The sequence below is a fragment of the Metapseudomonas phytobenefica genome, from assembly GCF_043392685.1.
Lineage (GTDB): Bacteria > Pseudomonadota > Gammaproteobacteria > Pseudomonadales > Pseudomonadaceae > Metapseudomonas.
This window is the reverse complement of record NZ_JBHZGM010000022.1, coordinates 1-98321: the sequence shown is the minus strand read 5'-3', so window position 1 is coordinate 98321 and position 98321 is coordinate 1. Positions and strand designations below refer to the sequence as shown.

At 65.1% G+C, this 98321-nt stretch carries 88 protein-coding genes; 52 read left to right on the top strand and 36 right to left on the bottom strand.

Features of this window, described 5'->3' with window-relative positions:
• The 7 genes from ACFW0B_RS17860 to peaA form a co-directional block, all read right to left on the bottom strand.
• Positions 1 to 1255, bottom strand: a 1255-nt coding sequence (locus ACFW0B_RS17860) for a methyl-accepting chemotaxis protein (protein WP_459251718.1), incomplete at its 3' end; no start/stop codon positions are given.
• A 79-nt stretch (positions 1256 to 1334) separates the two neighbouring features.
• The gene (locus tag ACFW0B_RS17855; protein WP_449150342.1) at positions 1335 to 2363 is read right to left on the bottom strand and encodes an AraC family transcriptional regulator; all 1029 of its coding nucleotides are present in this window, start codon (positions 2361 to 2363) and stop codon (positions 1335 to 1337) included.
• 111 nt (positions 2364 to 2474) lie between these two features.
• Complete coding sequence (locus ACFW0B_RS17850) at positions 2475 to 4175, bottom strand: AMP-binding protein (RefSeq protein ID WP_449150341.1); 1701 nt, start codon at positions 4173 to 4175, stop codon at positions 2475 to 2477.
• A 318-nt stretch (positions 4176 to 4493) separates the two neighbouring features.
• Positions 4494 to 5618, bottom strand: a complete 1125-nt coding sequence (gene peaD / locus ACFW0B_RS17845; protein ID WP_449150340.1) for a quinohemoprotein amine dehydrogenase subunit beta — start codon at positions 5616 to 5618, stop codon at positions 4494 to 4496.
• Between the two features lie 29 nt (positions 5619 to 5647).
• Entirely contained in the window at positions 5648 to 5971 is a 324-nt protein-coding gene (gene qhpC / locus ACFW0B_RS17840) for a quinohemoprotein amine dehydrogenase subunit gamma (protein WP_449150339.1), read from the bottom strand.
• Between the two features lies 1 nt (position 5972).
• The gene (peaB, locus tag ACFW0B_RS17835) at positions 5973 to 7403 is read right to left on the bottom strand and encodes a quinohemoprotein amine dehydrogenase maturation protein (RefSeq protein WP_449150338.1); all 1431 of its coding nucleotides are present in this window, start codon (positions 7401 to 7403) and stop codon (positions 5973 to 5975) included.
• A 73-nt stretch (positions 7404 to 7476) separates the two neighbouring features.
• Complete coding sequence (peaA, locus tag ACFW0B_RS17830; RefSeq protein ID WP_449150345.1) at positions 7477 to 8994, bottom strand: quinohemoprotein amine dehydrogenase subunit alpha; 1518 nt, start codon at positions 8992 to 8994, stop codon at positions 7477 to 7479.
• A gap of 457 nt (positions 8995 to 9451) precedes the next feature.
• On the opposite strand from peaA, the gene ACFW0B_RS17825 reads away from it, so the two are divergent.
• The gene (locus tag ACFW0B_RS17825) at positions 9452 to 10945 is read left to right on the top strand and encodes an aldehyde dehydrogenase family protein (RefSeq protein WP_449150337.1); all 1494 of its coding nucleotides are present in this window, start codon (positions 9452 to 9454) and stop codon (positions 10943 to 10945) included.
• A 370-nt stretch (positions 10946 to 11315) separates the two neighbouring features.
• Positions 11316 to 11660, top strand: coding sequence for a hypothetical protein (locus tag ACFW0B_RS17820; RefSeq protein WP_449150336.1), 345 nt, complete (start codon positions 11316 to 11318; stop codon positions 11658 to 11660).
• Positions 11661 to 11716: 56 nt separating this feature from the next.
• On the opposite strand, the gene ACFW0B_RS17815 is transcribed toward ACFW0B_RS17820, so the two are convergent.
• The 6 genes from ACFW0B_RS17815 to paaN all read right to left on the bottom strand — a co-directional run bounded on the left by ACFW0B_RS17815 (position 11717) and on the right by paaN (position 19764).
• Complete coding sequence (locus ACFW0B_RS17815; RefSeq protein WP_449150335.1) at positions 11717 to 13090, bottom strand: glutamine synthetase family protein; 1374 nt, start codon at positions 13088 to 13090, stop codon at positions 11717 to 11719.
• A gap of 315 nt (positions 13091 to 13405) precedes the next feature.
• Positions 13406 to 14896: an aldehyde dehydrogenase family protein gene (locus ACFW0B_RS17810; protein ID WP_449150334.1), complete on the bottom strand. Its 1491-nt coding sequence runs from the start codon at positions 14894 to 14896 to the stop codon at positions 13406 to 13408.
• Between the two features lie 527 nt (positions 14897 to 15423).
• Positions 15424 to 16344 carry a transcriptional regulator FeaR gene (feaR, locus tag ACFW0B_RS17805; RefSeq protein WP_449150333.1) on the bottom strand — a complete coding sequence of 307 codons (921 nt, stop codon included), beginning with the start codon at positions 16342 to 16344 and terminating at the stop codon, positions 15424 to 15426.
• A 94-nt stretch (positions 16345 to 16438) separates the two neighbouring features.
• Positions 16439 to 17362 carry a phenylacetic acid degradation operon negative regulatory protein PaaX gene (gene paaX, locus ACFW0B_RS17800; protein ID WP_449150344.1) on the bottom strand — a complete coding sequence of 308 codons (924 nt, stop codon included), beginning with the start codon at positions 17360 to 17362 and terminating at the stop codon, positions 16439 to 16441.
• 91 nt (positions 17363 to 17453) lie between these two features.
• The gene (gene paaY / locus ACFW0B_RS17795) at positions 17454 to 18053 is read right to left on the bottom strand and encodes a phenylacetic acid degradation protein PaaY (protein WP_449150332.1); all 600 of its coding nucleotides are present in this window, start codon (positions 18051 to 18053) and stop codon (positions 17454 to 17456) included.
• Positions 18054 to 18078: 25 nt separating this feature from the next.
• On the bottom strand, positions 18079 to 19764 hold the full coding sequence (gene paaN, locus ACFW0B_RS17790; RefSeq protein WP_449150331.1) for a phenylacetic acid degradation protein PaaN: 1686 nt from the start codon (positions 19762 to 19764) through the stop codon (positions 18079 to 18081).
• A gap of 408 nt (positions 19765 to 20172) precedes the next feature.
• Between paaN and paaF the strand changes: the two genes are divergently transcribed.
• From paaF to paaZ, 17 genes are all read left to right on the top strand, one after another.
• The gene (gene paaF, locus ACFW0B_RS17785; RefSeq protein WP_449150330.1) at positions 20173 to 20946 is read left to right on the top strand and encodes a 2,3-dehydroadipyl-CoA hydratase PaaF; all 774 of its coding nucleotides are present in this window, start codon (positions 20173 to 20175) and stop codon (positions 20944 to 20946) included.
• A 44-nt stretch (positions 20947 to 20990) separates the two neighbouring features.
• Positions 20991 to 21782, top strand: a complete 792-nt coding sequence (gene paaG, locus ACFW0B_RS17780) for a 2-(1,2-epoxy-1,2-dihydrophenyl)acetyl-CoA isomerase PaaG (protein WP_449150329.1) — start codon at positions 20991 to 20993, stop codon at positions 21780 to 21782.
• 4 nt (positions 21783 to 21786) lie between these two features.
• On the top strand, positions 21787 to 23304 hold the full coding sequence (gene paaH / locus ACFW0B_RS17775; RefSeq protein WP_449150328.1) for a 3-hydroxyacyl-CoA dehydrogenase PaaH: 1518 nt from the start codon (positions 21787 to 21789) through the stop codon (positions 23302 to 23304).
• Positions 23297 to 23746, top strand: coding sequence for a hydroxyphenylacetyl-CoA thioesterase PaaI (gene paaI, locus ACFW0B_RS17770; RefSeq protein ID WP_449150327.1), 450 nt, complete (start codon positions 23297 to 23299; stop codon positions 23744 to 23746). The genes paaH and paaI overlap by 8 nt, the downstream gene beginning before the upstream one ends.
• Positions 23739 to 24944, top strand: a complete 1206-nt coding sequence (pcaF, locus tag ACFW0B_RS17765) for a 3-oxoadipyl-CoA thiolase (protein WP_449150326.1) — start codon at positions 23739 to 23741, stop codon at positions 24942 to 24944. Before paaI ends, pcaF begins: the two co-directional genes overlap by 8 nt.
• Before the next feature lie 98 nt (positions 24945 to 25042).
• Complete coding sequence (gene paaK, locus ACFW0B_RS17760) at positions 25043 to 26353, top strand: phenylacetate--CoA ligase PaaK (protein ID WP_449150325.1); 1311 nt, start codon at positions 25043 to 25045, stop codon at positions 26351 to 26353.
• Between the two features lie 373 nt (positions 26354 to 26726).
• Positions 26727 to 27779: a fimbrial protein gene (locus ACFW0B_RS17755; RefSeq protein ID WP_449150324.1), complete on the top strand. Its 1053-nt coding sequence runs from the start codon at positions 26727 to 26729 to the stop codon at positions 27777 to 27779.
• 134 nt (positions 27780 to 27913) lie between these two features.
• On the top strand, positions 27914 to 28267 hold the full coding sequence (locus ACFW0B_RS17750) for a DUF1428 domain-containing protein (RefSeq protein WP_449150323.1): 354 nt from the start codon (positions 27914 to 27916) through the stop codon (positions 28265 to 28267).
• A 480-nt stretch (positions 28268 to 28747) separates the two neighbouring features.
• A complete protein-coding gene (paaA, locus tag ACFW0B_RS17745) occupies positions 28748 to 29740 on the top strand; it encodes a 1,2-phenylacetyl-CoA epoxidase subunit PaaA (protein ID WP_449150322.1) in 993 nt (330 codons plus the stop codon).
• 23 nt (positions 29741 to 29763) lie between these two features.
• Complete coding sequence (gene paaB / locus ACFW0B_RS17740; RefSeq protein ID WP_449150321.1) at positions 29764 to 30045, top strand: 1,2-phenylacetyl-CoA epoxidase subunit PaaB; 282 nt, start codon at positions 29764 to 29766, stop codon at positions 30043 to 30045.
• A 10-nt stretch (positions 30046 to 30055) separates the two neighbouring features.
• A complete protein-coding gene (paaC, locus tag ACFW0B_RS17735) occupies positions 30056 to 30817 on the top strand; it encodes a 1,2-phenylacetyl-CoA epoxidase subunit PaaC (protein ID WP_449150320.1) in 762 nt (253 codons plus the stop codon).
• Complete coding sequence (gene paaD / locus ACFW0B_RS17730) at positions 30804 to 31337, top strand: 1,2-phenylacetyl-CoA epoxidase subunit PaaD (RefSeq protein ID WP_449150319.1); 534 nt, start codon at positions 30804 to 30806, stop codon at positions 31335 to 31337. Before paaC ends, paaD begins: the two co-directional genes overlap by 14 nt.
• A 26-nt stretch (positions 31338 to 31363) precedes the next feature.
• Positions 31364 to 32440 carry a 1,2-phenylacetyl-CoA epoxidase subunit PaaE gene (gene paaE / locus ACFW0B_RS17725; protein WP_449150318.1) on the top strand — a complete coding sequence of 359 codons (1077 nt, stop codon included), beginning with the start codon at positions 31364 to 31366 and terminating at the stop codon, positions 32438 to 32440.
• A gap of 150 nt (positions 32441 to 32590) precedes the next feature.
• The gene (locus ACFW0B_RS17720; protein WP_449150317.1) at positions 32591 to 32896 is read left to right on the top strand and encodes a DUF485 domain-containing protein; all 306 of its coding nucleotides are present in this window, start codon (positions 32591 to 32593) and stop codon (positions 32894 to 32896) included.
• The gene (locus tag ACFW0B_RS17715) at positions 32893 to 34539 is read left to right on the top strand and encodes a cation acetate symporter (RefSeq protein ID WP_449150316.1); all 1647 of its coding nucleotides are present in this window, start codon (positions 32893 to 32895) and stop codon (positions 34537 to 34539) included. The genes ACFW0B_RS17720 and ACFW0B_RS17715 overlap by 4 nt, the downstream gene beginning before the upstream one ends.
• 33 nt (positions 34540 to 34572) lie before the next feature.
• On the top strand, positions 34573 to 35808 hold the full coding sequence (locus tag ACFW0B_RS17710) for an OprD family porin (RefSeq protein ID WP_449150315.1): 1236 nt from the start codon (positions 34573 to 34575) through the stop codon (positions 35806 to 35808).
• Between the two features lie 120 nt (positions 35809 to 35928).
• The gene (gene paaZ / locus ACFW0B_RS17705) at positions 35929 to 37989 is read left to right on the top strand and encodes a phenylacetic acid degradation bifunctional protein PaaZ (RefSeq protein WP_449150314.1); all 2061 of its coding nucleotides are present in this window, start codon (positions 35929 to 35931) and stop codon (positions 37987 to 37989) included.
• A 248-nt stretch (positions 37990 to 38237) separates the two neighbouring features.
• Here paaZ and ACFW0B_RS17700 read toward each other — a convergent pair whose 3' ends face one another.
• Positions 38238 to 39188, bottom strand: a complete 951-nt coding sequence (locus ACFW0B_RS17700; RefSeq protein WP_449150313.1) for a LysR family transcriptional regulator — start codon at positions 39186 to 39188, stop codon at positions 38238 to 38240.
• A 134-nt stretch (positions 39189 to 39322) separates the two neighbouring features.
• Between ACFW0B_RS17700 and ACFW0B_RS17695 the strand changes: the two genes are divergently transcribed.
• From ACFW0B_RS17695 to ACFW0B_RS17670, 5 genes are all read left to right on the top strand, one after another.
• Positions 39323 to 40498, top strand: a complete 1176-nt coding sequence (locus tag ACFW0B_RS17695; RefSeq protein WP_449150312.1) for a M20 aminoacylase family protein — start codon at positions 39323 to 39325, stop codon at positions 40496 to 40498.
• A gap of 27 nt (positions 40499 to 40525) precedes the next feature.
• Entirely contained in the window at positions 40526 to 41839 is a 1314-nt protein-coding gene (locus ACFW0B_RS17690) for an MFS transporter (protein ID WP_449150311.1), read from the top strand.
• Between the two features lie 399 nt (positions 41840 to 42238).
• A complete protein-coding gene (locus tag ACFW0B_RS17685; protein ID WP_449150310.1) occupies positions 42239 to 43564 on the top strand; it encodes an alginate export family protein in 1326 nt (441 codons plus the stop codon).
• Between the two features lie 47 nt (positions 43565 to 43611).
• A complete protein-coding gene (locus ACFW0B_RS26010; RefSeq protein ID WP_459251717.1) occupies positions 43612 to 45756 on the top strand; it encodes a methyl-accepting chemotaxis protein in 2145 nt (714 codons plus the stop codon).
• 179 nt (positions 45757 to 45935) lie between these two features.
• Positions 45936 to 47168 carry a DUF3422 domain-containing protein gene (locus tag ACFW0B_RS17670; protein WP_449150309.1) on the top strand — a complete coding sequence of 411 codons (1233 nt, stop codon included), beginning with the start codon at positions 45936 to 45938 and terminating at the stop codon, positions 47166 to 47168.
• A 430-nt stretch (positions 47169 to 47598) separates the two neighbouring features.
• Here the strand turns inward: ACFW0B_RS17670 and ACFW0B_RS17665 are convergent, their stop codons facing one another.
• A complete protein-coding gene (locus ACFW0B_RS17665) occupies positions 47599 to 48309 on the bottom strand; it encodes a lipoyl protein ligase domain-containing protein (RefSeq protein ID WP_449150308.1) in 711 nt (236 codons plus the stop codon).
• A gap of 327 nt (positions 48310 to 48636) precedes the next feature.
• On the opposite strand from ACFW0B_RS17665, the gene ACFW0B_RS17660 reads away from it, so the two are divergent.
• Both ACFW0B_RS17660 and ACFW0B_RS17655 read left to right on the top strand, forming a co-directional pair.
• Positions 48637 to 50520, top strand: a complete 1884-nt coding sequence (locus ACFW0B_RS17660; RefSeq protein WP_449150307.1) for a multicopper oxidase family protein — start codon at positions 48637 to 48639, stop codon at positions 50518 to 50520.
• Between the two features lie 35 nt (positions 50521 to 50555).
• Positions 50556 to 51224: an SCO family protein gene (locus tag ACFW0B_RS17655; RefSeq protein ID WP_449150306.1), complete on the top strand. Its 669-nt coding sequence runs from the start codon at positions 50556 to 50558 to the stop codon at positions 51222 to 51224.
• A 142-nt stretch (positions 51225 to 51366) separates the two neighbouring features.
• On the opposite strand, the gene ACFW0B_RS17650 is transcribed toward ACFW0B_RS17655, so the two are convergent.
• The gene (locus ACFW0B_RS17650; RefSeq protein WP_449150305.1) at positions 51367 to 52116 is read right to left on the bottom strand and encodes a class I SAM-dependent methyltransferase; all 750 of its coding nucleotides are present in this window, start codon (positions 52114 to 52116) and stop codon (positions 51367 to 51369) included.
• 395 nt (positions 52117 to 52511) lie between these two features.
• Between ACFW0B_RS17650 and pabB the strand changes: the two genes are divergently transcribed.
• On the top strand, positions 52512 to 53861 hold the full coding sequence (gene pabB, locus ACFW0B_RS17645; RefSeq protein ID WP_449150304.1) for an aminodeoxychorismate synthase component I: 1350 nt from the start codon (positions 52512 to 52514) through the stop codon (positions 53859 to 53861).
• Between the two features lie 183 nt (positions 53862 to 54044).
• Here pabB and thrH read toward each other — a convergent pair whose 3' ends face one another.
• Complete coding sequence (thrH, locus tag ACFW0B_RS17640; protein WP_449150303.1) at positions 54045 to 54662, bottom strand: bifunctional phosphoserine phosphatase/homoserine phosphotransferase ThrH; 618 nt, start codon at positions 54660 to 54662, stop codon at positions 54045 to 54047.
• 194 nt (positions 54663 to 54856) lie between these two features.
• Here thrH and ACFW0B_RS17635 point away from each other — a divergent pair, with 194 nt between their 5' ends.
• Positions 54857 to 55591 carry a phosphoadenylyl-sulfate reductase gene (locus tag ACFW0B_RS17635; RefSeq protein ID WP_449150302.1) on the top strand — a complete coding sequence of 245 codons (735 nt, stop codon included), beginning with the start codon at positions 54857 to 54859 and terminating at the stop codon, positions 55589 to 55591.
• A gap of 3 nt (positions 55592 to 55594) precedes the next feature.
• Positions 55595 to 55948 carry a hypothetical protein gene (locus ACFW0B_RS17630; protein ID WP_449150301.1) on the top strand — a complete coding sequence of 118 codons (354 nt, stop codon included), beginning with the start codon at positions 55595 to 55597 and terminating at the stop codon, positions 55946 to 55948.
• Positions 55949 to 56059: 111 nt separating this feature from the next.
• Here ACFW0B_RS17630 and cysB read toward each other — a convergent pair whose 3' ends face one another.
• The 5 genes from cysB to ACFW0B_RS17605 all read right to left on the bottom strand — a co-directional run bounded on the left by cysB (position 56060) and on the right by ACFW0B_RS17605 (position 59958).
• Complete coding sequence (gene cysB, locus ACFW0B_RS17625; RefSeq protein WP_449150300.1) at positions 56060 to 57034, bottom strand: HTH-type transcriptional regulator CysB; 975 nt, start codon at positions 57032 to 57034, stop codon at positions 56060 to 56062.
• A 119-nt stretch (positions 57035 to 57153) separates the two neighbouring features.
• Positions 57154 to 57654 carry a universal stress protein gene (locus ACFW0B_RS17620; RefSeq protein ID WP_151134420.1) on the bottom strand — a complete coding sequence of 167 codons (501 nt, stop codon included), beginning with the start codon at positions 57652 to 57654 and terminating at the stop codon, positions 57154 to 57156.
• A 44-nt stretch (positions 57655 to 57698) separates the two neighbouring features.
• Entirely contained in the window at positions 57699 to 58604 is a 906-nt protein-coding gene (locus tag ACFW0B_RS17615; protein WP_449150299.1) for a 5'-nucleotidase, read from the bottom strand.
• 13 nt (positions 58605 to 58617) lie between these two features.
• The gene (locus ACFW0B_RS17610) at positions 58618 to 59571 is read right to left on the bottom strand and encodes a putative 2-dehydropantoate 2-reductase (protein ID WP_449150298.1); all 954 of its coding nucleotides are present in this window, start codon (positions 59569 to 59571) and stop codon (positions 58618 to 58620) included.
• Positions 59572 to 59958 carry a thioredoxin family protein gene (locus ACFW0B_RS17605; RefSeq protein WP_449150297.1) on the bottom strand — a complete coding sequence of 129 codons (387 nt, stop codon included), beginning with the start codon at positions 59956 to 59958 and terminating at the stop codon, positions 59572 to 59574.
• Here ACFW0B_RS17605 and ACFW0B_RS17600 point away from each other — a divergent pair.
• Positions 59957 to 60367, top strand: coding sequence for a PilZ domain-containing protein (locus tag ACFW0B_RS17600; protein ID WP_449150296.1), 411 nt, complete (start codon positions 59957 to 59959; stop codon positions 60365 to 60367). The two genes, ACFW0B_RS17605 and ACFW0B_RS17600, sit on opposite strands and share 2 nt — an antisense overlap.
• 168 nt (positions 60368 to 60535) lie before the next feature.
• A complete protein-coding gene (locus ACFW0B_RS17595) occupies positions 60536 to 61609 on the top strand; it encodes a 3-deoxy-7-phosphoheptulonate synthase (RefSeq protein WP_449150295.1) in 1074 nt (357 codons plus the stop codon).
• A gap of 59 nt (positions 61610 to 61668) precedes the next feature.
• Here ACFW0B_RS17595 and ACFW0B_RS17590 read toward each other — a convergent pair whose 3' ends face one another.
• Both ACFW0B_RS17590 and ACFW0B_RS17585 read right to left on the bottom strand, forming a co-directional pair.
• Positions 61669 to 61953: a GNAT family N-acetyltransferase gene (locus ACFW0B_RS17590; protein WP_449150294.1), complete on the bottom strand. Its 285-nt coding sequence runs from the start codon at positions 61951 to 61953 to the stop codon at positions 61669 to 61671.
• A gap of 20 nt (positions 61954 to 61973) precedes the next feature.
• Positions 61974 to 63248: a hypothetical protein gene (locus ACFW0B_RS17585; protein ID WP_449150293.1), complete on the bottom strand. Its 1275-nt coding sequence runs from the start codon at positions 63246 to 63248 to the stop codon at positions 61974 to 61976.
• 453 nt (positions 63249 to 63701) lie between these two features.
• Here ACFW0B_RS17585 and oprI point away from each other — a divergent pair, with 453 nt between their 5' ends.
• The gene (gene oprI / locus ACFW0B_RS17580; RefSeq protein WP_003448337.1) at positions 63702 to 63953 is read left to right on the top strand and encodes an outer membrane lipoprotei OprI; all 252 of its coding nucleotides are present in this window, start codon (positions 63702 to 63704) and stop codon (positions 63951 to 63953) included.
• 172 nt (positions 63954 to 64125) lie between these two features.
• On the opposite strand, the gene ACFW0B_RS17575 is transcribed toward oprI, so the two are convergent.
• The 3 genes from ACFW0B_RS17575 to ACFW0B_RS17565 all read right to left on the bottom strand — a co-directional run bounded on the left by ACFW0B_RS17575 (position 64126) and on the right by ACFW0B_RS17565 (position 66105).
• Complete coding sequence (locus ACFW0B_RS17575) at positions 64126 to 65088, bottom strand: L,D-transpeptidase family protein (protein WP_449150292.1); 963 nt, start codon at positions 65086 to 65088, stop codon at positions 64126 to 64128.
• Positions 65089 to 65161: 73 nt separating this feature from the next.
• Positions 65162 to 65443, bottom strand: coding sequence for a hypothetical protein (locus ACFW0B_RS17570; RefSeq protein WP_449150291.1), 282 nt, complete (start codon positions 65441 to 65443; stop codon positions 65162 to 65164).
• A gap of 56 nt (positions 65444 to 65499) precedes the next feature.
• Complete coding sequence (locus tag ACFW0B_RS17565; RefSeq protein WP_449150290.1) at positions 65500 to 66105, bottom strand: arylesterase; 606 nt, start codon at positions 66103 to 66105, stop codon at positions 65500 to 65502.
• A 10-nt stretch (positions 66106 to 66115) separates the two neighbouring features.
• On the opposite strand from ACFW0B_RS17565, the gene ACFW0B_RS17560 reads away from it, so the two are divergent.
• Genes ACFW0B_RS17560 through greB form a run of 3 tightly spaced genes read left to right on the top strand, consistent with a single transcriptional unit; the run spans position 66116 to position 69835 of the window.
• A complete protein-coding gene (locus tag ACFW0B_RS17560) occupies positions 66116 to 66799 on the top strand; it encodes an ABC transporter ATP-binding protein (protein ID WP_449150289.1) in 684 nt (227 codons plus the stop codon).
• Positions 66799 to 69303 (top strand): ABC transporter permease, encoded by a 2505-nt coding sequence (locus ACFW0B_RS17555; protein ID WP_449150288.1) that lies wholly within the window; start codon positions 66799 to 66801, stop codon positions 69301 to 69303. The genes ACFW0B_RS17560 and ACFW0B_RS17555 overlap by 1 nt, the downstream gene beginning before the upstream one ends.
• Positions 69304 to 69337: 34 nt before the next feature.
• Complete coding sequence (greB, locus tag ACFW0B_RS17550; protein ID WP_449150287.1) at positions 69338 to 69835, top strand: transcription elongation factor GreB; 498 nt, start codon at positions 69338 to 69340, stop codon at positions 69833 to 69835.
• Positions 69836 to 69847: 12 nt separating this feature from the next.
• Here greB and ACFW0B_RS17545 read toward each other — a convergent pair whose 3' ends face one another.
• Positions 69848 to 70156 (bottom strand): class I SAM-dependent methyltransferase, encoded by a 309-nt coding sequence (locus ACFW0B_RS17545; RefSeq protein ID WP_449150286.1) that lies wholly within the window; start codon positions 70154 to 70156, stop codon positions 69848 to 69850.
• A 196-nt stretch (positions 70157 to 70352) separates the two neighbouring features.
• On the opposite strand from ACFW0B_RS17545, the gene thpR reads away from it, so the two are divergent.
• The 3 genes from thpR (at position 70353) to ACFW0B_RS17530 (ending at position 73127) form a co-directional block, all read left to right on the top strand.
• Positions 70353 to 70883 (top strand): RNA 2',3'-cyclic phosphodiesterase, encoded by a 531-nt coding sequence (thpR, locus tag ACFW0B_RS17540; protein ID WP_449150285.1) that lies wholly within the window; start codon positions 70353 to 70355, stop codon positions 70881 to 70883.
• A 209-nt stretch (positions 70884 to 71092) separates the two neighbouring features.
• A complete protein-coding gene (locus tag ACFW0B_RS17535) occupies positions 71093 to 72037 on the top strand; it encodes a triacylglycerol lipase (protein WP_449150284.1) in 945 nt (314 codons plus the stop codon).
• Positions 72038 to 72092: 55 nt separating this feature from the next.
• Positions 72093 to 73127, top strand: coding sequence for a lipase secretion chaperone (locus tag ACFW0B_RS17530; RefSeq protein WP_449150283.1), 1035 nt, complete (start codon positions 72093 to 72095; stop codon positions 73125 to 73127).
• 45 nt (positions 73128 to 73172) lie between these two features.
• Here the strand turns inward: ACFW0B_RS17530 and ACFW0B_RS17525 are convergent, their stop codons facing one another.
• Both ACFW0B_RS17525 and ACFW0B_RS17520 read right to left on the bottom strand, forming a co-directional pair.
• Positions 73173 to 73607: a DoxX family protein gene (locus ACFW0B_RS17525; RefSeq protein ID WP_449150282.1), complete on the bottom strand. Its 435-nt coding sequence runs from the start codon at positions 73605 to 73607 to the stop codon at positions 73173 to 73175.
• 101 nt (positions 73608 to 73708) lie between these two features.
• Complete coding sequence (locus ACFW0B_RS17520; protein WP_449150281.1) at positions 73709 to 75130, bottom strand: MltF family protein; 1422 nt, start codon at positions 75128 to 75130, stop codon at positions 73709 to 73711.
• Positions 75131 to 75360: 230 nt separating this feature from the next.
• On the opposite strand from ACFW0B_RS17520, the gene ACFW0B_RS17515 reads away from it, so the two are divergent.
• The 3 genes from ACFW0B_RS17515 to ACFW0B_RS17505 all read left to right on the top strand — a co-directional run bounded on the left by ACFW0B_RS17515 (position 75361) and on the right by ACFW0B_RS17505 (position 78310).
• Positions 75361 to 76167, top strand: a complete 807-nt coding sequence (locus ACFW0B_RS17515) for a TatD family hydrolase (RefSeq protein WP_449150280.1) — start codon at positions 75361 to 75363, stop codon at positions 76165 to 76167.
• Between the two features lie 106 nt (positions 76168 to 76273).
• Positions 76274 to 77755, top strand: coding sequence for a methyl-accepting chemotaxis protein (locus ACFW0B_RS17510; RefSeq protein WP_449150279.1), 1482 nt, complete (start codon positions 76274 to 76276; stop codon positions 77753 to 77755).
• Between the two features lie 195 nt (positions 77756 to 77950).
• Entirely contained in the window at positions 77951 to 78310 is a 360-nt protein-coding gene (locus tag ACFW0B_RS17505) for a terminase (RefSeq protein ID WP_449150278.1), read from the top strand.
• Between the two features lie 139 nt (positions 78311 to 78449).
• On the opposite strand, the gene ACFW0B_RS17500 is transcribed toward ACFW0B_RS17505, so the two are convergent.
• The 6 genes from ACFW0B_RS17500 to ACFW0B_RS17475 form a co-directional block, all read right to left on the bottom strand.
• Entirely contained in the window at positions 78450 to 79247 is a 798-nt protein-coding gene (locus ACFW0B_RS17500; protein WP_449150277.1) for an acyl-CoA thioesterase, read from the bottom strand.
• 117 nt (positions 79248 to 79364) lie between these two features.
• Complete coding sequence (locus ACFW0B_RS17495; protein ID WP_449150276.1) at positions 79365 to 80126, bottom strand: CHAD domain-containing protein; 762 nt, start codon at positions 80124 to 80126, stop codon at positions 79365 to 79367.
• Between the two features lie 54 nt (positions 80127 to 80180).
• Positions 80181 to 82169, bottom strand: a complete 1989-nt coding sequence (locus ACFW0B_RS17490) for a transglutaminase TgpA family protein (RefSeq protein WP_449150275.1) — start codon at positions 82167 to 82169, stop codon at positions 80181 to 80183.
• A complete protein-coding gene (locus tag ACFW0B_RS17485; protein ID WP_449150274.1) occupies positions 82166 to 83113 on the bottom strand; it encodes a DUF58 domain-containing protein in 948 nt (315 codons plus the stop codon). Before ACFW0B_RS17485 ends, ACFW0B_RS17490 begins: the two co-directional genes overlap by 4 nt.
• On the bottom strand, positions 83113 to 84030 hold the full coding sequence (locus ACFW0B_RS17480) for an AAA family ATPase (protein ID WP_449150273.1): 918 nt from the start codon (positions 84028 to 84030) through the stop codon (positions 83113 to 83115). The genes ACFW0B_RS17485 and ACFW0B_RS17480 overlap by 1 nt, the downstream gene beginning before the upstream one ends.
• A gap of 87 nt (positions 84031 to 84117) precedes the next feature.
• A complete protein-coding gene (locus tag ACFW0B_RS17475) occupies positions 84118 to 84780 on the bottom strand; it encodes a transglutaminase-like domain-containing protein (protein ID WP_449150272.1) in 663 nt (220 codons plus the stop codon).
• Positions 84781 to 84931: 151 nt separating this feature from the next.
• On the opposite strand from ACFW0B_RS17475, the gene ACFW0B_RS17470 reads away from it, so the two are divergent.
• The 11 genes from ACFW0B_RS17470 (at position 84932) to dctM (ending at position 98146) form a co-directional block, all read left to right on the top strand.
• Positions 84932 to 87379, top strand: a complete 2448-nt coding sequence (locus tag ACFW0B_RS17470; RefSeq protein ID WP_449150271.1) for an acyl-CoA dehydrogenase — start codon at positions 84932 to 84934, stop codon at positions 87377 to 87379.
• 71 nt (positions 87380 to 87450) lie between these two features.
• Complete coding sequence (locus ACFW0B_RS17465) at positions 87451 to 87861, top strand: PA2817 family protein (protein WP_449150270.1); 411 nt, start codon at positions 87451 to 87453, stop codon at positions 87859 to 87861.
• A 160-nt stretch (positions 87862 to 88021) separates the two neighbouring features.
• The gene (locus ACFW0B_RS17460; protein WP_449150269.1) at positions 88022 to 88540 is read left to right on the top strand and encodes an RNA polymerase sigma factor; all 519 of its coding nucleotides are present in this window, start codon (positions 88022 to 88024) and stop codon (positions 88538 to 88540) included.
• Positions 88537 to 89496 carry a FecR domain-containing protein gene (locus tag ACFW0B_RS17455; RefSeq protein WP_449150268.1) on the top strand — a complete coding sequence of 320 codons (960 nt, stop codon included), beginning with the start codon at positions 88537 to 88539 and terminating at the stop codon, positions 89494 to 89496. The genes ACFW0B_RS17460 and ACFW0B_RS17455 overlap by 4 nt, the downstream gene beginning before the upstream one ends.
• Positions 89497 to 89717: 221 nt before the next feature.
• The gene (locus tag ACFW0B_RS17450) at positions 89718 to 92096 is read left to right on the top strand and encodes a TonB-dependent siderophore receptor (RefSeq protein ID WP_449150267.1); all 2379 of its coding nucleotides are present in this window, start codon (positions 89718 to 89720) and stop codon (positions 92094 to 92096) included.
• Positions 92097 to 92158: 62 nt separating this feature from the next.
• Positions 92159 to 93289: a PepSY-associated TM helix domain-containing protein gene (locus ACFW0B_RS17445; RefSeq protein ID WP_449150266.1), complete on the top strand. Its 1131-nt coding sequence runs from the start codon at positions 92159 to 92161 to the stop codon at positions 93287 to 93289.
• The gene (locus ACFW0B_RS17440; protein ID WP_449150265.1) at positions 93286 to 93486 is read left to right on the top strand and encodes a hypothetical protein; all 201 of its coding nucleotides are present in this window, start codon (positions 93286 to 93288) and stop codon (positions 93484 to 93486) included. The genes ACFW0B_RS17445 and ACFW0B_RS17440 overlap by 4 nt, the downstream gene beginning before the upstream one ends.
• A gap of 74 nt (positions 93487 to 93560) precedes the next feature.
• Positions 93561 to 94700, top strand: a complete 1140-nt coding sequence (locus ACFW0B_RS17435) for an SRPBCC family protein (protein ID WP_449150264.1) — start codon at positions 93561 to 93563, stop codon at positions 94698 to 94700.
• A gap of 448 nt (positions 94701 to 95148) precedes the next feature.
• The gene (gene dctP / locus ACFW0B_RS17430; protein ID WP_449150263.1) at positions 95149 to 96144 is read left to right on the top strand and encodes a C4-dicarboxylate TRAP substrate-binding protein DctP; all 996 of its coding nucleotides are present in this window, start codon (positions 95149 to 95151) and stop codon (positions 96142 to 96144) included.
• A 74-nt stretch (positions 96145 to 96218) separates the two neighbouring features.
• Positions 96219 to 96866 carry a TRAP transporter small permease gene (locus tag ACFW0B_RS17425; RefSeq protein ID WP_449150262.1) on the top strand — a complete coding sequence of 216 codons (648 nt, stop codon included), beginning with the start codon at positions 96219 to 96221 and terminating at the stop codon, positions 96864 to 96866.
• Positions 96863 to 98146: a C4-dicarboxylate TRAP transporter large permease protein DctM gene (dctM, locus tag ACFW0B_RS17420; protein WP_449150261.1), complete on the top strand. Its 1284-nt coding sequence runs from the start codon at positions 96863 to 96865 to the stop codon at positions 98144 to 98146. Before ACFW0B_RS17425 ends, dctM begins: the two co-directional genes overlap by 4 nt.
• The last annotated feature ends 175 nt before the right edge of the window (positions 98147 to 98321 follow it).

The following is a 98321-nucleotide window of genomic DNA, read 5'->3' as shown; positions in this document are numbered from 1 at the left end:
CGCCCAGTTCGTCCTGGCGGGCGTAGTCCAGGCGGCGGGTCAGGTCGCCTTCGCCGCTGGCGATGTCCTTGAGCATGCCGGCCACCCCGAGGATCGGCCGGGTCACGCCGCGGGCGGTGAGCCACACTAGCAGCAGGCCGACAACCGCGGCGGCAACGCCGAACAGCAGCTCCAGCCAGGTGCCCTGGGCGTTGCGCGCGTCCAGCTCCTGTTGCAGTTCAAGGGCCGGCGCCAGCAGGGTCTGCATGGGCACGTCGAGCAGCACGGCCCAGGGTTTGGATTCCGGGATCGGCTGCAGCGGCGCGAGCACCTGCAGGTGGTCATTGGCCTGTTGCTCGTGGGCCTTGCCTTCGCGTTGCAGGCCGAGGAGCGCGGACGCTTCGTTCGGGTAGACCTGGGCCAGGCCCCGGCCAAGCTGGCCGGCGTCCGCGCTATGACCGGCGAGCAGGCCCGCCGGGCTGAGGATGCTGATGGAGCCCTGGCCGCCATACAGGCCCTGGCTGCCAGCGCTGGCCAGCTGTTGCAGGTTGCTCAGGCTGATATCCATGCCCACCACCGCCAGCATCCTGCCGTCCTCGATCACCGGGAAGGCCAGCGTGGTGATGAGGGTCTTCTGGCCGGAGGCTTCGTCGAAGTACGGGTTCAGCAGACAGGGCTTGAGCGTCTGTTTCGGGCAGTTGAACCAGTTGTTGAAGGGGCTGCCGTCAAGCATCGGCGTCGTGTCGCTGATCATCTCTTCGGTGGGTGCCAGGGAGCTGAGCTGGCCATCGCGCTGCGCCCAATAGGCGGAGAAACGGCCCACCTCGTTGCTGCCGAGTTCCGTGCGATTGGCGTAGAGCGCGTCGCTGCCGTCCAGGGCATCGGGCTCGAACACCAGGTAGAAGCTGAGCAGCTGCGGGTTGGCCTGCAGGGACTCCTTCACCTTCTGGTTCAGGTCCTCGCGCAGGAGCTGGCCGTCCAGTTGCAGTTTCTGCGCCAGGCGCTTGTCCTGCAGCACCTGGCGGGAGAAGTTGAGGCCGTCCTGGTAGGCCGACAGGAAGTAGCGCTGGATGGTCAGCGCCTGCACCTTGCCCTCCCCTTCCATGCGCTCGCGAGCCGAGGTCTCCAGCATCTGCGCGCTGTTCGCCTTGACCAGCGCGGTGCCGGCGCCCATGCGGTAGAGCGAGATACCGATCAGCACGGCGACGATGGCCAGCAGGCAGAGGCCGGCCAGCAGGGTGATCTTCCACTGGATGGAAAGTCGGTTGAGGGGCATGGAATGGGTCCTGTGTGTTTCGTGTCGGCAGTTGGGTGCAGGCAGCGGCCGCCCGTCCATATAGCGGCGGGAAGGCGCATCAACTTGAATCCGGATGGATGAGTGCGCGGTATTGTCCCGGCGTCGAGCCGGTCCATTTCTTGAAAGCCTTGTAGAAGGCGCTGGTGTCGGCAAAGCCCAGTTCGAAGGCCAGTTCGGTGAAGTTGACTTCGCCATGGTCCAGCCGGGCGATGGCCAGGTCACGCCGGACCTGGTCCTTCAGCCCCTGGTAGGACTGCCCTTCCAGGGACAGTTTGCGGCGCAGGGTGGACGGCGCCATGTAGAAATGGCTGGACAGCGCCTCCACGTCAGGCCAGCGCTCGGGCCGGAGGCTGCGCAGGTAGGCGCGGATGCGTGCCGCCAGGCTCTGCGGGTCGCGGTAGCGCACCAGGATGTTCGCCGGCAGGCCGGCAAGGAAACGCTTGAGGTCACGCGGCGTACGCCGCACCGGCAGTTCCAGGCAGTCGGCGTTGAACAGCAGGCGGCTCTGTGGGCGGGAAAAGCGCAGATTGGTGCTGAACATCACCCGGTAGTCCTCGATGTAGTCCGGCACTGCGCAACGCAGGTCGACGCCGAGGATGGGAATGCGCCGCCCGGCCAGCCAGCACATCAGGCCGTGGATCATCAGCCACAGGGTGAAGTAGCTGAAGGCCCGGCATTGCTGCCCTTGCGGCTCATCGAGGGTGATTTCAGCGAGACCGCCCCGACGCTCCAGGCGCGGCGACAGGCCGTCGAAGACCAGTTCGAGGAAGCGCAGGGACAGGTCCAGGGCCGCCCCCACGGTGGGCTCCTTCGCCGCCGCGCGGGTCATGTAGGCAAAGCTGCCGGACTTCATCCGCCGCGGGTTCATGCCGAAGAACTCGTCGTCCATGGTCCGCGCGATGAGCAGCCAGAGCTGCCCGTAGAGCTGCGACGACACGCGCCCATAGGGCTTGGCCAGCAGCTCGGCGGGAATGCCGGCCTGGCGGAGCAGCGCGGAATCGTCGAAGCCCCGCTGGCGGAGTTCCAGCAGGGCTTCGTGGACCAGGCGGATGGAGATGGTGCCTTTCTCGGCGGAGGTGCCTGTCATGGGCTCCCTTGGTACTGATTTCCAGCAATGCGCATTGTAGGGGCTTTCCCTGTGGGGGCGAATTCATTCGCCCCCACAAAAGAGCGAAGAGCTCCGCCCCGGCTGCCGGCCCTACCGAATCGCCGCCACCTTGTCGTCCTTCGGCGGGGTCAGTTCCTCGATGCTGATTTCGCGCATGCGGAACTTCTGGATCTTGCCGGTCACCGTCATCGGGAAGGCATCCACGAAGCGGAAGAAGCGCGGCACCTTGAAGTGGGCGATGCGCTCCCTGGCCCAGGCACGAAGCTCGTCTTCGGTGGCGCTGTGGCCGGGGTGGAACTTGATCCAGGCGACGAGCTCCTCGCCGTACTTGCTGCAGGGAATGCCGATCACCTGCACGTCGGCCACCGCCGGGTGGGTGAAGAAGAACTCTTCCAGCTCGCGCGGGTAAATGTTCTCGCCGCCGCGAATGATCATGTCCTTGCTGCGGCCGACGATGCAGACGTAGCCGTTCTCGTCCATGGAGGCGAGGTCGCCGGTGTGCATCCAGCGGCCCGGATCGATGGAGTCGGCGGTCGCCTGCGGGTTGTTCCAGTAGCCCAGCATCACGCTGTAGCCACGGGTGCAGAGTTCGCCGATGGTGCCGCGCGGGACGATCCGGCCCTCGGCGTCGACGATCTTGCTTTCCAGGTGCGGCTGGGTGCGGCCAACGGTGGTCACGCGCAGTTCCAGTTCGTCGTCCGGACCGGTCTGCAGGGACACCGGGCTGGTCTCGGTCATGCCGTAGGCGATCTGCACTTCGCTCATGTGCATCTCGTTGATCACCCGACGCATCACTTCGATCGGGCAGGTGGCGCCGGCCATGATGCCGGTGCGCAGGCTGGACAGGTCGAACTCGTCACGCTGCGGGTGATCCAGCTCGGCGATGAACATGGTGGGCACGCCGTAGAGGGCGGTGGCCTTCTCTTCGGACACGGCACGCAAGGTGGTCAGCGGGTCGAAGGCATCGCCCGGGTAGATCATGGTGGAGCCGTGGGTCAGGCAGCCGAGGTTGCCCATCACCATGCCGAAGCAGTGATACAGCGGCACCGGGATCACCAGGCGATCCTGCTCGGTCAGACCCAGGCTCTCGCCGACCATGTAGCCGTTGTTGAGGATGTTGTAGTGGCTGAGGGTGGCGCCCTTGGGGAAACCGGTGGTGCCGGAGGTGTACTGGATGTTGATGGGGTCGTCGAACTGCAGGCTGGCCTGGCGTTCGGTCAGGGCCTCGACACTCACCTGCCCGGCTTTCTCCTGCAGGGCAGCCCAGGGCAGGAAGCCCGCCGGCGGATTGGCCGCCAGGCTGACCACGCCGCGCAGCTCCGGCAGCTTCTCCGAGGACAGCGCGCCCGGCTCGGCAGCGGCCAGCTCAGGCACCAGGCCCAGCAGCATGGCGTGGTAGTCGGAGGTCTTGAAGGCGTCGGCGCAGATCACCCAGCGGCAGCCGGACTGCTTGAGGGCGTATTCCAGTTCGCTGCTGCGGTAGGCCGGATTGATGTTCACCAGGATGGCGCCGATCTTGGCGCTGGCGAACTGGGTGATGCACCACTCGGCGCAGTTGGGCGCCCAGATACCGAGGCGGTCGCCGCTCTCCAGGCCCAGGGCGAGCAATGCACGGGCGTGGCGGTCCACCGCTTCGGCCAGTTCCTTCCAGCTGTAGCGCAGGCCCTGATGCCTGACTACCAGCGCCTCGCGCTCGGGGAATCTGGCAACCGTGGCATCGAATGCCGCGCCTATGGTCATGGCGAGCAGGTCTTTGTCCTGCCGCCCCCGGGTGTAGCTCTGGTGATTCATGGCTGTCCCTTCTTGTCGTTGTACTGGGATCGACTCTGATCAACTGGCCTCGACTACGGCGGAGAGGCCCGGTACGCAATTGGTTTATTTACCTTTACGTAAACGTCAAGGTAAATAAAGACAGTTTTCCTGTCTAGTGACCCATTGGTCGGATATGGGTTCGGTTGCCTGGCGGCCAGTGGTCCGGCCGTCGACATTCTGTGGGGGCGAATTCATTCGCTAAGCAGGACGCAGTCCTGCCCTCAAGGTCGATGGGGCAGCTGCGCTGCCCTTAGCGACTGAAGTCGCCCCCACAGAGAAACCAACCAAACCCCTTTCTTAGCGGATGAACACCTGCGTCGTGGTGATGGCCATGTCACCACCCGGCAACTTGATGTTCTTCACCTTCTCCAGGCTGTCCGGGTCGAACACCGCGATGTCGTTGAAGGTGCCGGCCAGGTAGAGCTTGCTGCCCTTGGTGTTGAAGGCGACGCAGTAGTAGGAGTGGTCAAGGTTGGCGGCCTTGATCAGCTTCTGCTCCTTGATGTCGTACTTGGCCAAGCGGTTGAGCACGCCGTACATATGGTTCGGGTTCTTCGGCGAGCGCAGGCCGGTGAAGTACAGCTCGGTCAGCGGCGCGAAGTCCTGGACGGTGCTCTTGCCGGTCTTCAGGTCGATGCTGACGTAGCCATACACGTAGTCGGCGGTGGCCAGGTCCTGCTTCTCATCCTTGAACTTGGCGGTGGTATAGAGCATCGAGAACTCGTGGTACGGCGTCTGGTGCGGCCAGAAATACAGCACGTCCGGCGCGCTGTAGTTCGGGCGCTGCCAGTTGCGGCCGGGCACTGCCACCTCGTACTTGCCGGTGTGCACGTCCATCTTGTAGATGTCCGGCCCGGCGACGAACAGGCTGCCGTCATCAGCGGCGCGCATCAGGTAGACCTGGCGCGGCATCGGGAAGCTGCGTACCGGTTTGGCGTCGAGGCCATCGCTGGTGCGGAACACTTCCAGGCGCGGCTGCTTGACCACGTAATGGTCACTCATCATCTGGGTCGGGTTGACCGTGGTGTAGAGCTCCTTGCCGTCCGGGCTCAGGGCGAAGGAGAACATCGAACGCGCCTTCTCCCCAGGCTTTTGCGACAGTTTGGCGTGGAACACCGTCTTGCAGTCGTCCAGGTCGACGCCGTACAAGTCGCCGAAGTGGTTGTTCAGCAGGTAGGCGGTCTTGTTGTCCGGCGCCATCATCGCGGTGCCGGGACCGAAGGCATCGGGCAGGCGGCAGGTCTTGTACAGGCTGTCGCTGGCCAGATCGACCACGTGCAGGTTGTTCGGGTAGTTGGTGGCGATCATGTATTCATGACCGGCCTTCAGCGCCGGACCGGCTGCATCAGTGGCCCAGGCACTGGTGCCCAGTGCGAAGCCGGCGACGGCGGTCGCCAGGCTGGCGATGGCTTTGAGTTTCATGCGGTTATCCCTCTTGTTCTTGTCGCCGGTCATTTGTCTTTCGGGAATACGGTGCCGAGGTTTCGCCAGTCCTCCGCGGAGTTGACTGCCTGGGTGTTCCAGTCCGGGTAGGTACTCATCATGTCGGGCACCTGGGCCGGCCACCAGCAAGGGTCTGAGCAGCCGTAGAGGTCGGCTTCCATCGGCTGGCACAGGGAGGTCACGCCACCGAAGGCGTCCACTTCCCAGCCCGGGTCGGTGGTGGCGGTGCATCCGGCCACCGCACTCATGGCCATGACTTCCTCGATGCGATCTTCGGCTGCGGCTTTTTCGAGCATTTGCGCTTTGTTGTTGAGCGGCTTCAGATGTTTCATGTCAGTGCGCCTTCCGCGGAGAGATGTAGCTGCTGATGAAGGCCGGGTTGTCGGCCATGATGCGGCTGTAGACCTCGATGCCGAAGTCCACCCAGTCGCGCATCAGCTCGCAGTAGTGATAGGTCGGGTGAGTGGGGTCGCCGTAGCGGGCGTAGCTTTCGTGGTAGCAGCCGCCGGAGCACAGGTTGCGGATGCGGCAGCTGTCGCAGCCGGTGCCGGAACGGTCCAGGCGCTGGGAGAGGAAATCGTTGAGCTCAACCTGCTTCACCCCGCTGTGCACGTTGCCGAAGGTCGGCATGCTCGAACCGGTGAAGCGGTGGCAGAGGTTCAACTCGCCCTTGTGATCCACCGCCAGCATCTTCAGGCCGGCGCCGCAGGGCAGCGCCTTCTTGTGGCCTTCATGGATGTCGGTAATCAGCTGGTGCAGGTTGGAGAAGCCGATGTTACGGTGCTCCAGCGCCGCCTCCAGGTAGCGGCGACCCAGTGCCTTCATGTTGGCGAAGACTTCCACCAGCTCTTCGCTGGTCAGGTTGTAGTCCGCCATGTCGCCCGAGGTGACCGGCGCGAAGCCGACTTCGGCAAAACCCAGCTCGTTGAACAGGTGGTTCCAGATGGTCTCGACATCGGTGATGCCGCGGGTCAGGGTCACCCGCGCGCCCACCGGCCGGCTGCGATAGCGCGACAGCAGCAGGTCCACCTTGCGCCGCACCACGTCATAGGTGCCCTGCCCGCCCACGGTGATGCGGTTGCGGTCGTGCACCGTCTTCGGCCCGTCGATGCTGATCGACAGCCCGAAACGGTGGGCGTTGAGGTAGTCGATGATCTCTTCGGTGAGCAGCGTGGCGTTGGTGGTCATGATGAACTCCACCTGCTTGCCTTCTTCCGCGAAGCGGCGCTCGCAGTAATCCACCATGTGCTCGATCAGCGGCCGGTTGGACAGCGGTTCGCCACCGAAGAACACCACGCTGTAGCGCTCTTCGTCGGGCGACTCGCGCAGCAGCATTTCCACCGAGGCTTCGGCGGTTTCGGCGCCCATCTTCTTGCCGGCCGAAGGCTTGTCCAGGTCTTCCTTGTAGCAGTAGGTGCAGCTCAGGTTGCAGCCGGTGTTGACGTTCAGCACCACGGTATTGAGCGCCGTGCGCTCCACCTTGGCGATGCCGATTTCCGGCGTCAGCGGCGAGCCGTCACTGACCACTTCCAGCGCGATCAGCTCGCGCAGGGTTTCATCGATGTCCTGCCCGGCGAAACGTCCGCCCAGGCGTTGCACCAAGTCCTCCGACGAGCAGCTCTGCTGGCGCAGGGCGTCGATGATGCCGCCGGTGACTTCATCGGCGGCGAACAGCGAACTGCTCGGGATATGGAACAGCATGCGGTCGGCATCCACCCGCACTTCGTGCAGGTTGCGCTCGACCAGATTCAAGATTGCGCCCATGGCGACCTCCCGGAATTGTTCCCAATCGTCGTTGCGAATCCGGGCGGGGAAGCCCCGCCCGAGCCGATGCCGCTTACGGGATCGGCGGGTTGTTCCAGCGTTGCACGGTGACGATCAGGTGCCCTTCGCCCTTCTGGCCACCCTCTTCCAGCTGAGCGATCACCTTCAGGTTGCCGGCGTTGTTGGTCATCATCTTGCGATCCGGGTTGGGGCCGGCGGCGCCGGGGATGAAGACGCCATCCTTCTGCATCTGCCCTGCGAACTTCACGTCCTCGTCTTCCTTGGCGCGCTCGTCGAAGGGCTCCACCGACCACTTCGCCGGCAGGTAGCCGATGCGGTACGGCTGGCCGTCGGCACCCTTGCCCCAGGCTTCCGCTTCGAAGCGGCCCTGCACCTTGGGCGTGGAGCCGCCGTTGTCGCCGATGCGGGCGATGGAGAACTCGGGCACCACCTTCACCTCGGCGATGTCCTTGTACACGGCCAGGTCGACACCCTTGAGTTCGCCCAGGGCGACGCTGCGCACGCCGGGTGCCGCATCGGCGGCAGCCTTGACCTTGACGCGAACCAGTTCGGGAGTGGCTTCCAGCACCTTCACCACCTCGACGCCAGCGCCAAGGTCCGGGGTACCCTTCAAGCCGCTGCCCACCAGGGTCAGTTCGGTTTCGCTGCCGGCCTTGATGAAGGCGGGCTGCACGGCCAGCAGTTTGGCGTTGCCATCTTTGGCGGCGCTGAAGTCGAGACCGCGCTCGTCGTGCTCGGCCTCGAACATGCGGCCCTTCATCTCGCCGTTCAGGGCGGCGAAGACCTGGCGCATGGTGGTATCGCCGACCTTCAGGTTGCCGCGCCATTCGTAGCCGTTGTAAAGGATGGCCGAGCCGCTGCCGTTGAACGGCGTGCCGTCGGCGTACTGGCCCTTCACCTCGACCTTGAAGGTGTCGCCGGCGTCCAGGGTCACGGTCATCACGCCGCGCACGTCACCCTTGGCGAGCATGTGGCCGCTGAAGCTCCACTGCCCCGGCAGGGCATCAGCCTGGGGCTTGGCCTTCTGCCAGTCGACCCAGGCCTGGTCTTCCAGCGGGAAGCGCTTGGCCAGCTCCGGCACCATTTCCTTCAGGGCGAGGTCCAGCCAGTCGCGGTCGCGGGACTGGGCCTGGTATTCGAGAGACGGCCACTGGCCGAGGTGGAAGTTGACCAGGTGTTCCCACTCTTTGGCGGGACGGCGCTGCAGGGCGACACGGGCACCGGAGTGGCAACGGCCGCACATCTGGCTGAGCTGGTCGTCGAACTGCTCGACGGTGTTCAGGCGACGTTCCATGGCGTAGCGCACGCCATCGGTTTCGCTGGGCGCCAGGCCCTGCTTGTCGGCCAGGTACTTGACCAGGGTACGACGGTCGTCGTCGCTGATCTGAAGGCCGTGCATCACCTGCATGCGCGCGATGCTCATCAGCCAGCCTTCAGGCGTCTTGCGCTGGTGACTGATGCGACTGTAGGAATCGTTGCCCTCGGCAATGTGGCAACCCATGCACTTGGACTTGAGGAGGGCTGGTCCCTCCTCCGTAGCATGAGCCTGGGCGAACATCAGGGACGCCATGGCCAGTGCCAAGGTGCCCGCGTGCTGCCGGAGTCGAGTCGTGTTCAAGGTCAGACCTCCACGGTGTTGTTCTTATGGTGTGCACCCCTTGGCGGAGCGGGTGCAGTTGTCACGGCAAATACATAATGTGTGCCACTCCGCAAAAAATCCTTTTACAACAATCATTTAGCCTTAAAAATCGGACTTGGCGGGGATGCTGGCCCGGGATCCTGGCGTCTAATTTCGCGACAGACTGTTCCACCCTGAGACTGCCCTGCACAGTACGCCGTTAAGGCAAGTGGCCCCGCTGTTCCAGGTGCGTCTCAGGCCGTCTCAAACTGCAACAGACGAATTTTCGCCGGGCAGCCGGCAAATCATTAAAAAACCTTTTAAATCATTGGCTTACGACGAATTTTCAGCGTTGGCATGGGGGTTGCGAAAGCTCGGGCACAACTTCAATGAAAAGAGGCTCCCTCCCATGCTCGCCGAACTGCCCATCCTCCCCCAGACCCAGGCCTTCCTCAATCGCAAGCTGAAGATGCTGATCGACGCAGAGTGGCAGGACGCCGCCAGCGGCAACACCATGAGTTTCCGCAACCCGGCCACAGGCGAAGTCCTCGGCGAGGTGCCCTCGGCCGCCCTCGAGGACGTCGACCGCGCCGTGCAGGCCGCCCGCCGGGCCTTCGACGATTCGCCCTGGAGCCGCATGCGCCCGCGCGATCGGCAGAACCTGCTATGGCGCCTGGCCGACCTGATGGAACGCGACGCCCAGGAACTGGCCGAGCTGGAATGCCTGAACAACGGCAAGAGCGCCGCCGTAGCCCAAGTGATGGACGTGCAGCTGGCCATCGACTTCCTCCGCTACATGGCCGGCTGGGCCACCAAGATCGAAGGCACCACCGTCGACCCGTCCCTGCCGCTGATGCCCAATGACCAGTTCCACGGCTACATCCGCCGCGAGGCGGTCGGCGTGGTGGGCGCCATCGTCGCCTGGAACTTTCCCCTGCTGCTGGCCTGCTGGAAACTCGGCCCGGCACTGGCCACCGGCTGCACCGTGGTACTCAAGCCCGCCGACGAAACCCCGCTGACCGCCCTCAAGCTGGCCGAACTGGTGCTGGAAGCCGGCTACCCGGCCGGGGTATTCAACGTGGTCACCGGCACCGGCCTCAACGCTGGCGTCGCCCTCACCCGCCATCCGGGCGTCGACAAGCTGACCTTCACCGGCTCCACCGAAGTCGGCAAGCAGATCGGCAAGGCGGCCATGGACAACATGACCCGCGTGACCCTGGAACTCGGCGGCAAGTCGCCGACCATCGTCCTGCCCGACGCCAACCTGCAGGAAGCCGCCGCCGGCGCCGCCACCGCGATCTTCTTCAACCAGGGCCAGGTCTGCTGCGCCGGTTCGCGCCTCTATGTGCACCGCAAGCACTTCGACAATGTGATCGCCGACATCGCCGGCATCGCCAACGGCATGAAGCTGGGCAACGGCCTGGACCCGAGCGTGCAGATGGGCCCGCTGATCTCCGCCAAGCAGCAGGACCGCGTCACCGGCTACATCGAGCTTGGCCGCGAACTGGGCGCCACCATCGCCTGCGGTGGCGAAGGCTTCGGCCCCGGCTACTTCGTCAAGCCGACGGTGATCGTCGACGTCGACCAGCAGCACCGCCTGGTGCAGGAAGAGATCTTCGGCCCGGTACTGGTGGCCATGCCCTTCGACGACCTCGACGAAGTGGTGCGCCTGGCCAACGACAACCCCTATGGCCTGGGCGCCAGCATCTGGTCCAACGACCTCGCGGCGGTGCACCGCATGGTGCCGCGCATCAAGTCCGGCTCGGTGTGGGTCAACTGCCACAGCGCCCTCGACCCGGCCCTGCCCTTCGGCGGCTACAAGCTCTCCGGCGTCGGCCGCGAAATGGGCGCGGCGGCCATCGAGCACTACACCGAGCTGAAGTCGGTGCTGATCAAGCTCTGAGGCTCGGTCCAACCTTCGTGCTGATGGGTTTTGTACCTCTACCCTTCCTACAAAAGCCCGACCGTAGCGCGATTGTAGGATGGGTCGGGCGGCGTTCCGCGGAGCTTGCGATACCCATCACGCCCTTGCCCCACCTGTGGGGGCGAATTTATTCGCGAATGAATTCACTCCCACATTCCACTTTCCGCAGCGCTGTCGCGCCTCCGGGGACGAACTAGACTGACAAATGTCGGAATGACAGCACGCGCTGTCATTCGAACCGAGGTCAAAATGACATCACACACCGTATGTTGTTGATTTGAAAGGATTTCACTTCTGGCACGGATTGTGACGAGGACCCTTTGCCAAATAACAGTCGAAGGGAACCAACATGAAAGCCCCCAGTATCACCCTGTGCCTTGCCCTGCTCGCCTCTGCCCCCGCCTTCTCCGCAGAAGTCCTCTCCGAAGTTCCTGACACCACCGTCGGCAAGGCTGGCGGCGGCATGACCGGACTGATGTTCGGGGCCATCGGCGGCCCGGCGGGCGCGATTGCCGGTGCCGCGGTGGGTTACTTCGGCGGTAGCGCCGTCCAGCAAGCCAGCGGCCTCGCCGAACCCGCCTACATGGTGAAGATGGATGACGGCTCGGTGCAGCGCTTCCGCTCCCCCGGCAAGCACTTCAAGGCCGGCGACCAGGTGGAAGTGCGCGGTATCCGCATAGAAGCCGTGAACTGAAGGTGTAGCGCGCTTCTTGAACCCGGCGACCGCGGGATAAGCCTCGGCTTCGAGCTTCAGTAACGCTCGAAGCCGCGTTGCAGTTCCCAGTCGGTAATCCGCCGGTCGTATTCCTTTTGCTCCCATTCGGCGGTGTGCACGTAGTGCTCCACCACCTCGTCGCCGAACGCCTTGCGCAGCATGGCCGAGCCCTTGAGGGCGGCCGTCGCCTCGCGCAAGGTCTTGTCGACTTCCGGCAGCTGGTCGTCCACGTAGGCATCGCCCTCGAAGGGGGCTGGCAGTTCGAGCTGTTCGTCGATGCCCGCCAGCCCCGCGGCGATCAGCGCGGCGAAGGCGAGATAGGGATTGAGGTCGGCGCCACCGATGCGGCACTCGATGCGCACCGACTTGCTGCCCTCGGCGCAGAGGCGGAAGCCGGCGGTACGGTTGTCGCGGCTCCACACCGCGCGGGTCGGGGCGAAGGTGCCGGCCTGGAAGCGCTTGTAGGAGTTGATGTAGGGCGCGAGGAAATAGGTGATCTCGCTGGCGTACTTGAGCTGCCCGGCCACCCAGCCGCGCATCAGCTTCGACATGCCGAACTCGGCCTTGGGGTCAAAGAACAGCGGCTTCTTGCCTTTCTTGTCCCAGAGCGAGCTGTGGATGTGGCAGCTGGAGCCGGCCAGGTCATAGCGCCACTTGGCCATGAAGGTGATGGACTTGCCCTGCTGGTAGGCGATCTCCTTGCAGGCGTGCTTGATGATGGCGTGGCGGTCCGCCATGGTCAGGGCGTCGGCGTAGCGGACGTTGATCTCTTCCTGCCCCGGCCCCCACTCCCCTTTCGAATTCTCCACCGGTACCCCGCAGGCCTGCAGGTGCTTGCGGATCGCCCGCAACACCGGTTCCTCGCGGGTGGTCTGGAGGATGCTGTAGTCCTCGATGAAATGCGCCGCGGTCTTCGGATGGATGTAGTTGCGCTTGTGGATGGCCTCGTAGCTCTCGTCGAAGAGGTAGAACTCCAGTTCCGAGGCGAACATGCCCATATAGCCACGCTCGGCGAGCCGCGCCACCTGCTTGCGGAGAATGGCACGCGGGCTGTGGGGCAGATCCTCGCGGTGGTGATGATCCAGCACATCGCAGAGCACCAGCGCCGTGCAGTCCAGCCAGGGCACCCGGCGCAGGGTGCTCAGGTCGGGCTTGAGCACGAAGTCGCCGTATCCCTTGCTCCAGCTCGCCGCGGCGTAGCCCGGCACCGGCTCCATGTCGATGTCGTCGGCCAGCAGGTAATTGCAGCAATGCGTCTCCTCGAAGGCGCTGTCGACGAAGAATTCCGCCTGGAAGCGTTTGCCGACCAATCGCCCCTGCATGTCCACCATGCAGGCCAGCACCGTGTCGATCTCGCCGCTGGCAACGGCTTGCTTGAGTTCGTCGAAGCTGAGGAGAGGTTCGCTCATGGGGCGGTCCTTTGGGCGGGGAACTGCCGAAAGCTTAGTTCAGGTGCGGAAAATGCAAGGTTGCCCCGTACGAGGGCAGTGCGAACGGTGTAAATCGCGGCGTTTGCGGGGGCTGTTCGAGACGCCTGATTGTGGGGCCAAGTTGTGGGGGCGATTTCAATCGCTAAGCAGGACGAAGTCCTGCCATTCAAGTCCCCGGGGCAGCTGCGCTGCCAATAGTGAATGAATTCGCCCCCAACAGGAAAAAGCCCTTCTTCTGAACCCACAAAAAAACCGGCAGGCGTGAAGGCGCCTGCCGGAAATCGAGGGTTCGGATCAGTGGGAGATGCAGACCGACTTCAACTCGGTATACGCCTCGATCACCGTGCGGCCGAATTCGCGGCCCATGCCCGACTGCTTGACGCCGCCGAAGGGCATGTTCGGGTCCAGCAGCACGTGGGCGTTGACCCACACGGTGCCGGCTTCGATACGCGGCACCAGGTTCATTGCCTTGGACAGGTCGTTGGTCCACAGGCTGGCCGCCAGGCCGTAAACGCTGTCGTTGGCCAGTTCGATCATGGCGTCTTCGTCGGTGAAGGGGATCACCGACAGCACCGGGCCGAAGACCTCTTCGCGCGATACGGTCATCTCGTGGTTCACGTCCGCCAGCACCGTGGGCTGGACGAAGAAGCCGTCGCCTTCCAGGCGCTCGCCACCGGCCACCACGCGGGCGCCTTCCTGGCGGGCCAGGTCGATGTGCTTGAGCACGTTCAGCTGCTGCTTGCGCGATACCAACGGGTTGATGGCCGCGTTCGGGTCCATGCCCGGACCGATGGGCAGGCCCTTCACCGCAGCGGCCAGGCCCTGGACGAAGGCTTCGTAGATGGACTGATGCACATAGAAGCGCGAAGCCGCGGCACACACCTGGCCGTTGTTCAGCAGGCCGCCGAGCAGCGCGCCCTGCACTGCCTTCTCCACGTCGGCATCGGCCAGCAGGATCATCGGGTTCTTGCCGCCCAGTTCCAGGGCGAAGCGGGTCATGTTCTCCATGCACGCCACGCCGACGCTCTTGCCCACGGCGGTGGAGCCGGTGAAAGACACCTTGCTGATCAGCGGGTGCGACGCCAGGGCGTTGCCCACGGTGCTGCCGCCGCCGGTGACGACGTTGAACACGCCGGCCGGGATGCCCGCCTCGAAGGCCAGTTCGGCCAGGCGCAGGGCGGTAAGCGGGGTCTCGCTGGCGGGCTTGATGACCACGGTGCAGCCGGTGGCCAGCGCCGGCATGGCCTTCCAGGTAGTGATCATCAGCGGGAAGTTCCACGGCACGATGCCGGCCACCACGCCCACCGGCTCACGACGGGCGAAAGCGGTGAAGCGCGAGCCAGGCGGAATCGGGATCGACACGTCCATGGTCTGGCCTTCGATCTTGGTCGCCCAGCCGGCCATGTAGCGCATGAACTCCACGGTGGCGCCGACATCCAGCATGCGCGACATGTTGATCGACTTGCCCTGGCTCAGGGTTTCCAGCTGCGCCAGTTCTTCCGCGTGCTCTTCCACCAGGGTGGCGAATCGCAGCAGGATGCGCTCGCGGTCCGCCGGACGCAGGCCGGACCACACGCGGGACTTGAACGCCCGGTGGGCGGACTGCACCGCGCGATCCAGATACTCCAGCGGCACGTCAGGCACCTGGGCGATGGCTTCGCCGGTGGCCGGATTCAACACCGGGGTGGTCGGGCCGTCCGGCAGCACCCACTGGCCGTCGATGAAGCAGCCGTGGCGGCGCTCCAGGAATGCCGCCACCTGCGGCAGGATTTCAACCTTGCTCATGCTCGATCCTCTTCATCCGTGGGCCGGGCGTCTGCCCGGCGCCATCAACGTTTCCCGGATTCTCTGCGCTGGGAGGATTCGAGGTTTTTTTGTCTGTGCCAGACGTGTTGGCAGGGCTGCCAGGTGTGGGGCTGCGACATGTGGGGGCGAATTCATTCGCCAGGCAGAACGCAGTCCTGCCCTAAAGCCCCCCAGGGGGCAGCTACGCTGCCCTTGGCGATTGAAATCGCCCCCACAAAAGCGCGGGCAATGCCGGATACCGGCCTGTAGGGGCGAATTCATTCGCCAAGCAGGACGAAGTTCTGCCCCAAGGCCCCCAGGGGGGCAGCTGCGCTGCCCATCGCGATTGAAATCGCCCCCACAGAAATGCGGGCAATACCGGAGATCGAGGGGCTGGCAGAACACCTGTAGGGGCGAATTCATTCGCCAGGCAGGACGCAGTCCTGCCCTGAGCCCCCCCCAGGGGGCAGCTGCGCTGCCCTTGGCGATTGAAATCCCCCCCACAGAGAATGCGATCGAGCCAGGGATCAACCCTGGCTGTACTGCTTGCGGTACTCGCTGGGCGACACGCCGAAGCGCGCCTTGAAGGCGGTGGAGAAGTAGCTGGAGTCGGTGAAACCCCAGGCATAGCCAAGGGCAGAGAGCTTCTGCTCGCCGGTGGCGTGGCGCAGGCTTTCGGCGCAGAAGTCCAGGCGGCGGTTCTTGATGTACTGCGCCACCACCAGGCCCTTCTTGGCGAACATGCGGTACAGGCCACGCACGGAAACCCCCACCTCGCGGGCGATGGTTTCCGGGCAGAGTTCCTCGGCGCAGATGTTCTCATCGATGAAGCGCAGGGTCTTGCGGAACAGACGCTCGTGGGCGTCCTGCCCCACTTCGGCGGCGCACAGGGCCGGGCGCAGCAGGCTCACCATCGCTTCCAGGGTCGCTTCGCTCTCAGGCAGGCTGAGGCTGTTCTGTTGCGTGGATTCGATGATCAGCCGGTTGGCCAGCACGGCGACCGGCGTGTTCCCCGGAATACGCTGGGCGCAGCGCACACCGGAGAAGCGCAGGCCCTGCTCGACGATGTGGCGCGGCAGGATCAGCGAGAGCTGGCGAGAGTTCTCGTGGTAGACGAAGTCACTGGGCAGGGTGGAGTCGATCAGGGTGATGTCGCCGGGTGCCAGTTCGATGCGGTTGCCGGCCTGCTCCATGCCGGCACGGCCGGCCAGCTGGAACGCCAGGTAGAAGTGCTTGCCGTCGCTCTGTGCCAATTCCTTCGGGGTGCGGTACAGGCGTGCCTGGGCCACGTCGACGAAGCTCAGCTTGATGGCGCCGGCCTGGTGCTCGCGGATGGACCCGGAAAACTCCGAGCCCAGCAGCTTGGCGCCGAAGCGCCCGCACACCTGATTGATGCCCTGCAGCCACTCGTCGAAGCGGTCTGCCCTCAATGATTGTGCAGTCATCATGGCTTTCTCAGCCTCACGCTAGACGTTGTTCTTGTCGTTATCCGGCCAGGCCGGGTTCACCTCGTCCGTGACTGTCGCCCCCTCGGGGGCTGCTTTACCTCAATCCACCGAATCGCTGATAGAAGCTTTCTCCTGCATCGGGCAACGGGCCATCCGCGGTTTCCAGCGCCGCGTTCAGCCATTCCTCCGCCTTGGCGAAGATGAGTCGGTAGATGTTGCGGCACAGCTGGCGCGCCGCACGGCCTTCCCAGTCGCCCGGAAGGAGTTCGTCGGGGAGTTGCGGGTCACGCAGCAGCAACTTGCGGTATTCGTGGATCAGCAAGGTCCGGGCCAGGAAGCAGTCGGCCGGCTGCAGCTGCTCCTGCTCGCGCAGGGCCTGCCAGAGCGGGCGGAACAGCTGGATGAACTCGCTGTAGTGCTTGCCCAGCTCGTCGATGTTCCAGCTCTCGCGAACCTGCATGCGCAGGGCCTTGGAGGCCAGCACGTCCTGGGCGCGGGTCTCGAAGAGGATGCTGTCTTCCAGCGCATCCAGTTCCTGCAGGGTGGCGGTCAGGTCCACCCGGTCGCAGCGCGGATTGGCCAGCACGGTGGGCGAAATCGCACCAAAACCTTGCCACTCCAGCTCTTCACGCACCTGTTTGCGCTTGTCCTGGGGCAGCTGCGAGAGCACCACCAGGGACCAGGCGCCATCCCAGGCCGGGACGCTGGAGCTGTAGACCCGCTTGAACGCCTTCTCGAACCGCCGCCGGCCGGTGCCGGTCAGGCTGTAGTAACTGCGTCGGCCGACCTTCTCGGCACTCAGCCAGCCTTCCTTGGTCAGGCGGAAGATGGAGGTGCGGATCAGCCGCTCATTGATGCCCATGGGCTCCAGCAACTGGATCAGGCTGCCCAGCCAGACGGTGCCGCCGTGGGGTTCGATGGCATCGCCGTAGAGGGTGATGATCAGCGAACTGGCACGGATGGGCGTCTGCTGCTGGAAGCGGGTGACGAGTTGATCCAGGGGCACAAGCGATGTCATGGGCATAGGGGAAACGTGAAAAATGCCGAATATACCCGCAGGCTCATCGGCATGACCATTGGGAAATATCCCCGCCGTGCGAAGACCGCACTCATTGCGACGAGCTGCCTTTCGGGCGCAACCCGCGGTCGGCGATGCGCGGACGGTCGGCTTCCACCTCGGCCAGGGGCTCGCAGGCCACCATGGCCTGCAGACAACGCTGCGCGAGCAGTTGGTACTCGCGGGTGCCGGCCTGCTTCCAGCCCACTTCCTCGTCGCTGAGCCGGCGCTTGACCTGAGCCGGCGCGCCCATCACCAGGGATTGCGCCTCGCAGCTGAAACCGGCCTTGACGAAGGCCGTGGCCGACACGAAGGAGCGTGCGCCGATCTGCGCGCCATCCATCACCACGGCGTTCATCCCCACCAGCGCATCCTCGCCGATGCGGCAACCGTGCAGCACGGCGCCGTGGCCGATGTGGCCATTGCGCTCGACCACGGTGTCGCTGTCGGGGAAGCCGTGCATCACGCAGGTGTCCTGGATATTGGCGCCCTCCTCCAGGATGATGCGGCCGAAATCGCCGCGCAGGCTGGCCAGAGGGCCGACGTAACAGCCCGGGCCGATGATCACGTCACCGATCAATACGGCGCTGGGATGCACGTAGGCGGTGGGATGCACCACCGGGGTCAGGCCGTCGAGGCTGTAGCAGGTCATCGCAAGGCTCCTTCTTCTTATGGATTCAGGCCGCGCCGTGGCGACGGCTCTGCACGGTGACGAAACGGCGGGACACAAAGGCACCGTCGGTGATCGAAGCATTGGCCGCCGGGTTGCCGCCGCTGGCGTGGAAATCGCTGAAGGCCGCGGACTGGTTGACGAACACGCCGCCATCGAAGTTGACCGACAGGGCCACGGCGACCTCCTGGGACAGTTGCTCGGCACGCTCCAGCACCGCCTCATCGGTGGAATACACGCCCAGGGTCAGGGCGCCCTTCTCGGCGATCACCTCACCGGCCAGGCGCAGGCTGTGGGCGGTGTCGTCGGTGGCGATGACGAAGGCGATGGGGCCGAAGCGCTCCTCGGCATAGGCGTCGCGGTCGGCAGCGTCCACCTTCAGCAGCAACGGCGTGTGGATACGCGCACCGGGGAATTGCGGATGCTCGCGGGCCTCGCTGTCCAGCAGCACCTCGCCCAGTCGGCGGCAATCCTGGATGCGCTGGGCGGTGGTCTCGGACTGGATGGCGCCGATCACCGCACAGGCACGCTCGTTGTCGGCGAGGAAGCTCTTCACCGCGCCGGCGAGGGTCTGGGCCACCTCGTCGAAGCCGAGGTGCTGGTCACCATTGCGGACGCCGCCGCGCGGCACGTAGATGGCCTGGGTGGTGGTGCACATCTGGCCGGAATAGAGGCTCAGGGAGAAGGCCAGGTTGCGGGCAACGGCCTTGATGTCACGCACGCTGTCGATGATCACGCTGTTGATGCCGGCCTTCTCGGTGAACACCTGGGCCTGGCGGGCGTTGTCTTCCAGCCAGTTGCCGAAGGCGCTGGAACCGGTGAAATCCACCAGCTTGACCCGCGGGTCCAGGGCCAGGCGCTGGCTCACCGGCGCTTCCGGGGTGTCCACCACCAGGCTGACCAGCGCCGGGTCGAAGCCCAGTTCAGCCAGCACCTCCTGGGCCACCTTGACGCTCATGGCCACCGGCAGGATGGCGCCGGGGTGCGCCTTGACCAGCACCGGGTTGCCGGTCGCCAGGCTGGCGAACAGGCCGGGATAGGTGTTCCAGGTGGGGAAGGTCGAACAGGCGATCACCAGCGACAGGCCGCGCGGAACGATGTGCCAGCGCTTGTCCAGCACCAGCGGGTCCTGCTTGCCCTGGGGCTTGATCCAGCGCGCCGCTTCCGGCACTTGGGCCATGGCGCGCCAGGCGTAGGCCAGCACTTCCAGGCCACGGTCCTGCGCATGGGGGCCGCCGGCCTGGAAGGCCATCATGTAGGCCTGGCCGCTGGTGTGCATCACGGCATGGGCCAGTGTCGGGCTGAGGGTATTCAGGCGCTGGAGGATTTCCAGGCAGGCCCCCACCCGCGCCTTCGGTCCGGCATCCCGCCAGGCCGGCAGCGCCGCCTGCTGGCGCGAAAGCAGCGCGTCGGCGTCGTACTGGTCGTAGCTCACATTCAGGTCGAAACCGTAGGGCGAACGCTCGGCGCCGGCACGGCCGACCGATTCCGGCCCGACCAGCACGAAGTGCTGGCCGAGCAACGCCTCGAAGGCAGCCTGGGCACCTTTGACGGCGTCCTCCGGGTACTGCTTGAGGCTTTCCGGGAAGGGCGACCAGTAGCCGCGCTCGCTGATGGCCTGGACGGCGCGCTCGAGGGTGCCGCGATGGTGCTCGAACAGTTCGAGGGCGGCGGCGCGGGCGGTGGTCGACATGGAAGAACTCCTCAACAAGGCAGATGAAGCCACAAGGTGGCGCAAAGCGATTCGCTTGACGATGAATTTTGTATCACATCATTCAGCCACATAAAAGCTTATCTCCCTGTATCAGATGACGACCGGTCATCGGCAGGCACCACGCGCCCTGAACAACCGACAAAGCCCTTGATACAAGGCCGTTCCAAGCCGAACAAGGTACCTGGCAAGCTGTCCTTTAGTAGTAAAGACAGAGCATATGAGACACATAAAACATATGCGACATTCTTGTTTTGTATCGCTTTGCGGTTATACTCCGGCCAAAGTCGCCCCGCCCTCAGCGCGGCAGACACAGGAACGGACCCCACCCGAATCCACTAATAAGAGCGGCTCGCCACAAGCCGCGCGTGCACCTGAGGAAGCGTCGAAATGCCTCGTACCCTTGCTGTCCTGCCGCCCGAGCAGGGTGTCCGCCTGATCACCCTGCAGCGCCCGGAAGCGCTCAACGCGCTCAATACCGAGCTGCTGGGTGAACTGGCCGCCGAACTGGATGCCGCCGAGCAGGACGCCGAAACCCGCGTCGTGGTCATCACCGGCAGCCGCAAGGCCTTCGCCGCCGGTGCCGATATCAAGGAAATGGCCGAGCGCGACCTGGTGGGCGTCCTCAATGACCCGCGCCTGGCCCACTGGCAACGCATCACCCGCTTCAGCAAGCCGCTGATCGCCGCCATCAATGGCTTCTGCCTGGGCGGCGGCTGCGAACTGGCCATGCACGCCGACATCCTCATCGCCGGCGAAGACGCCCGCTTCGGCCAGCCGGAGATCAACCTCGGAATCATGCCCGGCGCCGGCGGCACCCAGCGCTTGCTGCGCGCGGTCGGCAAGTCCCTGGCCATGCAGATGGTGCTCACCGGCGAAGCCATCGATGCCCGCCACGCCCAGCGCGCCGGCCTGGTCAGCGAAGTGACCCAGCCCGAATTCACCGTCGAGCGCGCCATCGCCATCGGCCGCGTCATCGCCCAGAAGGCGCCGCTGGCCGTGCGTCTGGCCAAGGAAGCGCTGCTCAAGGCCGAAGACACCGACCTGGCCAGTGGCCTGCGCTTCGAGCGCCACGCATTCACCTTGCTGGCCGGCACCCGCGACCGCGAGGAAGGCATTCGCGCCTTCCAGGAAAAGCGCCGTCCCGAATTCACCGGCCAGTAAGCACCGGCCGTCCGCCCCTTCGAACTCCATAGAGCGCCAAAGCGATGAATTTCGAGCACATCCTGTTTTCCATCGAGGCTGGCGTGGCCACCCTCAGCCTCAATCGTCCGGAACAGCTGAACAGCTTCAACACCAAGATGCATGGCGAGGTCCGTGAAGCCCTCAAGCAGGTGCGCCAGAACCCCGAGGTCCGCGTACTGCTGCTGACCGGTGAAGGCCGCGGCTTCTGCGCCGGCCAGGACCTGGGCGACCGCAACGTGGCCCCTGGCGCTGCCGCGCCGGACCTGGGCGAGTCCATCGAGAAGTTCTACAACCCGCTGATCCGCGCCCTGCGCGACCTGCCGCTGCCGGTGATCTGCGCGGTCAACGGCGTAGCCGCAGGCGCTGGCGCCAACATCCCGCTGGCCTGCGACCTGGTGCTGGCCGCCCGCTCCGCCAGCTTCATCCAGGCCTTCTGCAAGATCGGCCTGATCCCCGATTCCGGCGGCACCTGGACCCTCCCCCGTCTGGTCGGCATGGCGCGCGCCAAGGCCCTGACCCTGCTGGGCGACCGCCTGACCGCCGAGCAGGCCGAACAATGGGGGCTGATCTACCGCGTGGTGGATGACGCCGCCCTGCGCGAGGAGGCGCTGAAACTCGCCCGTCACCTGGCCACCCAGCCAACCTACGGCCTGGCCCTGATCAAGCGCAGCCTCAACGCCAGCCTGAACAACAGCTTCGACGAGCAACTGGACCTCGAGCGCGACCTGCAACGCCTTGCCGGCCGCAGCGAGGACTACCGCGAAGGCGTAAGCGCCTTCATGGAAAAGCGCACCCCGGCCTTCAAAGGACGCTGAGCCCATGACCGCCCTCAACACTTCCGCCACCGTCGCCGTGATCGGCGCCGGCGCCATGGGTGCCGGCATCGCTCAGGTCGCCGCCCAGGCCGGCCATCCGGTCAAGCTCTATGACAACCGCCCCGGCGCGTCCGCCCAGGCCATCGACGGCATCGACCGCCAACTCGGCCGCCTGGTGGAGAAGAACAAACTCTCCGCCGAAGCCCGCGCCGCCATCGTCGCCCGCCTGCAACCGGTGGAGGCCATCGAGGCCCTGGCCGATGCCAGCCTGGTGATCGAAGCCATCGTCGAGAACCTGGAGGTCAAGCGTGGCCTGCTGCGCCAGCTCGAAGAGCTGTGCAGCGCCGACTGCATCCTCGCCAGCAATACCTCGTCCCTGTCCATCACCAGCCTGGCTGCCGGCCTCAAGCATCCCGGCCGGGTGATCGGCATGCACTTCTTCAACCCGGCGCCGCTGATGGCCCTGGTAGAGATCGTATCGGGCCTGGCCAGCGACCGCGCCCTGGCCGAAAGCCTGTACGAAACCGCCAAGGCCTGGGGCAAGCAGCCGGTACACACGAAGTCCACTCCGGGCTTCATCGTCAACCGCGTGGCGCGCCCCTTCTATGCCGAAAGCCTGCGCCTGCTGCAGGAAGGCGCCGCCGACTGCGCCACCCTCGACGCACTGATGCGCGACGCCGGCGGCTTCCGCATGGGTGCCTTCGAACTGACCGACCTGATCGGCCACGACGTGAACTACGCCGTCACCTGCTCGGTGTTCGATGCCTACTACGGCGACTTCCGCTTCCAGCCTTCGCTGATTCAGAAGGAACTGGTGGACGCCGGCCGCCTGGGCCGCAAGAGCGGTCACGGCTTCTACAGCTACGCCGAGGGCGCCGAGCGCCCGCAAGCGGCCGAACTGAACAGCGACGCCAGCGTGGACGCCTGCGTGGTGGAAGGCAGCCTGGGCGTGGCCGAGCCCCTGGTGCAGCGCCTGGCCGATGCCGGCGTGAACGTCGTCCGCCGTGACGGCAGCGGCGTGCTGCGGGTCGGTGACGCCGTGCTAGCCCTGTCCGACGGCCGCCTGGCCAGCCAGCGTTCCCGCGAGGACGGCATCGCCAACCTGGTGCTGATCGACCTCGCGCTGGACTACACCAAGGCCAGCCGCCTCGGCATCGCCTGTGCCGCCGGCACCTCGCAACAAGCCCGCGACCAGGCGGTGGCGCTGCTGCAGCGCGCCGGTCTCAAGGTCAGCCAACTCAGCGATACTCCCGGCCTCGCCGTACTGCGCACCGTGGCCATGCTGGCCAACGAAGGTGCCGATGCCGTGCTGCAAGGCGTGGGCTCGGCCGGCGACATCGACCTGGCCATGCGCGCCGGCGTGAACTATCCGCAAGGCCCGCTGGCCTGGGCCGACGCCATCGGCCTGCCGGTGGTGCTGCGCACCCTGGAAAACCTGCAGGCGTCCTACGGCGAAGAGCGCTACCGCCCTTCCCTGCTGCTGCGTCGCCAGGTTGCCGAAGGGAGGAATTTCCGTGACTAACCACGAAGCCCTCTCCCTCGCCAAAGCCTGCGCCAGCGAACTGTTCGAGCGCGACAACGCCAGCCAGGCCATGGGCATGCGCCTGCTCTCCGTGGCGCCGGGCCAGGCTCGGGTCGGCATGAGCGTGCGCGAAGACATGGTCCAGGGCCACGGCACCTGCCACGGCGGCTACCTCTTCGCCCTGGCCGACTCGGCCTTCGCCTTCGCCTGCAACACCTACAACGAGGCCACCGTCGCCATCGGTTGCAGCATCGATTACGTCGCCCCGGCCCGCCTGGGCGACACCCTTACCGCCCAGGCCATGGAACAGAGCCGCAGCGGTCGCACCGGCAACTACGACGTGCGTATCGAAAACCAGAACGGGCAACTGATCGCCCTCTTCCACGGCAAGTCCTACAAAGTGCGCGGCCCGGTACTCGCGCAGGAGACCCCTGATGAATGACGCCCTGATTATCGACGCCGTGCGTACGCCCATCGGACGCTACGCCGGTGCCCTGGCTGCGGTGCGCGCCGACGACCTCGGCGCCGTGCCCATGCGCGCCCTGATGCAGCGACACCCGGAGCTGGACTGGAGCGCCATCGACGACGTGATCTACGGCTGCGCCAACCAGGCTGGCGAAGACAACCGTAACGTCGCGCGCATGTCCACCCTGCTCGCCGGCCTGCCGCTGACCGTACCGGGCACCACCCTGAACCGCCTCTGCGGCTCCGGCCTGGATGCCATCGGCAGTGCCGCCCGCGCGCTGCGCTGTGGCGAGGCCGGCCTGATGATCGCTGGCGGCGTGGAATCCATGTCCCGCGCACCGTTCGTCATGGGCAAGGCAGAAAGCGCCTTCTCCCGCCAGGCGGAAATCTTCGACACCACCATCGGCTGGCGCTTCGTCAACTCGCTGATGAAGGCGCAGTTCGGCATCGACTCCATGCCGGAAACCGCCGAGAACGTGGCCGAACAGTTCAACATTTCCCGCGAAGACCAGGACGCTTTCGCCCTGCGCAGCCAGCAGCGCGCCGCCGCCGCCCAGGCCAATGGCCGGCTGGCGAAGGAAATCGTCCCGGTAGAAATCCCCCAGCGCAAGGGCCCGCCGAAAATCGTCGAGCAGGATGAGCACCCGCGCGGCGACACCACCCTGGAACAGCTGGCCAGGCTGGGCACGCCGTTCCGTCAAGGAGGCAGCGTCACCGCAGGCAACGCTTCAGGCGTGAACGACGGAGCCTGCGCCCTGCTGCTGGCCAGCAGCGACGCCGCCAAGCGCCATGGCCTCAAGGCCCGCGCCCGCGTGGTCGGCATGGCCACCGCCGGTGTCGAGCCGCGCATCATGGGCATCGGCCCGGTGCCGGCGACCCGCAAGGTGCTGGAACTGACCGGCCTGTCGCTGGCCGACATGGACATCATCGAACTCAACGAAGCCTTCGCCGCCCAGGGCCTCGCCGTGCTGCGCGAACTGGATCTCGCCGACGACGATCCGCGGGTGAACCCCAACGGCGGCGCCATCGCCCTCGGCCACCCGCTGGGCATGAGCGGTGCGCGCCTGGTCACCACCGCGCTGCACGAACTGGAAGAACGCCAGGGCCGCTACGCCCTCTGCACCATGTGCATCGGTGTCGGCCAGGGCATCGCCCTGATTATTGAAAGGCTCTGAAACGCACAGACCGAGATTCGAAAAACGGGTGAGGAGTATTCTCCTCTTTAGCACTCAGAAGCCCTGGGCTTCGCGCACAAAAATAATTCGAGTGAACCATGAACATGATTGCCAATACCGCCTTGCTTGACCCGATGGAAACCGCCAGCGTCGACCAGCTGCGCCAGCACCAGCTGGAGCGCCTGCGCTGGAGCCTCAGGCACGCCTACGAGAACGTCCCGCTGTACCGCCAGCGCTTCGATGAGAAAGGCGTGCACCCGGACGACCTGAAATCCCTGGAAGACCTGGCGAAGTTCCCCTTCACCGGCAAGAACGACCTGCGTGACAACTACCCCTACGGCATGTTCGCCGTACCGCAGAGCGAGATCGTGCGCATCCACGCCTCCAGCGGCACCACCGGCAAGCCCACCGTGGTCGGCTACACCCAGAACGACATCGACACCTGGGCCAACGTGGTGGCGCGCTCGATCCGCGCCGCCGGCGGCCGCAAGGGTGACAAGGTGCACGTCTCCTACGGCTACGGCCTGTTCACCGGCGGCCTGGGCGCCCACTACGGCGCCGAACGCCTGGGTTGCACCGTGATCCCGATGTCCGGCGGCCAGACCGAGAAGCAGGTCCAGCTGATCCGCGACTTCCAGCCGGACATCATCATGGTTACTCCGTCCTACATGCTGAACCTGGCCGACGAGATCGAGCGCCAGGGCATCGACCCGCACAAACTGGCCCTGCGCCTTGGCATCTTCGGCGCCGAACCCTGGACCGCCGAACTGCGCCGCGCCATCGAAGAGCGCCTGGGCATCACCGCCCTCGATATCTACGGCCTGTCGGAAATCATGGGCCCGGGCGTGGCCATGGAATGCGCGGAAACCAAGGACGGCCCGACCATCTGGGAAGACCACTTCTACCCCGAGATCATCGACCCGGTGACCGGCGAAGTGCTGCCCGACGGCGAAATGGGCGAGCTGGTGTTCACCTCGCTGTCGAAAGAAGCCCTGCCGATGATCCGCTACCGCACCCGCGACCTGACCCGCCTGCTGCCGGGCACCGCGCGGCCGATGCGGCGCATGGACAAGATCACCGGCCGCAGCGACGACATGCTGATCATCCGTGGCGTGAACGTGTTCCCGACGCAGATCGAAGAGCAGGTGCTGAAGGTCAGGCAGCTGTCGGAGAACTACGAGATCCACCTGTTCCGCAACGGCAACCTGGACAGCATCGAAGTGCACGTCGAGCTCAAGCACGAGCACGACGGCCTGGGCGAAAGCCAGCAACAGGCGCTGTGCAACGAACTGTCGAAGTACATCAAGACCTACATCGGCATCAGCTCGCGCATCGTCCTGCGCCCCAGCTACTCGCTGAAACGCTCCGAAGGCAAGGCCTGCCACGTGTACGACAACCGCGGCAAGTAAGTCTCGCGACATGAAACAGCCCCGCTCCGGCGGGGCTGTTTCATGGCAGTTATCAGGCCGGTGACTCTTTCCTGCCACACAGAACGTAGCCCAGATGAAATCAAGGAGCGGCGGTGGGACCTTCCCCGGATCTCATCCAGGCTACGGAACTGGACCTGTCGAGCTCACCAGCCCTCCACACTCATGCACGAATTACAGAAATCCCTTACATACGGAACAAGTGCGCGGGGAATGGGTTGGCTCGCCCTTCGTCCTAACATGGCGGCTTTCCACCACGAGAGGATCAATCTTTGTGAGAAAGCCCGGCAATTTCACCATCGCAAGTACGCCCCGACACGCCGCCCTTTCTCCTCGATGCCCGGTACGAACGATCATGAGGGTCTTGCCAGGCTGCATCGCATTTCTATCTGCCCTGCTGACCACTGAGTTCACTACGGCCTATCCGTGCGTCACCATCGCCGGCCCCCCGCATCAGAACCACTTCGACTTCACCCAACGCTTTACCAGCCCGGAACACAATGCGCCGAACACGGTCATGCCAAACGCCAACGTCTGGCAGCTGCCACTCTACATGGCCACCTGTTACTGCCCGAGAGGGCAGATATTCCGTGAGAACTACTACACGGCCCGAACCGACCTGAAGCCAGGAAGAAAAGCCGTGGTCAATGGCAAGCAATTGCAGTTCTACAAGCTGAACCGAAATCTGCAGGTAGCCATCGAACTATGGGTTAATGGCTATCTTAATGAATACGTGCCGGCGCCTTTCTCATCCGTGTCCAACGAAGAGTCCTACGCCAAGACATGCCAGGTCGGGAAGGAGTTCGGCACAGGTACAAAAGGCCGGATTCACCTGATGATCGATCACCCCTTTGTGGGCGAGAGCACCATAGCGCATACCCAGCTGCTGAACGTCTTCGGTGACACCAACCCGAACGCCACCCCTACTACACCAATTGCCGGGGTCACCATGACGGGAAGGGTGACCGTGCCACAAAGCTGCGAGCTTGCGCCCGGGCAGGTCACGACAATCGACTTCGACAATATCCAACCCAACACCCTGGCTGTTCCCGGTGCGGCAAGCCCGGCCAACAGCCGCGAGCGAACCTTCCAGATCACCTGCACCAATATCTCCCAGGGAGTCGCGATCAATCTCAGCCTGGAGTCGGCGGCCAATGCCCATTTCCCCAATATCTTCGCCACTCAGGGTCGTACCGACCTGGGCATTCAGATCAATAACAATGGCCGAGTCATCTCACCACTGTTGCCCGACGCAACTCCCGGCTCCGCCAACATCATTCCGCTGACGTTGAACCACGCCCAGCAGACTGCGGAGTTCAGCATCGAGGCCTTCCCCGTGCGCACGGAAAGCCATGTGGAGCCCGGTCCGTTCGAAGGCGCTGCCACACTGAAGTTCGACTTCAACTGACGACCGCCGGTCGTCAGCCTCCCTCCATTGGCGTGATTTTGTCGAACTGCGGCCACCCCAATCGACTCCTGGATAGAAGGGCCGAAGCTGCCCGCTTCTTGCCGAACGAACGGAATCCACAGAGGAGATCGACCATGAGCTATGTAGATGGCTTCGTAGTACCCGTCCCCACCGCCAGCCGGGAGGCCTACCGCAAGGTGGCCGAGATGGCCGCCGGGGTCTTCAGGGAGTGCGGCGCCCTCAGCGTCGTCGAGTGCTGGGGCGACGACGTGCCCGAGGGCAAGGTGACCTCCTTCCCGATGTCGGTGAAGCTGAAGGAAGGTGAAACCGTCGTGTTCTCCTGGATCACCTGGCCCTCGAAGCAAATCCGGGACGCCGGCATGAAGAAAGCGATGGAAGACCCGCGCATGCAGCCCAGTCCGGAAACCATGCCCTTCGATGGCCAGCGGATGATCTTTGGCGGCTTCGAAGTGCTGGTGAAAGCCTGATCGGGCTGTTGGCCGGGGGCGGCTACGCCGCCCTTGGCGAATGAATTCGCCCCCACAACAAGGCACCGAGCCCGGCATAGACCCTGTGGGGGCGATTTCAATCGCCAAGCGGACCGAAGGTTCGCCATTGTGTCCCGGAGGGTGCTACCCCTCAAAAACAGAACACATAAAACACATAATCACAAATTCCACGTATCACTTTTCAGCTTTCACCCGAATCAACCGCCCTCTCCCACCGCCGAATCCCGGCACAGGCCCCGTAATAAAGCCTTTACCCGCTATCTCTCTGGCCTCTGACAACGCCAAAAATCCCCCTCACCCTGCCTGCCCCTTATGCGCGGATGCCCTGCGACCGGTCGTCAATCCGATACAAAAACTATATTCGATACACGTTTTAGTGTTTGATATTTGTTTTCGTATCATTTAAAAATAGCGCCATGGCCAAGCCACCCCACGAACCCTGCATGGCTGGAGAACGGCATGTACGCACAATTGGTTGAGACAGGCGTGAAGCGCGTGAAGGCGCTGGAGGAGATGACTCCCGAAGAACGCGCCTTCCAGGAAAAGATCGACGCGGAAATCAAGATCGAGGCGAAGAACTGGATGCCGGACGCTTACCGGCAGACCCTGATCCGACAGATTTCCCAGCATGCCCACTCCGAGATCGTCGGCATGCTGCCCGAGGGCAATTGGGTGACCCGCGCCCCGACCCTCAAACGCAAGCTGCAGCTGATGGCCAAGATCCAGGATGAAGCCGGCCACGGCCTGTACCTCTACAGCGCCATGGAAACCCTGGGCGCCGACCGCGACGCCGAGGTGGCCAAGCTGCACAGCGGCAAGGCCAAGTATTCGAGCATCTTCAACTACCCCACCCTGACCTGGGCCGACATCGGCGCGGTAGGCTGGCTGGTGGATGGCGCTGCCATCGTCAACCAGGTGGTGTTGCAGCGGACCTCCTATGGCCCCTACTCCCGCGCCATGATCCGCATCTGCAAGGAAGAGTCCTTCCACCAGCGCCAGGGCTACGAAATCCTCCTGCACATGATGCGCAATGGCACCCAGGCCCAGAAGGACATGGTCCAGGACGCCATCAACCGCCTCTGGTGGCCTGCGCTGATGATGTTCGGCCCGAGCGACGCCGACTCCCCCAATAGCGCCCAGTCCATGGCCTGGAAGATCAAGCGCCAGAGCAACGACGAGCTGCGCCAGCGCTTCATCGACCAGACCGTTCCGCAACTGGAACTGCTCGGCTGCACCGCCCCGGACCCGGACCTGAAGTGGAACGAGGAACGCGGTCACTACGACTTCGGCGAAATCCAGTGGGAAGAGTTCTACGAAGTGCTCAAGGGCAACGGCCCGTGCAACGTCGAGCGCGTCACCACCCGCCGCAAGGCCATCGAAGACGGCGCCTGGGTCCGCGAAGCCGCTGTCGCCCATGCCCGCAAAAAACAACAGAAACGCGACGCCGCCTGAACCGTCTCGAGGAGATAAGAATCATGTCCGAGTGGACCCTTTTTGAAGTTTTCGTGCGCAGCAAGCACGGTCTGAACCACAAGCACGTCGGCAGCGTGCATGCAGCCGATGCGCGCATGGCCATCGAGAACGCCCGTGAGCTGTACACCCGCCGCAACGAAGGCGTGAGCCTGTGGGTGGTGCCGTCCGCGCTGATTACCGCCTCCGCCCCGGACGAAAAGGAACCGCTGTTCGACCCGTCCCAGGACAAGGTCTACCGCCACGCCAGCTTCTACGAGCTGCCGGCCGAAGTCGGACACATGTGAGGCCGCTGCCATGAGCCAACGCGAAGACCTCATCCAATACCTGCTGCGCCTCGGCGACAGCGCCCTGGTCCAGGGCCAGCGCCTGTGCCAATGGTGCGGCCGCGCACCGGCACTGGAAGAAGAACTGGCGCTGATGAACGTCGGCCTCGACCTGGTGGGCCAGGCCCGCAACTGGCTGGACTATGCCGCCGAGCTGCTGGACGACGGCCGTGATGCCGACCACCTGGCGTTCCGCCGCGACGAGCGCGCCTACCGCAACCTGTTGCTGGTGGAGCAGCCCAACGGCGACTACGCGGTGACCATCACCAAGCAGTTCTTCTACGATGCCTGGCACTTCCAGGTGCTGCATGGCCTTTGCCAGTCCAGCGACCAGCGCGTCGCCGGCATCGCCGCCAAGGCCCTTAAGGAAGTCACCTACCACCTGCGCCGCTCCAGCGAATGGGTCGAGCGTCTGGGCGACGGCACCGAGGAAAGTCACCGGCGCATGCTGGCGGCCATCCGCGAGATCTCGCGCTTCACCGTGGAACTGGTCAATGGCGACGAAGTGGAACAGCGCCTGTTCGAGGCTGGCATTGCGCCGAACCCGGCAGAGGTCGCCGCCGCCTGGAAATCCAAGGTGGCCGATATCTTCGCCAGCGCCACCCTGCCGATGCCGGAGCCGGCCAGCTACTTCTACCTGTCCGGCCGCAAGGGCCTGCACACCGAGCACCTCGGTCTACTGCTGGCCGAAATGCAATTCCTCCAGCGGGCCTACCCCGATGCGTCCTGGTGAGCTGATTACCAGCGACCGTGGCGCCAGGCCCGGCGCGCCGGATGATCTGGCGCGCGCCTGGTCGGTGCTGGGCGAGGTGATGGACCCGGAAGTGCCGGTGGTCAGCGTAGTCGACCTCGGCATCGTCCGCGGCCTCGACTGGCAGGACGGCCACCTGCATGTGGTGGTCACCCCGACCTATTCCGGCTGCCCGGCCACCGAGGTGATCGAGCACGACATCGAGCAGGCCCTGGAAGGCGCCGGTTTTGCCGCACCGAAACTGGAACGCCGACTGACGCCGGCCTGGACCACCGACTGGATCAGCACCGATGGCCGCGAACGCCTGCGCGCCTACGGCATCGCCCCGCCGGCCGGCAGCACCAGCAAACGCAGCCTGCTGGGCAACACCGGTGACGTGTGCTGCCCGCAGTGCGGCAGCGCCCACACAGAACTGCTCAGCCAGTTTGGCTCCACCGCGTGCAAAGCCTTGTATCGCTGCCGCGACTGCCTAGAGCCGTTCGACTATTTCAAGTGCATCTGAGTGGCTTGCCACCGGAGACGACCAAGATGAGCAAGTTCCACAGCCTGAAGATCAAAGAAGTGCGCCCGGAAACCCGCGACGCGGTCTCCATCGCCTTCGACATTCCCGCCGATCTCGCCGATACCTTCCGCTTCACCCAGGGCCAGCACCTGGTGATGCGCACCCAGCTGGACGGTGAAGAAGTGCGCCGCTCCTATTCCATCTGCACCGGCGTCAACGACGGCGAGCTGCGGGTGGCGATCAAGCGTGTGGCCGGCGGCCGTTTCTCCGCCTATGCCAACGACAGCCTGAAAGCCGGCCAGAGCCTGGAGGTGATGCCGCCGTCCGGCCACTTCTTCGTCGAACTGGACGCCGCGCGCCACGGCAACTACCTGGCGGTGGCCGCCGGCAGCGGTATCACGCCGATCCTGTCGATCATCAAGACCACCCTGGAAAGCGAGCCCCACAGCCGTTTCACCCTGATCTACGGCAACCGCTCCAGTGCTTCCGCGCTGTTCCGCGAGCAGCTGGAGGATCTGAAGAACACCTACCTGGACCGCCTGAACCTGATCTTCGTGTTCAGCCGCGAGCAGCAGGACGTGGACCTCTACAACGGCCGGATCGACGCCGACAAGTGCGGCCAGCTGTTCTCCCGCTGGATCGACGTCAAGGCACTGGATGCCGCCTTCATCTGCGGCCCGCAGGGCATGACCGAAACCGTGCGCGACCAGCTCAAGGGCAACGGCGTGCCTGCCGAGCGCATCCATTTCGAGCTGTTCGCCGCAGCCAGCGGCAGCGCCAAGCGTGAAGCCCGCGAGGCCGCCCGCATCACCGACAGCGCCAGCAGCCAGGTCACCGTGATCAGCGATGGCCGCGAACTGACTTTCGAACTGCCGCGCAACAGCGTCAGCGTGCTCGACGCCGGCAACGCCCAGGGCCTGGAACTGCCCTACTCCTGCAAGGCCGGCGTGTGCTCCACCTGCAAGTGCAAGGTGGTCGAAGGCGAGGTGGAGATGGACAGCAACTTCGCCCTGGAGGACTACGAAGTGGCCGCCGGCTACGTGCTGTCCTGCCAGACCTTCCCGGTCAGCGAGAAAGTCGTTCTGGACTTCGACCAGCTTTAAGTAGCACCCGTAGGAGCGAGCTTGCTCGCGAAAGCGGAGTTCCAAAGCGCTTCGCCAGCAAGCTGGCTCCTACAAGAACCAGAGCAGCACCCGGGCCTTGCCGTAAGCCCACAAGCACCGCCTCACAATCACAACAAGAGAGAGCAACCCATGACCCCGCAAGACCTCGCTCGCATCCGGGAGAACCCGGATTTCATCCAGCTCGTCCGCCGCAAGCAGCGCCTGACCTGGTCGCTGACCTTCACCATGCTGGTGATCTACTACGGCTTCGTGCTGCTGGTGGCCTTCGCCCCCGGCGTGCTCGGCCAATCCCTCAATGGAGGCGTCACCAGCGTGGGCATGCTGGTGGGCGTGGTCATCATCCTGCTCTCCTTCGCCCTCACCGGCATCTACGTGAAGCACACCAATGGGCTCGACTCGCTGAACGACAAGGTCAAGCAGGAGTGCGGCCAATGAAAGCACTCGCCTGCCTGTTGCTCGGCGCCGGCCTCGTGGCCTCCCAGGGCGCCTTCGCCGCCGACGCCGCCGCGCGTCCGCTGAACTGGAACGCCATCTACATGTTCCTGGCGTTCGTGCTCTTCACCCTCGGCATCACTCGCTGGGCCGCCCTGCGCACCCGCTCGACCGCGGACTTCTACACCGCTGGCGGCGGCCTCACCGGCTTCCAGAACGGCCTGGCGATCGCCGGCGACATGATCAGCGCGGCGTCCTTCCTCGGCATTTCCGCGATGATGTTCATGAACGGCTACGACGGCCTGCTCTACGCCTTGGGCGTGCTCGCCGGCTGGCCGATCATCCTGTTCCTGATCGCCGAGCGCCTGCGCAACCTCGGCAAGTACACCTTCGCCGACGTGGTGTCCTACCGCCTCGAACAGAGCCCGATCCGCATCACCGCGGCCTTCGGCACCCTGACCGTGGCACTGATGTACCTGGTGGCGCAGATGGTCGGCGCCGGCAAGCTGATCGAGTTGCTGTTCGGCCTCTCGTACACCCAGGCCGTGATGCTGGTGGGCGTGCTGATGGTCTTCTACGTGACCTTCGGCGGCATGCTGGCCACCACCTGGGTGCAGATCATCAAGGCAGTGCTGCTGCTTTCCGGCACCAGCTTCATGGCCTTCATGGTGCTCAAGCATTTCGGCTTCAGCACCGAGGCGATGTTCGCCGCCGCGACTTCGGTACACGCCAAGGGCGCGGCCATCATGGCGCCGGGCGGCCTGCTGTCGAATCCCATTGACGCGATTTCCCTCGGCCTCGGCATGATGTTCGGCACCGCCGGCCTGCCGCACATCCTGATGCGTTTCTTCACCGTGAGTGACGCCAGGGAAGCGCGCAAATCGGTGTTCTACGCCACCGGTTTCATCGGCTACTTCTACCTGCTGCTGATCGTGGTGGGCTTCGGTTCCATCGTGATGGTCGGCACCAACCCGGAATTCCGCGACGCGGCCGGCGCCATCATCGGCGGCGGCAACATGGTGGCGGTGCACCTGTCCCACGCGGTGGGCGGCAGCCTGTTCCTCGGCTTCATCTCCGCCGTGGGCTTCGCCACCATCCTGGCGGTGGTGGCGGGCCTTGCGCTGTCCGGCGCCTCGGCGGTGTCCCACGACCTGTACGCCTGCGTGATCCGCAAGGGCAAGGCCAGCGAGCGTGAGGAAATGCGCGTGTCGCGTATCGCCACCCTCTGCATCGGCGTGCTGGCGGTGATCCTCGGCCTCTTGTTCGAGTCACAGAACATCGCCTTCCTCTCCGGCCTGGTGCTGGCCATCGCCGCCTCGGTCAACTTCCCGGTGCTGTTCCTCTCCATGTTCTGGAAAGGCCTGACCACCCGTGGCGCCGTCGCCGGCAGCGTGGCCGGCCTGGTGTCCGCCGTCGTCCTGCTGGTGCTGAGCCCCGCCGTCTGGGTCAACGTGATGCATCACGACCAGGCGCTGTTCCCCTACTCCAACCCGGCGCTGTTCTCCATGGGCCTGGCCTTCTTCAGTGCCTGGCTGTTCTCGGTGACCGACGCTTCCGAGCGTGCCAAGGAAGAACGTGGCCGTTACCTGGCCCAGTTCATCCGCTCCATGACCGGCATCGGCGCAGCCGCCGCCAGCCGCCACTGAGCCCAGAACAACCGGACGATGGATACAAGAACAATGACCCACAGCCGTACCGTTGCGCCGCTCCTTGCGGCACTCACCCTGCCCTTCGCCACTTCGGCCCTGGCAGGCTTCATCGAAGACAGCAAAGGCAGCCTGGAGCTGCGCAACTTCTACCTCAACCGCGACTTCCGCCAGGCAGGCGCGCCCCAGTCCAAGGCCGAGGAATGGGCCCAGGGCTTCACCGCGCGCATCGAGTCGGGCTTCACCGAAGGCACCGTGGGCGTCGGCCTGGATGCCATCGGCGAGCTGGGCGTTAAGCTGGACTCCAGCCCGGATCGCCGTGGCACCGGCCTGCTGCCCTTCGACCCGGCGTCGAAGGAACCGGTGGACGACTACAGCGAGCTGGGCCTGACCGCCAAGCTGCGCGCCTCGCAAAGCGTGCTGCGCCTGGGCACCCTGCAGCCGCTGCTGCCGGTGGCGACCTACAACGACACCCGGCTGCTCTCCTCCACCTTCCAGGGTGGCATGCTGACCAGCCAGGAAATCAGCGGCCTGACCTTCAACGGCGGCCGCCTGACCCGCACCAACCTGCGCGACTCCTCCGGCCGCGACGACATCGGTTACGGCGCCGCCACCAGCGATGCCTTCGACTTCGCCGGCGGCACCTACGCCATCAACCCGCAACTGGCGGTGAGCTACTACTACGGCCTGCTGGACGACATCTACCGCCAGCAGTTCGTCGGCCTGGTGCACACGCTGCCGCTTGGCGAGGGCTTTAATCTGAAGAGCGACATTCGCTACTTCGACAGTCGCGGCGATGGCGTCGAGCGCGCCGGGGAGATCGACAACCGCAACTTCAACGGCATGTTCAGCCTAGGCAAGGGCGCCCACCGGTTCAGCGTTGCGTTCCAGCGCATGTCCGGCGACAGCGCCTTCCCCTTCCTCAATGGCGGCGACCCCTACGTGGTCAACCTGGTGACCTTCAACACCTTCACCCGCGCCGAGGAAGACGCCTGGCAACTGCGCTACGACTACGACTTCGCCACCCTCGGCATCCCGGGCCTGACCTTCATGACCCGCTACGTCGACGGCCGCAACGTGAAGACCGCGAACGGCGACGATGGCGAGGAATGGGAACGCGACAGCGACCTGGCCTATGTGATCCAGAGCGGCGCCCTCAAGGGCCTGAGCCTGCGCTGGCGCAATGTGACATTCCGCTCCGGTAACGGACTGACGACCGACGTCGATGAAAACCGCCTGATCCTCGGCTACACCCTGGCCCTCTGGTAAGGCCCCCAACCTGTAGGAGCGGGCTTGCCCGCGAACAACCGAGATTCGCGAGCAAGCTCGCTCCTACGAACCAAGAATGAACGCCGGTGCTCTGCGCCGGCCCCGCACGGAGAATTCCTCATGAGTAACGCCCCCACGCTGCAAAGCTTCATCGGCGGCCGCTGGATCGGCCAGCATGGTTCCCAGGCACTGCGCAGCGCCATCGACGGCAGCACCCTCTTCCGCACCCACGAGGAAACCCTGGACTTCTCCGAAGCCGTCGAACATGGCCGCAAGCGCGGTATCGCCAGCCTCATGGCCATGGACTTCCAGCAGCGCGCGGCGCGCCTCAAGGCCCTGGCGCTGTACCTGACCGAACACAAGGAACAGCTCTACACGCTGTCCCGCCACAGTGGCGCCACCCGCGCCGACAGCTGGATCGACATCGAGGGCGGCGCCGCCACCCTGTTCAGCTACGCCGGCGTCGGCGCCCGCGAGCTGCCGTCGGGCAACATCGTCCACGAAGGCCCGGCCATGCCGCTCGGCAAGCAGGGCACCTTCGCCGGCACCCATATCCTGGTACCCCGTGGCGGCCTGGCCGTGCACATCAACGCCTTCAACTTCCCCATCTGGGGGATGCTGGAAAAGTTCGCCCCCAGCTTCCTCGCCGGCATGCCCTGCATCGTCAAGCCGGCCACCGCCACCAGCTACCTGACCGAAGCCGCCGTGCGCCTGATGCATGAATCCGGCCTGCTCCCGGAAGGCAGCCTGCAACTGATCATCGGCGGCACCGGCGATCTGCTGGACCGCCTGCAAGGCCAGGACGTGGTCACCTTCACCGGTTCCGCCGACACCGCCGCCAAGCTGCGGGTGAACGCCAACCTGGTACGCAACTCGGTGCCCTTCAACGCCGAAGCGGACTCGCTGAACTGCGCCATCCTCGCCCCGGAAATCACCCCGGACGATCCGGAGTTCGACCTCTTCGTCAAGGAAGTGGCCCGCGAGATGACCGTCAAGGCTGGCCAGAAGTGCACCGCCATCCGCCGTGCCATTGTCCCGGCCCGTCACATCGACGCCGTGGCCGAACGCCTGCGTGACCGCCTGTCCAAGGTGGTGGTCGGCGACCCGGCCGTGGAAGGCGTGAAGATGGGCGCCCTGGCCTCCCACGCGCAGCAGGCCGACGTGACTGAGCGCCTGGAAGCCCTGCTTGCCAGCAGCGACCTGCTGTTCGGTGCCCGTGACGGTTTCGCACCGCGCGGCGAAGGCGTGAACGAAGGCGCCTTCTTCGCCCCGACCCTGCTGCGCTCCCGCGACCCGCATGCCGAAGGCGGCGCCCACGACATCGAGGCCTTCGGCCCGGTGAGCACCCTGATGGCCTACGACGACATCGACGAAGCCATCGCCCTGGCCGCCCGTGGCAAGGGCAGCCTGGTGGCCAGCCTGGTCACCAAGGACCCGCAAGTGGCCGCCCGCGTGGTGCCGCAAGCCGCCGCCCTGCACGGCCGCCTGCACATCCTCGACCGCGAGTCCGCCGCCGAATCCACCGGCCACGGCTCGCCCCTGCCGGTGCTCAAGCACGGCGGTCCCGGCCGCGCCGGTGGCGGTGAAGAACTGGGCGGCCTGCGCGCGGTGAAACACTACCTGCAGCGCACCGCTGTCCAGGGTTCGCCCACCATGCTGGCCGCCGTGACCCGCGAATACGTGCGTGGCGCCAAGGTGGTCGAAACTGAAGTTCACCCGTTCCGCCGCTACTTCGACGAGCTGCAGATCGGCGAATCCCTGCTGACCCACCGCCGCACCGTGACCGAAGCCGACATCGTCAACTTCGGCTGCCTGTCGGGCGATCACTTCTACATGCACTTCGACGAACTGGCCGCCAGGGAATCCCAGTTCGGCAAGCGCATCGCCCACGGCTACTTCGTGCTGTCGGCCGCCGCCGGCCTGTTCGTCTCCCCGGCCCCCGGCCCGGTACTGGCCAACTACGGCCTGGATAGCCTGCGCTTCATCACCCCGGTGGGTATCGGCGACACCATCCAGGCGCGCCTGACCTGCAAGCGCAAGATCGACCAGGGCAAGAAGAGCCCGAAGGGCGAGCCGCAAGGCGTGGTGGCCTGGGACGTGGAAGTGACCAACCAGAACGGCGAACTGGTCGCCAGCTACGACATCCTCACCCTGGTGCTGAAACGCCCCGAGGCGGTGTGAAGCGAGTCGCTGCGTGAGTTCAAGACCGGCCTTCGGGCCGGTTTTTTTGCCTGCGCGAACGGCGAGACTACGTCCCGCCTGGCGAATGGATTCGCCCCTACAGGACGTACGCGGAATTCCACCCGTAGGTTGTGGCAGAGCGAAGCGAAGCCCAACGATCCAGGTCGGGCTTTTCACGGCGGGCCTCGCAAAGCTCGGACCAACCTACGACAGGCCAGCAGCGTGCCCGACGCGAAGCCCGCCGGGCGCTAGAACAGCAGCTCCAGCATGTCCGCCAGGCGCCGGTCATCGGCGTTGCGCGAACGCGCGCAGGCTTTCAATGCCTGCTGCAGGCACTGGATGAAGCAGCGCGCCGCCGGGTCAGGAACCTGGTCGCGCAGGCGCATCACACTGATATCGCCGTCGGCCAGCGCTTCGTCCAGCTCCAGCGCCCGTGCCCTGCCGCGCAGGGGCTCGCACAGGAGCATCGGCTCGGGGGAGTAGCCGAGCAGTCCGGCATCGACGATCAGGGCGCTGAGCATGGCGCTGGACTGTGCGCAGACAATGCGTCCGGGCGGCAGTTCATGACCGTGGCGGCCGAACAGTTGCTGCACCACCTGTGCATAGTTGGCCTGGGTGAAGTTCATCACCCAGTCCTGTTCCAGCAGCTCCGCCAGGGAGCGGGCGCCCTGCAGCGGATGGCCTTCGCGGGCGAGCACCTTCATGCGGTAGCGGGCCAGGGGCTCGTGGACGAACTCCTGGGCGGGCAAGGCACCGGCCGGGCCCAGGGCGAAATGCATCACGCCACTGCGCAACAGCGGCAGGCTCACCGCCTGCAGGCCTTCGTAGAGTTCCAGCTGCACCGCCGGCATCTCCCGGCGAAAGGCCTGCACGGCTGATGCCAGCAGGGTCTGTCCGAACCAGGGCGTGACGCCTACGCAGAGCCGCGCCGGCACCTCGCCACGCAGGCTGGCCAGATCGCGCTCGGCGCTTTCCAGCTGGCTGGCGATCTGCCGGGCGTGGGGTAACAGCACCAGCCCCGCATCACTGAGCCGCGCCCCGCCGGCATGACGCAGCAGCAATGACAGGCCCTGCTCTTCCTCCAGTTCGCGCAGCGCCCGGGTGATGGCCGCCTGGGACAGGCCGAGGCCACGGGCGGCCGCGCGAATCCCGCCGCCGTCGGCGACGGCGATCAGGGCCTGTAGCTGATGCAACTTCAAGGGGACTCTCCTGGCTGAACACCAAAGCTGGTCACGACAACATTTTTGCGGCTTATGCCGCTCCGGCGTGGGCGCTAGGTTAGGCCACCACACCGACCCAGCCAACCGGCGCCGTCATCCAGGACAAGCACGACATGCACACACCCCCGATCCATCCCGGCATCGCCGCCATCACGCCTGCCATGATCGAACTGCGCCGCGCCATACACGCCGAGCCCGAGCTGGGCTTCGAGGAGTTCGCCACCCGCGGCAAGGTGATCCAGCACCTGCGCGAGTGGGGCTACGAGTTGCACCTGGATCTGGCCGGCACCGCCGTGGTCGCTACCCTGCGCAACGGCGAGGGGCCGACCCTCGGCCTGCGCGCCGAGCTGGACGCCCTGCCCATCGAGGAATGCAGTGGCCGTCCCTGGAGCAGCCGCGTTCCCGGCAAGATGCACGCCTGCGGCCATGACGGGCATACCGCCATGCTCCTGGCGGCGGCCTGCGAACTGGCCCGCGAACGCAGCTGGCGCGGCACCCTGCATCTGTTCTTCCAGCCCGCCGAGGAAGGTCACGGCGGTTCCGGCGCCAGGCGCATGCTCGACGAGGGCGTGTTCCGCCTGTTCCCCTGCGACGCCCTGTTCGCCCTGCACAATTCCCCCGGCATGCCGGTAGGCCGCTTCGGCGTGCTGGCCGGCCCCTGCATGGCCTCCACCGACAGCGCGACCATCGTCATCCACGGCACCGGTGGCCACGGTGCCATGCCGGACAAGGCAGTGGACCCGGTGGTGATCGGCGCCTCGCTGGTCATGGCGCTGCAGACCGTGGTGTCGCGCAACGTGCCGCCCAGCGAGACGGCGATCATCACCATCGGCGCCTTCCTCGCCGGTGACGCGCCCAACGTGATCCCACAGAGCGCCGAGCTGCGCCTGAGCATCCGCGCGCTGGACCCGCGGGTCCGCCAGTTGCTCCGCCAGCGTGTCCAGGCCCTGGCGGAGCACCATGCCGAAAGCTTCGGCGCCAGTGCTGAAGTGACCTTCGACAACGGCTACCCGGTACTGGTCAACGACCCGGCCGCCAGCCAACTGGCCAGCGACGTGATCCGCGACTGGCTGGGGGATGAGGGGCTGGCTCCGGGCCTGAAACCCATCTGCGCCAGCGACGACTTCGCCTTCTGGCTGGAGCAGGTGCCCGGCTGCTATCTGCTGATCGGCAATGGCGAGGGCGACGGCGGCTGCGAAGTGCACAACCCCGGCTACGACTTCAACGACCAGGCCCTGCCACTGGGGGCCACTTTCTGGGTCAGACTGGCACAGCGCTTCCTGGCCTGACCCGGACCTTCCCCGAGGAACCACACCATGACAACAAGAACAACATCATTCGAACTCAGCCAGGACCGGCCCCGGCCCGCCAACCACAAGGCCATCGCGGCGATCTGCCTGGGCAATGCCCTGGAGTTCTACGATTTCCTGGTCTACAGCATGCTGGCGACCCTGATGGCCCGGCTGTTCTTCCCCTTCGGCGACCACCCGCTGATCCCCCTGATGCTTTCCCTGGCGGTGTTCGGCACCGGCTTCGTCATGCGCCCGCTGGGCGGCCTGGTGATCGGTCTGTACGCCGACCGTGCCGGCCGCAAGTCCGCCATGCGCCTGACCCTGTGGCTGATGGCGCTCGGCTCGCTGCTGTTCACCCTGGCGCCCACCCATGCCCAGGCCGGCCTCTTCGGCCCGGCGCTGGTGATCATCGCCCGGCTGCTGCAGGGCTTCGCCGTGGGCGGGCAGATCGGCACCTCCACCACCATGCTGATGGAGTACGCCGACAAGGACACCCGCGGTTACTACTGCAGCTGGCAGACCTTCAGCCAGAGCCTGGGGATCTTCATGGGCGGCCTGCTCGTTACGGCCCTGAGCAGCCTGCTGACGCCCGAGGCCATGGACAGCTGGGGCTGGCGGATGATTTTCGCGGTGGGCATCCTCGCGGCGCCGGTCAGCGAATACATCCGTCACCGCCTGGACGAGACCGAGGCGCACCGCGTGGCCGGCGCCAGGGCTCGCCCGGCGGAGGTCAACCGCCTCGCCCTGCTGCTCGCCCATCCGCGCCAGCTGTGCGCCGGCATCCTGCTGGTGATCGGCGCCACCGTGCCCATCTACGTGATCCAGTTCTACCTGGCCAACCATGCCATCGGCGTGCTCGGCATGCCGCTCGGCACCGGCACCTGGGCGGCCATCGTCGCCTGCCTGCCGCCGTTGCTGCTGTCCGTCCACGCCGGCCGCCTGAGCGACCGCATCGGCCGGCGCAAGGCGATCTTCTGGCCGCTGCCGATCCTCCTGCTGGCGATCTACCCGGCCTTCCTGGTGATCAACCAGAACCCGGATATCAGCGTGCTGCTGGCGGTGGTGTTCCTGCTCAGCATTCCGCTGACCTACACCATCGTGCCGAACCTGGCGATCCTGCCGGAGCTGTTCCCGGTAGAAATCCGCGCCAGCGGCATGTCCCTGGCCTACTGCATCGGCGTGGCCCTGTTCGGCGGCTTCGCGCAGTTCTTCGCCGCCAGCCTGGTCAGCCTCACCGGCAGCCCCAACGCGCCGGCCTGGTACATCTTCGGCGCCATCCTGCTGGCCCTGCTCGGCCTGATGCTCGCCCCGGAAACCGCCGGCAAGGAGCTCGACTGAGGCAGCCACGGCAGCCTCACCCTGTGGCGATTTCAATTGCAAAAGGTTGCCGGTGCGCACGGCGCACCCTACCGATCAGTCCATTGCAAAAGGTCGATCTCTTTAGCTCGGTCTGAACCGTAGGGTGCGCTGCGCGCACCGATCTCAAGCCCCACCTCGGCTACCCGATCGGACTCATCCTGCCAGCCCGAGCATTCGAATCGTCACAGGCAGGACGTGGTTTCCAATGTTCAAATGAATTCGCCCCCACAACAAAAGCCACAGCAATGCTCCGCGCCGAATCTGGCACGCAGGCTCAAGCCCTTGGCAAGCAGGCACAAGGCCAGCCGTTGGCAACTCCTTAGTATCCGGTCGCAGAAACGCTCCCCTGCCAATACCTACAAAAAAGGAAGCATTGCGATGAAGCGGTCTGCCCTGTTCCGAGTCTCCACCCTGGCCCTGCTGGTGGGCGCAGCTACCCAGGCCGGCGCCTATGAGCTGTACGCCGACGAAGACACTCACCTGAACGCCACCCTGGAGGCCGTGTACGGCTTCTTCCATAGCCAGGAGAACTACGCCATCGCCGGTTCGAAGAGCGAAGGCTCGTCGTCCTGGCGCGAGGGGTATGCCAAGTACGGCATCAGCTTCGACCAGGGGCTGGCGGGGGCCGGCACCAGCTACGGCGCCTTCAACCTGCTCAGCTCCGGCACCTGGGGTGACGGCGATGCGGCGGGCTTCACCGACGGTTCCGAGCGCACCACCAAGATCGAGGACGCCTACCTCGGCTGGCGTTCCGGCCAGTTGTTCGAAGCCCTGGGTGAAGATGGCGTGGACTTTTCCTTCGGCCGGCAGAACCTGATGATCGGCGACGGCTTCCTCATCAACGGCGACGCCCTGAACCTCGGCAAGGGTCTTGCCGATGGCGAGTTCAACCGCGGTGGCGCCTACTGGCTGGCCGCGCGCAAGGCCTTCGACCAGACCGCCGTGCTGCGCCTGGGCGGCAAGGACGGCCTGCGTGGCGACCTGATGTGGCTGAAATCCGACAACCGCGCCCAGGCCAAACCCGAGATGCTGGTGGGCAACCTGGAGCATGTATCCGCTGCCGGCACCTTGGGCCTGACCGCCATCGACATCCGCGACATCGATGAAGAATTCGCCTCGCCCTTCCAGGCCGAGCGCGACGGCATGAAGACCTACAGCGTGCGCGGCCAGGGCAATGCCGGGGTGGAGAACCTGTTCCTCTCCGGTGAATACGCCTGGCAGGACAAGAAGAACGTCGACGACGAGAACGCCTGGTACCTGGAAGCCGGCTGGACCTTCTCCGATGTGGCCTGGAGCCCATACGTCAGCTACCGCTACAGCCGTTTCTCGGAAGGTTACGACGCGCTGTTCACCGGTTTCAGCCGTGGCTACGGCACCTGGTTCCAGGGTGAGGTGGCGGCCAACTATGCCGGCCCGTTCAACAGCAACACCCAGGTCCATCACGTCGCCTTCAAGGTGTCGCCGCTGGAGAACCTGAGCCTCGGCGCCCTGTGGTTCGACTTCAACACCCTGGACCGCGACCTGGGCAATACCGACGGCCGCGAACTGGATCTCTATGCCGAGTGGGCGGTGAGCGACAACCTGATCGTCATGCCCCTGGTCGGCCTCTACAAGCCTGACCGCAGCGCGGAAGAAGGCGGCACCCAGCTCGGCGGCAACGACAGCAACCTCTACAGCCAGCTGGTGTTCGTCACCACCTTCTGAACCCGTCCGGGGCGGCGACGTCCCGGGTCTTCACACGACTGTTTCCCATGTCCAGCCCCACCCTCAGCATCCAAAGCAAGATCACCCTGCTGGCGAGCCTCTGCCTGATCCTGGTGGTAGGCCTGCTGGTCGGCCTGTCGCTCTACCAGACCCGCGCCAGTACCGAGCGGGTCAAGGATTCCAGCGCGAGCATGCTGGCCGAAGCCGCGCGCCTCAACTTGCAGGCCCAGGGCAAGGTGCAGGCCCTGCAGATCCAGCGCAGTTTCACCCGTACTCACGAGTACGGCCTGGGCCTGGCGCGACACCTGCTCTATCTGCGTGAACGCGCCGCCCATGGCGAAATCGACGCCGAAACCCTGCGCGCCCAACTGACCGGCGAACTGCGCAAAGCCCTGGAGCAGCGCCCCGAGCTGCTTGGCCTGTTCCTCATCTTCCAGTCCAACGCCCTTGATGGCCGCGATGCCGAATTCCAGGGCCGCAGCGACCTCGGCAGCAACGACGCCGGGCGCTTCGCGTTGTACTGGCTACAAGCCAGGCCGGGCGAGCTGCAAGCGGTGCCGGGTGACGAAAAGCTGCTGGCCGATACCGCCCCCGGCCCCAGCGGCGCCCCCTTCAACGCGTTCTTCACCTGCCCGCGTGACAGCGGGCAACTGTGCTTGCTGGAACCCTACTTCGACGACTCCTCAGGCAGCCGCAAGCTGGTCACCAGCATTGCCTTCCCATTGCTGGAGAACGGCAAGGTGCTGGCGGTGATCGGCCTGGATATCAGCCTCGACAGCCTGCAACAGGACGCCTTGGCCAGCAGCCGCAAGCTCTATGAAGGCAAGGGTCGCGTCAGCATCATCAGCCCGTCGGGCGTGGTCGCCGGCCACAGCCAGGACGCTGCCCAGCTGGGAAAACGCCTGCAAGCCGTGCTGCCGGAGCAGGCAGCCGGCGTCCTCGATTTCCTCGGCCGCAATGAGCCCCATGCCTTTCTCGACGAGGGGCAGATCAGCGTGCTGGAACCCCTCACACCCATCACCGGCGCCAAGCCTTGGGGTGTGCTGCTGGGCGTACCGCAGCAGGTGCTTCTGGCGCCCGCCGAAGCCTTGAAGGTGCAGATGGATGAGGAGCGCCTGCAAAGCTCGGCACTGGAGTTCGCCCTGGGGTCGGTCGCGGCACTGCTCGGCATCGCGCTGATCTGGCTGGCCGCCCGTGGCGTCACCCGCCCGCTGCTGCGGCTGGCCGCCATGCTGGAAGACATCGCTGACGGCGAAGGCGACCTCACCCGGCGCCTGACCTACGCCCGGAGCGATGAACTGGGCCGCCTGGCGCAGGCCTTCAATCGCTTCCTCGACAAGCTGCAACCGGTGATCGCCAAGGTCCAGGGCTCGGTGCGCGATGCCCGCGACACCGCCGACCAGTCGGCGCTGATCGCCCGCCAGACCAGCGAAGGCATGCAGCAGCAGTTCCGCGAGATCGATCAGGTCGCCACCGCCCTGCATGAAATGTCCGCAACGGCCAACGCCTCGGCCCAGAGCGCGGCGCAGGCCGCCGACGCCGCGCGCAACGCCGACCAGGCCAGCCGCGAAGGCCTGGACGTGATCACCCGTACCACCAACGCCATCCATGCCCAGGCGCGGGACATGAGCGAGGCCATGGATCAGTTGCAGACGCTGGCCCAGAGCAGCGAGCAGATCGGTTCGGTGCTGGAGGTGATCCTCTCCATCGCCGGGCAGACCAACCTGCTGGCTTTGAACGCGGCCATCGAGGCGGCCCGCGCCGGTGATGCCGGGCGCGGCTTCGCCGTGGTAGCCGACGAGGTGCGCAGCCTGGCGCGCCGCACACAGGACTCGGTGGAAGAGATCCGCCAGGTCATCGACGACCTGCAGAACGGCACCCGCGACGTGACCCGGGCCATGCAGGGCAGCCATGGCCTGGCCCAGGAAAATGTCGACCAGGTGCAACAGGCTGTGGCCGCCCTGGAGCGCATCAGCGATGCCGTTAATCTGATCACCGAGATGAATCTGCAGATCGCCAGTGCCGCCGAGGAACAAAGCAGCGTCGCAGATGAAATCAACCGCAACGTCGGGGCCATCCGCGACGTGACCGAATCCCTGTCCGGCCAGGCCGAGCAGTCGGCGCAGGTCAGCCGCCAGCTCAATGACCTGGCCAACCATCAGCAGGGGCTGATGCAGCAGTTTCGCGCCTAGGGCTCAAAAGGCCCTGGTGCGTTCTTCGGCGGCCCGTCCGCCACTCCCCGTCGCCACCGGCCTGAAGGACTATCCGTCCCGACTGGTCGGTGGCACTTCAGTTTTCCAGCGGCGCAGGTGTGACCGCCGCCCGGGCGGACCGCGTCATCGAAGAAAACCTCCCTGCCCACAGAAGTCCCATGCATCCACTTCGCAAAGCGCTGCACAACGAGCTGCACTCGCGGCCGTCGATCTACTTCCGTGATCCGGCCAACGTCTACCACTTCGCCTTTTCCGATGCCGAGGACGTTGTCTGCGACGCCCTGGTGGAACGCCTCAACCAGGCCGCCGACGCGCAACTGGCCAGCAATGGTTCCCAGGGCCTGCTGCGCATGGGCGAAAACACCCTGAAGTGGGAACGCCATACCGAGTTCTTCACCCTCACCCTGGTGGTGCCGCGGGCCCCCGGCGACCCGTTCTGGCCGCCGCTGCCGCAAGCGCTGGAAAGCCTGGTGAGCGATCACCGCAATCTGCTGATCAATGCCGACCAAGTGCTGGTGGAATCTGACGCGAACTGGGCGGGCGACACCGCAGCCTATGGCTTCAAGGACCCGGCCGGGTCCACCCTGGGGGGCGGCGATGCCATCGCCTGGTCGGACTTCCGCCTCACCGAGGACGGCGTCAACCGCATCCTGCTGGTCAATCGCCACCTGAATGCGTACCGCCTTGGCCGGATGATCCGCCGCCTGCTGGAGATCGAGACCTACCGCATGATGGCCTCCATCACCCTGCCGGTGGCCCAGGCGGTGAACCTGCAGTTGAAGGAATACGACAAGGAGCTGACCACTCTCTCCGACCGCAATGCCGAGGGCAAGAGCAGCGCCAAGGCCCTCTCGGCGGACATCGCCGCGCTCTCCGCCCGCATCGTGCGCAGCACCGCCCGCACCCGCCAGCGCTTCAGCGCTACCGAGGCCTATGCGCAGATCGTCTTCGAGCGCATCAACGAACTGCGCGAAGCCCATGTCGGCGACTGCCAGCGCCTGGGGGTGTTCATCGAGCGGCGCTTCCGCCCCACGGTGCGCTACTGCGTCGCTACCGACCAGCGCCTGGTTCGCCTCGGCCAGAGCGTGGCCAACCTGGGCGACCTGCTGCAGGCGCGGGTGCAGGTGGAAGTGGAAGAACAGAACTCGGAAATCCTGCGCAGCCTGAATGCCCGCGCCGATACCCAGATCAAGATCCAGAAGGCGGTGGAAGGCCTGTCGATCATCGCCATCAGCTACTACCTGCTGAGCCTGTTCAAGCTGTTCTACGGCGGCCTGCACAGCCTCGGCCTGGATGTATCAGCGAGGACGGCGATCCTGGTGATGACGCCGGTGGTGGTGCTGATCCTGGGCGCGATCTTCCTGCGGATCAGGAAGGCGAAGGGGCATTGATCCCCGCAAATCCGATGGGCAGACCTGCGGCCTGCTTGGCGAATGAATTCGCCCCTTCAAATGAGTGCCGACGCCTCACTCAAACCTCCCGTAGGTTGGTGTAGAGCGCAGCGAAACCCAACGATTGCCGGAACTCCGCTGTTGGGCCTCGTTCCTCGGACCAACCTACGGCGCCCCTACAAAGGTTTCTCGGTAGCCCGGCACAAATCGCAGGCAAAAAAAGACCCGGCAATTTGCCGGGTCAATAACCGTGATTAGCCTGATGAGGAGATAATCTGATGAGTCCGAAATCCGGGCCTGTCAGCTTATCCGGCTGGCCGCGAGGCCAGTGATTCGAATAATAATGATTCTCATTTTAAGGTCAAGCGATATTTGCTCACAGCTGTGAATAAATTTCATTTGCCGACAAAAGGTCCGGCCTCCGCCCCACTCACGAAAGCTCCAGCCCCGCCTCCGCCAGCGTCCGGCGATAGCATTCGCGCAGCGGGTCCAGGCGGCTCCACACCTGCCCCACGCATTCATCCAGGGCGATATGACTGCCGGCGCGCACCTGGTTATCCAGGCCACAGCCCCGGTAGAAGGCATTCACCACCTCGACCATGGGTTCGCGCTGGTTCTCCATCAGCACCGCGGCGTGGGCCAGCACAACATGGCGGCTATCGCCGCGGCGGCGACGCCAGCGTTGTGCGGTGCCGACCAGTTTTCGCGATGCCAGGGTGACGTTGTAGCGACCGTCGCAGAAGGCGCCGTCCACTTCTCCCAGCCCACCTTCCAGCCCCATGCCGGCCAGCCAGTCCAGCATCGGATGGCAGAGCCGCAGATAGGCGTTCTCGATACGGGTCATTTCGCTCTCGCTGGGTGGCAAGGCGTAGGCCAGCGCCACATTCAGCACGGCGGGCGATTGCGGCACCGGTTCACCACCGCTGTCGCGCAGGGCCACCGGCCAGCCCAGTGCCTGGCATTCGGCTTCGGCCTCGGCGAACCCCGCCAGACGGCTCATTCGTTGCGGCATGACCAGCGCCGCTTCCCGTGGCCGCCACAGCAGCAATCCGCATGCCTGCACGCCCTGCTGGATGCGTTCCAGCAACTGGCGCTCCGCGTCCAGCCCCTCGACCACCGCGACCCCTGAAACCTGGTGCATGCGTCCTCCCGTACAACGTCAAATTTCCGGCAAATATCCGTAACGCGCAATCTGCAGCCCCAAGCCATTAATCCATTGGCATTTCGCTGCCGTTCATATCGATACTTTGGCCGCCAGTCCGCCAGGGGCGGTTTTCACCCGGATACATGATGGCACTCGGCAATCGTCTCCTTTAGATTTGTTTCAACCTGTTTCAAGAGCGCAGTACGAGCTTCGACCGGCAAGAACCACAGAGCCAATCAATAAGGCCAACCGGTACGAGGTGCTCCAGGAGCAGTCAGAGCGATCGAAATCTCACTGTCCATCAAGCTGTGGAGGACCGCAGCCGTGAAGACCTTTCGCTTGAGTTCCTGGGGAAACTCGCTTGTCCCCCGGAATACCACCGACGACGCGAACCAACAATCAGAACAACCCCTCGCCAGCACCAACCGCCGCTCCTTCCTGAAATGGTCCGCTGCTGCCAGCGCCCTGCCCTTGCTGCTCACAGAAAGCGACAGCCAGGCCAAGGATAGCGACACCTCGGAAGTCACCAGCCCGAGAACCACGCCCTGGAAGGAATTTCTTCCCAACCAGATGAGCCCGCTGAACCCGGTCAGCGAACTGCATGGCGCCGATGGCGTCCAGGTGGTGCCGTATAGCCTCGAGGCCAATGCCGCTACCGGCGAGTGTGGCCGCAAGCCGCACCAGCGCTACTATGAGCTGTGCTACGACCCGACCCTGTACGAAATCAATGTAGTGGAACGCCCCTGGAAGGCGCACCCCGACCTGCCGGAGATCAAGGTGTGGAGCTACCGCGCCGCCGACTCCACGCCAGACAGCTTCAGCCCGGTCATCTTCGCCCGCTACGGCCAGCCGGTGATCTGCCGCTTCCACTGCAAGCTGCCCAAGGACCACATCGGCGTCGGCGCCCCCTACATCTCGACGCACCTGCACAACCTGCACACTCCCTCGGAAAGCGACGGTTTCCCCGGCGACTTCTACAGTGCCAACAAGCAGGGCGTGACCCTGGACTACAAGGGCGAGTACAAGGACCACTTCTACCCCAACGTCTACGCCGGCCTGGACGAGATGCAGAACGGCATCGGCGACTACCGCGAAGCCCTCGGCACCCTGTGGTTCCACGACCACACCTGGCAGGCCACCTCGCAGAACGTGGTGCGCGGGCTGTTCGGCTTCTACCTGTTGTTCGACCACCTGGATTCCGGCGACGAAAAGGACCCGAGCCCCGAAGCCCTGCGCCTGCCCAGCTACCCGTACGACTACATGCTGGCCTTCAACGACATGCGCTTCGACTCGAAGGGCCAGCTGGTATTCGACCGGTTCGACCCCGACGGCACCCTGGGCGACAAGATCCTGGTCAATGGCAAGATCGAGCCGGTGCTGCGAGTGGCCCGTCGCAAGTACCGCCTGCGCCTGCTCAACGCCGGCCCGTCGCGCTTCTACGAGTTCTACCTGAATGACAGCAAGGGCAAGGCGCAGACCTTCACCTACATCGCCAACGACGGCAACCTGCTGCCGGCGCCGATCCGCAGCATGGGCAACGTTCGCCTGGGCGTTGCCGAGCGTGCCGACCTGGTGGTGGATTTTTCCAAATACCCCATTGGTACCGAGCTGTTCCTGACCAACCGCCTGACCCAGGAAACCACCAGGGGCCCGGACAAGGTGGAGGGTTCTGGCACCAAGGTGCTCAAACTGCTGGTGGACCGCGACCCGCCGGAACAGGACCTCAGCCAGGTGCCCGACGTGCTGCGGCCGCTGCGCCCGCTGTGCGACGAGGAAATCAAGCGAGCCAAGGTGCGCCGCTGGGTGTTCGACCGCACAGGAGGCGAATGGGCGGTCAACGGCAAACCGGAAAACATCCTCAACAGCAGTGCCAAGATCGACAAGGGCGAGTGCGAGGTCTGGGAACTGGTCAACGAGAGCGGCGGCTGGCTACACCCCGTGCATGTCCACTTCGAGGAAGGCCGCATCCTCAGCAGAGCGATCAAGGGGGTGCCGGTGACCGTTCCGGCACACGAGCGGGGGCGCAAGGACGTCTTTGTGCTCGGCAAGGACGAAACGGTCAGGGTGTTCCTGCGCTTCCGCGACTTCACCGGCAAGTACGTCATGCATTGCCACAACGTGATCCACGAGGACCACGGCATGATGATCCGCTGGGACGTGGAGGACGACACGCCGCCCGAACCGCCAGAGGGGTGCGGCGTCAGCTGATCACCGCCAACCTTGATCGTTACTGGAGATGCCAGATGAACACTCGCAGAAACCTGCTGTTCGGCGCCGGTGTGGCTGCCGCGGGCCTGGCCGCGCTGAGTGCCGGCCTGGCGGGCCGCAACTGGGCCGCCCCGGAACCCGAGTACGCCGAGGGCGACAGCTTCGGCGCCCGCTACTTCCCCAACCTCACGCTCTACACGCACCAGGGCAAGCGCGTGAAGCTCTACGACGACCTGATGCGTGACAAGGTAGTGACCTTCAACATGATGTACACGATGTGCGGCGGCCTCTGCCCCACCATGACCGCCAACCTGCGCGGCGCCCAGAGGCTTTTGGGCGAGCGTGCCGGGAAGAACATCTTCATGTACTCCATCACCCTGCAGCCGGAGCTGGATACGCCGGAAGTCCTCAGGGAATACGCCGAGTCCCATCACGTCGGGCCGGGATGGCTGTTCCTGACCGGAGAACCGGCGGATCTGGAGAAACTGCGGCGCAAGCTCGGCTTCTTCGACCCGGACCCGGTGATCGACGCCGACCGCGCGACGCACATCCGCATGGTGCGCATCGGCAATGACCGCTACGACCAGTGGACCATGGCCTCGGCCCGCTCCCATCCCGAGCAGTTGGTGGCGGCGATCAACATGGTGGATCGGTCGGTGGACTACACCGCGTACAACGGCAGGGATGCGGGTTTGCCGGCTTGAGGTCGGGCTAGTCGGGGCGACAAACCTTGTGGGGGCGATTTCAATCGCTATGCGGGCCGAAGGCCTGCCTCGAGTAATTCGAGGGGGGCAGCTGCGCTGCCCTTAGCGAATGAATTCGCCCCCACAAAGGAATGGCCCGGCTTCAGGAAACCCGCCCCAGATTCACCGTCAGCGGCCAGCTCACCCGGCGGGTGCTGGCCGGGTCGCCCCAGGCCTGCTGGAAGCGTTCGCGCAGCGGGTCGAGGGGATCGGTGCCATGGACGGATTTGTAGGTGCCAAGGGCCGACCAGCTTTCCAGGTATCCCAGCAGGCGCGCCAGATCCCAGTCGGCATCCAGAGTGAAGGGCGGCACCTCGATGCGCTCGAAGGGGAACGGCAGGGTGCGATAGCCCTGCTCCACATGCTTGCGCTCTTCCGCCCAGTAGCTGCCGAGGATGTCCTGATAGAGGTGATCGACCAGCGCATCCACTTCCGGCGCGATGCTTGAGCGGTTATAGGAGATCACCGCCAGCAATCCGCCCGGCCGGCTCACCCGACGCACTTCGGCATAGAAGCGCTCCAGGTCGAACCAGTGCAGTGCCTGGGCCACCAGGATCAGGGACACGCTGCGTGTGGCCAGCGAGGTCTGTTCCGCCGGTTCGCAGCGGTAGTCGATGTTGGGCGCAGGCTCGGCCCGCGCCAGTTGCTGGGCGCTGACATCAGTGCCGACCACCTGCCGGAAGTGCCTGGCCAGGTCGGTGGTGGCCTGGCCGGTGCCACAACCGCAGTCCCAGGCCAGCGACTGGTCCGGCGCCTGCTGGCTGAGCCAGGCGATCAGGGCGGGGTCATAGGTGGGACGATTGGCGCGATAGGCGTCGGATTGGCGGGTGAAAAGCGCGCGGGTATCGGACATGGCAGGAATCCGCTTCGGGTCGCTGGGGTTGCCAGCATAGCGCGCGATCAAGGCGCCCTGCGAAGGTTTCCCCTCCCTCCCCCCGCCCCGCTCCCGAAAGGAAAGGGGAGCAAAGCGCGCAGGAACCAAGTCTTGCGCACCTCCTGTGGGGGCGATTTCAATCGCTGAGCAGGCCGAAGGCCTGCCCGGGAGACGGGGCAGCTGCGCTGCCCATAGCGAATGAATTCACCCCCACAATGTCTTTTCACAACGGCCAGTTCGAACGAGCCCCGATCTCCGTGGGACTGGTACGCAAATGACAGAACGCTTTTCCTGCGTAAACGTCAGAATAGGCCCTAGGATCGCCACTGCGGGCAGACTAGAATCCGCGACTGCATTCTGCCCACGCTGCCCTTATGCCTGACTGCCATCTACACGCCCTTCCCTATCATGAATCTCCCTGCGAACGCTTCGCCCTGGTGCGCCAGGCACCGGGCGCCGTGCTGCTGGACGCCGGTCGCCCGGTGGCCGAGCGTGGACGCTACGACCTGTTCAGCGCCTGGCCCCTGGCAGAATTGGCGGCGATGCCGGGCGAATCGGCCACGGACTTCGCCCAGCGCTTGCGCAAGGCCCTGGCCAGCCTCGGCGAAGCCGGCCTTCCCGCGGGAATCGAGCTGCCATTCATCGGCGGACTGATCGGCTACCTGGCCTATGACTTCGGCCGGCGGGTGGAGCAATTGCCGGAACAGGCCATCGACGACCTGCAACTGCCGGATGCCCGACTGGGCCTCTATGCCTGGGCGCTGGTCAGCGACCACCAGTTGCGCAGCAGCCAACTGGTGTTCCACCCCAGCCTCGGTGAGACCGAGCGCGCACGCCTGATCGCCCTGTTCAGCGAACCGGCGCAGCTGCCGTCCACCCCGTTCCGCCTGCGGGCGCCCTTCGTCGCCAACCTGACGGAAGAGCGTTACCGCAACGCCATCGAACGGGTGCAGGCGTACATCCAGGCCGGCGATTGCTACCAGGTGAACTTCACCCAGCGCTTCCAGGCGCCCTGCGAGGGCGATCCCTGGACCGCTTACCAGGCCCTGCGCACAGCCTGTCCAACACCCTTCGCCGGCTACCAGGCGCTGGATGACGGTGGCGCCATCCTCAGCCTGTCGCCGGAACGCTTCATCAAGGTCAGCCAGGGCCAGGTGGAAACCCGCCCGATCAAGGGCACCCGGCCACGCGGCCGTACCCCCGAAGAGGACCGCGCCCAGGCAGAAGAATTGCTGGCCAGCCGCAAGGACCGCGCCGAGAACCTGATGATCGTGGACCTGCTGCGCAACGACCTGGGGCGCAGCTGCGCCATCGGCTCAGTGCGGGTGCCCGAGCTGTTCGCGCTGGAAAGCTACCCCAACGTGCATCACCTGGTGAGCGCCATCACCGGCCGCCTGGCCGACGACAAGGACGCGCTGGACCTGATCACCGGCAGCTTCCCCGGCGGCTCCATCACCGGCGCGCCGAAGATCCGCGCAATGCAGATCATCGACGAGCTGGAGCCCAACCGCCGTTCGATCTACTGCGGCTCCCTCCTCTATCTCGACGTGCGCGGCGAGCTCGACAGCTCCATCGCCATCCGCACCGTGCTGGTGAAGGACGGCCAGGCCAGTTGCTGGGGCGGCGGCGGCATAGTCGCCGACTCCGACTGGCAAGAGGAGTACCGGGAATCCATCACCAAGGTGAAGGTGCTGATGGAAACGCTGGAGGGGATGGGGGCATGAGTGAATCGTTCATCTGTGGGGGAGATTTCAATCGCTGTGCGGGCCTATGGCCTGCCCCTTTAACGACCTGGGGCAGCTGCGCTGCCCTTAGCGAATGAATTCGCCCCCACAAGGTTCCTGGAGCCCTTCAGCCAACAGAAATGAAAAAGCCCGCTTTCGCGGGCTTTTTCATGGGCGACAGGCTCAGAGGCTCAGCTGGCGGCTGGAGGCCTTGATGAACTCGCGCTTGAGGTCTTCGTAGGTATGCACCGCCGGGAACTGCGGGAACTCGCGGATCACGTTTTCCGGGGCATGGAACAGGATGCCGGCGTGGGCTTCGCTGAGCATGGTGGTGTCGTTGTAGGAGTCGCCAGCGGCGATCACGCGGTAGTAGAGGCTCTTGAAGGCGATCACGGACTGACGCTTGGGATCCTTCTGGCGCAGCTGGTAGCTCACCACGCGATCGGTGTCGTCGGTGATCAGGCGGTGGCAGAGCAGCGTCGGGAAGCCGAGCTGGCGCATCAGCGGCTGGGAGAATTCGTAGAAAGTGTCGGAAAGGATGACGACCTGGAAGCGCTCGCGCAGCCAGTCGACGAACTCGACGGCGCCTTCCAGCGGCTTCAGGGTGGCGATCACTTCCTGGATGTCGGACAGCTTCAGGCCATGCTCGTCGAGGATGCGCAGACGCTGCTTCATCAGCACGTCGTAGTCCGGGATGTCCCGGGTGGTCGCCTTGAGCGCTTCGATTCCGGTTTTTTCCGCAAAGGCGATCCAGATTTCCGGAACCAGTACACCTTCAAGGTCGAGACAGGCGATTTCCACGAGCAATTTCCCCGCATGGCTTTTTGATTGGAGGCGGCACTCTATCCGCTCCCCCCAGGCGGTGCAACGCGCCACTTATAGCCAAATATGGCAGTGCTACTTCCTGATGGTTATTTAGGGGCATAACTCACCCTTTGTTAAGATGCGCGCCATAGAGCGCGCCCAGCGCCACTCCCTATAAGGAAGCCTGCCTGATGAGCCAACCCTTCGACGTCGCCGAACTGGCGGCGAGCTATGCCAGCAAGTCCCCCCAGGACATCCTCAAACTCGCCTTCGAGCATTTCGGTGACGAACTGTGGATCTCCTTCAGCGGCGCCGAAGATGTGGTGCTGGTGGACATGGCCTGGAAACTGAACAAGAACGTCAAGGTATTCAGCCTGGATACCGGCCGCCTGCATCCGGAAACCTACCGCTTCATCGAGCAGGTGCGCGAGCACTACGGCATCGCCATCGAGGTGCTGACGCCGGACCCGCGCCTGCTGGAACCCTTCGTCAAGGAAAAGGGCCTGTTCAGCTTCTTCAAGGACGGTCACAGCGAGTGCTGCGGCATCCGCAAGATCGAACCGCTCCGGCGCAAGCTCGCCAGCGTGACTGCCTGGGCCACAGGCCAGCGCCGCGACCAGAGCCCCGGCACCCGTTCCCAGGTGGCGGTACTGGAAGTGGACGGCGCCTTCTCCACTCCGGACAAGCCGCTGTACAAGTTCAACCCGCTGGCGCAGATGACCAGCGAGGAAGTCTGGGCCTACATCCGCATGCTGGAGATTCCCTATAACCCGCTGCACGAGCGCGGCTTCATCAGCATCGGCTGCGAACCCTGCACCCGCCCGGTGCTGCCGAACCAGCATGAGCGTGAAGGCCGCTGGTGGTGGGAAGAAGCCACCCAGAAGGAGTGCGGCCTGCACGCCGGCAACCTGATCAGCAAGGCTTGAGCCGTGCGCATCACCCTGGTGAAGAAAGTCCTGGCCGATGGCCAGGACTGCCGCAAATGCCGGGATGTGATGGAACGCCTTGAGCGCGGCGGCCACCTGGGGCGGATCGACCGCATCCTCGTGGCCGACGAGCGCAACCCGGCCAGCGCCGGCTGGATGGCGGCGCAGCATTACGGCGTGGATACCGCGCCCTTCTTCGTGGTGCGTCACGACGACGGCCGTGAGCAGGTCTACACCGTGTTCCTCGCCTTCGTCCGCGACGTGCTGCAGCCACTCTCCCCCGCCCCTGCGCCCACGAGCGAAGAAGTGGGTCAACTCAAGGGCCTGGCTGAACGCGACGGACTGGATCGGCTCTGAATCCCAAGCATTGTGGGGCGGGAAGGCTACGTTGTGCCTGTGCGCGATTTCAATCGCGAATGAAGAAAAAGCCCGGCATTTCATTGGCCGGGCTTTTCTTTGGAATGCCACTCAGTAGGTGGGCAACTCCACGTCGTGGAACAGCTCGTCCAGCTCGGCCTTGTTGTGACACTGCACGGCCTTGGCCTGGACGTCGCGGGTCAGGTGCGGAGCGAACTTCTCGATGAAGTCGCACATGAATCCACGCAGGAAGGTGCCACGGCGGAAACCGATCTTGGTCACGCTGGCTTCGAACAGTTCGCTGGCATCCAGCACCACCAGGTCGCTGTCGAGCTTGGCGTCCACCGCCATCTTGGCCACGATGCCCACGCCCAGCCCCAGCCGCACGTAGGTCTTGATCACATCGGCGTCGGCGGCGGTGAACACCACCTTCGGAGTCAGGCCGCGGTGGCTGAAGGCTTCGTCCAGCTTGGAGCGGCCGGTGAAACCGAATACGTAGGTGACGATGGGATGCTCGGCCAGGGCTTCGAGGGTCAGCTTGGGCAGCTTGGCCAGCGGGTGCCCCTGGGGAACGATGACGCAGCGGTTCCAGCGGTAGCACGGCATCATCACCAGGTCGCCGAAGAGCTCCAGTGCTTCGGTGGCGATGGCGAAGTCGACGGTGCCGTCAGCGGCCATTTCCGCGATCTGCATCGGGGTGCCCTGGTGCATGTGCAGGGCGACGTCGGGGTACTGCTTGATGAAGCCACCGATCACCGGCGGCAGCGCATAGCGCGCCTGGGTGTGGGTGGTGGCGATGGACAGGGTGCCTTTCTTCTCGTTGGAAAACTCCTGGGCGATCTGCTTGATGCTCTCGACCTTGCGCAGGATTTCGCCGGCGGTGGTGATGATGCGCTCGCCGGCCGGGGTGACGCGGGTGAGGTGCTTGCCGCTGCGGGCGAATACTTCGACGCCCAGCTCGTCTTCCAGCAGGCGAATCTGCTTGCTGATGCCCGGCTGCGACGTATAGAGACTTTGCGCAGTGGCGGACACGTTGAGGTCGTGGTGCGCCACTTCCCAGATGTAGCGCAATTGCTGGAGCTTCATAGACAATCCTCAAAGCGATTACGCCGCAGGATGTCGACGGCGTTTATAACCATATTAATGGTTTGCTGAATAAAACTAGACGTTTTTTTCTGCTTTGCACAACGAGCGACCAGCGGCAGTCAGAAGTCGTTGCGTCCACGATGCTGGAGCATCGGCACCAGATACACCGGCACCTCGGACAACTGGACGAGTCGCGCCGCGGTACGACCCAGCGGCGTCTCCAACGGCGTCCCGTGGCTGTGGCTCCCCACCACCAGCAGGTCCACCGAAAGCTTCTGCACTTCTTCAAGGATGACCAGCGGCGGATCACCCTGAACGACCCGCACGGCGCGGATCATGTCGAGGTCCTGGACGGCTTCGCCCATTTCGTCACGAAATCCCTCCAGCACCCGCTGCTCGATGCTCGACATGACGGTGCCAAGCCCTTTGGCCCGCAGCTCTTTCAGGGTGTCGTCATCGAGATAGGTCTGCAGCACCGACTCGGCGAACAGACCCAGGGGTTCGACCGCGTGCACTACATAGAGCTGGGCGTTGTAGGCCCTGGCAAGGGACAGAGCATGTTGCAGTACATAGGGAGCATAAAGACCGAGGTCCGTGGCATAGAGAATGGAGCGAATCATGAGGCCTCCTACCGCCGTGCATGGCTGGCCTCACCAGAGCTTAGTCAGAACTGTGACTCGTTGCTCACCCCATGGGGCACGTGCCCGGTAGCCACCACATCGCGCGCTTTTTCACAGTGCCCGGCCTGATCGTCGAAGAACACATCCGCGCCGAAGGTCTCGAGGATCGCGGCCTTTTCCAGTCCACCGAGGAAGAAGGACTCGTCCAGGCGGATATCCCATTCGCGCAGGGTGCGGATGACCCGCTCGTGGGCCGGCGCCGAACGCGCGGTCACCAGCGCCGTGCGGATCGGACAGGCGTCCGCCGGGAACTCCTGCTGCAGCCGGTTCAGCGCCGAGAGGAAGGGCTTGAAGGGGCCGCCATCCAGCGGTTCGCGGGCCGAGTCGCGCTCGTGGGCTTGGAAGGCTTCGAGGCCGCCGGTCTGGTAGATGCGTTCGGAATGATCGGAGAAGAGCACCGCATCTCCGTCGAAGGCGATACGCAACTCGTTGCTGGCCGCCCGTCGCGGGCCGCCGGACAGGATGGTGGCGGCGGCAAAGCCGCTCTGCAGGGCCCGGCGCACGTCTTCGGCGTGGGTGGACAGGAACAAGTGGCAACCGAAGGCACGCAGGTAGGGTTCCGGGCTACGCCCGCCAACGAAGGCCGCGCGGGAGATGCCAAGGCCATAGTGCTGGATGGAATTGAACGCGCGCAGGCCGGTGTCGGCGCTGTTGCGCGACACCAGGATGACCTCCACCCGCGGCTGGCCGAGCTGCTCGTTCAGGCCGAGCAGTTTCTCCACCAGCGGATAGGCATCACCGGGCTCCAGCACCTCGTCCTCGTGCTCGATCTGGTACTGGCGGTAGGCTTCTATGCCTTCCGCCTCGTAGACCCTATGGCTTTCGTCCAGGTCGAACAGCGCCCGCGAGGAAATCGCCAGTACCAGCTTGTCATCCAGCCCCTTGCCCATGGAGGTCCGCCTCTCAGCCCTGGTTGCGTGCGTCGATGAAGCGTAGCGCCTGGTAGAGCGCACGGATGCGCGGCATCTCGAAGCCGGCCGCAGCAGCGGCAGCCAGCGGGGCCTCGTAGATGGCAGCGAGCTCCAGCGGGCGCTTCTGCACGAAGTCGTGGTACATGCTCGGCAGGTAATCGGGCATGCGATCGGTGGACGCCAGCAGCTTGGCGGCGAAGTTGTCCGGCATGCGATGACCGAGGGCGGTGGCGGCATCCACCACTTCCTGCATGATCGCCTGGATCAGCTCGCGGCTGTCGGTGTTACCCATGAGCGCGGTGGTGCCGGCATCGAGCAGCACCGACAGGCCGTTATAAGGCACGTTCCACACCAGCTTCTGCCAGCGCGCCTGGTCCAGGTTGGCGACGGCGGCCGAATCGATGCCAGCCGCCTTGAAAAGCGCCGAGCCCTCCTCTGCCAGCGCCTGCCGCTCAGCGTCATCACCGGCCGGGCCGGAGTGATAGCCCAGGTTCACCGCCCCCAGGGACTGGTGCTCGATCACCCCCGGTGCCGAGCGGTGCACGCAGATGTAGCAGAGTCCGCCGAGCAGATGCAGGGACTCGGGCAGCAGCGGACGCAGCGCATCCTCCACGGCCAGGCCATTCTGCAGCAGGACCACCTTGGCACCAGGCGCCGCGGCCTTGGCGATCACTGGAGCCAGCGCGGCGTTGCTGGTGGTCTTGGCGCCCACCAGCAGCCAATCGCACGGCGGCATGTCGGCAGCGTCGCGATAGGCCTGGGCCGGGAACAGTGCCTGGGCGCCGTGCACTACGCTGTTCAGCTGCAGGCCGCGTGCAGCCACGGCGTCGTACTCGCTGCGCAGCAGGAAATGCACGTCGAAGCCGGCACGGGCCAGCATCACGCCGTAAAAGCCGCCGATGGCGCCGGTACCGATGATGCCGATGCGCGGTTTGCTTGAACTCATCTAGGGAAGCTCCTCTGCCGGCCGGGCCAGCGCCCGGTCCAGGGCTTGAATCAGATCGTCGCGCCGCAGGCTGGAATGCAGCGCGCCATGGAAATCGCCATTTCGAACCACGAATAACGCAGGAAGGTGGAATACCTCATAGCGCTGCACGAGCCCACCATTATTGCCGGCATCTATCCAGCACAATCGCTCCACCGGCAGGCCCGCACCCGGCAGATGCTCGCGGGCCCAGCGACAACTGGCACAGCCCGTGCTGGTAAAGATCACCAGGGAAGTACCGGGAAGATCAAGCAGACGGTGGTCGGCGTCCAGGTCGGACAGCTCCATCTCGGGCACTATAGTGTCTTCGGCAATGCCGGATTCGAGACTCCGGGAGTTCGCGATCATGCGTCAGTTCCTGCGTCACCCCACGGAAATGCCCGTGGAGCTGGTTCCGCGCAGAGGCAGGCACCTGCCCCCGCAGCGGCTGCACGATATCAGCCTGGGTGGGGTGGCGTGCAACTCCGCCCGCGCGTTTCGGCTCGGCACCGCCCTGGAACTGCACATTCCCCTGCTGGGCGAACAGGCACGCTTTTCAGGAACCGTGGCCTGGTGCCACAAGGAGACGCACGACTACATGATCGGAATCGCCTTCACCGACGAAGAGAACATGTTCCGCGCACGCATGGTGGAGCAGATCTGCCTGATCGAGCAGTACCGCAAGCAGCAGGAGGATGTCGTTGGCCATGCCCTGGCCCCGGAAGAGGTGGCACAGGAATGGATCGCCCGTCACGCAGCGGACTTCGCCCCCGTCTGAAATCGTGCAAATTCCACGTTCCAGACATGCATTCGCCATTGTCGAGGTTGCGTGGAAAGCGTTAAGGTTCCTGTCCCTGCTGCGTTTTTGCTGCTGTGCTCTCCGCCAAACGGGGATCGCTGGCGGCTGGCACCCGTGACCTGACGACCCTGACTAATGAAAAGCACGATGGCTGATTTACAGATCGACGACCTTAACGTTGCCTCCAACGAGACCCTGATCACGCCGGAGCAGTTGAAGCGCGAAATTCCCCTGACCGATGCAGCCCTGAGCACCGTCGCCAACGGTCGCCAGGTGGTACGCAATATCCTCGATGGCAAGGACCATCGCCTGTTCGTGGTCGTGGGCCCCTGCTCCATCCACGACATCAAGGCCGCTCACGAGTACGCCGACCGCCTGAAGGGCCTGGCTGCCGAGCTGTCCGATACCCTCTTCCTGGTGATGCGCGTGTACTTCGAGAAGCCGCGCACCACCGTCGGCTGGAAAGGCCTGATCAACGACCCCTACCTGGATGACTCCTTCAAGATCCAGGACGGCCTGCACATCGGCCGCCAGCTGCTGCGCGACCTGGCCGAGAAAGGCCTGCCCACCGCCACCGAGGCCCTGGACCCGATCTCCCCGCAGTACCTGCAGGACCTGATCAGCTGGTCGGCCATCGGCGCCCGTACCACCGAATCCCAGACCCACCGCGAAATGGCTTCGGGCCTGTCTTCCGCGGTCGGCTTCAAGAACGGCACCGACGGCAGCCTGACCGTGGCGATCAACGCCCTGCAATCGGTCTCAAGCCCGCACCGCTTCCTCGGCATCAACCAGGAAGGTGGCGTGTCCATCGTCACCACCAAGGGCAATGCCTATGGCCACGTGGTGCTGCGCGGCGGCAACGGCAAGCCGAACTACGACTCGGTCAGCGTCGCCATCTGCGAGCAGGAACTGACCAAGGCCGGCATCCGCCCGAACATCATGGTCGACTGCAGCCACGCCAACTCCAACAAGGATCCAGCCCTGCAGCCCCTGGTCATGGACAACGTCGCCAACCAGATCCTGGAAGGCAACACCTCCATCGTCGGTCTGATGGTGGAAAGCCACCTGGGCTGGGGCAACCAGTCGATTCCGAAAGATCTCAGCCAGCTCAAGTACGGCGTTTCCGTCACCGACGCCTGCATCGACTGGGATACCACCGAGAAGGCCCTGCGCAGCATGCACGCCAAGCTCAAGGACGTGCTGCCCAAGCGCCAGCGCTGATCGACGGGTAGAAACGAAAACGCCGGGCAATTGCCCGGCGTTTTGCATTGCGCGTCCGCTCAGGCGTTATGTTGCGAGTGGCGCTGGCGGCGCTCGATGTAGCGTTCGACGTAGGAGCAGGACGGGATCACGGTGTAACCATTGTCCTCGGCATATTCCAGGGCGGACTCGGTCAGTGCTGCCGCGATCCCGCGACCACGCAGGACGTTCGGCACGAAAGTGCGATAGATGTCCAACGTCTGTTTACCCAGGTCCATATAGGCCAGGTATGCACGATGACCGTCCACGGTGGTCTCGAACTGATGACCTGCCTGGTCATGGTGGATGGACAATGCCTCGCTCATCACTACTCCTCTGAGTGGGTCTAAAACCTTACCCGTACCTTATCTATCTTTTCCAGCCGAAGGAACATCTCTGCCGTGCCGGAACCGAATTGCACGCTGAGATACGCCTTTCCGTTCTCCACCTTGTGTAATACACCCTGGTAATAGGCGCCATCGAAGGTGATGAACTGCAGACGTTTGCCGGCATATCCCGGCAGATCGGCAACATTGACGAACTCATACTGCTGCACGGCACGTCCGTCTTCCCGGTTTTCCTGGGGTGCCGTGATTCTCTCGAGGCCGACAGGTTCGTTTCGTGCCAGCATCGGATCGACCCAGGCAAATTCGACCGACTGTACCAGTTCCTGGTTCACCAGCACCGCCGGGCGCAACATGGACACCACGTCCTTGGGCTCGAAGAACTGCAAGCCATCCCACGCCATGCCTTCGCTTGGCGTCAACTCCACCCGCAGCGACTGCGGGTCCTTCAGATAGCGGCCGTAGGCATCGAGCATCGGCTGCCCCAAGGCGATCCTCTGGCTGCGCAGCACGGTATCGAACTTCTGCACTGCGGTTTTCAGATACTCCTCAGGCGACTGACCGAGCTTGCCCGCGCAGAACTGCTGGACCTTGCGCTGATACTGGTTGTCATTCAGCTCGACAATCACGCTGGACATGTGCGGCGGATTCACCCGCAGATCGCCCGGCGTCTCTGGCATGTTAGCCAAGGACAGGCTAAGACGCACTTCACCCATGTCGCGGGTATCGGAGGCCAGGTTCAGATTGAGCTTCTGAGCGCCCGGCTGGAACAGGTAAGAGAACTCCAGATCCGTTTCCAGGGTGCGATAGCCCATCTCCAGAAGTTCGTCGGTGCCGATGTTGCGCACTGGGCCGCAGGCCACTTCGCTCATTGCAGTGAACAGGCTGCGTTCGGGCGGCGTGTTGTACAGCTGCTGCATGAATGGCCCGTGCACTTCCAGGGCGATGCCCTTCAGGCTCAGTGCCATCTGCTCGGGAAACTTGCCTTCGGCAAGGCGCTCCTTGAAGCGGAGCAGTTCGCCAAGGCCCTTGAACTTCAGCTCGGCGCGCTGCACACCCAGGCTATCGCCCATGGCGGGAATACGAATCCGGAGGTTCTCCAGACCGACCCGACCATCGAAAGAAGAAGTAATGCCGCCATAGGTGACATCCATCACCGGCGACAACTTGCTGATGGCATCATCCATGATCGATCTGACCGACCACCAGAGCGACAACTTGATGATCAACCCGACGGCCAGAACCGCGAGCAGTCCCCACTTGAAAATCTTCGACATAGTGACGTCCTTGAAGTCTGAGCTTCGCCTTGGATATCGGAAGCAGCGGTAGCTTATCAGCGGGCAGCAATCGCAACCACGCGGACACTTTGAATGGACGAAGATATTTTACGAATTCCTGAAAAAGTTCCCTTTTCAAAGCAGATTTTTAGCACCGGCAACATCCATACCCGGGGCGGAGTAACGCCTGTCCGAAGACGGGGCGGAAACCGTGCACGCTGCTGGCCTGGGCCTACACTTGCTTACTCGACTGATCAAAGAACAATCAGTCTGGCCATTTTTTGATCAGCGACCTCGTTATTTGCGAGGGAACTAGCCGGCAAGCTGAAAAAAATGTGCCTGCCTTGCACAAGGTCAGTTTACTTACTACAAGTTATGGGTAGTATGTACGCCGGCTAATTTCCCAAGCTCGGGGAATTGCTTTATGGAAATGTCCACCTTAAGGGGAACACGATGAACAACGTTCTGAAATTCTCTGCTCTGGCTCTGGCCGCAGTTCTGGCCACCGGTTGCAGCAGCGTATCCAAAGAAACTGAAGCTCGCCTGACTGCTACCGAAGACGCAGCTGCTCGCGCCCAGGCTCGTGCTGACGAAGCCTACCGCAAGGCTGACGAAGCTCTGGCCGCCGCTCAGAAAGCCCAGCAGACCGCTGACGAGGCTAACGAGCGCGCCCTGCGCATGCTGGAAAAAGCCAGCCGCAAGTAATAGCCTTTCAGGCTATGAAGCCGACCCGGTCAAACGGGTCGGCTTTTTTATTGTCCGGGATTTACCACTCCCCTCTTCCATTACTCCGCGAACTTCATGGACACCAAGTTGCAGGCAAAAGAAAAGCCCGCTGGCGAATCGCGCAGCGGGCTTCGTTGAAGCGGGAGTTCGATCAGAGTTCGGTATTGGGCACTGTCGCCGCAACTGCGGAGTTGGGCTCGGCGATTTCCACCGGCAGACCATCTTCGGCTGCAACCACTTCACGCACCACGTCCCAGTCCAGGCGGATGCTGTTCACCAGCTCCTCACGCTTGAGCAGCGCATTGATCACGGCAGTGTGCTTGTCCACCACCGACGGGTCGCCATTGTCGTCCAGCGGCGCGTGGGCTTCCAGGTAGACCTTGCCGCCGCTGACGCCAAACTTGTAGGGCTCGTTGATGATGCGGACCGGAGTACCTACCGGCACCATGGACGCAAGGGCCAGGACGTTGTTGTTCAGCATGCGGAAGCAGCCGTGGCTGACGCGCATGCCGATGCCGAACTTCTTGTTCGAGCCGTGGATCAGGTAACCCGGCACACCCAGATTGAACTTGAACGGGCCAAGGGGGTTGTCCGGACCCGGCGGCACCACGGCAGGCAGCGGATCGCCTTCGGCGGCGTGCTCTTCGCGGATCGACTTCGGCGGATACCACGCCGGATTGGAAGTCTTGGCCGTGATGGTGGTGTGGGCGATGGGCGACCCCCAACCTTCACGACCGATGCCCAGTGGGAAGGTATGAACCACATTCTGCCCTTTCGGGAAGTAGTACAAACGGTACTCGGCGAGGTTGATCACGATACCTTCGCGCGGCCCCTGCGGCAGGATATAGCGGGTCGGCAGGATGATCTCGGTGCCGGCGCCCGGCAGCCAGGGATCGACGCCGGGGTTGGCGGCGACCATCTCCAGGTAGCCCAGGTCATTGGCAACACCGACATCGGCGAAGGTGTCTTCGTACTTGGCCTTGATCACCTGGACCTGGCCGACGATGTCCTCACCGGGCGGGGGCAGGGGCAGCTCAAGGGCTGCGATGGGCCCCGCCACCAGCAGGGATGCTAATGACAGGGAGCGGGCGACGGCTGTAAAGCGCGGCAACATCCGGGAATCCTTGACAAATTGACTGATTAAAAGACTCGGAATTCTACACTGGCGCGAGCTGTGCCGGGAGCCCTCAGGCTTCCGACCAGACCGAGTGCAGCCCCTGGCGCTGGGCCTCGAGGGTCGCGCGGCAGTGGGTGCACAGGCGACGGTCACGCAGCAGGCCCTGTTCCAGACTACTCCAGCGGGGCTGGGCTGGCAGCAGGCTGCCGCAGAGGGTCCGGTCGGCGAATCCACCCAGCTCAAGCTGGCGGGCCACCAGGTGCAGGCGCGCTTCGCGGCAAGCGAACAGGTCGAGTTGCTCGTCGGGCTCAATCACTTTGTAGCCAAACAGGGACCAGGCGGGGCGCGGCATGGAGGACTCCAGGGAGGGTGCGCAACATTAGCCGAAAGCGAGCCGCGGGAAAAGCGTCAGAGCATGGGTTCCAGGGTCGGCCAGACGTTGTCCAGCAACTTCGCCTGGGCCTGCGGCGCCGGATGCAGGCCATCGGGCTGCATCATCTCCGGCACGCCACCCACACCTTCGAGAAAGAACGGCACCAGCGGAACCTGTTTCTCGGCTGCCAACGTACTGAAGACGTTGGCGAAAGCCGTGGTGTAACGCACGCCGTAATTCGGCGGCAGGCGCATGCCGAGCAGCAGGACGGACGCACCCTGCGCCCTGGAACTATCGATCATGCTGGCAAGATTCTGTTGCAATTGCTCAGGCGGCTGGCCGCGCAATCCATCGTTGCCGCCAAGCTCGATGATCACCAGTTCCGGCTTGTATTCCTCGAGCAGGCCCGGAAGCCTGGAGAGCCCGCCAGCGCTGGTGTCGCCGCTGATCGAAGCATTCACCACATGCTGTTTGTAGCCCTTTTCGTCCAGGCGCTTCTGCAGCAGGGAGACCCAGCCCTGGCTGGATTCCAGCCCGAAAGCGGCGCTGATACTATCGCCGACGACCAGCACGGTCCCCGCCATGGCCTCCTGCGCCAGAATCAACAGTGACAGGCAGCCGCCCAACAACCAGGCACGCATTGGATTCTCCATGAGCGCAAGCATTCTCGATGCGCGGAACCTTAGCAAAGTGGTTCCCAGCGCGGAAGGCGAGCTGATCATCCTTCACGACCTTTCCCTCAGCCTTGGCAAGGGCGACAGCCTGGCCATAGTCGGCAGCTCCGGCTCGGGCAAATCCACCCTCCTCGGCCTGCTCGCTGGCCTTGACCTGCCCAGCTCCGGAGAAGTGCACCTGGCCGGCCGCGCCCTGTCGAGCCTGGATGAGGACCAGCGCGCCAGGCTCCGTGCCGAACACGTCGGGTTCGTCTTCCAGTCATTTCAGTTGCTGGACAACCTCAATGCCCTGGAAAACGTCATGCTGCCGCTGGAACTGGAGGGGCATCGCGAGGCCCGCTCCCGCGCCCGCCAACTGCTGGAACGGGTCGGCCTGGGCCAGCGCCTCAGCCACTATCCGCGCCAGCTCTCCGGTGGCGAGCAGCAGCGCGTCGCCATTGCCCGCGCCTTTGCCGCCGAACCCGACGTGCTGTTCGCCGACGAACCAACCGGCAACCTCGACAGCCACACCGGCGAACGCATCAGCGACCTGCTCTTCCAGCTCAACCAGGAACGCGGCACTACCCTGGTGCTGGTGACCCACGACGAGCGCCTGGCCCATCGCTGTCGCCGCCTGATCCGCCTTGAAGGCGGCCGCCTGGTCGACCAGGTGGAGCCCTGATGCGGCGCGTCCCACTCGTCCGCCTGCTGGCCATGGCCGCCCGCCAGTTGTGGCGGGATGCCCATAGCGGTGAGTTACGGGTGCTGTTCTTCTCCCTGTTGGTCGCCGTCGCCGCCAGCAGCGCGATCGGCTACTTCAGCGCCCGCCTCAACGCCGCCATGCTGCTGCGGGCCACCGAATTCCTCGGCGCGGACCTGCTGCTGAGCGGCTCCTCGCCAGCCAGCGCGGAGCAGATCGAGCGCGGGCTGCAACTCGGCCTGAAACACTCCAGCGCCGTGGAGTTCTCCAGCGTGATCGCCGCCGATAGCGGCATCCAGCTTTCCAGCGTCAAGGCGGTCGACCCGGCCTACCCACTGCGCGGTGAACTGAAGAGCGCCGCCCAGCCCTATGGCGAGGAAACCACCGGCAGCGGCCCGAAACCAGGCGAAGCCTGGGCCGAAGCGCGACTGTTCGCGACATTGGGCATCAAGCCCGGCGACAGCATCGACGTCGGGCAGACAACCCTGCGCCTCACCCGAGTTCTCACCTACGAGCCGGATCGCGCCGGCGACTTCTACAGCCTCACCCCGCGGGTGCTGATCAACCGGGATGACCTCGAAGCGACCGGCGTGGTGCAGCCCGGCAGTCGCGTACGTTATCGCGAGCTCTGGAGTGGCCCGGACGAAGCCCTGAGCCGGTACCGGGCAGCGATCGAGCCCAGTCTGGAAGCCAACCAGCGCCTGGAAGATGCCCGCCAGGGTAATCGCCAGATTGGCGGCGCCCTCGGTCGCGCCGAACGCTACCTGAATCTGGCCAGCCTCGCCGCCGTACTCCTGGCCGGCGTTGCAGTCGCCCTCTCCGCTGCACGCTTCGCCGCACGCCGCTACGACGCCAGCGCCCTGCTGCGCTGTCTCGGCCTGTCCCGTCGCGAAGCCCTCCTTCTATTTGGCATGCAGCTGGCGCTGCTGGGACTTCTGGCCAGCGCCCTGGGCGCGCTCCTCGGCTGGCTCGGACAAGCGGTCCTGTTCAAGCTGCTGGGTGGATTGCTCCCGGCGGTGATTCCCTCCGGCGGACTGGTACCGGCGCTGGCGGGCGTCGCCACCGGCCTGCTGGCCCTGGCCGGATTCGCCCTGCCGCCCCTGGCTGCGCTGGGCCGCGTGCCGCCACTGCGCGTCCTGCGCCGCGACCTGCTGCCGCTGCCACCCAGCGCATGGCTTATATATGGCGCCGCGCTGCTGGCCCTCGGACTGATCATGTGGCGCCTGAGCCTGGACCTGAAACTGACCCTCGCCCTGCTTGGCGGCGGCCTGATCGCAGCACTGCTGCTGGGTGGCGTGCTGCTGGCCGGGCTGAAGGGCCTGCGCCGGCTGCTGGCCAGCGCCGCCCTGCCCTGGCGCCTGGGCCTCGGCCAGCTGCTGCGCCATCCGCTGGCGGCGGCCGGGCAATCCCTTGCCTTCGGCCTGATCCTCCTGGCCATGGCACTGATCGCACTGCTGCGCGGCGAGCTGCTGGACACCTGGCAGGACCAGTTGCCGAAGAATGCCCCCAACCATTTCGCCCTGAATGTCCTGCCGGCAGAGAAGGACGCTTTCGCCAGGCGCCTTTCCAGTCTGTCGCCCCATCCCTCCCCGCTCTATCCGGTGGTGCCCGGCCGCCTGACCGCCATCAATGGCGAGGCCGTGCGCCAGCTGGTGAGCAAGGATTCCCAGGGCGAACGCGCGGTTCAACGGGACCTCAGCCTGACCTGGTCCGCCCAGTTGCCCAGCGACAATCGCCTGGTGGCGGGCCATTGGTGGAGCGACCTCCAAGGCGGCGACCTGCCGGGGGTATCAGTCGAGGCCAAGCTCGCCGAGAGCCTTGGCCTCAAGCTGGGTGACCGGCTCACATTCAGCGTCGGCGGCCTGCAACGAGACGCCCGGGTCACCAGCCTGCGCGAGGTGGATTGGGACAGCTTCCAGCCGAACTTCTACATGATCTTCGCCCCGGACACCCTGGCCGATCTCCCTGTCACCTACCTCACCAGCTTCTACCTGCCACCGCGCCACGACCGCGAGCTGGTGGAACTGTCCCGCGCCTTCCCGGCGGTCACGCTGCTGCAGGTGGAGGCAATCCTCGCGCAACTGCGCAGCATCCTCGCCCAGGTCACCCTGGCCATGGAGTTCGTACTGCTTTTCGTGCTCGCGGCGGGCCTGGCCGTGTTGTTCGCCGGCTTGCAATCCACCCTGGACGAACGTATCCGCCAGGGCGCGCTGCTCCGCGCCCTCGGTGCCGAGCGCCAGCTACTGATGAAAGCGCGGCGCGCCGAATTCGCGCTGCTGGGCACCTGCAGCGGCCTGCTGGCGGCACTCGGCTGCGAACTGGTCAGCGCCCTGCTCTACCGCTTCGCCTTCGACCTCAGCTGGCAGCCCCATCCCTGGCTGCTCCTGCTGCCACTGCTGGGCGCCGTGCTGGTGGGGAGCGCTGGCGTAATCGGCACTCGCCGCGCGCTCAACGCCAGCCCACTGACGGTCCTGCGCGAAGCTTGATAGGCTTTGCCTCCCGAATTTCCGCAGGACCGCCATGAGCCGTTATCGTCCACCCCGCACCGCCGGTACCCCCCTGATCACCCCGGAAGGGGAAGCCCGCCTGCGCGCCGAACTCCACGAGCTGTGGCACGTGCGCCGGCCCAAGGTCACCCAGGCCGTGAGCGAAGCGGCTGCCCAGGGCGACCGTTCGGAGAACGCCGAGTACACCTACGGCAAGAAGATGCTGCGGGAAATCGACAGCCGCGTGCGCTTCCTGACCAAGCGGCTGGAGAACCTCAAGGTAGTGCGTGATCGACCGGCCGATCCCGGCAAGGTCTACTTCGGCGCCTGGGTGACCCTGGAGGACGATGATGGCGAGCAGGTCCGCTATCGCATCGTCGGGCCCGACGAGTTCGACCTGAAACAGAACCTGATCAGCATCGATTCCCCCCTGGCCCGCGCCCTGGTCGGCAAGGCGCTGGATGCCGAAGTGCGGGTCAACACGCCCACCGGGGAAAAGACCTGGTACGTGGTCGAGATCGACTATCCGTGATGCCGTGGGCTGTCAGCGGCGGGTGATCAGTCCCTGCCGCGCGACCCTTACCAGTTCGCCCAGCGCGTCCGGCAATTCTTCGGCCGAAGGCGCCTGGATCACCGCCATGTCGAAACTGTCGCTGGCAAAACGGGCCAGCGATTCGCCTTCGCGGACGAACTGGATGAGGAGGTTGCGTGGACGGTCCCAACGCTTGGGCCAGCCTTCGAGATAACGCAGGAGAGTCGGCTGGTGCGAGCCGCCGAGCAGGATTCGCGGATTGCGCAATACCAGCCCGGTGGTGATCGGGGCTAGTCGGAGCAGGGGTTGGGGACAGGTCATGGTGTCATGTCTCCGCCTCGTGGGGTCCCGCTGGGCAGCGGTGAGAGGCGACACCGAACCAGCGTTTTAGCGGTATTTCGAAGCCTTTGATGACTTCCGCGCCCCGCAAGTAGCTGTCTAAATCGGCGCATGGGGCGACATCCTAGAGAAGCCCGCGCAATACTGTCAAGACGACCTTCAGACTAGGGAGACGCCCGTGAGCACTCCACCACTGCGCCTGTTCTTCGCCATTCCCTGCTCTCCCCAGCTGGCCCGCGACATCGTTGATTGGCGCGACCGGAATCCGCTCGAAGGCAAGCCGGTTGCGCCGGAGAACCTGCACCTCACCCTCGCCTTCCTCGGCTCGCAACCCCGCGGCCAGGTGGAAGCCCTGGCGGCGCTGGCCGCAAGCCTGACGCCCACGGCATTCACCCTGCACCTGGACCGCCTGGCGCGCTGGAAGAACGGCTTGCTGCACCTGGCCCCAAGCCAGGTCCCGCCAGCCCTGGCCGACCTGGAGCGCAGCCTCCGCGAGCAGCTGCTGATCTCGGGTTTCAGCCTGGAGACGCGCCCGTTCAAACCCCACCTGACCCTCGCCAGGCACTGCCCGCGACTGCCCGCGAGCCCCACCCCGACCTTTGATTGGCCAGCGACCGAATTCGCCCTATACGCCTCGGAAAACACCGCCAAAGGCACTCGCTACCACGTCCTCGGACACTGGCCATTGCGGCCTCCTGCTCAGTCCTGACGTTTCAGCAAGTAACAGCAATTGGCAGTCATCTTCTGACTAACTGGTGCCAAAATCCGCTAAAAGCCCAACCCAGAGCGATCACCCGTGGCATGCGACGAATGGCATGGTTCCTGCTCTCGGCCCTGCTTGAAGTGCACGCCAAGGAAGGGCGTGACCACGCCAGGGAATGCAGTCAGGCCCACCCACGCACAACATCGAGAGCACACATGAAGAACAACAAGACCCTGCTCGCCCTCTGTCTTGCCGCCGGGCTCGCCGCCTCGGAACAGGCCCAGGCACTCTGGTTCGGCTCCAGCGGCTATACCCAGACCCGCTATCCCATCGTCCTCACCCACGGCATGCTCGGCTTCGACAGCATCCTCGGCGTCGACTACTGGTACGGCGTTCCCTCCGCGCTACGCCGCGATGGCGCCCGCGTCTACGTCACCGAAGTCAGTCAGCTGAACACCACCGAAGCCCGCGGCGAAGAACTGCTGGAGCAGGTGGAGGAAATCGTCGCCATCAGCGGCAGCCCCAAGGTCAACCTGATCGGCCACAGCCACGGCGGTCCGACCATTCGCTACGTGGCGGCCGTAAGACCGGACCTGGTCGCCTCCGCCACCAGTGTTGGCGCTCCGCATAAAGGTTCGGCCACCGCCGATTTCATCCGCAATGTGCCGCCGGGCTCGGCCGGTGAGGTCGTTCTCGCGGGCATCGTCAACGGCCTGGGGGCGATGATCAACTTCCTCTCGGGCAGCAGTAGCGACCTGGAGCAGAACGCCCTCGGCTCCCTGGAATCGCTCAACAGCCAGGGCGCTGCAGCCTTCAATACGCGCTTCCCGCAGGGCCTGCCCACTACCGCCTGCGGCGAAGGCGCCTACCAGGTCAACGGCGTGCGCTACTACTCCTGGAGCGGCACCAGTCCACTGACCAACCTGCTGGATGTCAGCGACGCCATGCTCGGCGCCAGTTCCCTGACCTTCGGCAGCGAAGCCAACGACGGACTCGTGGGGCGCTGCAGCTCGCACCTGGGCAAGGTGATCCGCGACGACTACCGGATGAACCACCTGGACGAGGTCAACCAGACCCTGGGGCTGACCAGTTTGTTCGAAACCGATCCGGTCACCGTCTATCGTCAACAGGCCAACCGGCTGAAGAACGACGGGCTCTAAGCCCTGCCCGCGGGGCTTTCGGGCCCCGCATTTCCCTTGCATGCCGAGAGCCCCAGTGAAAAAACTCCTGCTGCTGTTCCCGATTGCCTTCGCCGGCGCCCTGGTCATCCTGCTGCAATGGGGCGGCAAACCAGCCCCGGCGGCATCCAGTGTGGCGCCAGCGGCCAAGACAACCGCGACGCCTACGACCCCGGCGCCAACACCTTCCAGCCAGAGCGAAGCGCTCGCCCCAACGATGCAAGCGCCCGAGGTCAGGGCAATGCCGGCCTCACTGTCAGGAACGCAGGTGGACGGCCGCTTCCACCTCGACTCCGACGGCAATCTGCTGATCACCGAGGACATCCGGCGGATCTTCGACTACTTCCTCAGCATCCAGGGCGAAGAGTCACTGAGCAGCAGCATCCAGCGGCTGCGCGACTACATGGCCGGACAACTGGACGACCCGGCGGAAAGTCAGGCCATGGCGTTGCTCAACCAGTACCTCGATTACAAGCGCCAGCTGGTGCAACTGGAACGCGACATGCCGCTGCTCGCCGACCTGAACGCCCTGCGCCAGCGCGAAGCCGCCGTGCAGGCACTGCGAGCGCGGATCTTCAGCGCAGAGGCGCACCAGGTGTTCTTCGCCCTTGAAGAGGCCTACAACGCCTTCACCCTGCAGCGCCTGGAGATCCAGCGGAGCAGCCTGGATCCGGCGGCCAAGGCCGCTGCCATCGATCAACTGCGCAGCGCACTGCCCGATGAGCTGCAAGCCCTGGCCGCGAGCCAGCTGCAGGCTGAACTGCGGGTCCAGGTCGGCGCGCTCAGGGAAGCGGGCGGCAGCCCGGAACAGATTCGCCAGCTTCGCCAGCAACTGGTCGGCGCCGAGGCCACCATCCGGCTGGAGGCCCTCGACCAACAACGCCTGCAATGGCAGCAGCGGCTGCAGGCCTATCTGAAGGAGAGATCTCGCATCGAAGCCAGTGAGGGACTGAGCCGGGGCGACAAGGCCGCGGCCATCGCCCGCCTGAAAGAAGAAGGATTCAATCCGCAGGAGCGCTTGCGCCTGCAGGCCGCCGCCGAACTCGCGGCGGCCAGGAAAAAGCAGCCCTGAGAACGCAGAAAGGCCCGCCGAAACGGGCCAATCTGCGTACTGGGTTCAGTTGCCCAGGTTGCGGTCCAGGGACAGCTTGCCGGCACCTTCCACCAGCAACGTGGCACTGATCAGGCCGAGGATCATCGCGTACTCGAAACCGCCATTGGTGATGAAGAAACCGCTGGCCCAGTGCACGCTGAAGATCGCCACCACCATCGCGACGATCAGCGCCACCGCGGCCGGGCGCACCAGCAAGCCGATCACCAGGGCCAGGCCGCCGAAGAACTCGGCGCTGCCGGCCATCAGGGCCATCAGGTAACCCGGGGTCAGGCCGATGCTTTCCATCCATTGACCGGTGCCCGCCAGACCGTAACCGCCAAACATGCCGAAGAGTTTTTGCGAACCGTGGGCCATGAAGGTAAGGCCGGTGATGACGCGCAACAGGGTGATGCCATAACCGGCGTTGGTGGCGAGAATGGGTTTGATCGGGTTGCTCATCGAGGTGTTCCTTGCGTTGTGGGAGTAGATGAGCACAAGCTTAGTAGAATTTTTTGATATTAAAATCGGAAAATTCTCAGCGCAAAAATCGAATAATTCGATTATTTACGCCCCTTGGTGACCTTTTTCGAAGGTTCCAGTAGATAACGCTCGCGATCGAAGGCCAGGTAGTACTTGTTCACGCTGTTGACATAGCTGACCACCCCCATCCCGGCCTGCTCGGCGGCAATTCGCTCCACCTGGAAGAACCACTGGTTGGGGTTCAGGCCGCGTCGCCGGGCCTCCGCGCGCATACCCTGGACCCGCTGCGGCCCCAGGTTGTAGGCGGCGAGCACGAAGGCCATGCGTTGGCGCTCTTCCAGCTGGGCGCTGGAGAAGAAGCTGCGCCGCAACATTGCCAGGTATTTGGTGGAAGCCTGCACGTTGTTATCCAGCTTCTGGATATTCCCCACGCCGACGCTGCGCGCCGCCCCAGGGGTGATCTGCATCAGGCCGGTGGCCCCGCTGGCGCCCCTGGCCGCCGGATTGAGGCTGGATTCCTTGTAGGCCAGGGCCGCCAGGTTCAGCCAGTCGAAATCATGCTGGTCGGCGTAGCGCTGCAACACCGGGCGCACACGCTCCAGGCGTTGGCGCTCCCTGCGTCCGAGGGGGTTGTGGACCTTGTAGAGACGCCGGTAGACACGCTGGAACGCCGCATCCTGGTCGTCCGGCACCCGGTACCCGGCCAGGAAGCGGTCGACGCTGGCACGCAGGGTCGGAGCATCCCGGCGAACGAACCAGGTCATGTCGCCTTGCCGGTCCAGCACCAGGTGCTTGTCGAGACGCAGTCTGGGCATCACCTTGGCCCAGCGTTCGGCGATCGGCTGTTCCACCGCCGTCAGCGGATAGATGCCGGCCTGGACCATCTCCAGCACATCCTCCACCGCCAGGGTCGAATCGACCCACTCGATGACGATGGGCGCCAGCTTGCGCCCGGCCAGCCTCTCGTTGACCTGGCGCAGAGCCTCACCGGCGGCGCTACCCACCGGCAGTGCGATGCTGCGTCCGGACAGCTGTTCCAGCCGCTGGTAGCGGCGCTGCCCCTGGCGGCTGACCAGCACCAGCGGCACGTCCTTGCGCAGCGGCGCGCTGGCGCTGACGTTGGCGCCCACGCCCTGGGTCATCAGCTCGCCGGGAGCCACCAGATCGCCCTCGCCGCGCTGCAGCGCCGGGAGGAGCTGGTCCTTCGCCTTGGGGATGAGCTTCAAGCGGATTTCATGCCCGTCGCGGGCGTTGCGGTTGAGGTACTGCTCGAAGGCGCGGATGCGGTGATATTCCACGCCCACCTGTTCGCCCTTGACCTGCCCCGAGCTGTTGCGGCTCTGGTTCACCAGCACCTTGAGCACGCCGCTGCGACGTATCTGCGCCAGGTCACGGGCTTCGGCCGGCTGCTGCCAGACTTCCGGCGGCCCCGCCAGACGCGCGCTCGCCATGGCGGGCAGCAACGCCAGCAGGCAGAGCAGGATCAGCAGCGGTCGCGTCATCGAATCTCCGGGAACAGGGCGAGGCGTCAGCACGCAGGGGCGTCCAGGGCTGCGCCGCGAATCCCTGGCTGGCGAGCGAGGGGCGCGGAGAGTGTCACAGCTTCACCCCAAAATGCCAGCCAAAGCCTGGCATTGACTTCAAGATCTGCCGCCAAGTTCCTGTAAATATGGGCTTTTTTGAATTATTTCGAGCTTTGTTATGCTGCCCTGCTCCAAACCGAGGTAGCACCATGCAACTCATCGACATCGGCGTCAATCTGACCCATCCCAGCCTTGCCCGCGATGTCCGCGCCGTACTGGAGCGCGCCCACGCAGCCGGCGTCTGCCAACTGGTGCTGACCGGCACCAACCTGGAGGACAGCGAAAAGGCCCTGCTGGCAGCCGAGCAGCTGGACGAAAGCGGCCAACGACTGTTCAGCACCGCCGGTGTCCACCCCCATGAAGCGAGCGACTGGAACAGCGATTGCGAGCGCCAGCTGCGTGTACTCCTGGGCGAAGCACGGGTGCGCGCGGTGGGCGAGTGCGGGCTGGACTTCAATCGCGACTTCTCGCCGCGCCCGCAACAGGAAAAGACCCTGGAAGAACAGCTCGCACTGGCCGCCGAACTGGGCAAGCCGGTGTTTCTCCATGAGCGGGACGCCGACGAACGCCTGCTGGCCATCGTGCGGGAGTTTCGCGATCGCCTTCCCGCCGCCGTGGTGCATTGCTTCACCGGCGAAAAGCGCGCCCTCTACGGCTACCTGGACCTCGACCTGCACATCGGCATCACCGGCTGGATCTGCGACGAACGCCGTGGCACCCACCTGCACGACCTGGTGCGCGACATTCCCCGTGGCCGCCTGATGCTGGAGAGCGACGCCCCCTATCTGCTGCCGCGCAGCCTGCGGCCCAAGCCCAGGCATGGGCACAACGAGCCGGCCTTCCTCGGCGAAGTGCTGCGGGAGGTGGCCCTGCATCGCGACGAGAGCCAGGAAGAGCTGGCGCGCCACACCACCGCCTGCGCCCGCGCCTTCTTCGGTCTGCCAGCCGTCGACTGAGGAAGGCTTTGCAGTGCCCACTTGATTCCGATCAAGTTCGGTAGGAAATTTCCGTCAGAAAATGCTGGCACCTTGCCAATACTGTCCGAGTCACAAGAAGAACATCATGGGTAACTGGATTCGCGATATTTCCCTCAGATACAAGTTCTGGGCCGTCAACGCGGTGGCCTTCTTCACTACCCTGCTGCTGGTCCTGCATGCCCTGTTCCTGGAACAGCAGGGCCGCGCCGAGGATGCCCGCGCTGCCGCTGAGGCCCAGGCACAGCTGCTGCGTTCCTGGCCCGCCGGCCAGGCGCTGCCTTCCTCGCCGCGAATCCTCAGCTTCGCTGCCGGCAGCGCACCGCAATTGCCCGGCGGCCAACCCCTGTCCACAGCCAACGGCTGGGTTGCCCTGGAACACGACAGGCTGTTCGGTAACGACCCCATCACCGGCGCCCAGGTTTTCGACCGCGCCGATGGCCAGCGCGTTGCTGTACTGGCCAGCAGTCCAAGCCTGATCCAGATTTTCGGCGCCCGCCTCGTCGACTACGCGATCTCCGTATTCCTGCTGATGGTCGCCCTGCTGGCGGCCTCGCAATTGCTGATCCGCTTCCTGCTCAGCCACCTCAATACCCTCAAGGACGTGATGCTCCACGTCGAACGCAGCGGCGACCTGTCCGCCCGCGTACCGCTGGACAGCCGCGATGAAGTGGGCCAGATGGCCAGCGCCTTCAACGCCATGCAGGCCGGTTACGAGCGCGTGGTGAGCACGGTCGCCCAGGCTGTCGCCCGTCTCGATGAAGGCGCCGCGCGACTGGCCACCAGCATGGGCGAAGTGCGTCAGGGAATGCTCGGGCAGCAGAGCGAGACCGATCAGGCGGCCACCGCCATCAACGAGATGTCGGCCACTGTCCACCACATCGCCCAGCACGCGGCGGATACCCGTGACCAGTCGCAGAATGCCGACCAGCTGGCGGGCGCCGGCCAGCTCGTGGTGGAGCGTGTCGAACAGTCCATTTCCGGGCTTTCCGCCGGCGTGCAGCAGACCGCGGAAATGATCCAGCGCCTGGCCGAGGACAGCCAGAAGATCAGCGGCGTGGTCAACGTCATCCACGGCATTGCCGAACAGACCAACCTGCTGGCGCTGAACGCCGCGATCGAAGCCGCCCGCGCCGGGGAGATGGGCCGCGGCTTCGCCGTGGTGGCCGATGAAGTGCGCAACCTGGCCAAGCGCGTACAGGACTCCACCGACGAGATCACCAGCATGATCACTGCGCTGCAGTCCGGCACCCGCGACGCCGTGGAGTTCATGCGCGAAAGCTCGATCAAGGCCGACGACTGTGTCCAGGCCGCCCATGAGGCCGGCGCCGCCCTGGCCGCCATTACCGGGGCGGTGGCGCAGATGCGCGAGAGCAACACCCAGATCGCCGTGGCCGCCGAGCAGCAGAGCCAGGTGGCCGAAGAAATGACCCGCGCCGTGGTAGGCATTCGCGACGTCACCGAACTCACCGTCGGCCAGACCGTGGAATCCGCGTCCACCAGCAATCAACTGGCGGAACTGGCCAGCGAGCTGTCGCAGGCCATTCGCAAGCTCAAGCTGCGCGCCTGAGCCAGGCCTGCCGCATGTGGCCGCATTGCCGGTAGGAGCTGGCTTGCCAGCGAATGTCCCCTGTTCGCTAGCAAGCTAGCTCCTACATGGCTCAGGCCGAAGAGATCCGGGACGCTATCCGCGCCATAGGAAGAAGGCATTCGCCGGTCCGCAAGGGCCGGACTATGCTGCCGTCATCCCCTCAAGGAGACGGACATGGGCAAGCGACTACCCAACCTGCACGCGTGGCAATGGCGGACCTATTCCGACAACCACCAGCATCCCGCCAACCTCATCCTGCACATCATCGCGGTACCGATCTTCATCGTCTCGGCGCTGAGCCTGGTAAACGGCCTGTTCACCTTCAGCTTCCGCGCACTGGTACTGGGGGTGATCGGCATCCTCGCCTCACTGGCGCTGCAGGCGCGCGGCCACAAGCTGGAAGCCGTGCAGCCGGAACCCTTCAGCGGCCGCAAGGACGCCATAGGCCGGCTCTTGGTGGAGCAGTTCATCACCTTCCCGCGCTTCCTGCTCAGCGGCCAGTGGTGGCGCAACTGGCGCAACAAGAAGCGCTGATTCCCCAAGGTGGATAAAAAAGCGTCATCCCCCTTGTTTCTGTGGAAGCGAATTCATTCGCGATTGAAATCGCTCCGTCTACAGGCAAATCACCTATTTCGCGCACGTAAAAACGTCATTGGCCCTGCGCCTGCATCAGTCAGCCGAATACCACCACCGTCTGCCGGCTCATGGCGACCAGTTCGCCGTCCGGGGTCCACAGCGCGGCGGCGGCATGGCCATAGCCGTCGCGGGCGTGCTCGATGCGCGCGCGGTATTTGCACCAGGCGTGGGTATCCAGCTTCGGCAGCGGTTGCACGAACTCGATGGTCCAGGTCAGGGTGCTGCCCGGCGCGGGGACCGGCAGATGCGGCACGGTCGCCGGTGGCCAGGCATCCACCAGGGCCAGCAGATGGGATTCGGTAATCGCCTCTTTGATCCGGTCGTCACGGAAACGCACCCAGCCGCCCATGTCGCGCTCGCGGCTGTTGGAGAATGGCATGCCGCCAATGGACCAGCGCATGGCCAGGTGACGGGTGAACTCCGGGGTAACGCCGGGAATGAAGGGCAGTTCGACACAGTCGGCGACCGGCTTCATCTCGGGGGCAGGTTCGGCCTCCATCTGCACCACCGACTGGCGCGAGCCGCCGAAACTGCCCTGCAGCAGCGCCACCACCTGGCCTTTCTGCATCACGCGGCAGAACACCTGGCTCACCGCCTTGCCTTCGCGCAGCAGTTCGGCCTCGAAGCTGGCCGGCACTTCCGGCTCCAGCGGGCCGACGAAGGTCGTGGCCAGGGAACGCACCGGCCGCCCCGCTTCGACCTTCGCACGCATGGCTTCGAATGCCAGTGCAGCGACCACACCGCCGAAGGACGCCCGCCCCTGCCCCCAGCTGGCAGGTACCACGATTTCGCCCGGATTGCCGCGAGCCGCCTGGATCAATTCGGAAAAATTCATCTGAAATCCCTGTAGTGAAACGCCCAGGCGGCGATCTTAGGGCATCGCCTCGCCGCCCCGAAAGGCAGCTCGCAGGGCTGCCACGCCAAGGCAGAGGGGAGAACAGCCAAGGCCGGTTCACCCAAGGCGGCGCAGCAACTTCTCCAGCACCCGGTCCGAACGGACTTCGGCGGCATGCATCGCCACCTGCCAGGCACGTACCCGGGGACGCAGGTCCGCCTCGTTTTCCGCACGGGCCAGCCACTGGAAGTGATCGTGCCAGTTGCCCAGGGCAGTCTGCGCCCCCACCAGCAGCTGCCGTGTCCGTGGGGACAGGTCGGCCAGATCCGGGTAGGCGTCCAGGCCATAGCGCAGGCGTTTGATCAGCAGGCGCAGGCGATGGCGGTCATGGTCTGGCGAGCGCAGGGCCTGCACCAGCTGCCGGCGCCTCTTGCCGAGAAACTTCTCGATTTTCTGCCGCAGCCCCGTCAGCAGCCCTTCGCGTTCACACACCCGCATCAGGTGCGGCCAGGCTTCGAGCACCTGCAACAGGTGCGTCAGTTCCGGCGCCAACAGGAACTGCGCGTAGCCGCTGCGCAGCGCCCTCTCGCGAGCCGGGACCAGGCGCTCCAGACGATGGCTGCGCAGTTCGGCGATCAGCACTTCCAGATCGCGCAACGGGCTGCTCAACCTCGCCAGGTCGGCCGCCGCCTGCTCCAGCACGTCCACCGCCGCCAGGCCGCGCAGCGGGCGCAACAGGCTGCGCAATCGCCGGGTCGCCACCCGCAGGTCGTGCAAGGCCTCGTCATCGGTACGCGCAACCAGACGCTCGGTACACACGTGCAGACGAATCTCGAGGGCGATGACCTGAGCGATCAGGTCGTCCAGCATTGCGGCCATCTAAAATCACTCCAGAGATCGGGCCCGGGCGGGCAACGTATCACTCAGCATGGATCATCCACGTACGCCCCGCAGGCGCCAGGGCAACGACTTGCGCAACGCCGTCAGCAAGCGCTGCGGGTCAGCCCCCTGATGGGCAGCATAGCGGCTGGCTTCGAAGGCAGCGGCGAAAGCACGGATCTGCGCGGCCTGCCGGGGCAGCTCGCGACTGGCGCGCTCGGCGAAGGCGCGCGGCCCCTCTCCGATCCGGCGCGACACGCCATGGCGCGCCAGCAAGCGCTCGAACGCCTGGAACTGGCGCAACTGCGGGTCGCGCTCACGGCGCCAGGGCGCGAACAGGAACAGTGCCAGGACTGCCAACAGCACGGCCACGGCCGCCACCAGAGCGACGCCAAGGACACGTCCATCGAGGCCGCCGAACCAGCGTTGCACCAGCTCCACCTGGGCTTCGCCCTGATAACCCAGCACCCAGCGTTGCCAGCCGTAGTTGAGGTTGTCCCAGACCAGGCGCACCTGGTTCAGCCAGGACAGCTGCCGATAGCGCAAGGGAGACAGGGGCGAACCTTCGAGGAAGCTCTGCTCGCCGGATATGGCCTCCTCCAGGCCGCGCTCGATGCGGCTCGGCGCCACCTGGAAGGTGGGGTCGACGCTGATCCAGCCGCGCTCCGGCAGCCAGTACTCCACCCAGGCATGGGCGTCGAACTGGTGCACCAGCACATAGTTGCCGGCGGGGTTGAGTTCGCCGCCCTGGTAGCCGGCCACCACCCGCGCAGGGATGCCGGCGGCGCGCAGGACGAAGGTCATGGCGCCGGCATAGTGGGCGCAGAAGCCCCGCCGGGTATCGAAAAGGAAGGCATCGATGTTGTCTTCCCCCAGAGGCAGCGGCTTCAGGGTGTAGACGTAGGGCTCACGATTGAAATGCGCCAACAGCGCGTCCACCAGTTGCTGCGGGTTCGCATGCTGCCGCTTGAGCTCGGCTGCCCAGGCCCGGGTACGGGGTTCGCCCTGCTCCGGCAATTGCAAGGCCCGGCGCAATGCCGCCGGGTTTCCCGCCGGCTCGCGCACCGCCCCCGGCCAGGAGGTGACCTGATAGAGCAAGGTGCGATCCACCGGCTGGCGTCGTTCCAGGCGGAAATCTGCCCGGCTGCGCACGTCCGGCTCGCGGGTCTCGGCCACATCCAGCCCGAACAGCCAGGGCCGCCCGCTGGGTTGCATGACGATGCTGTAGCGCAGCGGCTGGCCTTCCCTGCGCCAGTCGGCCGCCGGCCCGAACTGGGCGCCCAGGGTTTGCGACCAGCGGCGGCCGTCGAAGCGCTCCAGGGTGAGCGCGCGCCAGTAAAGCTGGCTCACGGGCGGTACCGGGCCTTCGAAGCTGGCACGGAAAGCCAGCTCGGCGGAACGGCTGAGCTCGGCGACGTCCGCCGGGCTCATGGCGTCCGCGAGACCAGTGACGCCCTTGTCGCTGGGCAAGGGCAGTGACCAGAGCGGGCCCAGGCGGGGAAAGAACAGGAACAGCAGCAGCATCAGCGGCGCGGCCTGCAGGAGCAGGCTGGCGGCGGCCTTCAGCGGCACCAGTGGATGCTCCGCGAAGCGGCTCTGCTGCAACCCCACCAGCGCGGCCAGCAATGCGCAGAGGGGTAGCAGGCTGTAGAGGGCCGCGAGCATGCCGTCGTTGAACAGGTACGCGGTGACCTGGGTGAAAAATCCGAGCAGCACCAGTACCAGCGCATCGCGCTGGCTGCGCAATTCCACCAGTTTGAGGATGAACACCGCCACCAGCAGCACGACCGCCGCTTCCAACCCCACCAGCGTCCCACGGGACAGGGACACCCCCAGGGCCACGGCGAGGATGAGCCCGGCCTTGACCATACCGCTCGGGTAGCGGGCACGCATGCGGAAGATCTGGATGCGCCAGCCGGCGCACCCCAGCCACATGGCGATGATCCACAACGGCAGGTGCGGCAGCAGTGGCAGGATCACCAGCACCTGGGCCACCAGCAGCCAGGTCAGGCCGATGCGCGTGATCGGCAGGCTGGCCTTCATCGCGGCACCTCGTACAGGGCCAGGGCGCGCAGGCAGGCTTCGCGGTGGGCCTCCCCGCTATCCGGCGCCAGTTCCTCTCCACCCAGTCGCAGGCCGAAGGGCTGGCCACGGGCTGAGAGCTGCAACACCCAATGGCACAGCAGGCCGAGGCGTTCCTCCAGCCCCCCGCTCACCTGGTCAAGGTCGAGCCAGAGATCACGCCCGGCCAGGGCGGCGAACTCCTTCACGAACAGGCCCTGCCCTCGCGAATAGGCCTTCCAGTGCATGCGCCGGCGCGAATCACCCGGCTGGTAGGCGCGCAATCCCTGGTAGTCGTCGGCTCCCGGGCCAAGCACATGCTGGCCGTCATCAACGTCATCTTCACCCTGCCTCGGCGTCAACGGCAGGTCGCCCTCCAGTGGGCGCGGGTAGACCAGCAGCGCCTGGTCCAGGTCCACCCAGCTCCAGGCCACCAGCAAACCGAGGGGATAGCGGCTTTCGACCCGCAGACGCCTGGGGCGCAGCCAGCCACGACGTTCGGTGGGGAGGTGCAGCTCCACATCGCAGGCGCCCTTGGCCGCCACGTCCTGAACCTGCAAGGGAAAGGGTGGCCAGCCAATAGCGATGGCCTGGTGTTCGCGGCGGGTGCTTTCCAGGGTGACGCGCAAGTGCGCCTGCTCGCCGAGAAATACCGGCGCACCGCCCGCCGCCTTGAGGCTAAGCCCAGAGAGGTTGCGGAAGGTGTGCAGGATGGCCACCAGGAACACCGACAGCAGCAGGAAGGTCAGTCCATAGGCCAGGCTGTTCTGGTAGTTGATCGCCACCAGCAGCATCGGCACCAGCGCCACCCCGAAGGCGACGCCGGCCCGGGTCGGCAGGATGAAGATGCGCCGCTGGTCGAGGCGCACCTGGTTGGCCGGAGGGATGCGCCGGGCCAGCCAGCGATCGACCTGGACCTCCAGCATCAGAGCGCCGGCACTTCGCGCAACAACCACTGCACCAGCGCGCCGCCACCGTGACCGGAGGGATCGGCGCGCTCGCGCAGGCGGTGCCCCGCGACCGAAGGCAGCACGGCCTGGACGTCTTCCGGAATCACGTAATCGCGCCCTGCCAGCAGCGCCCAGGCACGAGCGGCCGACAGCAGCGCCAGGCTGGCGCGCGGCGACAGCCCCCAGGCGAACTGCGGCTGGCTGCGGGTGGCGTCCACCAGGCGCAACACGTAGTCCACCACGGCATCACGGGCGGTCACCTTGGGCACCTCGGCCTGGATCAGCCCCAGTTCGGCATGGGTGAAGATGGGTTCCAGGCGCGGCAGCAGTTCGCGGCGCGACTCGCCCTGGAGCAACGCCTTCTCCGCCGCCCGAGCCGGATAGCCGAGGGACAGCCGCATGAGAAAGCGATCCAGCTGCGATTCCGGCAAGGCGAAGGTGCCGCCCTGGCTCACCGGGTTCTGCGTGGCGATGACGAAGAAGGGTTCCGGCAACGGGCGCGTCGCGCCTTCGATGGTCACCTGCCCTTCTTCCATGGCCTCCAGCAACGCGCTCTGGCTCTTGGGCGTGGCGCGGTTGATCTCGTCGGCCAGCACCAGCTCGGCGAACACCGGGCCGGGGTGGAAGACGAACTGGCCGCTCTCCTTGTCGAACACCGAAGTACCGAGGATGTCGCCGGGCAACAGGTCGGAGGTGAACTGGATGCGCTGGAAGCTCAGCCCCAGCACCTTGGCCAGGGCATGGCCCAGGGTGGTCTTGCCCATGCCGGGCAGGTCTTCGATCAAGAGGTGCCCACGGGCCAGCAGGCAGGTCAGGGCCAGGCGTACCTGCGCCTCCTTGCCCAACAGCACCTGATTCACCGCGTGCAGGCAGGCATCCAGTTTGGTTCGCATTCGTCGCTCCCTGTGCAATGCGACGATGCTACTGGCAGGCCGGCCAACGGCAAAGTGCCGGGCAAACTTTGCTTATGAAACTGTGCGTCAGCTCGCTGTGGCGGCCTCGGCCTGCAGGTCGCCAGCCAGGAAATCCGCGCCCTCCTGGAACAGGTGCGGATAGACGGCCGCCAGGTGGTCGAAGAACAGCGCCTCGGGCAGATCGGCGAACTGGCCGTGGTCCGCCAGGTACTCCATGTAGCGCTCACCCTGGTTGTTGAAGGGGTGAAAGATGCTGTCGCTGCGCCCGTCGAACTCCAGCGGCGCCACCTTGAACGCCCGGCACAGCGCGAGGTTGAAGGCGGGAGTGGCCTTGACCCAGCGCCCTTCGAGGTACAGCTCGGTGTAACCGTGCATGGCGAACACCTCGCTGCGCAGCAGTTCCAGCAGCCGCGGCGTGGCCAGGTGATTGCGCACATCAGCCAGGCCGATGCGCGCGGGAATGCCGCAATGCCGCGCGCAGGCGGCCAGCAGGTTCGCCTTGGGCACGCAGTAGGACTGGCCCGCCGCCAGGGCATGGCTGGCTTTCAGGGTCTCGGGGTTGCGGCTGAACACGTAGGGGTTGTAGCGGATCTCGTCACGCACCGCGCGGTACAGGCTGACAGCCGTATCGACGGGGGTGCGGCTGGCGCCACGGTGTCTTTCCGCGAACTCGACCACCAGGGGGTGGTCACTATCAACGAAGCGGCCGGGTTCAAGATAACGCTGCATGGGGGAATCTCCTGCGGACATGACGCCCAGTCTAGCCAGCCCGTTTTCCCTGCGGACACGACATTCCGGCCAACCTTGACTCTCCTGTCGCCGTGCTCCCGGGTGGCGACTAAGCTCGTGATGCGCCCGCCACCGTCAAGGAGGATCGTCCATGCTGTTCTTCTGGTTGCTCGCCCTGGTCCTGGGCATCGCCTGTCTCGCCCACCGCCGCACCGCACCAGCCCCCGCCCTGGGTCTGGTGGCCGGCTTCCTGCTGCTGATGGGGTTCTTCAGTCACGCTCAGGGCTGGCTGTTGCTCCTGCTCTGGCTGGGCTGGCTCGCCACTGCCCTGCCCCTGGCACTGCCGGAATGGCGCCGCCGCTGGCTCAGCGCGCCCCTGTTCGCCTGGTTCCAGCGGGTGCTGCCGCCCATGTCGGAGACCGAGCGCGAGGCCATCGAGGCCGGCACCGTCTGGTGGGACGGCGAGCTGTTCAGCGGCCGGCCGGACTGGCGCAAGCTGCTGGATTCGCCCCGCCCGCAGCTGACGGAAGAAGAACAGGCGTTCCTCGACGGCCCTACCGAGGAGCTCTGCGCCATGGTCAGTGACTGGGAGATCGGCCAGCAGCTGGACCTGCCAGCCAGGGCCTGGGCACACATCAGGCAGCACGGCTTCTTCGCCCTGATCATCCCGAAGGAATATGGCGGCAAGGGCTTCTCCGCCTATGCCCATTCCCAGGTGGCGATGAAGCTGGCGACCCGCAGTGGCGACCTCGCTTCCACCGTGATGGTGCCCAACTCCCTGGGCCCTGCCGAACTGCTGCTGCACTACGGCACCGACCTGCAGCGCCAGCGTTACCTGCCGCGCCTGGCGAGCGGCGAGGACATCCCCTGCTTCGCCCTGACCGGTCCGCTGGCCGGGTCGGACGCCGGCGCCATGCCGGATGTAGGCATCGTCTGCAGGGGCCAGTGGCAGGGCGAGGAAGTCATCGGCCTGCGCCTGACCTGGGAGAAGCGCTACATCACCCTCGGCCCGGTGGCCACGCTGCTCGGCCTCGCCTTCAAGGCCTACGACCCGGAACACCTGCTGGGCAACGAAGAAGACCTCGGCATCAGCCTCGCGCTGATTCCCACCGACACCCCCGGCGTGAAGATCGGCCGGCGTCACATGCCCCTCGGCGCCGCCTTCATGAACGGTCCCAACTCCGGCAAGGATGTGTTCGTGCCGCTGGACTTCGTGATTGGCGGCCCGGCCATGCTCGGCAAGGGCTGGATGATGCTGATGAACTGCCTTTCGGTGGGCCGCTCGATTTCCCTGCCGGCGGCGGCCACCGGCATTGCCAAATTCACCAGCCTGGTGGCGGGCCAGTACACCCGCATCCGCGAGCAGTTCAATGTGCCCCTGGCGGCCTTCGAAGGGGTCCAGGAGGCCCTGGCGCGCATCGCCGGCAACGCCTGGCTGATGGACAGCGCGCGCATTCTCACCGCCAGCGCAGTGGACCAGGGGGAAAAGCCCTCGGTGCTTTCCGCCATCCTCAAATACCACCTCACCGAGCGCGGCCGCGAATGCATCAGCCACGCCATGGACGTGCATGGCGGCAAGGGCATCATCCTCGGCCCGAACAACTACCTCGGCCGCGCCTGGCAGGGCGCCCCCATCCCGATCACGGTGGAAGGCGCCAACATTCTCTCGCGCAACCTGATGATCTTCGGCCAGGGCGCCATCCGCAGCCATCCGTTCGTGCTCAGGGAAATGGACCTGGCCAACCGTGAAGATCGCCAGCAGGCCCTGGAAGAGTTCGACCAGTTGCTGCTCAGGCACATCGGTTTTGCCGTGGGCAATGCTGCCAGCAGCCTGCTGCTGGGCCTGAGCCTCGGGCGCCTCGGCGATGCTCCGGGGGACAGCCTCAGCCGTCCCTATTTCCGCGCCCTCAATCGCCTCACTGCGGCCTTCACCCTGCTGGCCGACAGCAGCATGCTGCTGCTCGGCGGCGAACTGAAGCGCCGCGAGCGGCTGTCCGCGCGCCTCGGCGATGCCCTCAGCCATCTCTACCTGGCCTCGGCGGCACTCAAGCGCTACCACGACCGCGACTCCCCCGAACACCTGCAACCCCTGGTGCGCTGGGCCCTGGAGGAAAGCCTGGGCAAGGCCGAGTCGGCCCTGGACGGGCTGCTGGACAACTTCCCCAATGCCATCGCCGGCGGCCTGCTGCGGGTGCTGGTGTTCCCCCTTGGCCGCCGCCACCCGGGGCCATCGGACGCATTGGATGCCGAGGTCGCCAGGGTGATCGGCCGCGACCGGGGCGACCCGGCGCTGGAGGAGCTGCTGACCGGCTGCTACCGCCCGCAATCCGCCGACGACCCGGTAGGCGCCCTGCAGGTCGCCATCGACCAGCTCGGTCGCAGCCACCCCCAGCTGCAGAAACTTCAGGCGGCGCTGAAGTCCGGCCAGTTGCGGCCTGCACCGGGTGAGCCGCTGGCGGACGCAGCACTGGCGGCGGGCCTGCTGGATGCGGAGGAGGCGCGAGAGGTCCGCGCCGCCGAAGCAGCGCGGCGGCGGGTGATCGATGTCGACGACTTCTCCAGGGAAGAACTCCACCTGCGCGAGGGCGGCATCCGCTGAGCCCGCGGACACGACAGCGGGCGCGGCTGGCCTTATACTCCCGCGCCCGATTCAGCTTCAGGACATCCACCATGGCCAATCCCTACCTCGACCATCACCTCGCCCTGCTCGCCCACCTGCGCAGCATCCTGGTCGCCCTGGGCGAGGCCGACCAGGTTCCCGAGGAGAACCACGCCCTGTTCGTCGAGCGCTTCGACGAACTGATGAGCGAACTGCCGCGTGACCCGGAAGGCAGCCAGTACCTGGGCCAGGACCTGATCAGCCAGGTATTCCATCGCTATCCGCAGATCGCCCACCTGGTGCCACGCGACCTGCTCTGGTTCTTCGGTGGCGACTGCCTGCACTTCATGCCCGATGAAGAAATCGACCTCTACCAGCGTCTCGACGAGCGCCGCTTCGAGGCCGAACAGAACGACGAGCCCTTCGACTGGAACCAGGAAAAGCAATTGCTCGCCCTGCCGGATGACGGCAGCAAGCACTGAGCCCTCCGGGGCGGCGCCTGTGCCGCCCCTCCCCGCCTTCCGCTCGCGCATCACCATCCATCGCCCACTGCCCCGAGCCGATTGCGGCACGATGCCAGCCTCTGCCATCATTGCGAATCGTTCTTGAATACACCTCCCAATTATTCTCAATGAGGTCAGCGTGTCGGCCGGTGATCCCGCGAACCCGCATCTGGTAGGGCTGCTTTACCGAGACCATCGTGATTGGCTGTTCAACTGGCTGCGCAAGACCGTGCAATGCCCCCAGCGCGCCGAGGACGTCAGCCAGGACACCTTCCTGCGCCTGCTGGCCCGCGCCGACCTGCAACCGCCCCGCGAGCCTCGCGCCCTGCTGGCGACCATCGCCCGCGGCCTGCTGGTGGACCAGTTCCGCCGCAATGATCTGGAACGCGCCTACCTGGAAGAGCTGGCCCAAGCGCCCCAGGACCTTCTCCCCAGCCCCGAGGAACAGGCACTGATCCTGGACAGCCTGCGGGAAATCGATCGCCTGCTGGGCCAGCTGTCCAGCAAGGCACGCGCCGCCTTCCTCTACAACCGCCTGGATGGCCTCGGCCACGCCGAAATCGCCGAGCGCCTGGGGGTTTCCACCTCGCGCGTGCGCCAGTACCTGGCCCAGGGCATGCGCCAGTGCTACATCGCCCTCTACGGAGAGCCGGCGTGAGCCGGGTATCGGCACGCGCCCTGGACGAAGCCATCGCCTGGCAGCTGCGCCTGGACTCCGGCGAGGCCACAGAGCAGGAACGCCACGAATTCAACCGCTGGTTGGGAGCCCACCCGGAACATGCACAAGTCTGGCAGCAGCTGGCGGGGATCGATCAGCACCTGTCGGCAGCCGTTCCCGGCCATGCCCGCCGTGCGTTGCTGCGCAGCGGCGGCGGGCGGCGGCGCAGCCTGCACCGCATCGCAGGAAACGCCCTGGCGCTGATGCTGGCGGTGGGCCTGGGCCTCGGCCTGCTGGCCCAGCAGCGGCCCCTCGGCGATTACCTGGCCGACGAAATGACCGCCAGCGGCGAACAGCGCGAACTGCGCCTGGCGGACAGCAGCATCGTGCAACTCAACAGCCGCACGGCGCTGGATATCGACTTCGACGGCCCGCAGCGCCGGCTCCACCTGCGCAGCGGCGAAATCCTGGTGAAGACCGGCCACGCCGATTCACGCCCCTTCATCGTCGAGACCGACCAGGGTCGCCTGAAACCGCTGGGCACCCGCTTCCTGGTGCGCCGAGAGGGTGAATCGACCCGTCTGATCGTGCTCGAATCGGCGGTGGCCGCCGAGCCTCGCAGCGCGTCCGGCGAGCGCATCATCCAGGCCGGCGAACAGGTACGCATCGACCAGCAGCACCTCGGCCCGACCCAGGCCGCACCGGTCGGCGCCGAAGCCTGGAGCCACGGCATGCTGGTGGCCGACGACATGCCGCTGGCGCAGCTGATCGATAGCCTGGGTGAATACCGCAGCGGCTACCTGGGCCTCGATCCGGCCCTGGCCAGCCTGCGCATCAGCGGCGTGTTCCCGCTGAACGACAGCGACAAGGCCCTAGCCGCCCTGCCCCCGAGCCTGCCAGTGCGCATCGAGCGTTTCAGCGACTGGTGGGTGCGCGTGGTACCGGCCAGGGACTAGACCCGAACGCAGCCCATCAGTCCATCGATGGGCTGTGTGCCTCGACCCGCGCCAATACAACCCTCAAGCACAACGACGAAAACGGCCTAAAGGGTCGATTCCCCCCACACAAATGAGTCCAGGGACGGGCCAGAAAATTTTTTCTCCGTCCCCCTGTCACTTTTCGATTCTGGCTCGGCAAGAAGGCATTGAGACGATTTCTCACTTAGGAGATGTTCGCAATGCAGTTTGCTTCCGCCCCGTTCCGACGCACCCTGCTGACGCTGGCCGTCACCCTTGGCGGCCTGTCCGCCCCGGCGCTGGCCGAGACCTACCAACTAGCGTCCGCCCCGCTGGCCAGCACCCTGACTCGCATCGCGGCGGATGCGGGCATCGTCATCAGCATCGACCCGAGCCTGACCGCCGGCAGGACCGCGCCAGCCGTGCAGGGTGAACTCAGCCCCCTGCAGGCGCTGTCCCAGGCCCTGCAAGGCAGCAACCTGCGCCTGGTGCAGAACGGCGCCGACAGCTACAGCCTGGCCCCCGAGGCCGATGAAGTGATGAACCTGCCGGACGTGAACATCGACGGCAACCGCTACTACGAAACCGCCTGGGGCCCCACCACCGGCATGGTCGCCACCCGCACCGCCGCCGGCACCAAGACCGACACCGCGATCATCGAGGTTCCCCGCTCCATCTCCGTGATCACCCGCGAGCAGTTGGATTCGCGCCCCACCCTCAACCTCAACGACTCGCTGCGCTACACCGCAGGCGTGATGAGCAGCGGCTACGGGTCCGACTCCCGCTCCGACTGGCTGAAGGTGCGTGGCTTTGTGCCGACCCAGTTCCTCGATGGCCTGCCGCTGCCGGTCGGTTCCTTCGCCAACCCGAAGATCGAGCCCTGGAACCTGGAGCGCATCGCCGTGCTGCGCGGCCCGGCCTCTTCCGTCTACGGCCAGACCCCGCCCGGCGGCCTGCTGGACATGGTCAGCCGCCGCCCCCAGGAGGAACAGGCCAATGAGGTGGAGCTGCAGGCCGGCAGCAACGAACACAAGCAGATCAACTTCGACAGCACCGGCAGGATCGACGACGAGGGCCAGTTCCTCTACCGCGTCAGCGGCACCGTGCGCGACAGCAACACGCCCATCGACCACATCCCGGACAAGCGCTACAACATCGCCCCCAGCCTGACCTGGAACATCAACGACGACACCCGTCTGACCTTCCTCTCCCAGTACACCCGCGACGACACGGGCATCACCGGGCAGTTCCTGCCGCTGCAAGGCACCAGGATCGAATCGCCCTTCGGCAACATCTCGCACCACAAGAACCTTGGCGAGCCGGACTGGGACTTCTACGACCGTACCTACTACGCGCTGGGCTACGCCTTCGAGCACCGCTTCAACGATGTCTGGCAATTCCGCCAGAACCTGCGCTACACCAAGAGCGACCTGGAATTCCAGGCGGTGAACGTCGCCACCTTCAACAGCGTCGACGCCGACGGCAACGTCAACCGCGAATCCGGCATCGTCGACGAAGACATCAGCCAATTCGCCGTGGACAACAACTTCCAGGCCGATTTCAGCACCGGACAGCTGGACCACACCCTGCTGCTGGGCCTCGACCACCAGCGCGCCAACACCAACTACCGCTGGCTCTATGGCATGGGGGTACCGCCGATCAACGTGAACAATCCGATCTACGGAGCGGACATGTCCGGTGTCACCTACTTCCCCCTGCAGGACTTCAACCAGAAGACCTACCAGACCGGCCTCTACATCCAGGACCAGATCGCCCTGGACAACTGGCGCCTGACCCTCGGCGGCCGTGAAGACTGGGTGCACACCGGCACCGAGTTCTTCAACAAGAACGATGCCACCAATACCCAGCGCGACGTTGCCTTCAGCGGGAACCTGGGCCTGAGCTACCTGTTCGACAACGGCATCACCCCGTACTTCTCCTATGCCGAGTCCTTCCAGCCGGCCATGGGCGCCAATGTCGACAGCACCGTTTCCTTCGAACCCACCGAGGGCAAGCAGTACGAAGTCGGCATCAAGTACCAGCCACCCGGCACCGACGCCATGCTGACCGCCGCGGTCTACGACCTGACCCAGACCAACGTCAGCGTCACCGAAGGCAACGTGACCCGCCAGATCGGCGAGCTGGAAGTGCGCGGCCTGGAACTGGAAGCCACCGCCGACGTCAACGAGAACCTCAAGCTGGTGGCCTCCTACAGCTACACCGACAGCGAAATCCAGAAAGGCCCGGACAAGGGCAACCGTATGCCCCAGGTGCCGCGCAACCAGGCCACCGCCTGGGTCGACTACACCTGGCACAGCGGCATTCTCGACGGCTTCGGCGTTGCAGGTGGCGTGCGCTACGTCGGTGACAGCTACGGCAACACCGCCAACACTTGGCTGGGCCACACCGGCTCCTACACCGTCTACGACGCCTCCGTGCACTACGACCTGGGTCGTCTGAACAGCTCGTTGCGAGGCGTTTCCGTAGCGCTGGACGCGAAGAACCTGTTCAACAAGGAGTACCTGTCCACGTGCGACGGCTACTGGTGCTACTACGGTGACGAACGCAGCGTGATCGGCAGCGTGAACTACAGGTTCTGAGCCTCGCGCGATCACGAACAAGGGCTGCCCCCGGCGGGCAGTCCACGCAACAGGGATTCGCCATGCAAAGCAGCACCATCCGCCGTTGGTCCGGCATCCATAGCTGGACCAGCCTGATCTGCACCCTTTTCCTGCTGATGCTCGCCCTTACCGGCTTGCCGCTGATCTTCCACCACGAGCTGGAACAGCTGTTGGGTGAAGCGCCCGAGCTGCGCGAAATGCCAGCGGACGCACCGCACCTGGGCCTGCAGCAGCTGGTGGAGGCCGCCCAGCGCCACCGACCCGGCGAGGTGGTGCAGTACCTGGGTTTTGAAAAGGACGAGCCCAATGGCGTGGTCGCGATCACCGCCGCCACCGCCGGCACCGAACCCAACGCCTCCCACACCTTCATGCTCGACGCCCGCAGCGGCGAGCCAGTGGCCATGCCGGCTGCCAACGGCGGCGTGCTGATGTTCATCCTGCGCCTGCACGTCGACCTGTTCGCCGGGTTGCCCGGCAAGCTGCTGCTGGCCTTGATGGGCGTACTCTTCGTGGTCGCCATCGTTTCCGGCGTGGTGCTCTACTCGCCCTTCATGCGCCGCCTGAAGTTCGCCGAAGTGCGCCACCAGCGCTCGCGCCGGACCCGCTGGCTGGACCTGCACAACCTGATCGGCGTCGTCACCCTGACCTGGGCGCTGGTGGTCGGCGTCACCGGCGTCATCAGCGCCTGCGCCGACCTGCTGATCAGTGCCTGGCGCCAGGACGCCCTCAGCGCCCTGGTGGAGCCCTACCGCCATGCGCCGCCGCTCACCGCTCGCGCTCCGGCGGACAACGTCCTGAAGATCGCCGCCAGGGCCCTGCCCGGCATGCAGGCGGATTTCATCGCCTTCCCCGGCACCCGTTTCTCCAGCGAGCATCACTACACGGTATTCATGGTCGGCAGCACGCACCTCACCGCCCACCTGTGGACGCCGGTGCTGATCGATGCCCGCACCCTGGAGGTCACCGCCGTGGCCCAGCGACCCTGGTACATGGACGCCCTGGCAATGTCGCAGCCGCTGCACTTCGGCGACTACGGCGGCCGTCCCATGCAATTGCTCTGGGCCGCGCTGGATATCCTCACCATCATCGTGCTCGGCAGCGGCCTGTATCTCTGGTGGGTTCGCCAACGGCGCAGCGCCGGTCAGCGTTCGACCGAGGAAGCCACGGCATGAACTGGCGGCAATCCACTTTCATCCTGCCCACGCTCATCGGCCTGCTCTGCACCCTGGGACTGTTCAGCGCCCTGCTCGGCGACGGCTGGTGGGACGCCCTGTCCTGGCTCGGCCTGGGCGTACCCGCCATGATCGGCACCTGGCCGCTGCTGCGCCGACCGCGCGAGGCCGACACTTCTGCCAAAATTCACGAATAACCGGAAACCCCGCTTCATAAGACGGGAACCCTCACTAGACTGCGGGGCACACCAACAAGACTGCCGGAGCAGCCATGAGCCACGACACCCAGGCGTTTCGCGAGCGCTATCGAGCGGGCATCCACCCCCTCTACAACGCCCGGTTGCACGGCGGTTTCGTACTGCTCTACGGCGCTGCCTGCCTGACGTTCTTCATCGGCCAGCTGGAACAGGTGAAAGCCTGGGAGTGGCTGGTGGTGCCGGCGGCGCTGGTGTTCTTCAACTGGGGCGAGTACGCCATCCACAAGAACCTGGGCCACCACAAGACGCGCGTGGGCGGGATGTTCTACAAGCGCCACACCGGAGACCACCACAGCTTCTTCGTCGCCGGGCGCATGACCTGGGACTCCGCCCGGGACTGGCGGGTGATCCTCTTCCCTGCCTGGCTGATTGTGTTCTACAGCGTCGGCCTGTTCGCCGCCTGGTGGCTGCTGTCACGGCTCAACAGCAACGTCGCCGCCCTGTTCGCCAGCACCCTGCTGGCCGGCTACCTGAGCTACGAAATCTTCCACGCCTGCGAACACCTGCCTGCCGACCACCCGGTCTCGCACCTGCCCTGGATCCGCCACATGCGCCGGCTGCACGAACTGCACCATCGCCGGGACCTGATGCAGACCCACAACTTCAACCTGGTTTTCCCGCTGATGGACTGGCTCAAGGGAAGCCTCTACTGGGAGCCACTGGAACAGGAGCGCGCCATGACCCGACTGCAGCACGAAGTGGAAATCGACCGCGGCCCCGAGCGGGTCCTGGCCTATGCCGCCAGCGTCACCCGCTGGCCGGAGTGGCACCCCTCCTCCCTGCGGGTGGACGGCGCCGCGGGGCCTCTGCCGGCCGGCAGCCACTTCGAGGAAGACATCCACGCGGGCGGGCGTGCCGGGCACCTGAGTTGGGACGTCGCCGAGTACAGCCCCGGCCGCCGCTGGCGCGCCACCGCCCGGGGTAGCCATGGAGTGGATCTGGTGCTGACCTATGAATGCGAAAGCACGGCGAGCGGCACCCGCTTCGTGCGCACCCTGGAGTACGGCTTTTCCGGATTCGCCATGCGAATTGCGAACTGGCTGGTGATGCGCGGCAGGATCGACCGCGAGTCGGTCGAATCCATGAAGCGGCTGAAGGAGATTGCCGAACGCACCATCGAGAAGGCTCCGCTCCATCATCCCGATCTGGCCTGAGCCGGAATGTGGAAACGAACAAGGCTCTGTCTGCGTTAGTTGTTGTGGTGTTGAAGGGAGCCCACTGGCAGCAGATTTCTCAAACTCCGGACCAGCCGACACTGCCCTCTCCCCCGCCCCCTCTCCCGCAAGCGGGAGAGGGGGCGCGCCAGTTCCGCAGCCTGGCGGATATCCGCCATCATTCACGGAAAACCTGGCGGATATCCGCCACCCACCTTGAGCGGTGAACGGCCGTATTCACCCTCCCCCGGCGAAAATGCTGCCTTTCAGCGTGCTGGCACGGCGCTTGCTCTTGCGCCACCACGCGGGACAACAAGAACTATCCAAGCTGCGTTTTTACAACCTGACCGCCCAATTCGCAGTTGCCCACCTAGACTCCTTCTTGTTGCCTCGCTCAGACAGCCCCTGTCTGTCCAGATCTGATCAAGAACAACAAGAGGACGCATCAATGTTCAAACCTGCTCTGAAAGCACTCGCCTGTGCCCTTGCCCTGGGCGCCGCCGGCCTGGCCCAGGCCGCCGATCCCATCGTGATCAAGTTCTCTCACGTCGTGGCTGAACACACGCCCAAGGGACAAGGCGCATTGCTGTTCAAGAAGCTCGCGGAAGAACGCCTGCCCGGAAAAGTGAAGGTGGAGGTCTATCCCAACTCCTCGCTTTTCGGTGACGGCAAGGAAATGGAAGCCTTGTTGCTCGGCGACGTGCAACTGATCGCCCCTTCGCTGGCCAAGTTCGAGCAGTACACCAAGCAGGTGCAGCTGTTCGACCTGCCATTCCTGTTCGACGACATCCAGGCGGTAGACCGCTTCCAGCACAGCCCGGAAGGCCAGGCCCTGCTCAAGTCCATGGAAAGCAAGAACATCACCGGACTGGGCTACTGGCACAACGGCATGAAACAACTCTCGGCGAACAAACCGCTGCGCGTGCCCAAGGACGCCCGTGGCCTGAAGTTCCGTGTGCAGGCCTCTGCCGTGCTGGAGGAGCAGTTCAAGGCCGTACGCGCCAACCCGCGCAAGATGAGCTTCGCGGAGGTTTACCAGGGTCTGCAGACCGGCGTGGTCAACGGCGCCGAGAACCCCTGGTCGAACATCTACTCGCAGAAGATGCACGAGGTGCAGAAGTACATCACCGAGTCCAACCATGGCGTGCTCGACTACATGCTGATCACCAACACCAAGTTCTGGAACGGTCTGCCAGCTGACGTACGTTCCGAGCTGGAGAAGATCACGGTGGAAGTGACCGACGAAGTGAACAAGCAGGCCGAGGCGCTGAACCAGGGCGACAAGCAACGCATCATCGAGGCCAAGACCAGCGAAATCATCGAGCTGACCCCCGAGCAGCGCAACGAATGGCGCGAAGCCATGAAGCCGGTGTGGAAGAAGTTCGAAGCCGAGATCGGTCCCGATCTGATCAAGGCAGCCGAAGCCGCCAACCAGGCCCAGTAAGACGATCGTCCGGAGCTGGCGGTTTTCCGCCAACTCCGGCCCCACGACGCTTCTGCCATCGGGAGATGCCATCCATGAACGCTCTGCGACGAGCCTGGGACCACTTCGAGGAAGGCTTCATCGCCTTTCTCCTGGCGGCCATGACGCTGGTGACCTTCGTCTACGTCATCCTCAACAACCTCTACACCCTGTTCTACGACCTGGCCGATCGCTGGCAGGCGGCCAGCGACATGCTGTTCGCCATTGGCGATGCCATCCTCGCCATGGCCCAGGCCATGACCTGGAGCAACGCCCTGACCAAGGCGCTGTTCGCCTGGCTGATTTTCTTCGGCCTGGCCTATGGCGTGCGTACCGCCGGCCACATCGGCGTCGACGCGCTGGTCAAGCTGGCCCCGCGCCACCTCCAGCGAATCATTGGAATCATCGCGTGCCTGTGCTGCCTGGTTTACGCCGGCCTCATGGCAGTGGCGAGCTTCGAATGGGTACAGACCCTCTTCACCGCCGCCATCGGTGCAGAAGACCTCGGCCACTTCGGCGTGCAGCAGTGGCATATCGGCCTGATCCTGCCGCTCGGCTTCACCCTGGTGTTCATCCGTTTCGCCGAGATCCTCGTGCGCATCCTCAAGGATCAGCAGACAGGTCTGGGCCTTGCGGATGAAGCCGCCGAGGCGCTGAAGCTCACCGAGCACGAAGACAGCCCGCACAAGGAAGACGCGAAATGACAGTCCTGTTCCTTTTCTTCCTGCTGTTCCTGCTGATGTTCATCGGCGTGCCTATCGCCATCTCCCTGGGGCTGGCCGGCTCCATGACCATCATCCTGTTCAGCCCGGACTCGGTGCGCTCCCTGGCGATCAAGCTGTTCGAGACCTCCGAGCACTACACCCTCCTGGCGATCCCGTTCTTCCTGCTGGCCGGTGCCTTCATGACCACCGGCGGTGTCGCGCGTCGCCTGATCGATTTCGCCAACGCCTGTGTCGGCCACATCCGTGGCGGCCTGGCGATTGCCGCGGTACTGGCCTGCATGCTCTTCGCCGCGCTGTCCGGCTCCAGCCCGGCGACGGTCGCCGCCGTCGGTTCCATCGCCATCGCCGGCATGGTGCGCTCCGGTTACCCGCAGTCGTTCGGCGCCGGCATCGTCTGCAATGCCGGTACGCTGGGCATCCTGATTCCGCCATCGATCGTGATGGTGGTGTACGCAGCGGCGACCGAAACCTCGGTGGGCAAGCTGTTCATGGCCGGCGTGGTGCCAGGCATCATGCTCGGCGTTGTACTGATGGTGGCGATCTACGTGGTAGCGGTGAAAAAGAACCTGCCCGCCCTGCCTCGCGCCACCTTCGGCGAATGGCTCACGGCCGGGCGCAAGGCCATCTGGGGCCTGCTGCTGATGCTGATCATCCTCGGCGGCATCTACTCCGGCATGTTCACGCCCACTGAAGCCGCAGCGGTGGCAGCGGTCTACTCGGCCTTCATCGCTCTGTTCGTCTACAAGGACATGAAGCTCAGCGAGACACCCAAGGTGCTGCTGGAGTCCGGCAAGCTGTCGATCATGCTGATGTTCATCATCGCCAACGCCATGCTCTTCGCCCATGTGCTGACCACCGAACAGCTGCCGCAGCAGATCACCGCCTGGGTGATCGACGCCGGCCTGACGCCGGTGACCTTCCTGCTGGTGGTGAACATCGTGCTGCTGATCGCCGGCGCCTTCATGGAGCCCTCGGCGATCATCCTGATTCTGGCGCCGATCATGTTCCCCATCGCAATGAAACTGGGCATCGACCCCATCCATCTCGGCATCATCATGGTGGTCAACCTCGAGATCGGGCTGGTGACGCCGCCAGTGGGGCTCAACCTGTTCGTCACCTCCGCAGTGACCGGCATGCCGCTGACCTCGACCATCCGCGCGGCCATGCCCTGGCTGATGCTCCTGCTGGCCTTCCTCGTCCTGGTCACCTACGTGCCCTGGATATCCCTCGCCCTGCCCAACTGGCTGGGCATGACCTGATCCCTTGCGCATCTCCCCGTGATGCGTTTCAGCCCGGCCTTGCGCCGGGCTTTTTTGTGGTTCTTCGCGGAGTCTGGGGGAAGAGCGAGTTGACAGTCAGGGAAGTGGGTAAATTGGCAGTCGCCAAACGAACCAACCCCCACTCCCTGCTGCCGCCGTGCATCCTATTGATCTT

Bases quoted from the DNA above. Each gene is read 5' to 3' on its own strand.
- ACFW0B_RS17855 (WP_449150342.1), bottom strand. From the start codon at position 2,363: ATGACAGGCACCTCCGCCGAGAAAGGCACCATCTCCATCCGCCTGGTC.
- ACFW0B_RS17850 (WP_449150341.1), bottom strand. From the start codon at position 4,175: ATGAATCACCAGAGCTACACCCGGGGGCGGCAGGACAAAGACCTGCTC.
- peaD (WP_449150340.1), bottom strand. From the start codon at position 5,618: ATGAAACTCAAAGCCATCGCCAGCCTGGCGACCGCCGTCGCCGGCTTC.
- qhpC (WP_449150339.1), bottom strand. From the start codon at position 5,971: ATGAAACATCTGAAGCCGCTCAACAACAAAGCGCAAATGCTCGAAAAA.
- peaB (WP_449150338.1), bottom strand. From the start codon at position 7,403: ATGGGCGCAATCTTGAATCTGGTCGAGCGCAACCTGCACGAAGTGCGG.
- peaA (WP_449150345.1), bottom strand. From the start codon at position 8,994: ATGGCGTCCCTGATGTTCGCCCAGGCTCATGCTACGGAGGAGGGACCA.
- ACFW0B_RS17825 (WP_449150337.1), top strand. From the start codon at position 9,452: ATGCTCGCCGAACTGCCCATCCTCCCCCAGACCCAGGCCTTCCTCAAT.
- ACFW0B_RS17820 (WP_449150336.1), top strand. From the start codon at position 11,316: ATGAAAGCCCCCAGTATCACCCTGTGCCTTGCCCTGCTCGCCTCTGCC.
- ACFW0B_RS17815 (WP_449150335.1), bottom strand. From the start codon at position 13,090: ATGAGCGAACCTCTCCTCAGCTTCGACGAACTCAAGCAAGCCGTTGCC.
- ACFW0B_RS17810 (WP_449150334.1), bottom strand. From the start codon at position 14,896: ATGAGCAAGGTTGAAATCCTGCCGCAGGTGGCGGCATTCCTGGAGCGC.
- feaR (WP_449150333.1), bottom strand. From the start codon at position 16,344: ATGATGACTGCACAATCATTGAGGGCAGACCGCTTCGACGAGTGGCTG.
- paaX (WP_449150344.1), bottom strand. From the start codon at position 17,362: ATGACATCGCTTGTGCCCCTGGATCAACTCGTCACCCGCTTCCAGCAG.
- paaY (WP_449150332.1), bottom strand. From the start codon at position 18,053: ATGACCTGCTACAGCCTCGACGGCCTGACCCCGGTGGTGCATCCCACC.
- paaN (WP_449150331.1), bottom strand. From the start codon at position 19,764: ATGTCGACCACCGCCCGCGCCGCCGCCCTCGAACTGTTCGAGCACCAT.
- paaF (WP_449150330.1), top strand. From the start codon at position 20,173: ATGCCTCGTACCCTTGCTGTCCTGCCGCCCGAGCAGGGTGTCCGCCTG.
- paaG (WP_449150329.1), top strand. From the start codon at position 20,991: ATGAATTTCGAGCACATCCTGTTTTCCATCGAGGCTGGCGTGGCCACC.
- paaH (WP_449150328.1), top strand. From the start codon at position 21,787: ATGACCGCCCTCAACACTTCCGCCACCGTCGCCGTGATCGGCGCCGGC.
- pcaF (WP_449150326.1), top strand. From the start codon at position 23,739: ATGAATGACGCCCTGATTATCGACGCCGTGCGTACGCCCATCGGACGC.
- paaK (WP_449150325.1), top strand. From the start codon at position 25,043: ATGAACATGATTGCCAATACCGCCTTGCTTGACCCGATGGAAACCGCC.
- ACFW0B_RS17755 (WP_449150324.1), top strand. From the start codon at position 26,727: ATGAGGGTCTTGCCAGGCTGCATCGCATTTCTATCTGCCCTGCTGACC.
- ACFW0B_RS17750 (WP_449150323.1), top strand. From the start codon at position 27,914: ATGAGCTATGTAGATGGCTTCGTAGTACCCGTCCCCACCGCCAGCCGG.
- paaA (WP_449150322.1), top strand. From the start codon at position 28,748: ATGTACGCACAATTGGTTGAGACAGGCGTGAAGCGCGTGAAGGCGCTG.
- paaB (WP_449150321.1), top strand. From the start codon at position 29,764: ATGTCCGAGTGGACCCTTTTTGAAGTTTTCGTGCGCAGCAAGCACGGT.
- paaC (WP_449150320.1), top strand. From the start codon at position 30,056: ATGAGCCAACGCGAAGACCTCATCCAATACCTGCTGCGCCTCGGCGAC.
- paaD (WP_449150319.1), top strand. From the start codon at position 30,804: ATGCGTCCTGGTGAGCTGATTACCAGCGACCGTGGCGCCAGGCCCGGC.
- paaE (WP_449150318.1), top strand. From the start codon at position 31,364: ATGAGCAAGTTCCACAGCCTGAAGATCAAAGAAGTGCGCCCGGAAACC.
- ACFW0B_RS17720 (WP_449150317.1), top strand. From the start codon at position 32,591: ATGACCCCGCAAGACCTCGCTCGCATCCGGGAGAACCCGGATTTCATC.
- ACFW0B_RS17715 (WP_449150316.1), top strand. From the start codon at position 32,893: ATGAAAGCACTCGCCTGCCTGTTGCTCGGCGCCGGCCTCGTGGCCTCC.
- ACFW0B_RS17710 (WP_449150315.1), top strand. From the start codon at position 34,573: ATGACCCACAGCCGTACCGTTGCGCCGCTCCTTGCGGCACTCACCCTG.
- paaZ (WP_449150314.1), top strand. From the start codon at position 35,929: ATGAGTAACGCCCCCACGCTGCAAAGCTTCATCGGCGGCCGCTGGATC.
- ACFW0B_RS17695 (WP_449150312.1), top strand. From the start codon at position 39,323: ATGCACACACCCCCGATCCATCCCGGCATCGCCGCCATCACGCCTGCC.
- ACFW0B_RS17690 (WP_449150311.1), top strand. From the start codon at position 40,526: ATGACAACAAGAACAACATCATTCGAACTCAGCCAGGACCGGCCCCGG.
- ACFW0B_RS17685 (WP_449150310.1), top strand. From the start codon at position 42,239: ATGAAGCGGTCTGCCCTGTTCCGAGTCTCCACCCTGGCCCTGCTGGTG.
- ACFW0B_RS26010 (WP_459251717.1), top strand. From the start codon at position 43,612: ATGTCCAGCCCCACCCTCAGCATCCAAAGCAAGATCACCCTGCTGGCG.
- ACFW0B_RS17670 (WP_449150309.1), top strand. From the start codon at position 45,936: ATGCATCCACTTCGCAAAGCGCTGCACAACGAGCTGCACTCGCGGCCG.
- ACFW0B_RS17665 (WP_449150308.1), bottom strand. From the start codon at position 48,309: ATGCACCAGGTTTCAGGGGTCGCGGTGGTCGAGGGGCTGGACGCGGAG.
- ACFW0B_RS17655 (WP_449150306.1), top strand. From the start codon at position 50,556: ATGAACACTCGCAGAAACCTGCTGTTCGGCGCCGGTGTGGCTGCCGCG.
- ACFW0B_RS17650 (WP_449150305.1), bottom strand. From the start codon at position 52,116: ATGTCCGATACCCGCGCGCTTTTCACCCGCCAATCCGACGCCTATCGC.
- pabB (WP_449150304.1), top strand. From the start codon at position 52,512: ATGCCTGACTGCCATCTACACGCCCTTCCCTATCATGAATCTCCCTGC.
- ACFW0B_RS17635 (WP_449150302.1), top strand. From the start codon at position 54,857: ATGAGCCAACCCTTCGACGTCGCCGAACTGGCGGCGAGCTATGCCAGC.
- cysB (WP_449150300.1), bottom strand. From the start codon at position 57,034: ATGAAGCTCCAGCAATTGCGCTACATCTGGGAAGTGGCGCACCACGAC.
- ACFW0B_RS17620 (WP_151134420.1), bottom strand. From the start codon at position 57,654: ATGATTCGCTCCATTCTCTATGCCACGGACCTCGGTCTTTATGCTCCC.
- ACFW0B_RS17615 (WP_449150299.1), bottom strand. From the start codon at position 58,604: ATGGGCAAGGGGCTGGATGACAAGCTGGTACTGGCGATTTCCTCGCGG.
- ACFW0B_RS17610 (WP_449150298.1), bottom strand. From the start codon at position 59,571: ATGAGTTCAAGCAAACCGCGCATCGGCATCATCGGTACCGGCGCCATC.
- ACFW0B_RS17600 (WP_449150296.1), top strand. From the start codon at position 59,957: ATGCGTCAGTTCCTGCGTCACCCCACGGAAATGCCCGTGGAGCTGGTT.
- ACFW0B_RS17605 (WP_449150297.1), bottom strand. From the start codon at position 59,958: ATGATCGCGAACTCCCGGAGTCTCGAATCCGGCATTGCCGAAGACACT.
- ACFW0B_RS17595 (WP_449150295.1), top strand. From the start codon at position 60,536: ATGGCTGATTTACAGATCGACGACCTTAACGTTGCCTCCAACGAGACC.
- ACFW0B_RS17590 (WP_449150294.1), bottom strand. From the start codon at position 61,953: ATGAGCGAGGCATTGTCCATCCACCATGACCAGGCAGGTCATCAGTTC.
- ACFW0B_RS17585 (WP_449150293.1), bottom strand. From the start codon at position 63,248: ATGTCGAAGATTTTCAAGTGGGGACTGCTCGCGGTTCTGGCCGTCGGG.
- oprI (WP_003448337.1), top strand. From the start codon at position 63,702: ATGAACAACGTTCTGAAATTCTCTGCTCTGGCTCTGGCCGCAGTTCTG.
- ACFW0B_RS17575 (WP_449150292.1), bottom strand. From the start codon at position 65,088: ATGTTGCCGCGCTTTACAGCCGTCGCCCGCTCCCTGTCATTAGCATCC.
- ACFW0B_RS17570 (WP_449150291.1), bottom strand. From the start codon at position 65,443: ATGCCGCGCCCCGCCTGGTCCCTGTTTGGCTACAAAGTGATTGAGCCC.
- ACFW0B_RS17565 (WP_449150290.1), bottom strand. From the start codon at position 66,105: ATGCGTGCCTGGTTGTTGGGCGGCTGCCTGTCACTGTTGATTCTGGCG.
- ACFW0B_RS17560 (WP_449150289.1), top strand. From the start codon at position 66,116: ATGAGCGCAAGCATTCTCGATGCGCGGAACCTTAGCAAAGTGGTTCCC.
- ACFW0B_RS17555 (WP_449150288.1), top strand. From the start codon at position 66,799: ATGCGGCGCGTCCCACTCGTCCGCCTGCTGGCCATGGCCGCCCGCCAG.
- greB (WP_449150287.1), top strand. From the start codon at position 69,338: ATGAGCCGTTATCGTCCACCCCGCACCGCCGGTACCCCCCTGATCACC.
- ACFW0B_RS17545 (WP_449150286.1), bottom strand. From the start codon at position 70,156: ATGACCTGTCCCCAACCCCTGCTCCGACTAGCCCCGATCACCACCGGG.
- ACFW0B_RS17535 (WP_449150284.1), top strand. From the start codon at position 71,093: ATGAAGAACAACAAGACCCTGCTCGCCCTCTGTCTTGCCGCCGGGCTC.
- ACFW0B_RS17525 (WP_449150282.1), bottom strand. From the start codon at position 73,607: ATGAGCAACCCGATCAAACCCATTCTCGCCACCAACGCCGGTTATGGC.
- ACFW0B_RS17520 (WP_449150281.1), bottom strand. From the start codon at position 75,130: ATGACGCGACCGCTGCTGATCCTGCTCTGCCTGCTGGCGTTGCTGCCC.
- ACFW0B_RS17515 (WP_449150280.1), top strand. From the start codon at position 75,361: ATGCAACTCATCGACATCGGCGTCAATCTGACCCATCCCAGCCTTGCC.
- ACFW0B_RS17510 (WP_449150279.1), top strand. From the start codon at position 76,274: ATGGGTAACTGGATTCGCGATATTTCCCTCAGATACAAGTTCTGGGCC.
- ACFW0B_RS17505 (WP_449150278.1), top strand. From the start codon at position 77,951: ATGGGCAAGCGACTACCCAACCTGCACGCGTGGCAATGGCGGACCTAT.
- ACFW0B_RS17500 (WP_449150277.1), bottom strand. From the start codon at position 79,247: ATGAATTTTTCCGAATTGATCCAGGCGGCTCGCGGCAATCCGGGCGAA.
- ACFW0B_RS17495 (WP_449150276.1), bottom strand. From the start codon at position 80,126: ATGGCCGCAATGCTGGACGACCTGATCGCTCAGGTCATCGCCCTCGAG.
- ACFW0B_RS17490 (WP_449150275.1), bottom strand. From the start codon at position 82,169: ATGAAGGCCAGCCTGCCGATCACGCGCATCGGCCTGACCTGGCTGCTG.
- ACFW0B_RS17485 (WP_449150274.1), bottom strand. From the start codon at position 83,113: ATGCTGGAGGTCCAGGTCGATCGCTGGCTGGCCCGGCGCATCCCTCCG.
- ACFW0B_RS17480 (WP_449150273.1), bottom strand. From the start codon at position 84,030: ATGCGAACCAAACTGGATGCCTGCCTGCACGCGGTGAATCAGGTGCTG.
- ACFW0B_RS17475 (WP_449150272.1), bottom strand. From the start codon at position 84,780: ATGCAGCGTTATCTTGAACCCGGCCGCTTCGTTGATAGTGACCACCCC.
- ACFW0B_RS17470 (WP_449150271.1), top strand. From the start codon at position 84,932: ATGCTGTTCTTCTGGTTGCTCGCCCTGGTCCTGGGCATCGCCTGTCTC.
- ACFW0B_RS17465 (WP_449150270.1), top strand. From the start codon at position 87,451: ATGGCCAATCCCTACCTCGACCATCACCTCGCCCTGCTCGCCCACCTG.
- ACFW0B_RS17450 (WP_449150267.1), top strand. From the start codon at position 89,718: ATGCAGTTTGCTTCCGCCCCGTTCCGACGCACCCTGCTGACGCTGGCC.
- ACFW0B_RS17445 (WP_449150266.1), top strand. From the start codon at position 92,159: ATGCAAAGCAGCACCATCCGCCGTTGGTCCGGCATCCATAGCTGGACC.
- ACFW0B_RS17440 (WP_449150265.1), top strand. From the start codon at position 93,286: ATGAACTGGCGGCAATCCACTTTCATCCTGCCCACGCTCATCGGCCTG.
- ACFW0B_RS17435 (WP_449150264.1), top strand. From the start codon at position 93,561: ATGAGCCACGACACCCAGGCGTTTCGCGAGCGCTATCGAGCGGGCATC.
- dctP (WP_449150263.1), top strand. From the start codon at position 95,149: ATGTTCAAACCTGCTCTGAAAGCACTCGCCTGTGCCCTTGCCCTGGGC.
- ACFW0B_RS17425 (WP_449150262.1), top strand. From the start codon at position 96,219: ATGAACGCTCTGCGACGAGCCTGGGACCACTTCGAGGAAGGCTTCATC.
- dctM (WP_449150261.1), top strand. From the start codon at position 96,863: ATGACAGTCCTGTTCCTTTTCTTCCTGCTGTTCCTGCTGATGTTCATC.